83 protein-coding genes and 2 riboswitches are annotated in these 96,920 nt (G+C 71.0%); of the genes, 42 read left to right on the top strand and 41 right to left on the bottom strand.

Annotation, left to right across the window (positions count from 1 at the left end):
• A partial coding sequence (locus tag ACWEFB_RS28840) for a hypothetical protein (RefSeq protein ID WP_452290391.1) occupies window positions 1-415 on the bottom strand: 415 nt, incomplete at its 3' end.
• Between the two features lie 169 nt (window positions 416-584).
• Here ACWEFB_RS28840 and ACWEFB_RS28835 point away from each other — a divergent pair.
• Window positions 585-1,346, top strand: a complete 762-nt coding sequence (locus tag ACWEFB_RS28835) for a DUF4184 family protein (protein WP_452290389.1) — start codon at window positions 585-587, stop codon at window positions 1,344-1,346.
• 22 nt (window positions 1,347-1,368) lie between these two features.
• On the opposite strand, the gene ACWEFB_RS28830 is transcribed toward ACWEFB_RS28835, so the two are convergent.
• From ACWEFB_RS28830 to ACWEFB_RS28800, 7 genes are all read right to left on the bottom strand, one after another.
• Window positions 1,369-2,796: a GH1 family beta-glucosidase gene (locus tag ACWEFB_RS28830; protein WP_452290387.1), complete on the bottom strand. Its 1,428-nt coding sequence runs from the start codon at window positions 2,794-2,796 to the stop codon at window positions 1,369-1,371.
• Between the two features lie 108 nt (window positions 2,797-2,904).
• Window positions 2,905-3,924: an ABC transporter ATP-binding protein gene (locus ACWEFB_RS28825; RefSeq protein WP_452290385.1), complete on the bottom strand. Its 1,020-nt coding sequence runs from the start codon at window positions 3,922-3,924 to the stop codon at window positions 2,905-2,907.
• Entirely contained in the window at window positions 3,921-4,982 is a 1,062-nt protein-coding gene (locus ACWEFB_RS28820; RefSeq protein ID WP_452290383.1) for an ABC transporter permease, read from the bottom strand. Before ACWEFB_RS28820 ends, ACWEFB_RS28825 begins: the two co-directional genes overlap by 4 nt.
• A gap of 3 nt (window positions 4,983-4,985) precedes the next feature.
• Complete coding sequence (locus tag ACWEFB_RS28815) at window positions 4,986-5,966, bottom strand: ABC transporter permease (protein WP_452290381.1); 981 nt, start codon at window positions 5,964-5,966, stop codon at window positions 4,986-4,988.
• The gene (locus ACWEFB_RS28810) at window positions 5,963-7,069 is read right to left on the bottom strand and encodes an oligopeptide/dipeptide ABC transporter ATP-binding protein (protein WP_442792024.1); all 1,107 of its coding nucleotides are present in this window, start codon (window positions 7,067-7,069) and stop codon (window positions 5,963-5,965) included. Before ACWEFB_RS28810 ends, ACWEFB_RS28815 begins: the two co-directional genes overlap by 4 nt.
• 111 nt (window positions 7,070-7,180) lie before the next feature.
• Window positions 7,181-8,854 (bottom strand): ABC transporter substrate-binding protein, encoded by a 1,674-nt coding sequence (locus ACWEFB_RS28805; RefSeq protein ID WP_452290379.1) that lies wholly within the window; start codon window positions 8,852-8,854, stop codon window positions 7,181-7,183.
• A 220-nt stretch (window positions 8,855-9,074) separates the two neighbouring features.
• Window positions 9,075-10,079, bottom strand: coding sequence for a LacI family DNA-binding transcriptional regulator (locus tag ACWEFB_RS28800; protein ID WP_326558796.1), 1,005 nt, complete (start codon window positions 10,077-10,079; stop codon window positions 9,075-9,077).
• Window positions 10,080-10,442: 363 nt separating this feature from the next.
• On the opposite strand from ACWEFB_RS28800, the gene ACWEFB_RS28795 reads away from it, so the two are divergent.
• The 4 genes from ACWEFB_RS28795 to ACWEFB_RS28780 all read left to right on the top strand — a co-directional run bounded on the left by ACWEFB_RS28795 (window position 10,443) and on the right by ACWEFB_RS28780 (window position 15,672).
• Window positions 10,443-12,362, top strand: a complete 1,920-nt coding sequence (locus ACWEFB_RS28795) for a ricin-type beta-trefoil lectin domain protein (protein WP_452290376.1) — start codon at window positions 10,443-10,445, stop codon at window positions 12,360-12,362.
• 211 nt (window positions 12,363-12,573) lie between these two features.
• Window positions 12,574-12,921 (top strand): histone-like nucleoid-structuring protein Lsr2, encoded by a 348-nt coding sequence (locus ACWEFB_RS28790; protein ID WP_326558798.1) that lies wholly within the window; start codon window positions 12,574-12,576, stop codon window positions 12,919-12,921.
• A 468-nt stretch (window positions 12,922-13,389) separates the two neighbouring features.
• Window positions 13,390-14,802 carry an FAD-dependent oxidoreductase gene (locus ACWEFB_RS28785; protein WP_452290374.1) on the top strand — a complete coding sequence of 471 codons (1,413 nt, stop codon included), beginning with the start codon at window positions 13,390-13,392 and terminating at the stop codon, window positions 14,800-14,802.
• Between the two features lie 135 nt (window positions 14,803-14,937).
• Window positions 14,938-15,672 carry an HAD family hydrolase gene (locus tag ACWEFB_RS28780; RefSeq protein WP_452290372.1) on the top strand — a complete coding sequence of 245 codons (735 nt, stop codon included), beginning with the start codon at window positions 14,938-14,940 and terminating at the stop codon, window positions 15,670-15,672.
• A gap of 32 nt (window positions 15,673-15,704) precedes the next feature.
• Here ACWEFB_RS28780 and ACWEFB_RS28775 read toward each other — a convergent pair whose 3' ends face one another.
• Window positions 15,705-16,361 (bottom strand): 4'-phosphopantetheinyl transferase family protein, encoded by a 657-nt coding sequence (locus ACWEFB_RS28775; RefSeq protein WP_452290370.1) that lies wholly within the window; start codon window positions 16,359-16,361, stop codon window positions 15,705-15,707.
• Window positions 16,358-17,206 carry a metallophosphoesterase family protein gene (locus tag ACWEFB_RS28770; protein WP_452290368.1) on the bottom strand — a complete coding sequence of 283 codons (849 nt, stop codon included), beginning with the start codon at window positions 17,204-17,206 and terminating at the stop codon, window positions 16,358-16,360. The genes ACWEFB_RS28775 and ACWEFB_RS28770 overlap by 4 nt, the downstream gene beginning before the upstream one ends.
• 275 nt (window positions 17,207-17,481) lie before the next feature.
• Here ACWEFB_RS28770 and ACWEFB_RS28765 point away from each other — a divergent pair, with 275 nt between their 5' ends.
• Window positions 17,482-17,829 carry a hypothetical protein gene (locus ACWEFB_RS28765; RefSeq protein WP_452290397.1) on the top strand — a complete coding sequence of 116 codons (348 nt, stop codon included), beginning with the start codon at window positions 17,482-17,484 and terminating at the stop codon, window positions 17,827-17,829.
• Between the two features lie 15 nt (window positions 17,830-17,844).
• Here the strand turns inward: ACWEFB_RS28765 and ACWEFB_RS28760 are convergent, their stop codons facing one another.
• Window positions 17,845-18,441: a TetR/AcrR family transcriptional regulator gene (locus tag ACWEFB_RS28760; RefSeq protein WP_452290366.1), complete on the bottom strand. Its 597-nt coding sequence runs from the start codon at window positions 18,439-18,441 to the stop codon at window positions 17,845-17,847.
• Between the two features lie 113 nt (window positions 18,442-18,554).
• On the opposite strand from ACWEFB_RS28760, the gene ACWEFB_RS28755 reads away from it, so the two are divergent.
• Entirely contained in the window at window positions 18,555-19,253 is a 699-nt protein-coding gene (locus ACWEFB_RS28755; protein WP_452290364.1) for an SDR family oxidoreductase, read from the top strand.
• A gap of 19 nt (window positions 19,254-19,272) precedes the next feature.
• Here ACWEFB_RS28755 and ACWEFB_RS28750 read toward each other — a convergent pair whose 3' ends face one another.
• Window positions 19,273-20,142, bottom strand: coding sequence for a TauD/TfdA dioxygenase family protein (locus tag ACWEFB_RS28750; RefSeq protein WP_452290362.1), 870 nt, complete (start codon window positions 20,140-20,142; stop codon window positions 19,273-19,275).
• A 196-nt stretch (window positions 20,143-20,338) separates the two neighbouring features.
• Between ACWEFB_RS28750 and ACWEFB_RS28745 the strand changes: the two genes are divergently transcribed.
• From ACWEFB_RS28745 to ACWEFB_RS28705, 9 genes are all read left to right on the top strand, one after another.
• A complete protein-coding gene (locus ACWEFB_RS28745) occupies window positions 20,339-21,535 on the top strand; it encodes a glycosyltransferase (protein ID WP_452290360.1) in 1,197 nt (398 codons plus the stop codon).
• Window positions 21,536-22,025: 490 nt separating this feature from the next.
• A complete protein-coding gene (locus ACWEFB_RS28740) occupies window positions 22,026-23,057 on the top strand; it encodes a polyprenyl synthetase family protein (RefSeq protein ID WP_452290358.1) in 1,032 nt (343 codons plus the stop codon).
• 7 nt (window positions 23,058-23,064) lie between these two features.
• The gene (locus ACWEFB_RS28735; protein ID WP_452290356.1) at window positions 23,065-24,174 is read left to right on the top strand and encodes a UbiA family prenyltransferase; all 1,110 of its coding nucleotides are present in this window, start codon (window positions 23,065-23,067) and stop codon (window positions 24,172-24,174) included.
• 13 nt (window positions 24,175-24,187) lie between these two features.
• Window positions 24,188-25,867, top strand: coding sequence for a prenyltransferase (locus tag ACWEFB_RS28730; protein WP_452290354.1), 1,680 nt, complete (start codon window positions 24,188-24,190; stop codon window positions 25,865-25,867).
• Window positions 25,864-27,147 (top strand): FAD-dependent oxidoreductase, encoded by a 1,284-nt coding sequence (locus ACWEFB_RS28725; RefSeq protein ID WP_452290352.1) that lies wholly within the window; start codon window positions 25,864-25,866, stop codon window positions 27,145-27,147. Before ACWEFB_RS28730 ends, ACWEFB_RS28725 begins: the two co-directional genes overlap by 4 nt.
• A complete protein-coding gene (locus tag ACWEFB_RS28720; protein ID WP_452290350.1) occupies window positions 27,144-28,223 on the top strand; it encodes a histidinol-phosphate transaminase in 1,080 nt (359 codons plus the stop codon). The genes ACWEFB_RS28725 and ACWEFB_RS28720 overlap by 4 nt, the downstream gene beginning before the upstream one ends.
• Window positions 28,216-29,553: a glycosyltransferase gene (locus ACWEFB_RS28715; RefSeq protein WP_452290348.1), complete on the top strand. Its 1,338-nt coding sequence runs from the start codon at window positions 28,216-28,218 to the stop codon at window positions 29,551-29,553. Before ACWEFB_RS28720 ends, ACWEFB_RS28715 begins: the two co-directional genes overlap by 8 nt.
• 44 nt (window positions 29,554-29,597) lie before the next feature.
• On the top strand, window positions 29,598-30,809 hold the full coding sequence (locus ACWEFB_RS28710) for a nucleotide disphospho-sugar-binding domain-containing protein (protein ID WP_452290346.1): 1,212 nt from the start codon (window positions 29,598-29,600) through the stop codon (window positions 30,807-30,809).
• A gap of 64 nt (window positions 30,810-30,873) precedes the next feature.
• The gene (locus ACWEFB_RS28705; protein ID WP_452290344.1) at window positions 30,874-32,067 is read left to right on the top strand and encodes a cytochrome P450; all 1,194 of its coding nucleotides are present in this window, start codon (window positions 30,874-30,876) and stop codon (window positions 32,065-32,067) included.
• A gap of 41 nt (window positions 32,068-32,108) precedes the next feature.
• Here ACWEFB_RS28705 and cobN read toward each other — a convergent pair whose 3' ends face one another.
• Entirely contained in the window at window positions 32,109-35,729 is a 3,621-nt protein-coding gene (gene cobN / locus ACWEFB_RS28700; protein ID WP_452290342.1) for a cobaltochelatase subunit CobN, read from the bottom strand.
• A 122-nt stretch (window positions 35,730-35,851) separates the two neighbouring features.
• Window positions 35,852-35,972, bottom strand: a riboswitch (cobalamin riboswitch).
• A 105-nt stretch (window positions 35,973-36,077) separates the two neighbouring features.
• Between cobN and cobG the strand changes: the two genes are divergently transcribed.
• Genes cobG through ACWEFB_RS28685 form a run of 3 tightly spaced genes read left to right on the top strand, consistent with a single transcriptional unit; the run spans window position 36,078 to window position 39,603 of the window.
• The gene (gene cobG, locus ACWEFB_RS28695) at window positions 36,078-37,346 is read left to right on the top strand and encodes a precorrin-3B synthase (RefSeq protein ID WP_452290340.1); all 1,269 of its coding nucleotides are present in this window, start codon (window positions 36,078-36,080) and stop codon (window positions 37,344-37,346) included.
• Window positions 37,346-37,969, top strand: a complete 624-nt coding sequence (locus tag ACWEFB_RS28690) for a precorrin-8X methylmutase (protein ID WP_452290395.1) — start codon at window positions 37,346-37,348, stop codon at window positions 37,967-37,969. The genes cobG and ACWEFB_RS28690 overlap by 1 nt, the downstream gene beginning before the upstream one ends.
• A 17-nt stretch (window positions 37,970-37,986) precedes the next feature.
• Window positions 37,987-39,603 carry a precorrin-2 C(20)-methyltransferase gene (locus ACWEFB_RS28685; RefSeq protein WP_452290393.1) on the top strand — a complete coding sequence of 539 codons (1,617 nt, stop codon included), beginning with the start codon at window positions 37,987-37,989 and terminating at the stop codon, window positions 39,601-39,603.
• 76 nt (window positions 39,604-39,679) lie between these two features.
• Here the strand turns inward: ACWEFB_RS28685 and ACWEFB_RS28680 are convergent, their stop codons facing one another.
• On the bottom strand, window positions 39,680-40,072 hold the full coding sequence (locus ACWEFB_RS28680; RefSeq protein WP_452290338.1) for a hypothetical protein: 393 nt from the start codon (window positions 40,070-40,072) through the stop codon (window positions 39,680-39,682).
• An 83-nt stretch (window positions 40,073-40,155) separates the two neighbouring features.
• Here ACWEFB_RS28680 and ACWEFB_RS28675 point away from each other — a divergent pair, with 83 nt between their 5' ends.
• Entirely contained in the window at window positions 40,156-40,677 is a 522-nt protein-coding gene (locus ACWEFB_RS28675) for an NUDIX hydrolase (RefSeq protein ID WP_452290336.1), read from the top strand.
• Window positions 40,678-40,956: 279 nt separating this feature from the next.
• Here ACWEFB_RS28675 and ACWEFB_RS28670 read toward each other — a convergent pair whose 3' ends face one another.
• Both ACWEFB_RS28670 and ACWEFB_RS28665 read right to left on the bottom strand, forming a co-directional pair.
• Entirely contained in the window at window positions 40,957-42,813 is a 1,857-nt protein-coding gene (locus ACWEFB_RS28670; RefSeq protein ID WP_452290334.1) for a LamG domain-containing protein, read from the bottom strand.
• A gap of 138 nt (window positions 42,814-42,951) precedes the next feature.
• A complete protein-coding gene (locus ACWEFB_RS28665; RefSeq protein WP_452290332.1) occupies window positions 42,952-44,370 on the bottom strand; it encodes a GH1 family beta-glucosidase in 1,419 nt (472 codons plus the stop codon).
• 261 nt (window positions 44,371-44,631) lie between these two features.
• On the opposite strand from ACWEFB_RS28665, the gene ACWEFB_RS28660 reads away from it, so the two are divergent.
• The 3 genes from ACWEFB_RS28660 (at window position 44,632) to ACWEFB_RS28650 (ending at window position 49,977) form a co-directional block, all read left to right on the top strand.
• Window positions 44,632-48,114, top strand: coding sequence for a discoidin domain-containing protein (locus ACWEFB_RS28660; protein ID WP_452290330.1), 3,483 nt, complete (start codon window positions 44,632-44,634; stop codon window positions 48,112-48,114).
• 135 nt (window positions 48,115-48,249) lie between these two features.
• Window positions 48,250-49,299, top strand: coding sequence for a LacI family DNA-binding transcriptional regulator (locus tag ACWEFB_RS28655; protein WP_326558821.1), 1,050 nt, complete (start codon window positions 48,250-48,252; stop codon window positions 49,297-49,299).
• 234 nt (window positions 49,300-49,533) lie between these two features.
• Window positions 49,534-49,977, top strand: a complete 444-nt coding sequence (locus tag ACWEFB_RS28650; RefSeq protein ID WP_452290328.1) for a hypothetical protein — start codon at window positions 49,534-49,536, stop codon at window positions 49,975-49,977.
• A 5-nt stretch (window positions 49,978-49,982) separates the two neighbouring features.
• On the opposite strand, the gene ACWEFB_RS28645 is transcribed toward ACWEFB_RS28650, so the two are convergent.
• Complete coding sequence (locus tag ACWEFB_RS28645; protein WP_452290325.1) at window positions 49,983-50,774, bottom strand: cobalt-precorrin-6A reductase; 792 nt, start codon at window positions 50,772-50,774, stop codon at window positions 49,983-49,985.
• A gap of 77 nt (window positions 50,775-50,851) precedes the next feature.
• Between ACWEFB_RS28645 and ACWEFB_RS28640 the strand changes: the two genes are divergently transcribed.
• Complete coding sequence (locus ACWEFB_RS28640; protein WP_452290323.1) at window positions 50,852-51,940, top strand: cobalt-precorrin-5B (C(1))-methyltransferase; 1,089 nt, start codon at window positions 50,852-50,854, stop codon at window positions 51,938-51,940.
• A gap of 43 nt (window positions 51,941-51,983) precedes the next feature.
• On the opposite strand, the gene cobM is transcribed toward ACWEFB_RS28640, so the two are convergent.
• The 7 genes from cobM to ACWEFB_RS28605 are packed head-to-tail and all read right to left on the bottom strand — an operon-like array spanning window position 51,984 to window position 58,830.
• The gene (gene cobM / locus ACWEFB_RS28635) at window positions 51,984-52,727 is read right to left on the bottom strand and encodes a precorrin-4 C(11)-methyltransferase (RefSeq protein WP_326558824.1); all 744 of its coding nucleotides are present in this window, start codon (window positions 52,725-52,727) and stop codon (window positions 51,984-51,986) included.
• Complete coding sequence (cbiE, locus tag ACWEFB_RS28630; RefSeq protein WP_452290321.1) at window positions 52,724-53,980, bottom strand: precorrin-6y C5,15-methyltransferase (decarboxylating) subunit CbiE; 1,257 nt, start codon at window positions 53,978-53,980, stop codon at window positions 52,724-52,726. Before cbiE ends, cobM begins: the two co-directional genes overlap by 4 nt.
• Window positions 53,973-54,389 (bottom strand): pyridoxamine 5'-phosphate oxidase family protein, encoded by a 417-nt coding sequence (locus ACWEFB_RS28625; protein WP_326558826.1) that lies wholly within the window; start codon window positions 54,387-54,389, stop codon window positions 53,973-53,975. Before ACWEFB_RS28625 ends, cbiE begins: the two co-directional genes overlap by 8 nt.
• Window positions 54,386-54,877, bottom strand: coding sequence for a cobalamin biosynthesis protein (locus ACWEFB_RS28620; RefSeq protein WP_452290318.1), 492 nt, complete (start codon window positions 54,875-54,877; stop codon window positions 54,386-54,388). The genes ACWEFB_RS28625 and ACWEFB_RS28620 overlap by 4 nt, the downstream gene beginning before the upstream one ends.
• Window positions 54,868-56,217, bottom strand: coding sequence for a cobyrinate a,c-diamide synthase (locus ACWEFB_RS28615; RefSeq protein ID WP_452290316.1), 1,350 nt, complete (start codon window positions 56,215-56,217; stop codon window positions 54,868-54,870). Before ACWEFB_RS28615 ends, ACWEFB_RS28620 begins: the two co-directional genes overlap by 10 nt.
• Window positions 56,211-56,813, bottom strand: a complete 603-nt coding sequence (gene cobO / locus ACWEFB_RS28610; RefSeq protein WP_363590740.1) for a cob(I)yrinic acid a,c-diamide adenosyltransferase — start codon at window positions 56,811-56,813, stop codon at window positions 56,211-56,213. The genes ACWEFB_RS28615 and cobO overlap by 7 nt, the downstream gene beginning before the upstream one ends.
• 1 nt (window position 56,814) lies before the next feature.
• On the bottom strand, window positions 56,815-58,830 hold the full coding sequence (locus tag ACWEFB_RS28605) for a VWA domain-containing protein (RefSeq protein ID WP_452290314.1): 2,016 nt from the start codon (window positions 58,828-58,830) through the stop codon (window positions 56,815-56,817).
• Window positions 58,831-58,917: 87 nt separating this feature from the next.
• Window positions 58,918-59,040, bottom strand: a riboswitch (cobalamin riboswitch).
• Window positions 59,041-59,155: 115 nt separating this feature from the next.
• On the opposite strand from ACWEFB_RS28605, the gene ACWEFB_RS28600 reads away from it, so the two are divergent.
• Window positions 59,156-59,611: a DUF3592 domain-containing protein gene (locus ACWEFB_RS28600; RefSeq protein ID WP_452290312.1), complete on the top strand. Its 456-nt coding sequence runs from the start codon at window positions 59,156-59,158 to the stop codon at window positions 59,609-59,611.
• A gap of 147 nt (window positions 59,612-59,758) precedes the next feature.
• Window positions 59,759-60,670, top strand: coding sequence for a DMT family transporter (locus ACWEFB_RS28595; protein WP_452290310.1), 912 nt, complete (start codon window positions 59,759-59,761; stop codon window positions 60,668-60,670).
• A gap of 8 nt (window positions 60,671-60,678) precedes the next feature.
• On the opposite strand, the gene ACWEFB_RS28590 is transcribed toward ACWEFB_RS28595, so the two are convergent.
• The 7 genes from ACWEFB_RS28590 to ACWEFB_RS28560 form a co-directional block, all read right to left on the bottom strand.
• On the bottom strand, window positions 60,679-61,563 hold the full coding sequence (locus tag ACWEFB_RS28590; RefSeq protein ID WP_452290308.1) for an SMP-30/gluconolactonase/LRE family protein: 885 nt from the start codon (window positions 61,561-61,563) through the stop codon (window positions 60,679-60,681).
• Window positions 61,564-61,624: 61 nt separating this feature from the next.
• Entirely contained in the window at window positions 61,625-62,638 is a 1,014-nt protein-coding gene (locus ACWEFB_RS28585) for a sugar kinase (RefSeq protein WP_452290306.1), read from the bottom strand.
• Entirely contained in the window at window positions 62,635-63,276 is a 642-nt protein-coding gene (locus tag ACWEFB_RS28580; RefSeq protein ID WP_452290304.1) for a bifunctional 4-hydroxy-2-oxoglutarate aldolase/2-dehydro-3-deoxy-phosphogluconate aldolase, read from the bottom strand. The genes ACWEFB_RS28585 and ACWEFB_RS28580 overlap by 4 nt, the downstream gene beginning before the upstream one ends.
• Window positions 63,277-63,314: 38 nt before the next feature.
• On the bottom strand, window positions 63,315-64,274 hold the full coding sequence (locus ACWEFB_RS28575; protein WP_452290302.1) for a hypothetical protein: 960 nt from the start codon (window positions 64,272-64,274) through the stop codon (window positions 63,315-63,317).
• On the bottom strand, window positions 64,268-65,413 hold the full coding sequence (gene dgoD / locus ACWEFB_RS28570) for a galactonate dehydratase (RefSeq protein WP_326558837.1): 1,146 nt from the start codon (window positions 65,411-65,413) through the stop codon (window positions 64,268-64,270). The genes ACWEFB_RS28575 and dgoD overlap by 7 nt, the downstream gene beginning before the upstream one ends.
• The gene (locus tag ACWEFB_RS28565; RefSeq protein WP_452290300.1) at window positions 65,410-66,120 is read right to left on the bottom strand and encodes a FadR/GntR family transcriptional regulator; all 711 of its coding nucleotides are present in this window, start codon (window positions 66,118-66,120) and stop codon (window positions 65,410-65,412) included. Before ACWEFB_RS28565 ends, dgoD begins: the two co-directional genes overlap by 4 nt.
• A gap of 37 nt (window positions 66,121-66,157) precedes the next feature.
• Complete coding sequence (locus ACWEFB_RS28560) at window positions 66,158-66,904, bottom strand: SDR family NAD(P)-dependent oxidoreductase (RefSeq protein WP_452290298.1); 747 nt, start codon at window positions 66,902-66,904, stop codon at window positions 66,158-66,160.
• A gap of 162 nt (window positions 66,905-67,066) precedes the next feature.
• Here ACWEFB_RS28560 and ACWEFB_RS28555 point away from each other — a divergent pair, with 162 nt between their 5' ends.
• The 8 genes from ACWEFB_RS28555 (at window position 67,067) to ACWEFB_RS28520 (ending at window position 76,990) form a co-directional block, all read left to right on the top strand.
• Complete coding sequence (locus ACWEFB_RS28555) at window positions 67,067-68,362, top strand: ABC transporter substrate-binding protein (RefSeq protein WP_326558840.1); 1,296 nt, start codon at window positions 67,067-67,069, stop codon at window positions 68,360-68,362.
• The gene (locus ACWEFB_RS28550) at window positions 68,362-69,300 is read left to right on the top strand and encodes a carbohydrate ABC transporter permease (RefSeq protein WP_326558841.1); all 939 of its coding nucleotides are present in this window, start codon (window positions 68,362-68,364) and stop codon (window positions 69,298-69,300) included. Before ACWEFB_RS28555 ends, ACWEFB_RS28550 begins: the two co-directional genes overlap by 1 nt.
• Window positions 69,297-70,121 (top strand): carbohydrate ABC transporter permease, encoded by an 825-nt coding sequence (locus ACWEFB_RS28545; protein WP_452290295.1) that lies wholly within the window; start codon window positions 69,297-69,299, stop codon window positions 70,119-70,121. Before ACWEFB_RS28550 ends, ACWEFB_RS28545 begins: the two co-directional genes overlap by 4 nt.
• 49 nt (window positions 70,122-70,170) lie before the next feature.
• On the top strand, window positions 70,171-72,273 hold the full coding sequence (locus tag ACWEFB_RS28540) for an alpha-galactosidase (RefSeq protein WP_452290293.1): 2,103 nt from the start codon (window positions 70,171-70,173) through the stop codon (window positions 72,271-72,273).
• 798 nt (window positions 72,274-73,071) lie between these two features.
• A complete protein-coding gene (locus ACWEFB_RS28535; RefSeq protein WP_326558844.1) occupies window positions 73,072-73,416 on the top strand; it encodes a C40 family peptidase in 345 nt (114 codons plus the stop codon).
• A 255-nt stretch (window positions 73,417-73,671) separates the two neighbouring features.
• Window positions 73,672-74,754 carry a Bug family tripartite tricarboxylate transporter substrate binding protein gene (locus tag ACWEFB_RS28530; protein ID WP_326558845.1) on the top strand — a complete coding sequence of 361 codons (1,083 nt, stop codon included), beginning with the start codon at window positions 73,672-73,674 and terminating at the stop codon, window positions 74,752-74,754.
• Between the two features lie 32 nt (window positions 74,755-74,786).
• Complete coding sequence (locus ACWEFB_RS28525; RefSeq protein ID WP_452290290.1) at window positions 74,787-75,443, top strand: tripartite tricarboxylate transporter TctB family protein; 657 nt, start codon at window positions 74,787-74,789, stop codon at window positions 75,441-75,443.
• Window positions 75,440-76,990, top strand: a complete 1,551-nt coding sequence (locus tag ACWEFB_RS28520; RefSeq protein ID WP_452290288.1) for a tripartite tricarboxylate transporter permease — start codon at window positions 75,440-75,442, stop codon at window positions 76,988-76,990. The genes ACWEFB_RS28525 and ACWEFB_RS28520 overlap by 4 nt, the downstream gene beginning before the upstream one ends.
• A 12-nt stretch (window positions 76,991-77,002) precedes the next feature.
• On the opposite strand, the gene ACWEFB_RS28515 is transcribed toward ACWEFB_RS28520, so the two are convergent.
• On the bottom strand, window positions 77,003-77,680 hold the full coding sequence (locus tag ACWEFB_RS28515) for a response regulator (RefSeq protein WP_452290286.1): 678 nt from the start codon (window positions 77,678-77,680) through the stop codon (window positions 77,003-77,005).
• Window positions 77,677-79,236, bottom strand: coding sequence for an ATP-binding protein (locus ACWEFB_RS28510; RefSeq protein WP_452290284.1), 1,560 nt, complete (start codon window positions 79,234-79,236; stop codon window positions 77,677-77,679). The genes ACWEFB_RS28515 and ACWEFB_RS28510 overlap by 4 nt, the downstream gene beginning before the upstream one ends.
• Before the next feature lie 240 nt (window positions 79,237-79,476).
• Between ACWEFB_RS28510 and ACWEFB_RS28505 the strand changes: the two genes are divergently transcribed.
• Entirely contained in the window at window positions 79,477-80,466 is a 990-nt protein-coding gene (locus tag ACWEFB_RS28505) for a Bug family tripartite tricarboxylate transporter substrate binding protein (RefSeq protein ID WP_452290282.1), read from the top strand.
• An 11-nt stretch (window positions 80,467-80,477) separates the two neighbouring features.
• On the opposite strand, the gene ACWEFB_RS28500 is transcribed toward ACWEFB_RS28505, so the two are convergent.
• Window positions 80,478-81,713: a low temperature requirement protein A gene (locus ACWEFB_RS28500; protein ID WP_452290280.1), complete on the bottom strand. Its 1,236-nt coding sequence runs from the start codon at window positions 81,711-81,713 to the stop codon at window positions 80,478-80,480.
• A gap of 65 nt (window positions 81,714-81,778) precedes the next feature.
• On the opposite strand from ACWEFB_RS28500, the gene ACWEFB_RS28495 reads away from it, so the two are divergent.
• Window positions 81,779-82,984 (top strand): CaiB/BaiF CoA transferase family protein, encoded by a 1,206-nt coding sequence (locus ACWEFB_RS28495; RefSeq protein ID WP_452290278.1) that lies wholly within the window; start codon window positions 81,779-81,781, stop codon window positions 82,982-82,984.
• Here the strand turns inward: ACWEFB_RS28495 and ACWEFB_RS28490 are convergent.
• A complete protein-coding gene (locus ACWEFB_RS28490) occupies window positions 82,981-83,835 on the bottom strand; it encodes a PhzF family phenazine biosynthesis protein (RefSeq protein WP_452290276.1) in 855 nt (284 codons plus the stop codon). The genes ACWEFB_RS28495 and ACWEFB_RS28490 overlap by 4 nt on opposite strands.
• A 435-nt stretch (window positions 83,836-84,270) precedes the next feature.
• Here ACWEFB_RS28490 and ACWEFB_RS28485 point away from each other — a divergent pair, with 435 nt between their 5' ends.
• The 5 genes from ACWEFB_RS28485 (at window position 84,271) to trpA (ending at window position 88,410) form a co-directional block, all read left to right on the top strand.
• Window positions 84,271-84,987, top strand: coding sequence for a DUF981 family protein (locus tag ACWEFB_RS28485; protein ID WP_452290274.1), 717 nt, complete (start codon window positions 84,271-84,273; stop codon window positions 84,985-84,987).
• A gap of 147 nt (window positions 84,988-85,134) precedes the next feature.
• On the top strand, window positions 85,135-85,878 hold the full coding sequence (locus ACWEFB_RS28480) for a dienelactone hydrolase family protein (RefSeq protein WP_452290272.1): 744 nt from the start codon (window positions 85,135-85,137) through the stop codon (window positions 85,876-85,878).
• 10 nt (window positions 85,879-85,888) lie between these two features.
• On the top strand, window positions 85,889-86,170 hold the full coding sequence (locus tag ACWEFB_RS28475; protein WP_326558856.1) for a DUF6295 family protein: 282 nt from the start codon (window positions 85,889-85,891) through the stop codon (window positions 86,168-86,170).
• Between the two features lie 132 nt (window positions 86,171-86,302).
• On the top strand, window positions 86,303-87,619 hold the full coding sequence (gene trpB, locus ACWEFB_RS28470; protein WP_452290270.1) for a tryptophan synthase subunit beta: 1,317 nt from the start codon (window positions 86,303-86,305) through the stop codon (window positions 87,617-87,619).
• Entirely contained in the window at window positions 87,616-88,410 is a 795-nt protein-coding gene (gene trpA, locus ACWEFB_RS28465) for a tryptophan synthase subunit alpha (RefSeq protein ID WP_326558858.1), read from the top strand. The genes trpB and trpA overlap by 4 nt, the downstream gene beginning before the upstream one ends.
• A gap of 60 nt (window positions 88,411-88,470) precedes the next feature.
• Here trpA and ACWEFB_RS28460 read toward each other — a convergent pair whose 3' ends face one another.
• The 6 genes from ACWEFB_RS28460 to ACWEFB_RS28435 form a co-directional block, all read right to left on the bottom strand.
• Complete coding sequence (locus ACWEFB_RS28460) at window positions 88,471-89,241, bottom strand: MerR family transcriptional regulator (protein ID WP_452290267.1); 771 nt, start codon at window positions 89,239-89,241, stop codon at window positions 88,471-88,473.
• 31 nt (window positions 89,242-89,272) lie between these two features.
• Window positions 89,273-90,034, bottom strand: coding sequence for an ABC transporter permease (locus ACWEFB_RS28455; RefSeq protein WP_452290265.1), 762 nt, complete (start codon window positions 90,032-90,034; stop codon window positions 89,273-89,275).
• A 9-nt stretch (window positions 90,035-90,043) separates the two neighbouring features.
• Window positions 90,044-90,877 carry an ABC transporter ATP-binding protein gene (locus tag ACWEFB_RS28450; RefSeq protein ID WP_452290263.1) on the bottom strand — a complete coding sequence of 278 codons (834 nt, stop codon included), beginning with the start codon at window positions 90,875-90,877 and terminating at the stop codon, window positions 90,044-90,046.
• 64 nt (window positions 90,878-90,941) lie between these two features.
• Window positions 90,942-91,394 (bottom strand): DUF6069 family protein, encoded by a 453-nt coding sequence (locus ACWEFB_RS28445; protein ID WP_452290261.1) that lies wholly within the window; start codon window positions 91,392-91,394, stop codon window positions 90,942-90,944.
• Window positions 91,391-92,431 carry an RNA polymerase subunit sigma-70 gene (locus tag ACWEFB_RS28440; protein WP_452290259.1) on the bottom strand — a complete coding sequence of 347 codons (1,041 nt, stop codon included), beginning with the start codon at window positions 92,429-92,431 and terminating at the stop codon, window positions 91,391-91,393. Before ACWEFB_RS28440 ends, ACWEFB_RS28445 begins: the two co-directional genes overlap by 4 nt.
• Before the next feature lie 95 nt (window positions 92,432-92,526).
• The gene (locus ACWEFB_RS28435; protein WP_452290257.1) at window positions 92,527-94,926 is read right to left on the bottom strand and encodes a discoidin domain-containing protein; all 2,400 of its coding nucleotides are present in this window, start codon (window positions 94,924-94,926) and stop codon (window positions 92,527-92,529) included.
• A 468-nt stretch (window positions 94,927-95,394) separates the two neighbouring features.
• Here ACWEFB_RS28435 and ACWEFB_RS28430 point away from each other — a divergent pair, with 468 nt between their 5' ends.
• On the top strand, window positions 95,395-96,771 hold the full coding sequence (locus ACWEFB_RS28430) for an ABC transporter substrate-binding protein (RefSeq protein ID WP_452290255.1): 1,377 nt from the start codon (window positions 95,395-95,397) through the stop codon (window positions 96,769-96,771).
• Window positions 96,772-96,920 lie beyond the last annotated feature (149 nt).

Genomic DNA, 96,920 nt, shown 5'->3' with positions numbered 1-96,920 from the left:
CACCTGACGATGCCCGAACGTCACCACACCCGGCCTGGCCACCAGCACCTCCAGCACAACCAAGATCAGTTGCACTGAATCCTAGAAACCGCCGGGTGACCCCCCACGCGAAGTCGATGATCGCGCCGTTGCGGATGCGCAGTCCACTTCGCTGGGTCGCGGAGATACCGACACCGCTGGTACGCGGGCCGCTGATGACATGCTGGTTGAGGTCCACGGTGACGCCGTTCGCGCCGATCACCAGGGCGTCGCCGGTGCAGCGCAGATCGGCCCGCAGGGTCACGTCCCTGGTGATGGTGTCACCGCACTGTACGGGCGGGGCCGCCACCGCCGACGCCGGCGTGGCCGACACCGTCAGACCGGCGGCGAGGAACAGGATCGTTCCGGTATGGAGCAGCGTTCGAACGCTAGACATCTCTCTCACCTGCGCAAACTCGGAGGGGCCAGAAGGGAGAGATTAGTTACGCTCGGTGATCGAGTGGTGACTCAGTCGCCTAGCCGACCGCAACGGCCCGGACCACATCTTCACGGCGCCCGCACCCGACCTGCACCATCGACCGATCGGGCCTCCATACGATCTGATCATGCCGTTGACGCTGCCCACCCATCCCGTCGTTGTTGTCCTTCTGAAACGGTGGCGACCTCGCTGGTTCGACGGGGTGGCTCTGACAACCGGTGCGATCGCCCCCGATGTCGCCTTCGCCGCCGACGGTTACGGTGTGACGATCCACAGCCACGCGTGGCACGCCCCGCTGTGGTGGGCGCTGCCGCTGGCCCTGGTCGCCACCCGGCTGATCCGCTGGGCGGCACCGACCGTCGCCGCACACCTGCCGGCGGGCGACCTGCTGGCGCTGCGCGACTACGGCATACTCGGCCTGGTGCGTCATCAGTGGTGGGTCAGCGCGACCTCGGCGCTCGTCGGGGCGGCCAGCCACATCGGGTGGGACGCGTTCACCCATCCGAGCGTCGACAACGGCCGGGGCCGCGTCGCCTTCCCCTTCCTGGGCGATCAGGTATGGCCTGGCGTGCCGTGGTGGGAGTTCCTGTCCACCGCCTCGGACATGCTCGGCTTCGCGGCGGGCGCGGCGTTGATCGTCCACATCGGCCGGTCCCGGCTGCTGCGGAACTGGCACGGGTCGCCGCCGTCGATCGTGCCACGGCCCGTTCCGTTCTGGTCCGTCGTGGCCCTGGTGTTCATCCTCGGCCTGGCATTACTGCCGATGCAGCCGGTCCAGCTGTTCCACGACCAGGCCGTACGGGTGATGCTGATCGCCGTGATCGCGCTGCTGGCGGGTGCCGGGGCGACACAGGTGCGTACGGCCGAACGGGGTACGGCGACCGGGTGACCCGGTCGCCGTACCCGATGGTTCACCTGCCGGCGTTGCGGATGCGGCGGATGGTGTCGCGGTACCAGAGGGCGCTGGCCTTGGGCGTACGGACCTGGGTGTCGTAGTCGACCCGGATGATGCCGAACCGCTTGTCGTAACCGTAGGCCCACTCGAAGTTGTCCATCAGGGACCAGGCGAAGTAGCCACGGATGTCGGCGCCCTGCTGGCGGGCGAGGGCGACCGCGCCGAGGTGCGACACGAAGTAGTCGATCCGGTCGTCGTCCTGGACGAATCCCTTCTCGTCCGGCTCGTCGTCGAAGGCGGAACCGTTCTCGGTGATCACCATCGGCAGGTCGGGGTAGTCGCGGCTGAGGCGTACCAGCAGCTCGGTGAAGCCCTCGGGGACGATCTCCCAGTCCATCGCGGTCCTGGGCCGACCAAACGGCACCTCGCGGCTGACCGGCAGCCCGTCGGCGTCCTCGGTGCGTCCCTGCTCGTCCACCCCCGAGTGCTGGGTGCTGAAGTAGTAGTTGACGCCGAGCACGTCGATCGGGGTCGAGATGATCTCCAGGTCACCGTCCTGGACCGGCAGCTCGATCCCGCGCGCGGCGAGGTCGGCGACGATGTCCTGCGGGTAGCGGCCGTGCCGCAGCGGGTCGAGGTAGATCCGGACGCCGAGCCCGTCCGCCCGACGGGCGGCGTCCACGTCCGGCTCGCTCTCGGTTGCCGCGACCGAGGTGCTCATGTTCAGCGTGATGCCGAGGTCGATCGGGCCGGGCGCCGCCGCCCGCATCCGCTGGGTGGCCAGCCCGTGTCCGAGCAGAAGATGGTGTACGGCGTGCATCCCGGCCTCGAAGTCCCGCATGCCCGGGGCGTGCCGCCCGTACGCGTAGCCGAGCATCGCCGAGCACCACGGCTCGTTCAGCGTGGTCCACGTCCGTACCCGATCCTTGAGCTGGTCGAAGACGAGCATCGAGTAGTCGGCGAACCGGTAGGCGGTGTCCCGCGCCGGCCAGCCGCCCGCGTCCTCCAACTCCTGCGGGAGGTCCCAGTGGTAGAGGGTGACCCACGGGTCGATCCCCTGGGCCAGCAACTCGTCCACCAGCCGGTCGTAGAACGCCAACCCGGCCGGGTTGGCCGGCCCACGGCCACCCGGCTGCACCCGTGGCCAGGCCACGGAGAACCGGTAGGTGTCCACCTCCAGGTCGCGCATCAACCCCACGTCGGAGGGCATCCGGTGGTAGTGGTCGCAGGCGATGTCGCCGTGCTCGCCCTTGTGGACGGCGCCGGGGACCCGGCAGAAAGTGTCCCAGATCGAGGGGGTACGTCCGTCCTCGGCGACGGCACCCTCGATCTGGTACGACGAGGTCGCCACTCCCCAACGGAAGCTGGCGGGCAGGCTGTCGATCGGGTCGGGTTGACCGCTGGCGACGCGGGCGGGATCGAGTGTCGAGGCGGTCGTGTCCATGGCTCTCCTGATCGGGTGTGAGGTACTGCTGTCGGGGCTGGTGGGTGCGCGGCGACCGGTGACGGTGGGCCGCGCGCGGCGCGACGGGGAACAGTCGACACCGCCCGGTCACCCCCGGCGGACCACGACGGATTCACGGGTGGGATGCAGCCAGCAGGCCACGTTCCGGTCGGCGGCCGTACCCTCCTTCGGCACCCCCAGCACCGGGATCTCGGTGGCGCACGGGTCGAACGCCTTCGGGCAGCGCGGGTGGAACGAGCAACCGGTCGGCATGCCGCGCAGGTCCGGCGGCGAACCGGGGATGCCGCTCAGTTCACGGCGCGGTCCGCGCAGCGCCGGAAAGGAGTTCAACAAACCCTCGCTGTACGGGTGCAGCGAGTCGCGGTAGAGCGCCGCCGCGGGTGCCTCCTCGACGATCCGTCCCCCGTACATGATCGCGATCCGGTCGGAGAACTCGACCAGCAGGGACAGGTCGTGGGTGATGAACAGCACCGAGAAGCCGAGCCGTTCGCGCAGCTCGACGAGCTGCCCCAGGATCTGCCGCTGCATCACCACGTCGAGGGCGGTGGTCGGCTCGTCCATGATGACGATCTGCGGCTCCAGCGCGAGCGCCATTCCGATCATGACCCGTTGGCGCATGCCGCCGGAGAGCTGGTGCGGGTAGCTGTCCAGCCGGTCGGCCGCGATCCCGACGAGTTTGAGCAGTTCGCGGGCGCGAGCCAGCCGCGCGGCGGGACTCGTCGTCGGCTCGTGCGCCTTGATCACGTCCATGAGTTGGGTGGAGACCTTGTGCACCGGGTTGAGCGAGTTCATCGCCCCCTGGAACACGATCGAGGTCTCCGCCCAGCGGAACCTGCGCAGTTGCGCCGGGCTGAGGGTCATGATGTCGATCGGTTCGCCGCTCGGCGGGTGGTAGAGGACCGAGCCGCCGCTGATCACACCGGGCGGGGGCAGCAGCCGGGTCACCCCGTACGCCAGGGTGGACTTCCCGCTGCCGCTCTCGCCGGCCAGTCCCAGCACCTCGCCCCGGTGCAGGGTGAGGTTCACGTCCCGGACCGCACGTACGGCCTGGTCGCCGAGGCCGTAGTCGACGTTCAGGTTCTTGATCTCCAGCACGGGTTGGCTCATCGCCCGGCCGCCTTTCCCTCGGCGTTGCTCAGCACGGCGGCACCCCGGGGCGCCGGTGGCGGACTCGGCGGTGCGGCGAGTACCGGGGTGAACCCGACCCGCATCCGCACGACCCGACCGTCGGCCGTACGCACCTTCGCCTTGCCGCTGCTGCGCAGCCGGGGACTGACGAACTCGTCGATGCCGAAGTTGACCAGCGACAGCGCGGTGCCGAGGATCGCGATCGCCAGCCCGGCGGGTACGAACCACCACCAGGCGCCCTGGGCCAGGGCCTGCTGGCTCTGCGCCCAGAACAGGATGGTGCCCCAGTTCCACTCGGAGATGGTCGAGATCCCGATGAACGCCAGGGTGATCTCGGACATGACGGCGAAGATGACCGTGCCGACGAAGTTGGAGGCGATGATCGCGGTCAGGTTCGGCAGGATCTCGAACCCGACGATCCGCCAGGTGCTCTCCCCGCTGGCGCGGGCCGCCTCCACGTAGTCGCGTCTGCGCAACGAGAGTGTCTGGGCGCGCAGCACCCGTGCTCCCCAGGCCCACGAGGTCAACCCGATGACCAGGGCGACAACCAGGTCACCCGCGGACTCGATGGTCGAGGCGACGATGATGACCAGCGGCAGCGCCGGAATCACCAGGAACACGTTCGACAGGGCGGACAGGCTCTCGTCCGCGGCCCCGCCGAGATATCCGGCGGTGACCCCGATGACCACCGAAAGCACGGTGGCGACCACTCCGGCCAGGAAGCCCACGAAGATGACCCCGCGGGTCCCGACCAGCACCTGGCTGAAGATGTCCTGGCCGAGGTGGGTGGTGCCGAACCAGTGCGCCCCGGACGGCGGCGCGACCAGGTCGGGTCCGCGCCCCGACGGGTCGTACGGTGCGATCCACGGGCCGATCACCGCGATCAGCAGGAAGATGCCCAGGATGACCAGCCCGGTCGCGGCCTTGGGATTGGCCACGAACCGGAACTTGCGGCGACGGGCGGCGGGCGGCGGCGTGGCGTCGGTCACCGCGCCGGTGGGGATGACGGCGTCGATGCTGCTGGTGGGGATGGCCATCGCTCAGCCCTCCTTGCGGGTTCGGGGGTCCAGGGCCAGGTACGCCAGGTCCGCCAGCAGGTTCGCCAGCAGCACGGAGAGCGTGATGATCAGGAAGATGCCCTGCATCAGCGGGTAGTCCTTGGCGCCGACCGCCTGGAAGAGCTGGAAACCGAGGCCGGGGTAGGAGAAGACGATCTCGACCAGGAGGGTCCCGCCGACGATGAAACCCAGTGACAGCGCGAAGCCGGAGACGTTCGGCAGCAGCGCGTTGCGGGCGGCGTAGCTGACCGCGACCCGGCGCTCCGACAGGCCCTTGGCGTGGGCCACGGTGATGTAGTCCTCGGCGGCGACGGTGACCATCATGTTGCGCATGCTCAGGATCCACCCGGAGACCGACGAGATCAGGATGGTGAACGCGGGCAGCAGGCTGTGCTGGATCGCGCTGCCGATGAAGTACTGGTCGAACGCCGGCACCAGGCCGGGTTCGTAACCACCGGAGGACGGAAAGAAGCTGCCCGGTCCGGCGAGCAGGGCGATCGAGATGAGCCCGAGCCAGAAGTACGGCACCGACGACAGGAACGTGGTCGCGGGCAGCAGGCCGTCGATCCACGAGCCGCGCCGCCAGCCGGCCACCACACCGAGCATGGTGCCGGTGAGGAAGCTGATCACGGTGGTGATGCCGACCAGGGCCAGGGTCCAGGGCAGGCTGTCCGAGAGCACCTGGGAGACCGGCGCCGGGAAGAACGTGAACGACAGCCCCAGGTCGCCGCGGAAGAGCTGGCCCCAGTACTCGACGTACTCCTGCCACATGCTCTTGTCCTTGTCCAGACCGAACAGGACGTAGAGCGACTGCATCGCCTGGGTGCTGATCTGACCCTGGTAACGGGAGATCAGCGACTGGACCGGGTCACCGGGGATCATCCGGGGGATGAAGAAGTTGATGGTGATCGCGGCCCACGCGGTGAACAGGTAGAACGCGATCCGTTGCAGCAGGAATTTCACGAGACCACCGTCCGTACCTCGCGCGCGGCCGAACCGGGCGTCTCGGTGTTCTCCGGGTCGTAGAGCCAGCAGGAGGCCCAGTGGCCCGGCTCCCCCTGCACGGCCAATCGGGGCGGCAGCGTGGTGGAGCACCGGGGCATGGCGCTGGGGCAGCGGGGATGGAAACGGCATCCGGGCGGCGGGTCGATCAGGCTGGGCGGCTCCCCGCCGCCACGGTCCTCCGGGGTGGCGGCGGCGGCCTCCGTGGGCGAGCCCTGGATCCGGTCCGGGTCGGGCGCCGAGGCGATCAACAACCGGGTGTACGGGTGTGCCGGCCGCTGCGTCACCGTTTCGCTGTCGCCGCCCTCCACCATCCGGCCGGCATACATGACCAGGGTGTCGTCGGCGAAGTAGCGGGCGGAGGCGATGTCGTGAGTGATGTAGAGGATGGCCAGGTTCAGCCGTTCCTTCAGATCACGGAGCAGGTTCAGCACACCCAGCCGGATAGACACGTCGAGCATCGAGACCGGTTCGTCGGCGAGCAGCACCTCGGGGTCGGCGCCGAGGGCGCGGGCGATCGCCACCCGCTGGCGCTGGCCGCCGGAGAGTTCGTGCGGGAACTTGTCGATGTAGCGCTCGGGCGGGGTGAGGGCCACCCGGCCGAGCAGCTCGTGCAGCGCCTGTTCCAACTCGGCCCGGGTGTTGCCGCCGTGGCCGTGGATGCGCAGCGAACGGGTGAGGTGGTAACGGACGGTGTGTACGGGGTTCAGCGAGGCGAACGGGTCCTGGAAGGTGAGCTGCACCCGTCGGGCGTACGCCCGGAACCGCCGGCCGCCGTGCACGGTGGTCGACTCGCCGTGCAGCCGGATGTCGCCGGAGGTGCGGCGGTAGAGCTGGGCGAGCAGTCGGGCCACGGTGGACTTGCCGGATCCGGACTCGCCGACGAGCGCGGTGACCCGGCTCCGGCGAAGCACCAGGTGCACGTCGTCGACCGCGTGCACCACCCGCCGCTCGCGGGAGAGGAGGTCCCGGACCCGCCGTCGGACCGGGAAATGTTTGGTCAGGCTTTCCGCCTCCAACACCACCTCGGTCAGGGCAGGGGTGGAGGTCTCGCTCGTGGTCATGCCGGAGCTCCTGTCGAAGAGAGCTGATCCCCGCGCGGTGCTGCTCCCCCGCGCGGCTGCGCCGCCTCCCGGGTGCCCTGTGCGGCACACCCGGGAGGCAGCGCGGGCGGATCAGGAGTTGGGCTTGAGGTGCAGGACGACGTCGACCGCGTTCGGTTGCGTCGGCTGCGCCGGCGCGTACGGGTTCTGGTCGTCCGGCCAGCCCACCCAGTTCTTCGTGACGTAGGCGCCACCGGCGTTGTCCGCGCCGACCGGGATCATCGGCATCTGCTCGACGAAGATCTTCTGGAGCGTGTTCATCGCGGTGGTACGGGCGGCGTCGTCAGCGGCGCTGGCGTAGTCCTCCAGTGCCTTGGTCGCCTCGGGGCTGTTGAACCGACCGAAGTTGCCCTGCGGCGACGCGGTGCCGATCGGCTTGAGCAGCCGACCATCCATGATCGTCTGGTAGATGTCGTACGGGGTGGCGCCACCGTTAGTCCAGCGGAAGCTGGCCTCGAAGTTGCCCTCCTCGACCGAGGTGAACCAGGCATCCTGGTTGGCCTTCTCCACCGTCGCGGCGATGCCGATCTGGGAGAGGTTGTCCTTCACGATCTCCAGGCTGGTGATGTAGTCGGACCAGCCGGCGGGGTCGCTCAGCTTCAGGGTGACCGGCTTGCCGGTCGGGTCCTTCAGGACGTTGCCCTCGAGCTTGAAGCCGGCACCGGTGAGCAGCGCCTTGGCACCCTCGACGTCGACCTTGTGGGTCTGGCCCTTGTACTCCGGGGCGATGAACGACTCGCCGGCCGGCAGCGGGATGCCGGTCACCGAGGTCACCTCGGGGTGGAAGTACGCCGCCTCGGCCTGGACGAAGATGTCGTTGCGGTTGATCACCATGTTCATCGCCCGGCGCAGGACCGGGTTGTCGAACGGCTTGCGGGTGACGTTGATGTAGAGACCGTGGATGCCCAGTACGGACGCCGGCCACACCTTGTTGAACTCGGGGTTCTTGTCCACGTAGACGGTCTTGTAGTTCGGGATGAAGACGAAGCTCCACTCCGACTCGCCGTTGGCCAGCGCGGTGGTCTGCGCGTTGTTGTCGTTGTACGACGTGTAGCGCAGCTCCTTGACCTTGGGCAGCTCCTGCCAGTAGTTGTCCCGCACCGTCAGCGTGGTGGTCTGCGGCGTGAACGACTTCAGCGTGTACGGGCCGGTACCGACCGGGTTCTTGTTGATGTCGGTGGCCGGGTCCGCGATGGTCGACCAGATGTGCTTGGGCACCATCGGGATGGTGGTGAGGATCTTGTGCTGGTTGACGAACTGCGGCGCGCCGAAGTTCACCGTGACCGTGTTACCGCTGGTCGTGATGTCCTGAAGCGGCAGGGCGTTGATGTTCAGCGCCTCGGTCTTCTTGATCAGCTCCCAGGTGAACGCGACGTCCTCGGCGCTGAACGGCTTGCCGTCGGACCACTTGACGCCGTCGCGGATGGTGAGCGCGAGGGTCTTGTAACCGTTGGTCCACTCCGCCTTGGTGGCCAGCCACGGCTTGCCCGCGTCGGACGGGCGGATCAGGTTATCCATGATCAGCGGCTCGTAGATCATCCAGCGGTAGCCGAGGGACGCGGCCGACGCGGAGGTCAGGAACGGGTTGTGGTTCTCGGTCTGCGGACCGTTGGGCATACCGATATTCAGTACGGACGGGGCGTTGTTCCCGTCCCGATTCGCGTTCGGGCTGTCGCCGCAGGCGGCGAGCACACCGACCGCCATCACGCTGGCGAGGGCGACCGCGAGAGTGCGCCTGACGTGCATGTATTCCTCCCTGTGTCGTGGTGGTGAGGGTGGTCATGGGATGAGCGGAAAGGGCGTTGCGACAGGTGCCGGCCGATCGGTAGAGCGCTCTCACGATCGGGTAGGCGGGTCCGGAGGATCTTGGTTGCGGTGGGGGGTGAGGTGGGATGGAGCCGGTGGGGTGGTCCGGTGGAGCCGGGCGGACCGGTCGGGGGTGGGAACCGGTCGGGGTCGGGTGGGGTCAGGCGGGAACCATGGTGGAGGCTCGGACGATCAACGTGGTGGGTAGCACGTGCGGGGCGTCGGGCAGCGGGGTGCCGTCGAAGTACGCGAGCAGCATCCGCGCCGCCGCCTCGCCCATCTGACGCATCGGCTGGTGCACCGTGGTCAGCGGCGGATCGGTGTGCGAGGCGTACGGGATGTCGTCGAAGCCAACCAGGGCGACGTCCTCCGGCACCCGACGGCCCGCCTCCCGGATGGCCAACAGGGCACCGGCCGCCGACAGGTCGTTGTGGGCGAACACGGCATCGAACTCGACCCCGTCGGCCAACATCTGCTTGACCACCGCCCGACCCCGGTCGAAGGTGAAGTCACCCTCCACCACCAGCCTCGGGTCCAACGGCAGGCCCGCCTCGGCGTAGACGTCACCGAACCCGGCCATCCGCTCCTGGGTGCAGCCGAACGGTTCGATGCCGGTGATGACCAGTGGCCGGCGCCGGCCGAGTTCGAGCAGGTGACGGGCTGCTGCGGCGCCGCCGCTGCGGTTGGTGGTGGCCACCGAGGGGAAGAGCGGCTGGTGGCCCCGGTCGTCGATGAGCACCACCGGCAGGCCTCGGGCGTGCAGGTCGGTGATGTAGTCGAGGGTGCCCTCGGGCTCGATCACCAGCAGGCCGTCGAACGACTTCGCGGAGACCTGCGAGGCGAACTGCCGCATCGACTCCTCACCCCGGTTGCAGGTGAACAGCAGCAACCCGTAGCCCTCGGTCTCCACCACGTCCACCGCGCCCTGCAGCACCTCGCCCATCCAGGGCCAGGTCAGTGACGGGACCAGCATGCCGACCACCCGGGTACGACCCCGGGCCAACCCGACCGCCCGCGCGCTCGGTACGTAGCCCAGTTCCTCGATCACCCGGCGCACCCGCGCCGCCGTCTGCACGTCGAGCTCACCCTTGCCGTTGAGCACCCGGGAGACCGTGGTCTTGCTGACCCCGGCTCGGGCCGCGACGTCGGCGATGGTGATCGGCACTGGGTGCCCCTTCGTGTCGGGACGGTTAACGGCTGGTTCGGAACCGGTTGCGGAAGCGGTTCCGGGCCGAGTCAACCGGAGTGACGAGGGCCACGTCAATCACGGTCGCGTAACAAAACTGATTTCTAAACAAACCTTGTAGTTAGCTGGACGGGCGTGTTACCTCTTCATCACCGTCGATGCGCACAGCCGCATCACGGGCTCCATCCCGACGACCACGGGCATCGCACCCCGGCCGACCAGCGCTTGCGTCCCCACCGGCCGTGGCCCGTCCTCGTCGGCCGGGCGGTGACCGCCCGCGTCGAACGGGCGCGGTGCGCCCCACCGTCCGCCGAGAAAACTCCTCGCGGAAGGGGAAATTCTGTGCCATCGACAGCGACTCCACCGCTCGTCGCACCCACCCGCCCCACCGGACCGACCCGCCGACGCGCGATCCAGGCCACCCTGCTGGCCTGTTGCCTGGTCGCCACCGGGCTGGCCGTGCTCCGGGCACCCGCGGCCTTCGCCGCCGGCGAGCAGGTCAACATCTGGCTGACCACGACCTCGGACGCCCGTGGTCGTACGGTCACCCGAGGGCTGCAACCGCAGACCCCGATCGCCTTCGCCGCCAGCAGCGGCACCGGCAACCAGACCCTCACCGTCAACGAGAACACCACGTACCAGCAGTTCGAGGGGGCGGGTGCCTCGTTCACCGACACCGCCGCCTGGCTCATCAACGGCAGCGGGGCACTCAGCCAGAGCACCCGGGACACCGTGATGCGCCAACTCTTCGACCCGGTGAACGGAATCGGCCTCAGCTTCACCCGCAATCCGATGGGCGCGTCCGACCTGGCCCGGTTCAGCTACTCGTACGACGACACGTGTTGCGATCTCAACGACTTCTCGCTCAGCCGGGACAGCGACGTGATGGCGTTGACCAAGCAGGCCAAGAGTCTCAACCCGGCACTGAAGGTGATGGCGTCTCCCTGGAGCGCGCCGGGTTGGATGAAGGACAACAACAGCATGGGCCAGGGGTGGCTGCAGTGGCAGCACTACCCGACCTACGCCCAGTACTTCGCCCGGTACGTGCAGGGCTACGCCGCCCAGGGCGTGAAAATCGACTACGTGACCGCGCAGAACGAACCGACCTGCTGCGCGGGCTACCCCTCGATGCAGTGGAACGCCGCCGGGTTGCAGGAGTTCACCAAGAACCACCTCTACCCGGCGTTCCGCAACGCAGGGATCAACACCAAGGTGCTGGTGCACGACTGGAACTGGGACGGTTACCAGGAATGGGCCGCCCCACTGGTCAACGACCCGGCGATCCGCAACGACCCGCTTTTCGGCGGAATCGCCTGGCACGGGTACGGCGGGAACGTCAGCACCCAGACCACGGTGCACAACCAGTTCCCGAACGTGAACGCGTACATGACCGAGCACTCCGGCGGCGACTGGATCGCCAACCAACAGACCGAGGACATGCTGAACCTGGTCGACTACACCCGCAACTGGGACCGTAGCTGGATCAAATGGAGTCTGGCGCTGGACCAGAACCAGGGTCCGCACAACGGCGGTTGCGGTACCTGTACCGGCCTGGTAACCGTGCACAACGGGGACAGCCGGCACGGCCAGGTCGACTACACGATCGAGTACTACACGATGGGGCACCTGACCAAGTTCGTGAAGCCGGGCGCCTACCGGATCGACTCCACCGGCAACGCTTCGGTGCCGAACGTGGCCTGGAAGAACCCGGACGGTTCGAAGGCGCTGATCGCGTACAACAACACCGGCAGCACCCAGAACGTCAAGGTGAACTGGGGAAACCAGTCCTTCACCTACCCCCTGCCGACGAAGACCTCGGCCACCTTCACCTGGGGCGGGACGCCCGGCACCGGGCCGACCACTCCCCCGCCCTCGGGCCCGACCGGACAGATCACCGGGCTCGCCGGAAAATGCGTCGACATCGCCGGCGCCAGCTCCGCCGACGGCACGGCGGTGCAGTTGTACGGATGCAACGCAACGACCGCCCAGCGGTGGACCCGAGCCGCCGACGGAACCCTGCGCGCACTCGGCAAATGCCTCGACATCAGCGCCGGGTCGACGGCCAACGGTGCCCGCGTGCAGCTCTACACGTGTAACGGCTCCGGTGCCCAGCAGTGGACCTGGACCGCCGGGCGGGACCTGGTCAATCCGCAGGCGAACAAGTGCCTGGACGTGACGGGTAACACCAGCGCCGACGGCACGCCGCTGCAGATCTGGAGCTGCACGGGCGCCGGAAACCAGAAATGGACCCTCCCGGCTTAGTAAGCGCGGAGCACTTCGTACCGTACCGGCAGCCGCCGGCGCCCACCGAACCGGGAGGGCGTCGGCGGCTTCGCTTATGCCGGTCGGAGGAGTTTCCGGGCCGCTCCGGACGCCCGCGCCACTCGGGCAATGGGGGGAACGTTGCGAAATCAGTGATTGATGAGTCAAACTCATCACCTGGAACCCCATTGTTCACGTGGAGTGATCAACCATGGCTAAAAAGGTAATCACCGTCCTGACCGACGACCTCGATGGCGGCGAGGCCGACCGCACCGTCGAGTTCGGGCTCGACGGCGTCAGCTACACCATTGATCTGTCCGAAGAGAACGCGGGCAAGCTCCGCAAGGTGCTCGACCCGTACATCGCCGCAGGAACCCGCGTCGGTCGCGGCGGCGTGGAAAGCCGTCGGCCGGCTCGGCGCAGCGGCAACGCGGCACCGACCCGCAGCGACCGCGACCAGAACAAGGCGATCCGCGAATGGGCGTCGAAGAACGGCTACGACGTTTCCGAGCGCGGCCGGATTCCGGCTTCCGTGGTCGAGGCCTACAACAACCACTGAGCGGGCGGCTCAGGAGGCACGGATAACACGGGAGATGCCCGGCGGGGCATCCCCCGATATCGACCGCCTCCGGAGTCGGGCCCGGCCTACCCATCGTCGGTGAGCCGGGCTCGCAAGCCCATGCGCTGGAAATTGCACCACACCAAAGATCCCCGACGACGGTTCCGTACGCACAGCGACTCCACCCGTCGTCACCGCAACCGGGCATACGCGGCGTAACGAACAGAGACCGAAACCCGACGGTCGCATGCCCCGTACGCATCCCGCAACGGTTACCCAGCGGCAGATCAAGGCACGTTGACCAGGCATTCCTGCCGTTCTGAGGCAGCGCCATTTAGTCCGTTTGCAGTAGAACGCCAACCCGGTGACCGGGCACACAATGTCACCTTGCCGACCTGGTATTCGCTATCCCGGCAACGGAAGCGGCTCCTAGCTTGAGTGCACACCACTCATTGAACGGAGTCGACCTTGTCTGCCAAGGAACCGACCGGGCACGCGATCGTGCTCGGCGCGAGCATCGGGGGGCTACTCGCCGCCCGGGTGCTCAGCGAGTCGTACGCGAAGGTCACCATCTTCGACCGTGACGACCTGCCGACCGGTGCCACCGCCCGCAGGGGCGTACCACAGGGCGAACACGCCCACGGCCTGCTCGCCCGGGGTCGCCAGGTGCTCGAAGAACTCTTCCCCGGGTTTGTCGCCGACCTGACCGCCCGGGGAGCCGTCCCGATCGACCTGCAACGGGACTGCGTCTGGATCAACGACGGACGCCGGATTCCCCGCGTCACCTCCGGTCTCGACGGGCTCTGCGTCAGCCGACCCGCACTGGAGGCGTACGTCCGCGACCGGGTCCGCGCGCTGCCCCAGGTGGAGATCCATGCTGGACACGAGGCGGTGGGCCTGCTCATCAACGCCGACCGCACCGTGGTCAACGGCGCCCGGGTCCTGCCCCGATGCGGTGTCGAGCAGCAGTACGCCGCCGACCTTGTCGTCGACGCCACCGGGCGGGGCAACCGCGGCCCGACCTGGCTCACCGAGCTCGGTTATGAGCCGCCGCCCGAGGAGCGGGTCGACCCGTTCACCGTCTACATGTCCCGGGAGTACCGACGGACGACCGGGGACGCCGAGTTCAAGGGGATCGTGACGAGCCCGTCGCCGGCCACCCCGTACGGGGGTATCGCGATCGTGGCCGAGGATGACCGGTGGCTGGTCACCCTGCTCGGTGTCGGCGCCGGACAGGCCCCGCCGGCCGACCCGGAGGGCTTCCTCGCCTTCGCCGGGAAGCTGCCCGAGCCGGAACTGCACCGGCTGCTGAGCCGGGTCGAACCGCTCGGCCCGCCGCGGAGGTTGCGCCTGCCGACCAGTGTCCGGCGCCGCTACGAGCACCTGACCCGGCTGCCCGAGGGCTTCGTCGCGGTCGCCGACGCGGTCTGCAGTTTCAATCCCGCGTACGGACAGGGCATGACGGTCGCCGCCGCCGAGGCGATCGTGCTGCGGGACTGCCTGCGCGCGGGACGGACCGGTCTGCCGGCCCGGTTCTTCACCCTGGCAGCGAAGGTCATCGACACCCCGTGGGACATCGCGGTCGGCGCCGACCTGCGCTATCCGGAGGTGGTCGGTCCGCGCAGCCGCAAGACCGCGTTCCTCAACGCGTACGTCGCCAGACTGCACGTCGCCGCGGAGCGGCACCCGGTCGTCGGGCGCAGCTTCCTCAGCGTGGCCAACCTGATGGCGGCACCGCAGGCCCTCTTCGCCCCCGGCATCCTGGCCCGGGTGCTCTGGTCCGGCAGGCGCCCGGTCCGCCCGGCCGGTACGCCGAATCCGCCCGTGGCCGGCTCCGCCGCCGCCCCGACGCCCGAGCGGCAGTACGACGCGGTCGCATGAGCCCGGTCGCGAAGCTCCCGGTCCAACCGGACCGGGAGCCCGCCCGGCGGCGGCCGGACGCAACACGTCGTCCGGCACCGGCGCCCGCCGAGCCGCCGCTTGATCCGCGACCGGGGTCCCGACCAGTATGAACGGATGCGCGCGGTCGTCTTCGACTTCTTCGGCACCCTGACCGATCCGGCGGCCGAGTCCGAGCGTCGGGCGGCCTTCGGCGACACGGCGGCGGCGCTCGGCGTACCGGCCGAGGTGTTCTGGGCCCGGATGGGCAGCACGTTCACCGCACGCGCCACCGGCCGCTACGGGGGCACCGCCGCGACGCTGCGCGCGATCGCCCGCGAGTGCGGGGCCGACCCCGACGACAACCAACTGGACCTGGCCGTGCGCGTACAGCACGATGGCGCCCTCCGGGTCCGGCGCCCCCGTACCGGTGTTCTCGACCTCCTCGGCGAACTGCGCATCCGAGGTTTCCGGCTCGCCCTGCTCAGCGACTGCGCCAGTGAACTGTGCGAACGGTGGGACGACACCCCGTACGCGCCGTATCTCGACGCCACCGTCTTCTCCTGGCAGGAGGGCTGCCGCAAGCCGGATCCACGGCTGTACGCCACCGCCGCCGCCCGGTTGGGCGTACCGGCGGACGGGTGCTGGTTCGTGGGGGACGGTGGCAGCCGGGAGCACTCGGGCGCGCTCGCCGCCGGTATGCGGCCGGTGCTGGTGACCAATGCGCTGGTGCCTTCCTCGGCCGGTCACCGCGACGACCCCGATCCGGTCCGGCCGGAGCATGTCGTCGACGATCCGGCCGAACTGCCCGCGCTGCTCGGGTGGCCGACGTCCGGGGTCCGCGCCGGCCGGCAGCCGGACCCGGTGGGCTGAGCCAGCCCGCCACCGGGCCCGACGGTGGTACGTCAGCGGGTCGGCAACGAGATCACGGCGAGGAGCAGTCCGTGGTCGACCAGCCAACGCCCGGTGAACCCGGTGAGCGGCACACCGTCGACCAGCGGACCGGGCACCAGCAGTACGGCGGTGAAGGTGCCGGCCGGGTCGACCTCGATCTCGGCCTCGTGGAAGTCCAGCCACCGCCGGGCGAGCGGGAACCAGGCCTTGTAGACCGCCTCCTTGGCGCAGAAGAGCAACCGGTCCCAGCAGATCGACGGGTAGGCCCCGGCGAGTTGTGCCAGCCGGGCGACCTCGGCCGGCAGCGCGACCGCGGCGAGCACCCCGGACGGCAGCGGCTGGTGGGGTTCGGCGTCGATGCCGATCGTCACCAGGTCGGTGGTCCGGGCCACGGCCGCGGCCCGGTAGCCGTCGCAGTGGGTGATGCTGCCCACCACACCGGCGGGCCAGCGCGGTTCGCGTTGCGGGCCGGGCAGCAGTGGCGCCGGTGGAAAGCCCAGTTCGGCGAGGGCCTGGCGGGCGCAGCGGCGGGCAGTGACGAACTCGTTGCGTCGCTTGTCGACGGCGTTGGCCAGCAGTGCCTCCTCCTCGGGAAAGAGGAGTCCGGGCAGGCTGTCGTCGAAGGCCTCCACGGCGACCACCGGCGCGGAGAGCAGTCGTTCGATCACCGGGGCGACTGCCCGTCGCCGAGCAGCCGGACCGGTATCCGCGGCGGCTGCTCGCGGCGCTGCCATTCGCGCGGATAGCCGAGCGAGACCTCCTCGAACCGGACCCCGTCGTGCCAGGTGGTACGCGGAATGTGCAGGTGGCCGTAGACCGCCACCGCGGCCCGGAAGCGCAGGTGCCAGTCGGCGGTCCGGTCGGTCCCGCACCACTGCGCGAACTCGGGGTACCGCAGCACGTCGGTCGGCTCGCGGACCAGCGGATAGTGGTTGACCAGGACGGTCGGGATGTTCGGGTCGCAGGCGGCGAGCCGGCGTTCGGTCTGCTCGACCCGCGCCCAGCACCACTGTTCCCGGCTCGGGTACGGGTCGGGGTGCAGCACGAACTCGTCGGTGCAGACCACACCCACCTCGTACGCCCGCGCCAGCGACGCCTCCTTGGTGTGCAGGCCAGGCATCCGGAACGAGTAGTCGTAGAGCAGGAACAGTGGCGCCACGGTGACCGGACCGCCGGTGCCGCGCCAGACCGGGTACTCGTCCTCGGGGGTGACCACGCCGATCGACCGGCACATCCGTACCAGATGCTGGTAGCGCGCCTCGCCGCGAAGCTGGACCGGATCCTCGGCCGGGGTCCACAGTTCGTGGTTGCCGGGCGCCCAGATCACCTTGGCGAACCGCCCGGCCAGCCCGGTCAGGACCGACTCGATGTCGGCGGCCATCTCCCCCACGTCGCCGGCCACGATCAGCCAGTCGTCGTCGGACTCCGGCCGCAACTCGTCGGCTATCCGGCGATTTTCCTTGTAGGCGACATGAAGGTCACTCACCGCGAAAAGGTGACCGGTCACCGGCATGCTCCACTCTTCACCGCACCAGCCTCGCATCCCGGCGACACGAACGCGATATTGACGCGAGTCATGTCACGCGGGCGCGGCTCGGGGGTGCCCGGACGCCCCGTCGGCCGGATGTCACGATGGACGGGTGCGTCAGCTGCCCGCCGGGTCCCGGCAACCGCGAACGCTCCGACCGGAGCCGCAGCGCGCCGCCATCCCCGGCCCGAACCGGTGGGCGGGCCACCATGCCTGAGCGGGCGGGCGGGCGCCGTTGGTCGACGCCGAGCGGCTGCGCGTTGACCGTCTGTCGCGGCTGCTGTTGCGGCTCCGCGCGCAAGCATCCGGACGTCGACCACGCCCGCCAGGTCGTCCGGCTCCGGGCCGAGATCGGTGCCGAGCATCGGGTACGCGTCACCGACGACTGCCTCGACGCGTGCGAGCGGTCGAACGTGGTGGTCGTACATCCGTCACCGGCGGGGCGGGCGGCCGGTGCCCGTCCGGTCTGGTTCGGCTTCGTGCTCGACGACACGGCGGTGGACGACATCGCCGCCTGGGTACGCGCCGGTGGCCCCGGCGTCGTCCCGCTCCCCGCCGTCCTGGAGCTGTACGCGGTCCCCGCTCCCGGTCCCGCCGCCCGGCGCTGACCCGGGCGCACGGAACTAGCGGTCGGACTCCCGGCCGGCCGGGTGGATGCCTGCCGCCGCCAGCAGGGCCGAGGCGGTGAGCAGGCTGAGTCCGTCCAGCCCGGTCGCCCGTACGACACTGCGGGCTGCCGCCCCGTCGTAGACGATGGTCAACTGCTTGGCCAGCGTCTCCGGGTCGGCGGCGCCCGCGAGCCGCGCGTGAGCCTCGAAGTAGTCGGTCATCAGCTGCTTGAAGCGGCCGGCGACCAGGCTCGCCGGGTGGGTCGGGTCCCGCAGTTCGGCGGCGGCGCTGACGAACGGGCAGCCGAAGAAGTCCGGTCCCGCCGCCAGTTTCTCCAGGTGCTCGAAGACGTGCAGGATCCGCTCGCGCGGGGTGAGGTCGGCGGCGGGGTCGGCGAAGTAGCCCGCGACGCTGGCCGGTCCGCAGGCGGTCAGGCTCTCCGTCAGCAGCTCGTCCTTGGTGGCGAAGAACTGGTACATCGACTTCTTCGAGATCCCGGCGGCCTGGCAGAGCTTGTCCACCCCGGTCGCCGTGATGCCTTCGCGGTAGAACAGGTCGGCTGCGGCCCGGAGCAGCCGTTCACGCGGGGCGAGCTTGGCGGTCGAGGTCATATCCGCAGCCTACCCGCCATCTCGGCAACTGCAAACCGATCGGTTTGCAACCGGAAACAGATCGGTTTATAGTCGGGAAACAGATCGGTTTCCTCGCCCCAGGGAGTACCACCATGAAGATCCAGGACTCAGTAGTCTTCGTCACCGGCGGCAACCGTGGCCTCGGCAGGTCACTCGTCGAACAGGCCCTCGCCCGCGGCGCGAGCAAGGTCTACGCCGCCGCCCGCGACCCGAAGACGATCACCAACCCGGACGTCGTCCCGGTGGCCCTCGACATCACCGACCCCGAATCGGTCACCGCCGCCGCCCGCCTGGCCGGTGACGTCACCATCCTGGTGAACAACGCGGCCATCGCGATCAGCGCCGGGTTCCTCGGCTCCAGCGTCGACGACGTCCGCCGCGAGTTCGAGACGAACTTCTACGGCCCGCTCCACGTCACCCGGGCCTTCGCCCCGCTGCTCGTACGCAACGGAGGCCACCTGCTCAACATCCACTCCGCGCTCTCCTGGCTCGCGATCAGCGGCTCGTACAGCGCCTCCAAGGCGGCCCTCTGGTCGATGACCAACTCGCTGCGGCTGGAACTGCAACCGCAGGGCGTCGGCGTCAGCGGCCTGCACGTCGCGTACGTCGACACGGAGATGGCCGCCCACATCACCGGTCCGAAGACCTCCCCGGCCGAGGTGGCCCGGCAGGCGTACGACGGGATCGAGGCCGGGGCCGCCGAGATCCTCGCCGACGACGTGACCCGCAGCGTCAAGGCCGGCCTCGCCGCCGACCTGACCGCGCTCTACCCGCAGCTCGCCGGCGCCTGACCCGGTGGGGCCCGCCGGGTCAGTAGTTCTCCACCGCGTTGACCCGGCCGGGCCAGTACCGCTGACCCGGGGCCGCCCGGTAGTGCTCCCACCGGGGCGAGTCGCCCTGCGGGTGGTCACCGAGAATGGTGACCCGCTGGCCGCGCCGTGGCTCGGTGTAGTCGTTCACCGCGTAGTGCATGGTGACCCGGTTGTCCCACACCGCGACGTCACCGGCCCGCCAGCGGTAGCGGCAGGTGAACTGCGGTCCCTCGGAGAACTCGAACAGGTACTGCAGCAGCGCGTCACTCTCGTTGCGGCTGAGCTGCGGGATGTGCGAGGTGAAGAGGCGGTTGACGTACAGCGACCGGCGGCCGGTCTCCGGGTGTACGCGTACGACCGGGTGTTCGGCCCGGCTGGTGAACTCGTTCCCGATCCTGATCACGTGGATCGCGGTCAGCCCGTCGAGCAGTTGCCGGATCGGCGCGGAGAGCTGCTCGTAGGCGAGGTACTGGTTGGTCCACATCGTGTCGCCGCCCGCACCCGGAGACTTCACCAGGTGCAGGATCGAGGCCAGCGGCGGGCTCTGATGGAAGGTCATGTCGGTGTGCCAGACGTCGACCTTGCCGCCGTTCTCGGAGTCGATCACGACGATCTCGGGCTGGCCGTCGAGCCGGGGCAGGTACGGGTGCAGCTCCACCTCACCGAACCGGCGACCGAAGGCGACGTGTGCCTGCGGCGTCAGCCCCGTCTGGCCGACGACGAAGATGACCAGGTGTTGCAGCAGGAGCCGGTGCAGCTCCGCGAAGAGTTCGTCGTTCAGGTTCGTCAGGTCGATGCCGTGGATCTCCGCGCCCAGCGCGCCCGCGATCGGCCTGACATCGAGCGTGGTCCCGGCTGAAACCGACATGTCCGCCTCCGGCCTCGAAGAACGTCGCCGTTCGATCGACGAATCATTCCACGGCATCGGGCCACCCGCCAGAGGATCGTGATCCAGATTGGACGGTCGAGGTAGCGGGGTCGGGGACCTTGACGGCGGTCCGGGTCCGGTGCAGCATCGGATCTCCGCGCCGGGGACGTACCAGCGGAACGAGGACGGGGAAGCCGTGCGCATCCTGCTGACCAGCCAGCCGATCTACTCGCACCTGGTACCCGCACTCGTACCGCTGGCACGTACGGCACAGGCACTGGGGCACTGCGTCGCGGTGGCCACCGCCGGTTCGATGGCGGACGAACTCGCCCGGCACGGCGTGCCGCACCTGCCGCTCCCGAACGTGGCCGGCCAGGAGCGGCTGCGCAACGATCCCCGCCTGGCCGAGGAGTTCGGCCTGCCGCAGCGCCTGCTCACCGAACGCCGGACCGTCGATCCGGTGGCGGCGAAGCAGATCGCCAGGGCGTACGCCGGGCCGATCGCGCTGCGTTTCGCCCGCGACCTGCTGGACGTGGCGGGATCCTGGAAGCCGGACGTGATCGTGCACGAGCCCGCCGAGTACGGCGGATACCTGGTCGCCGAACTGCTCGGCATCCCGCACGTGACGCTCGACATCTCGCCGTACGCGATGCGCGAGCTGCCCCTGGTGAGCGCGACTCTCGACGCGCAGCGCGAGGCGCTCGGGCTGGCCCCGACCGGCGACCCGCTGCACCCGCACCGGTACCTGCGCGCCGGCCTGGTGCCCGAGGGTTGGTACCCGGACGAACTGCGGCTGCCCACGGCCCGCCACTACCGGGCCGCTGCGGGCGAGGACGCGCCGCTCGATCCGGTCATCGCCGCGCTGCCGGCGGACCGGCCGGTGATCCTGGCCAGCCTCGGTTCACTGGTGCTGACCCTGCCCGGCATGGCGGAACTGCTGCCGCCGCTGGTGGCGGCCCTCGGCTCGCTGCCCTGCCACACGGTGCTGACCCTCGGCGGCCGACCCGAACTCGCCGACCTGGTCGGCACGCCACCGGACAACGTCCACCTGACCCCGTTCGTGGCGCAGCGGACGCTGCTGCCGGCGGTGGACCTGTTCCTGACCCACGCCGGTTTCAACGCCGTCCACGAGGCGGTGGGCGCCGGGGTGCCGATGGTGGCGTTGCCGGTCTTCGCCGACCAGCCGGCCAACGCCGACCGGATCACCGAACTCGGCCTGGGTGAGCGGCTCGACGTGGCCGAACTGACCGTGCCCGATCTGGTCGAGGCCTGCACCAGGGTGCTCGACGACCCCGGCTACCGGTGGCGGGCCCGCGCGATGCAGCGGCGCCACCTCGGCAGCCCCGGCTTCGACCAACTGGTCGCGGACCTCACGGAGCTGGTCGGTCGGTAACGCCCGGTGCCCGCCGGCGACCCGTCGGCGAGCGGGCCCGGTGCGTACCCGAAATCGGCCGCCACCAGGTCGGGCAGCGACCGCCGGTGCGCCCCGGTGTGCAGTTCCGGATGACCCGGGTACGCCTGCGACAGGGCCCGATCATAACGCTCCGGATAGGGGACGACGCTTTCCGGACGCCGGATTCGACATTGTCTCGGACGCCGATCCGTTGACCTATCAGGGCTCCGAACTGGGGATGTTCCGATTCGATCAGAGAGTGTGGATCTTGCCTGATTTGGACAGAGAGGAGCCATTAACCAAGGTCATACGCAGTTGACCCGGACAGCCGCCAATTATTGCGAGATCTCGGTGTTGATACTGGTTTGTTACGGACTCAATACCATCGAGAAACTTCTTTACCCGATGCAGGGCCGGTGGTACGGTCGCCGTAATTCAATTGATCCACAACGGACACAGCCGCGATCCCGCTAGCAAGGAACATCAGCCCATGACCGCCATTGCCGGTACGGATCCGCGCGACTTCCTGAAGGACCTGGCCTCCGGTCGCGCCGGGCAGCTCCTACGTGACGCACTAGATCACAGATGGCCAGCGACGACAGACCCCATGGACCGGTTGTCGACTATACATCGTTACGCTCTGCTGCCGGCGGGAAAACTGATCCGGCCGATAATGATGCTGGAGTCGGCGGGTGCCGTGGGTGGTCGACCGGAGGATATTCTCCCCGCCGCACTCGGTCTGGAATACCTGCACGTCGCAACGCTGGTCCACGACGACATCATCGACGCCGACGAGGTCCGGCGCGGTCGTCCCGCCGTTCCCTCGGTATACGGAATGCCGGACTCGATCGTGGCCGGTGACGCACTCATCTTCACCGCCTTCGAGGCGATTACGGAATGTCGCGCCGCCGGGGTGTCGGACGCGGCGATCGGGAGCGCGGTCGCGATCCTCGCCCGGGCCGGCACCGACCTGTGCCGAGGTCAGGTGCTGGAGGCCCAACTGGTCGGTGATCCCGGTGTGGAGGTGGAGACCTACGTGGAGATGGTCCGCCTCAAGACCGGTGCGCTGTTCCGGGCGGTCTGCCAGATCGGCGCCACCCTCGCCGGTGCCGACCCCACCCGCTGCGCGGAACTGGCCAGCTACGGTGAACAGCTCGGCATCGCCTTCCAGATCCGCGACGACCTGCTGGCGTACACCACCCCGGCGGCACAGTCCGGCAAGTCGCCCGCGAACGACCTGGCGAACGGACGGCCGACGTTACCGGTGCTGCTGGCCTACCGGGCCGGTGACCCGGACCAGCGCCGGAGACTGGTCGAGGCGTTGAAACGGCGGTCGGCCGACCCGGCCGCACTGGCGGGCTTCCACGAACTGCTGCACGAGACCGGGGCGCTGGACAGCGCCCCGGAGCACATCGCCGTACACCTGGACCGGGCCCGAGGAGCACTGTCCGCCCTGAAGTCATCGCCCAGCGTCTCGGTGCTCGCGGGAATCACCCGGTGGGCCACCGCGCGGGAGTGGTGAGGACGCCATGGTCACCACAACCGGCCGCCGGCTACGCGGCGTCCTGCTCGCGCACGTACAGACCTGGCGGCCGTACACCCTGTGGTACGTCGGGCTGCTCGGACTCGCCGGCGCGGGGCTGACCGACGCCCGGCACGACTGGCGGTGGCTGCTCGCCGCCTGGGCCGCACCGACGATCGGCTGGCTCGGCGGGCACTACCTCGGCGACTGGTTCGACCGGCGACTCGACGCGATCGGCAAACCGCACCGGCCGATCCCGTCCGGCCGGCTGCACCCGACCGTCGCCCTGGTCTGCGGAATCGGCTGCCTGACCGTGGTGGGTGCGCTGGCCGTGGCGGGCGGGCCCCGTACCGAACTGGTCGCCCTGCTGGCCGCGGGTGGGATCGTCGCCTACAGCCGGGGCCTGAAGGCGCGGGGGCTGGCCGGAAACCTGGTACGGGGAGTGCTCGGCGCGCTGGCCCTGCTCTACGGGGGGCTGCTGGCGCCCGGACCGTACCTGTGGGTGCTGGTGCCGTTCATCGTCGCCATCTGGTCCCACGACACCGCGTCCAACCTGGTCGGCACCCTCCGCGACGTGGTCGGTGACCGGGCCGGTGGTTACCGGACCCTCCCGGTGCAGCACGGCAACCGGGTGGCGATCAAAACCGCCACCGGCTTCTACCTGCTGACCCTGGCCGCCGCACTCGTCGGTGGTCTGGTCGCGCCCGCCGGTGCGATCCATCCGGACGGCCGGGTGCTCTACCTCGGCCTGCTGGCGGTGATCGCCGTGGGCGGCCTGGCCATCTTCCGCACCCTGCACAAGCACCGGACCGACCTGCCGGTACGCACCGCGCTGCGCGCCCACGAGCTGCTCGTACTGGAACGGATCGGGCTGGCCGGGGCGCTGGTGGCGCTCGGCTTCGGGGTGATCCGGACCGCGGTGCTCCTGCTCCCGATCCTGGTTCTCACCTGGTGGACCCAGGCCAGGATGCGGGTCGGTTACGAACTCGGGCCCGGACCGGTGGGGGCAGCGACATCGGCCCCCGATCCGGCAACATCAATGCCGCCGGATGCCGCCGGTCCCGGCAGGGCCCAGATCGACCTCGTGGCCCTGCCCCACCTACCGGAACACAGCTGAAGGAAGCCCGCATATGCAATCGGTCCACATCGACCAGGTCACCCGTGCCATCTCCGCCGGAGCCGAGGAGATGTTCCGGCGCCAGCGCCCGGACGGTGCGTTCACCGACTCGCCACCCGGTTCCGTACTCGGCACCTCGGGGTCCATCGCCGCACTGCACGCCGCCGACCCGGCCGGCTCGGCCGCGCTGATCGAAACCGGTGCCGAGTGGTTACGCCGGCAACAGCGACCCGACGGCGGCTGGGGCGGGGTGGCCGGCGCCGACACCGAACTGGTGCCCACCATCATCGCCACCGCCACCCTGCACCACGTCGCACCACAGCGGAGCGAGGAGGCGGTCGCCGCCGGCCGGCGCCGACTGGCCGAACTCGGCGGGGTGGCGGTCATCGACGACCTGGCGGTGACCGCCATGTGCAAGCAGTTCCTGGCTCTCGCCGGGCTGCCCGAAGCGGGCCAGTTGCGCCGGCTGCCACTGGAACTGGTCCTGTTCGACAAGGTACGGCGGGAGCGGATGTCGTTCCGTACCGCGCCGTTCATCGGGATGGCGCTGCTGCAGACCCGTACCCTGCCGCCGCCCGGTCCGCTGCGCCGGGCGACCCGTCGACTCGCCCTGCCGACCGCGCTGCGCCTGCTGGAGACGATCCACCGGCACGAGGGGCAGACCGGTGTGCTCAGCGAGGACCCGTGGCCCGCCGCGCTGGTCAGCCTCGGCCTGACCCACGCCGGTGAGGCCCCGCACCTGGTCACCGCGATCACCGGCTTCCTCCGCGAGGCGGTCCGCCCGGACGGGTCGTGGGACGCGGTCGCCAACCTCGACCTGACCCGCTCCGGTTTCGCCGCCACCGGGCTGATCGCGGCCGGCTACGGCGACGACCCCCGGCTGGCCACCACCCGCGAACTGTTCCACCGCAACCAGCAGGCCGAACCGTTCACCGTGCTCGGGGTGCCGGCCGGCGGCTGGAGCTACTCCGGCCCACGGGGCTGGCCGGTCACCCTGGAGTCGGCCGAGATCCTCTCCGCACTGGCCCGGCTGCCCGGCCACGACGGCGACCCGGTGCTGCGTACGGGCCTCGACTGGCTGGTCGACCGGCAGGACCAGCGCGGGTCGTGGAGCCTCTGGGTACGCGACACCAAGCTGCCCAACGACGGGCCCTGCCCCGGCATCACCAGCCAGGGCATCATCGCCCTGCGCGACGCCGGTCACGCCCCGGACAGCCCCCCGGTGGTGTCCGCCGCCCAGTGGCTGCTGACCCAGCAACGCCCGGACGGCTCCTTCCACAACCTCTGGTACCGCGACTTCACCACCGGCACCGCGATCGTGCTCGACGCGCTGGTCCACGCCGGACTCGGCGCCGACCCGGTGGCCGTACGGGCGAAGGAGTGGCTGCTCCGGGCCCAACTGGCGAACGGGTCGTGGGGTTCCGGAGGGGCGACCGACGACGGTTCGGTGGAGGAGACCGCCTGGACCCTGCCGGCCCTGCTCGCCGCCGGTGTGCCCGCCGACGACGAGGCGATCCGGCGCGGGATCGGCTGGCTGCTGGCCGTCCAGGAGCCGGACGGCATCTGGCGGCCGAGCCGGATCTGCGCCTACATCCGGAACTACATGTACTACCCGAACGGTGCCATCGCCCAGTCGCTGGCGCTGCGGGCGCTGGGCACCTACCGTGCGGCGGTCGGGGCGGCTGCGCGTTGAGCTACGACGTGGTGGTCTGCGGCGCCGGGGTCGGCGGCCTGGCCAGCGCGCGTGCGCTCGGCGCCCTCGGGCTGTCGGTGCTGGTGCTGGACCGGCAGGCGGCACCGGCCGAGGTGGCCAAGGGTGAACTGCTGCAACCGGAGTCGGTCCGCATCCTGCACGACTGGGGTGCCCTGCCGGCACTGGTCGACGGCGGCGCGGTCCCGGTGAGCCGGCTCGCGATCCGGGACCCGAACGGCCGGATGCTGCTCGGCCTGGACTACGACGCGCTGCCCGGTGCGTACCGGCAGATCCTCTGCACCGGCTACGCCAACGTGCTGCGCGCGCTGGCCGGCACGCTGGACCCGAAGGTGGAGGTCCGCCGGGGGGTCCTGGTCGAGGAGGCGCTGCGCGACCCGACCGGCCGGGTGACCGGGGTACGGGTGCTCGACGACGGCCGGCCGGTGGAGATCCCCGCCCGGTTGGTGGTCGCCGCCGACGGGCTCTCCTCCCGGCTGCGCAAGTCGGTCGAACTGCCCGGTGAGCGGCACGACTACGACCACAAGCTGCTCGCCTTCGACCTGCCCGGCGTCGAGGTGGCCGACGAGGTGAGCGCCTATCGCGGCGAGCACGGCCTGCGGCTGGTCTACCCGCTGCCCGGCGGCCGGTGCCGGCTCTACGTGCAGATCCGCGCCGACGAGATGCGCGGGCTCGGCGCGGACGACCTGGCCGCCTGGTGCGACCGGGTGCTGGCCGGGTTGCCGGCGCTGGCGCCGCTCGCCGGGGCGCTGCGGGCGAACCTGCGGCACCGGCAGATCCTCGCCGTCTACCGGCTCCGCGCGCCCCGGCTGGCCACGGCCGGACTCGCCCTGGTCGGTGAGGCGGCGCACGCCGTCCATCCGATGGCCGCGCAGGGCATGAACAGCTCGCTCGGTGACGCCGAGACCCTGGCCGACCTGGTCGGCAAGGCGGGCGGGAAGGACGCCGGTGCGGTTGACCGGGCCCTGGAGCAGTACCACCGCACCCGGCTGCGCCGGCTCGACCACACCGCGACGGTCAGCCACAACGCGGCCCGGATGCTGACCAGCACCACCGGGGTGGCACGCCTGCTCGGTGGGCGGATGATGCGGCACACCGCCGGCAACCCGCGCCTGCTCCGGCTGACCACCGGCAATCTCGCCGGGGTCGACCTGCACCGGTTGACCCCGGTCGACCGGCTCTACCAACTCGGGCTGCTCAGCGACCGGCGCGCGTACGCCGGCACGGGGCAGCCCACGGCGAACGGCGGTACGACACCATGACCAGCACAGTGGACTCGAGCCGGGCCGGGCAGGCCACCGACGCGACGGGCGGGGCCGACCCGGCCGCACCGGCGCCGGAGGACCTCGCGATGAACGAGACGCCCTATCCGCCGCTGCCCAGCGTGCTGCGCGTCGTGCAGGAGGGGGCCCACCGGCTCAACCGGTACCCGGAGCACACCGCCGGCACCCTGGTCGCGGCACTGGCCCGGCGGTTGGACGTACCACCTGCGGAGGTGCTGGTGGGGCCGGGCTCGGCCGGGCTGAGCCAGCACATCGTCGCCTCGCTCCGGCGCGACCGTACCGAGGTGGTGTATCCGGCGCTCTCGTTCGAGGGCTACCCGCTGATCGTCGCCAACGCCGGGTGCCGGCCGGTGCCGATCCCGCTCGACGGTTACCGGCACGACCTGCCGGCGATGGCCGCCGCGGTGACCGACCGGACCCGGTGCGTGCTGATCTGCAACCCGAACAACCCGACCGGGGCGGTGCTGGGCCGCGCCGAGATCGAGGACTTCCTGGGCAGGATCCCGCCGGAGGTGGTGGTGATCATCGACGAGGCGTACCGGGAGTTCGTCACCGATCCCGACGTACCGGATGCCCTCGATCTGTACCGGGAGCACGACAACGTCTGCGTCCTGCGTACCTTCTCCAAGGCGTACGGCCTGGCCACGCTGCGGGTCGGCTACGCGGTGGCGGCCCCGGCGATCGCGGCGGCGGCCCGGATGGTCGGGTTGGTCTTCTACCCCGGCGGACTCGGGCAGGCCGCGGCGCTGGCGTCCCTGGACGACGCCGCGGGTGCGGAGCTGGCCAAGCGGCGCGACGACCTGATCGCGGCCCGCACGGCACTGCGCGACGAACTGCTGGCGGCCGGTCTGCCGGTCGCGCCGAGCGAGGCGAACTTCCTCTGGCTGCCGCTGGGGCCGGCGGCGGTCGAGTTCGCCGCCCGGTGCCGGCAGGCCGGGATCCTGGTCCGCCCCTACCCCGACCAGGGCGTACGGATCACCGTCGGCTCGGCGTCGGCGAACGAACGGCTGCTCGCGGTGGCCCGAGCCGCCGTCCCGGAGGTCTCCGGTGAGTGACCGACCTACCGGGGCCGCTCCGGCGGTGAGCGTGGTGGTGCCGGTGCTCAACCACGGGCACCTGCTCGACATCACCCTCGACGGATTCACCCGGCAGACCCTGCCCACCGACCGGTTCGAGGTGATCGTCGTCGACGACGGCTCGACCCCTTCGCTGGAACCGCTGGTCACGCCGTACGCGGACCGCCTGGACCTGACCTTCGTCCGGCACGACGAGAACCGGGGCCGGTCGGTCGCCCGTAACCGGGGCCTGCGGGAGGCCCGCGGTGACGTGGTGGTGTTCGTCGACGCCGACCACTGCCCGCACCCCGACCTGCTCCGCCGGCACCTGGACTTCCACACCGGACGTGACCACCGTCCGGGTGTCCTGCTCGGCCGCAGTGTGGCCGTCGACTGGGCCGCGATCGGGGCGCTGCGGGCGGGTCGCACCCCCGACGAGGCGATGGTCGGCGACTACCGGGAGGACGTCCGGGACTACCTGTTCGCGGCCGAGAACCACCGCCGCGACTTCCCCCGCGCCCCCTGGCTGTACGGGCACACCAACAACGCCTCGGTCGACCGGGCCACCCTGGAGGCGATCGGCGGCTTCGACGAGACGCTGGTGACCTGGGGCGGCGAGGACAACGACCTGTTCTACCGGATCTTCCACCAGTACGGCCGGTCCCGGGACATCTTCGAGTTCGGGGCGGACGCGCTCTGTTACGCGGTTCCGCACTTCCGGGCCTGGCCGGTGCTGATGGCGCAGCTCGCCGAGAACTACCGGTACCTCGCCGCCAAGCACCCCCGGTACGACATGGAACTGCTCGGCTACCCCGGCAACTGGGCCACCCTCGTCCGGCGGATCGCCTGGTTCGAGGACGCTCTGGAGGTCTGCCGCGAACACGGCCTCGGCCGGGTCGGCGACCTGCCCCCGGCGCTGCTGGACCGGCTCGAGGGCGGCAACAGTCTCCTGGTCGGGTTCGGCGCGACCAAGCCGCGACTCGGTCCGGGCGCGGTCACCTTCGACTACGACGCCCCACTGGGCGAGCGGAATCCGCACCTGATGGGCCTGCTGACCCCGTACGCCGAGCGGCAGTTCGACCGGGTGGTGAACGTCGACGTGTGGCGCTTTTTCAACCCCGAGGACCTCGGCGGTTACCTGCTGGAGTCGCTACGGGTGGCGGGGCGGGTGGAACTGGTCCGTACCGAGGAACGGCTCCGGTCCGCCGACCTGCTCCCGCTTCCCTTCGTCGACGAGCTGGACTTCCTCCGGACGACGGTCGAGCCGTACTTCCCGGTGGAGATCAGCACGGTCGACGGGGTGACCGTACTCGCCATCGGCGGGGCCTGATGGTCACCGTACGGCGCCGGTAGGCGGCACCGGTGCGGGTGCTGATGACAACCTGGGGCTGGCGGTCGCACTTCTTTCCGCTGGTCCCGCTCGGCTGGGCGTTGCAGGCCGCGGGTCACGAGGTCCGGGTCGCCAGCCGGCCCGGACTGGTCGACGCGATCACCACGGCCGGGCTGACCGCCGTACCGGTCGGGGTGGATCTCGACTTCGCGGCGGTGTTCAGCGGGCAGATCGGCCGGGTCGCCGCACGGTCCGCCGGCCCCGCCCCGACCGGCGTCGGGATGAAGCCGGAGATCACCCCGGACGGCGGGGTGGTCCGGTACGCCGACGCGATGCTGGACGACCTGGTGGCCTTCGGTCGGGTGTTCCAGCCGGATCTGGTGGTGTACGAGCCGTTCAACCTCGCCGGGGCGATCGCCGCGACGGCGCTCGGCGTACCGGGGGTGCGGCATCTGTGGGGGCCGGACTCCGGCAGCGAACTCGACCTCGACCCGGAGACGGTGATCGGGCCGTTGGCCGGCCGGCTCGGCGTGGAGGTCGACCGGGTCGACCTCGACGGCGCCCTGACGATCGACCCGTGTCCTGCCCCGATGCAGGTGCCGTTGGGGGTGTCGAGCCAGCCCTCCCGGTTCGTCCCCTACAACGGGGTCTCCACGGTCCCGGACTGGTTGTGGGCGACCGACGCGGTCGGCGGGCGCAGTCGGGACCGGGTCTGTGTCACCTGGGGAACGATGATGGCCGGCGCCGAGCTGACCGGGTTCTTCGGTGCGCCGCAGGTGGTGGAGGCGATCGCCGCGCTGGACGTGGAGGTGGTGGTCGCGCTCGACGCCGCCCAGCACGACCGGCTCGGCGAGCTGCCGCCGAACGTACGTCTGGCCGCCGCGCCGCTGGCCCTGCACCTGGTCCTGCCGACCTGCCGGGCGCTGGTGCACCAGGGCGGCGCCGGGACCACCATGACCGCGGCGGCGGCCGGCGTACCCCAACTGGTCCTGCCCCAGGTCAGCGACCAGCACTTCAACGCCGGGCGGCTCGCCGTCACCGGTGCCGGCAGCTACCTCGCGGACGGGTCGGTGAGCGGCCCGGAGATCCGTGACCGGGTGGCCGACCTGCTGCGGGCCGATCACTGGGCCGAGGCGGCGGGGCGGTTGCGGGGCCGGATCGAGTCCCGCCCCACACCGGCCGACCTGGTCCCAGTGCTGCAACGACTCGCCGCCGACCGGCAACCGAGCAAGCAGGTGGTGAGCGCGCCGCCGTGAGCCGCTGGTGGCAGACCTTCGTACCCGCACCGTATCCGCAGCTCAACCCCAGGGCAGGTTACCGATGACCGACCAGCAGACGCCTATCCCGTACCCGTTCGCGGCACCGCCGACGATCTTCCACCCGTCCCCGCAGCTCGCCGAGCTGCGCGAGCACCGGCCGGTGGTGCCGGTGACCATGCCCGACGGCAGCCCGGCCTGGCTGGTGAGCCGGTACGCCGACGTCCGGCGGGTCCTCACCGACGCCCGGTTCAGCCGCGCCGCCGCCGTCGGGCCGGGTGGGCCGCCGAAGGAACTCGGCGTCCTGGAGACCGAGTCGCTGATCGGGATGGATCCGCCGGACCACACCCGGATGCGCCGGCTCGTCGCCCGCGCCTTCACCCCCCGCCGGGTCGAGCAACTGCGCCCGTGGGTGGCGAAACTGGTCGACGAACTGCTCGACACGGTCGAGGCGCAACCCCGTCCGGTCGACCTGGCCAGGCACTTCTCCACCCCGTTCCCGATCGCGGTGATCAGCGAGCTGCTCGGCGTACCGGAGCACCTGCGGTATCTCTGCAAGACCTGGTCGGACACCATGATGGGCGACTGGAGCAAGGACCCGGAGGGCACCCAGGCCGCGTTCGACAGCTTCGCCGAGATGATCGACGCCAAGCGTGCCGAGCCGGGCGACGACCTGATCACCGCCCTGATCAGCGCCAGCGACGACGAGGACAAGCTCACCGAACGGGAACTCGTCTCGGTCTGCGTCGGTGTGCTCATCGGTGGCCACGAAACCACCACCAACCAGATCAACATGTTCCTGCTGACCCTGCTGCACCACCCGGAGGAGTTCGCCCGGCTCCGCGCCGACCTGGACGCGATCCCGCAGGCGGTGGAGGAACTGACCCGGTTCATCCAGCTCGGTGAGACCGGCGTGATGCTGCCCCGGGTCACCATCGAAGAGGTCGAACTGAGCGGGGTGGTGCTGCCGGCCGGGTCGGCGGTGCTGCCGGCGTTCGTCGCGGCGAACCGGGACCCGGCCGCGTTCGCCGACGCCGACCAGCTCCGGCTGTCCCGCACCGAGAATCCGCATCTGGGCTTCGGCGGCGGCATCCACCACTGTCTCGGCGCGCAGCTCGCCCGGATGGAGTTGCAGGAGGCACTGGGCGGGCTGCTGCGCCGCTTCCCGAACCTGCGGATCGCGGTGCCGACCGACGAGTTGCGGTTCCGTCAGGGCATGGCCGTACGCACCCTGGAGACCCTGCCGATCACCTGGTAGCGAGGCTGGGCCCCTTGTCATTCACAAGGGGCCCGGCCCTGCTACTCGGAGCCGTCGTCCTCGAGGTCGCCCTCGGTCTGGACGTAGAGCTCGCGGAGGGCGTCGAGGGTGGCCTGCTCGGGGTGCTCCCAGAGGTGCCGGTCGGCCGCTTCGAGCAGCCGCTCGGTGATGCCGTGCAGTGCCCACGGGTTCGACTCGGTGAGGAACTTCTGGTTCTCCGGGTCGAGCACGTACGTCTCGGCCAGTTTCTCGTACATCCAGTCGGCGACCACACCCGCCGTGGCGTCGTACCCGAAGAGGTAGTCGACGGTCGCGGCCAGCTCGAACGCGCCCTTGTAGCCGTGCCGGCGCATCGCGGCCAGCCAACGCGGGTTGACCACCCGGGCGCGGAAGATCCGGGCGGTCTCCTCGCTCAACGTACGGGTACGCACCGCGTCCGGCCGGGTGCTGTCCCCGATGTAGGCCGCCGGTGCCTTCCCGGTGAGCGCCCGCACGGTGGCGATCATGCCCCCGTGGTACTGGAAGTAGTCGTCGGAGTCGGCGATGTCGTGTTCCCTGGTGTCGGTGTTCTTCACCGCCACCGCGATCCGCTTGTACGCCGTCTCCATGTCCCCGCGCGCGGGAACCCCGTCCACGCCCCGGCCGTAGGCGTAACCGCCCCAGACCGCGTACACCTCGGCGAGGTCGGCGTCGTCGCGCCAGTTCCGGCTGTCGATCAGCGGGAGCAGCCCGGCACCGTACGCGCCCGGCTTGGAGCCGAAGATCCGCATGGTGGACCTTCGCTCGTCACCGTGCTCGGCCCGGTCGGCGAGGGCGTGTGCGCGTACGTAGTTCGACTCGGCCGGCTCGTCCAAGCCGGCGACGAGGCGTACCGCGTCGTCGAGCAGGGCCACCACGTGCGGAAACGCGTCCCGGAAGAAGCCGCTGATCCGCATGGTGACGTCGATCCGGGGCCGGCCCAGTTCGGCCGGGTCGATCGGTTCCAGGCCGGTGACCCGACGGGACGCCTCGTCCCAGCGCGGCCGTACGCCGAGCAGCGCCAGGACCTCGGCGATGTCGTCACCGGCGGTACGCATGGCGCTGGTGCCCCACATGGACAGTCCGACCGAGCGCGGCCACTCGCCGTTGTCGGCCCGGTAGCGGGCGAGCAGCGAGTCCGCCATCGCCTGCCCGGTCTCCCAGGCCAGCCGGCTCGGCACCGCCTTCGGGTCGACGGAGTAGAAGTTGCGGCCGGTGGGCAGCACGTTGACCAGGCCGCGCAGCGGTGACCCGCTCGGGCCGGCGGCGACGTAACCGCCGTCGAGGGCGTGCAGTACCGCGGTCAGCTCGTCCGTGGTCCGGTCCAGCCGGGGCACGATCTCGGTGGCCGCGAACTCCAGCACCCGGACCACCGGTTCGTGGTCGGTCACCGAGTCGCCGAGCACCCGCTCGCACACCTCGGTGCCGACGCCGGGGGTCCAGTCCCGTTCCTCCATCGCCAGCACCAACGCGCGGGCGGTCTCCTCGATCCGGTCCACCTCGACCCGGCCGGCGGTGCCGTCCTCGGTCAGGCCGAGCGCTTCGCGCAGGCCGGGCAGGGCGGCGACCTGACCGGCCCACATCTGCCGGGCGCGGAGCATCGCGAGCACCAGGTCGACCCGGTTCTGCCCACTCGGCGCCACCCCGAGCACGTGCAGCCCGTCGCGGATCTGTACGTCCTTGACCTCGCAGAGCCAGCCGTCGACGTGCAGGATGAACTCGTCGAACTCGGCGTCGTGCGGCCGGTCCGACAGGCCGAGGTCGTGGTCGAGCTTGGCGGCCTGGATCAGGGTCCAGATCTGGGCCCGGATCGCCGGCAGCTTCGCCGGGTCCAGGGCGGCGATGTTGGCGTGCTCGTCGAGGAGCTGCTCCAGCCGGGCGATGTCGCCGTAGCTGTCGGCGCGGGCCATCGGCGGGATCAGGTGGTCGACCAGGGTGGCGTGCGCCCGCCGCTTGGCCTGGGTCCCCTCACCGGGGTCGTTGACCAGGAACGGGTAGATCAGGGGCAGGTCGCCGAGGGCGGCGTCGGACCCGCAGGCGGCGGACATGCCGAGCGTCTTGCCGGGCAGCCACTCCAGGTTGCCGTGCTTGCCGACGTGCACCATCGCGTGCGCGCCGAACTCGTCGGCCAGCCACCGGTACGCGGCCAGGTAGTGGTGGCTCGGCGGCAGGTCCGGGTCGTGGTAGATGGCGACCGGGTTCTCCCCGAAACCGCGCGGCGGTTGGACCATCACCACGGTGTTGCCGGACCGCAGCGCGGCGAGCACGATCTCGCCGTCGGGGTCGCGGGAGGTGTCGACGAACAGTTCACCGGGCGCCGGTCCCCAGTGCCGTTCCATGCCCTCGCGCAGCTCGGCGGGGAGGGTGTCGTACCAGGCCCGGTAGCGGCTGGCCGGGATCCGGATCGGGTTGGCTTCGAGCTGTTCCTCGGTGAGCCAGTTGAGATCCTGGCCACCGGCGGCGATCAGCGCGTGCACCAGGGCGTCACCGTCACCGGCGGTCACTCCGGGGAACGCGTCGGGTCCGTCGGCGGGGCCGATGTCGTACCCCTGGTCGCGCATGGCGCTGAGCAGCCGGACGACGCTGGCCGGGGTGTCGAGGCCGACGGCGTTGCCGATCCGGGCGTGCTTGGTCGGGTACGCCGACAGCATCAGGACGATCCGGCGGTCGGCCGGCGGGATGTGTCGCAGCGACCCGTGCCGGACCGCGATGCCGGCGACCCGGGCGGACCGTTCCGGGTCGGCCACGTAGACGGTCAGCCCGTCAGCGTCGATCTCCTTGAACGAGAACGGGACGGTGATGATCCGGCCGTCGAACTCGGGGATGGCGACCTGGGTGGCGGTGTCCAGCGGGGAGAGACCGTCGTCGTTGTCCGCCCAGACGGCGCGGCTGCTGGTCAGGCAGAGCCCCTGGAGGATCGGCACGTCGAGGGCGGCGAGCGCGCCGACGTCCCACGCCTCGTCGTCGCCACCGGCACCGGCGTCGGCCGGGCGGGTGCCACCGGCGGCGAGCACGGTCACGACCAGTGCGTCCGCCTCGCCGAGGGTCTCCAGCAGGGCCGCCTGGGGGCTGCGCAGCGAGGCGCAGTAGACCGGCAGCGGGCGACCACCGGCGTCCTCGATCGCGGTGCAGAGCGTCTCGACGAACGCGGTGTTGCCGGCGACGTGGTGGGCCCGGTAGTAGAGGACGCCGATCACCGGCCCGTCGCTGTTGCGGGCCGCGCGCTCCAGCCGCCCCCATTCGGGGGTCGGCACCGGCGGGGCGAAGCCGTACCCGGTGAGCAGGATCGTGTCGGAGAGGAACCGGTGCAGCTCGGTGAGGTTCGCCGGGCCGCCGTGCGCGAGGTAGGCGTGGGCTTCCGCGGCTACCCCGGCGGGCACGGTCGAGCGGCGCATCAGCTCCGCGTCCGGTGCCTGTTCACCACCGAGGAGTACGACCGGCAGCGCCCCGGCCAGCAGCGCGTCCAGCCCTTCCTCCCAGGCGCGGTAGCCGCCGAGGATGCGTACGACCACGAGGTCGACGCCGTCGAGCAGGGCGGGCAGGTCCTCGACCGAGGTACGGGCCGGGTTGGCCAACCGGAAGTCGGCGCCACTGGCCCGTCCGCTGAGCAGGTCGGTGTCCGAGGTGGAGAGGAGCAGGATCATCGGGCACCGCGCAGGGCGTGGCGTGACATGGTGGTTCCTCCCTCGGGGTCCGCGCCCCGGGTTCGTCGGTTGCGGCGAGGCGCGGACCTGTCGGGTCCGTGCCGTGCCGCGCGGTGACCCGGAGTCTCCTGGCTCCCGGATCGTCGCTCGCCCCGGTCTTCCCGCCCGTGTGGGCCGTGACCGTGTCGGGGTCCGCTCCCCGGTAACAGTGGCGGGACCGCGCCGGGATCACACCGGCTTCCTCCACCTGTCGCCGCGTTCAGCGGTTCTCACTCTCACGAGTCGGACCCCCGTTCGTCAAGCGGTACCCGACAGGGGTGCAGCTGCGCAGGCCGTAGTATCCGCCGGGTGTGGTCACCACGAGGGCGGTCGGCACCGGACGCCTGTCCGGGGACGAGACGCGTACATGCCGCCGCCGACGGCAACCTGGCCCGGGTACGGGTGCCCGGTGGGCGGCTGCACGCCGACCAGCTCGACGCGCTGGCCGCCGCCACGACCGACCTCGCCGACGGCGCCCTGGAGCTGACCTCACGCGGCAACGTGCAGCTCCGTGGCCTGCGGGCGGGTGCGGAGCGGGAGCTGGCCGCCCGGTTGTACGAGGCGGGGCTGCTGCCGTCGGAGAGCCACGAACGCGTACGCAACGTCATCGCTTCCGTACTCAGTGGTCGGGTGGGTGGGGGTCTGGTCGACGTCCGGGCACTGGTCGACGCGCTGGACGAGGGGCTCTGCGCCGATCCGGCGCTGGCCGGGCTGCCCGGTCGGTTCCTGTTCACCGTCGACGACGGTCGGGGGGACGTGACCGGGTTCGGGGCGGATGTGGGACTGCTCGCCGTACCCGGGGGTGCGGTGGCGGTGCTCCTGGCCGGCACCGACACGGGAGTACGGGTGAGCCCACCGGAGGCCGCCTCGACCGCCCTGCTCGCCGCCCGGTTGTTCCTCGCCGAGTCCACCGCGCAGCACAGCACCGCCTGGCGACTGGCTGAACTCGACCACGGCGTACCGAGGGTCACCGCCCGCCTGCGTGCGGCTCTCGACCCGGCGCTGCTCATGCCGCCCGGCGATCTGACAATCCCCGAGTCGCCGACGCGGGCACCGGTCGGGCCGGTGACCCAGGTCGACGGGCGGGTGGCGCTGGCGCTGGTGGTGCCGCTCGGCCGGCTCACCGGAGCCCAACTCGCCGCGCTCACGGCAGCCGCCGGTACGGGCAGCGACGAGATCAACATCACTCCGTGGCGGACCGTCGTGGTACCCGATCTGAGCACCGGCGAGGCTGAGCGCCGGCTGGCGACACTTGCCGCCGAGGGTCTGGTGGCGGATGCCACCGCCGGTTGGGTCGGGGTGACCGGCTGCGCCGGGCAGCCCGGCTGCGCGAAGGCGCTCGCGAACGTACGGACCGACGCCACCCTGGTGCACGCCTCGGCGTCGCCGGGCACGGGCGACCTGCCGGTGCACTGGGTCGGTTGCGAGCGGCGCTGCGGACGGCCGGCGGACCGGCATGTCGAGGTGCTGGCCACCATCGACGGTTACCAGGTCAGCCTGGACGGCCGACCGCGCCCGCGGTCGGCGACGCTGGAGGAGACCGCTGCCGCGATCGCGGCGGCACGGAGGGGTAAGTGATCGACTACATCCGCGACGGTGCGGAGATCTACCGCCGGTCGTTCGCCACGATCCGCGCCGAGGCGGACCTGTCGGGCCTGCCCGACGACGTCGCCGCGGTGACCGTACGCATGATCCACGCTTGCGGCATGGTCGACCTGCCGGCGGACGTCGACCACTCCCCCGGCGTGGTGTCGGCGGCGCGGGCGGCGCTGCGCGCCGGCGCGCCGATCCTCTGTGACGCCGAGATGGTCGCCTCCGGGGTGACCCGGACCCGGCTGCCCGCCGACAACGAGGTGATCTGCACCCTCCGTGACCCTCGGGTGCCGGCCCTGGCTGCCGAACTCGGCACCACCCGCAGCGCCGCCGCCCTGGAGTTGTGGGGCGACCGGCTCGATGGCGCGGTGGTCGCGGTCGGCAACGCCCCGACCGCGCTGTTCCGCCTGCTCGAGATGGTCGACGCGGGAGCGGGTCGGCCGGCGGCGGTGCTCGGCATCCCGGTCGGTTTCATCGGCGCGGCCGAGTCCAAGCGGGCGCTCGCCGACCATGCCGGCCGACTGGAGTACCTGGTCGTGCACGGGCGGCGCGGTGGCAGCGCGATGACCGCGGCGGCGATCAACGCCATCGCCAGCGAGAAAGAGTGACCAGCGTGGACGGCGGCATGCCCGTGGACGAAACGGAACCGGGCCGCCTCACCGGACGGCTGTACGGAGTGGGGCTCGGACCGGGTGACCCGGAACTGGTGACGGTGAAGGCCGCCCGGCTGGTCGAGCGGGCGGACGTGATCGCGTACCACAGCGCCCGGCACGGGCGGAGTGTGGCGCGGACGATCGCCGAGCCGTATCTGCGGGACGGGCAGATCGAGGAGGCGCTGACCTACCCGGTCACCACGGAGAAGCCGGAGCACCCGGACGGGTACCGCGCCGAGATCGAGGAGTTCTACGCGGCGAGCGCGGCCCGGCTCGCCACGCACCTGGACGCCGGGCGGAACGTGGTGGTGCTCTGCGAGGGCGATCCGTTCTTCTACGGCTCGTACATGCACATGCACAAGCGGCTCGCCGGTCGGTACCCGACCGAGGTGGTGCCGGGCGTCACCTCGGTCAGCGCGGCTGCGGCCGTACTCGGGCGTCCGCTGGTGGAGCGGGACGAGATCCTGACCGTGCTGCCGGGCACGCTGCCGACCGAGGTTCTGGCGGAGCGGTTGGCGGCCACCGACTCGGCGGCGATCATGAAACTGGGTCGGACGTTCGGCAACGTCCGCGCGGCACTCGCGCAGGCGGGCCGGCTGGACGAGGCCTGGTACGTCGAACGCGCCACCACGGATCGTCAGCAGTCCGCCCGGCTCGCCGAGGTGGATCCGGAGACGGTGCCGTACTTCTCGCTGGCGTTGCTGCCCAGCCGGGTGCACGAACGTACCCGCGCGGAGTTGGCGGGTGCGGTGGCTTCCTCCGCTGCGGCCGGGCCGATGGGTATTGCCGGAACGGTGGGTGTCACCGAGCCGGTGGGTGCTTCCGAGCTGGTGACGGCCGGGATGGGTGAGGTCGTCGTGGTCGGGCTCGGTCCGGCCGGGCGGGAGTGGTTGACCCCGCAGGCGCAGGACGCGCTCGCCGTCGCCGACGACCTGGTCGGTTACGGGCCGTACCTGGACCGGGTGCCGGCCAACCCGCGCCAGCGCCGGCACGCCTCGGACAACCGGGTGGAGGCGGAACGGGCCGAGTTCGCCCTGGACCTGGCCCGGCGCGGCCGGCGGGTGGCGGTGGTCTCCTCCGGTGACCCGGGCGTGTTCGCGATGGCCGCCGCCGTCCTGGAGGTCGCCTCCGAACCGAAGTGGACCGACATTCCGGTACGGGTACTGCCGGGTCTGACCGCCGCCCAGGCGGTGGCGAGCCGGGTCGGCGCCCCGCTTGGGCACGACTACTGCGTGCTGTCGCTGTCGGACCGGCTCAAGCCGTGGGACATCATCGCGAAGCGGTTGGCCGCTGCGGCCGAGGCCGACCTGGTGATCGCGATCTACAACCCGGGGTCGAAGAGCCGTACCTGGCAGGTGGCGGCGGCGAAGGACCTGTTGCTGGCGCGCCGGTCACCGGAGACCCCGGTGGTGCTCGGGCGGGACGTCGGCGGCTCGGGTGAACGCGTACGCGTGGTCCGGCTCGCCGACCTCGACCCGGCCGACGTCGACATGCGTACGCTGCTGCTGGTCGGCTCGTCCACCACGCAGGTGGTGGAGCGGGGTTCCGGCGATCCGGTGGTCTTCACGCCCCGGCGGTATCCGGCCTGACGCGGTTCCGGGATCACCGATCGGTCGGGAGGTTCGCGCGCGAGGTGCGGCCGGCCGATCGGTAACCCGTCGGCACTCAGGACAGCAGATCGCCGTCGGCGGCCCGTACCTGCTTGTGGAACCGCCAGTGCACGTAGAGCTTCTCGTGGCCCACGCTTATCCTGGGCCAGATCCCCTTGACCGGTCCGAGCTGGCTGTGCCGGGGGTGCCGGGCCAGCACCTTTGTCGGTTTGGTGCCGTTCAGGTTCGTCTCCAAGACCACGATCGCGTGATCGGTCACCGCGACGATGCGACGTTTGGCCAGGGCGATCAGGCCGATGGCACCGAAGGAATTGGCTATCCAGGGATTCAGGCCACCCTGGGCCAGGAACGTGGGTCGCGGGATTTCGCCGGGTTCGAGAAACGGCGCCACCCGCGGACCGAGTTTGTCACTCAGTGCCATATTCATTGCCTTCTCTTCAAGATCCACTTGGGCGAGCATCGTATCTGATCAAGGCGTCGAGCTGGCATTCTCGCTACCGATGCGGGTGCCGGGCTCGGTAATCTGAGCCAATGACGGACCAGGTGACGTACCGGCGCCGATCGGCACGGGTTCTGCTGCTCGACGCCGCCGGTCGGGTCCTGCTCCTGAAATACCTGACCAACCCCGACAACCCCGGTCTCGGCCACTACTGGTGCACCCCCGGCGGCGGGGTCGATGAGGGTGAGTCGCTGGCGCAGGCGGCGGCCCGCGAACTCCACGAGGAGGTCGGGCTCGCGGTCGACCCGGACCGGCTCGGCGATCCGGTCGCCTACACCGGCGGGTACGCCGACCTCGGCTGGGCCGCCGGCAACTTCCGCGACGACTTCTTCCGGCTCCAGGTCGAGTCGCACGAGGTCGACATGAGCGGGATGGCCGCGTACGAACTCACGGCGCAGGTCGGGCACCGGTGGTGGCCTGTGGACGAACTGGCCGCCTCCGGCGACACCGTCCATCCGATCGGACTCGCCGGACTGCTGACCGACCTGCTCACCGAGCCGCATCCGCGCGAACCCCAACAACTCCCCTGGCACCACACCGACGACGTCCACTGAACGGGTCGGCAACCCGGTCACCACTCACCGTTGAGCCTTCGATCGAGGTGTCCACCAGGTCGTCCTCCCGGCGAGCACCGGCGGCACGGTGCCGCCGATGCTCACCACCCATCGGTCCATCCGGGAGAAGCCCCTGTCACCGCAGGTGATGGCAGAGTTCTGTGATTCCCAAGACCAGTCAACATCCGTAAGAGTCGATTTAGAACACGACCCGTTCTCGCCCCACTGGTTCCTGTGCCCTCGACCACCAGCCGACGATCGGGATTCACACCCCGTCGATCACCACGACTGCCGGTCGAAGATCGTGCTGACGGCGGTGTCGGAGAGCGCGCCCTGATACAGCTCCAGGTCATCGAGGCCGCCGTGCAGCCACTCCGTCGGACCGGACGGGGTGGTCGCCCGTCCCACCAGCAGCGAACCGGACGCCTGCCACGGCTTCCACGCCTGGTTGAGGTTCACCGTCTGGGTGAGCACGCCGTCCACGTACAGACGGACTTGGGACCGGGTGGCGTCGAGTACGCCGACCAGGTGGTGCCACACCGTCGGGTCCGGGGCGGGCGCGACCGCGTACGTGGTCTTCGTGTCCGTCGGACCGTCGGCGTTCGCCCGAACCTTGAACACCCACTCCCCGCCGTTGTCCGGCCGGTACGCCACCTGGAAGGCACTGAAGCCGTTCGAGTCCTGCGACACCAGTGTCTGCGCGCCCTGGCCCGGGTCGACCGTGCCCCACACCGACACCGAGTACGACTGGTCGGTACGCAGTACCGGACTGTCCTGCCAGACCGGGTTGCCGTCCTCGCCGATGTTGGTCTGCGACCAGCCGTACTCCTTCGTCGCCAACCCGTAGTAGGGGTCGGTGGGGTCATCGATCCAGTGCACCCCGTCGAGCCACAGCCCGTCGCGGTTGCCCGGCGAGGCGCCGGAGGTGCCCTGGGTCAACTGGAGGTGTCGACCGAACATGGAGTAGTCCAGCTCATCACAGCTGTAGGGCTCATCGAGCTGCTCGTAACAGTACGTACCCACGAAGTCCCACGTCCCCACCGTGAGCGGGTGCAGCAGACCTGACGCGTCCACGCCGCCGGAATAGGGGTCCGAGGCGCGCTGGCCGAAGAAGTCCACCTCGCTGAGAGCGCGGTCGTACACCAGCACGTCGGCAAGGTTGCCCTGCCACCACGTGGACTCCGAACGCCCGAGCCGGAACTCACCCTGCGGATCGTTGAAGCCGACGGCGTTGGTGGCTGTCCCCTCCAGGATCCCGTTCACATAGAGCTTGAGCGTCTGGTCGGCGGTGTTGTACACCGTCGCCAGGTGGGTCCACAGGCCCAGCTTCGGGATCGAGGTGGACCGCGCCTTCGCCCACTTGATCTGCGGGGCGGCGGCCTTGGACGGCATCTGCACGGACCATCGGTTGATGTCCTTGCGGTAGCCGAAGGACAGCGAGTCGAGACCACTGCTGTCCTTGCTGACGAGGGTCCGGTCCTGGGACTTGTCGCTCAGCCGGACCCAGGCCGCGATGGCGAAGGTCCCGGAGGTGTCCAGCGCGGCCGGCGACGCGCTCAGGTACGACGACTGCCCGTCGAAGTCGACCGCCTCCGCACCGATCATCCGGACGTCGTCCGCCCAACCGATGTTGACTCCGGTGAGCGGAGTGTCGAGCACCGCGCTCTGATCATGAAGCGCCTGTGCCCGAGTCGCCCCGGGATACGCCTGCAGACTCCACAGGGCCGTCGGCGAAGCGGGACTGGGCACGGTCAAGTCGATCGAGCTATAGCCCTCGTTATAGTTGTTGTCGACGGCCGACACGTAGAGGGTGTTGATGCCGTAGTGCGGCACGATGATCGTCACCGTGGCCGAGCGGACGGTGGTGCCGATCGCGGCGACCTCGTTGGTGCGAGCGGTCCAGCCGTAGCGGAACTTCGTAACCGTCGGTTCGGTGGAGGAGATGGTGAACGTTGCCGGCCGACCTGGGCCGGCCGGCAACGAGTCGATCGTCACCGTCACCGGCGGGACCAGGTTCGACGGCGGCGGATCCGCCAGTGCCAGGGTCGGCGCGCCCAGCACCACCGCCATTACGAACGCGACGATCGCGCCCCACCAGTACGTCGGACTTGCCGAACTGCGTGCACGACTGAACACCAAGACACTCCCCGTGAGGTCGACGATTGGGTCGATCGACGGTCGGCCGTCCCGCCAACCGTCATGATCGCGGGGACAAGTGTCACAGGCCTCGATGCCCGTACACCAGCGAATTCAGTGAACATATTGGACTGATCCCTAGCGGGTTTCGAGACCGCCGGCCGCGATCACTTCCCGGTACCAGTGGGCGCTGTCCTTGAGGGTGCGGGCCTGGGTGGCGTAGTCGACGTGGACGAGGCCGAACCGCTTGCTGTAGCCGTACCCCCACTCGAAGTTGTCCAGGAGGGACCAGACGAAGTAGCCGCGCAGGTCCACCCCGGCACTCATCGCCTCGTGCACGGCGGCGAGGTGGGCGTGCAGGTAGTCGATCCGTTCCGGGTCGGGGACCCGCCCGTCCGGCGTGACCCGGTCGACGTACGCGGCGCCGTTCTCGGTGACGTACATGGGGATGTCGCCGTAGTCGCGGCGGATCCCGAGCAGGACCTCCCGCAGCCCGGTGGGGTCGATCGACCAACCCATGTCGGTCACCGGTCCGGGGGTCGGGTGGAAGACGATGTCCTGCGCGGTCGGGTACGGCGTGCCCGGGTCGGACTGCCCGGCGGGTGCCGCGCCGACCAGGTCGGGTTGGTAGTAGTTGACGCCGAGGGCGTCGATCGGGGTGCTGATCACCGCCAGGTCGCCGTCCCGGACGAAGGACCAATCGGTGATCCCGGCGGTGTCCGCCTGGATGTCGGCCGGATAGGCGCCGCGCAGCAGTGGGTCGAAGAAGATCCGGTTGAGCAGCCCGTCGATGCGACGGGCGGCGTCCAGGTCGGCGGGGGCGGTCGACACCGGTCGTACCCGACCCGCGTTGAGGGCGATCCCGACCTGTCCGGTGGTCGCGGCGGCGCGCAGTGCCCGGGTGGCCAGACCGTGGGCGAGCAGCAGGTGGTGGGTTGCGGTCAGGGCGTCCCGGTGACTGGTCCGGCCCGGCGCGTGGCCGCCGGAGCCGTAACCGAGGAAGGCGGAGCACCACGGTTCGTTGAGGGTGTTCCACAGGCGTACCCGGTCGCCCAGCCGGCTGGCGACGGCGGACGCGTAGTCAGCGAAGTGGCCGGCGGTGTCCCGGTTGGTCCAGCCGCCCGCCTGTTCCAACTCCTGCGGGAGGTCCCAGTGGTAGAGGGTGGCGACCGGGGTGATCCCGGCGGCGAGCAGCGCGTCGACCAGGCGGTCGTAGAAGTCGAGCCCGGCGGCGTTGACACCGGCGCCGCCGGCGGAGCGGATCCGGGGCCAGGCGACCGAGAACCGGTACGCGGCGAGGCCGAGTTCGGCCATCAGCGCGACGTCCTCGCGGTAGCGGTGGAAGTGGTCGGTGGCGGTCTCGCCGGTGCCGCCGTCCTCGATCCGCCCCGGTGTGGCGGCGAAGACGTCCCAGATGGACGGCGTACGGCCGCCCTCGGTCACCGCGCCCTCGATCTGGTACGCGGCGGTCGCCGCCCCCCACCAGAAGTCGACCGGGAACCGTAGGTCGCCCCGGCGGTCGCCGGTCAGCGTCTCCGTTGCCCCGAGGATGGTCATCCGATCTCCAGCTTCTACGACGACGGACGTTCTACGACGACGGGCACGAGATTCCCGCACCGGAGAGCGCTCTCCGGCCACTCTCGCCAGAGTCCCCGGAGCGGCCCTCGATGTCAAGAAGGGCCGGGCAGACATCGACGGATCTCTTGACATGCCGGAAAACTCGGCGTAACACTTCGAGCAACGGAGAGCGCTCTCCAATGAAAGCACCGATCCCACCCCCGCCGCGACCCCGTTGTCGTCGAGAGGCAGGAGTCCACCGTGTACCCGGTCCCCCCAGCCCCACCAGCCGGGCCGACAGCCGTGCCCCGACGCTGGCAGGTCCTGCTCCCGGCCGCCCTGCTCGCGCTGGTCGCGGCCTACCTGTTCGTGGCACCACCACCGGCCAGCGCGGCCGACGTCCTGCTGTCGCAGGGCCGCCCCGTCGTGTCGTCGTCCGACCAGGCCACGGACACCCCGGCCACGGCGGCGGTCGACGGAAACCTCGCCACCCGCTGGTCGAGCCAGTGGTCCGACCCGCAGTGGATCCGGGTCGACCTCGGCGCCACCGCCACCATCAACCAGGTCGTCCTGCGGTGGGAGGGCGCGTACGGCAGCGCCTTCCAGCTCCAGACCTCACCGGACACCGTCACCTGGACCACTGTCTACTCCACCACCACCGGCACCGGCGGCACCCAGACCATCCCGGTCACCGGCACCGGCCGCCACCTGCGGCTGTACGGCACCGCCCGGTCCAGCGGCTACGGGTACTCGCTCTACGAACTCCAGGTGTACGGGACCACCGGCACCACCCCCACCCCGAACCCGACCGGCGGCTGCGGCACCGACAACGCCGCCCTCGGCCGTCCCGCCACCGCCTCGTCCGCCCAGGCCGCCGACACCCCGGCCGGTGCCGCCGTCGACGGCAACCCGGGCACCCGCTGGTCCTCGGCCTGGTCGGATCCGCAGTGGCTCCAGGTCGACCTCGGCACCGTACGGAGCATCTGCCAGGCGGTCCTGCAGTGGGAAGGCGCGTACGCCAGCGCGTACCAGATCCAGACCTCGACCGACGCGACCACCTGGACCACCGCGTACGCCACCACCACCGGCACCGGCGGCACCCAGACCATCCCGCTCACCGCCAGCGGTCGCTACCTGCGGATGTACGGCACCACCCGGGCCACCGGCTACGGGTACTCCCTCTACGAACTCCTGATCCGCACCGGCGGGACCAGCACACCGCCTCCCACCACGCCGCCACCGACCCCGACCCCGACGGACCCGGTCCCCGGCAACTGGACCACGCTCTGGACCGACGACTTCACCGGGCCGGCAAACACCAGCCCGTCGGCGGCGAACTGGCTGCTGCGGACCGGGACGCAGTATCCCGGCGGCGCCCCGAACTGGGGCACCGGCTCGGTCGAGACCGCGAGCGCGTCGACCGCGAACGTGCACCTCGACGGCGCCGGCCGGCTCAACCTGCGGGCGATCCGGGACGGTGCCGGCAACTGGACCTCGGGCCGGATCGAGACCCAACGGGCCGACTTCACCCCCCGCCCCGGTGAGCTGCTGAAGTTCAGCGCCGTGCTCAAGCAACCGGACGGGACGAACGCGCTCGGGTACTGGCCCGGCTTCCGGGCCACGGGTGCTGCGTACCGAGGCAACTACAACAACTGGCCGGGGGTCGGCGAGACCGACATCATGACCGACGTCAACGGACGCAGCCAGCTCTCCCAGACCCTGCACTGCGGCACCGCGCCGGAGGGGGTGTGCAACGAGTACAACGGCCGGACCAGCGGCCTGGCGAGCTGCACCGGATGCCAGACCGGCTACCACGAGTACGCGCAGGTCATCGACCGGACGAAGACCGACGAGGAGATCCGGTTCTACCTCGACGGCCGGCAGACCTGGGTGGTCCGGGAGAGCCAGGTCGGTGTCACCGCCTGGCAGGCCGCCGTGCAGCACGCCTTCTACCTCCGGTTCGACCTGGCCGTCGGCGGGTCGCTGCCCAACGCGGTCGCCGGGCAGACCACCCCGACCCCGGAGACCGTCTCCGGCGGCACGCTGAGCGTCGACTCGGTGACGGTCGCCCGCGCCACCGGGACCGTCCCGGCCGCGATGACCGACCCGGCCACCCCGGCCGGACCGAGCGTGGTCCGGGTGACCGGCACCCAGGGCAACTGGCAGCTACAGGTCAACGGCGCGCCGTACGAGGTGAAGGGGCTCACCTACGGTCCGCCGCAGGGGGCTGCCGACGGTTACATGCGCGACCTGAAGAACACCGGGGTCAACACGATCCGCACCTGGGGGGTGGACGACACCCAAACCCCGACACTGCTCAACCGGGCCGCGCAGCAGGGCATCAAGGTGGTCGTCGGGCACTGGCTCAACCAGGGCGCGGACTACGTCAACGACACCGCGTACAAGACCGCGGCCAGGAACGAGATCGTGGCCCGGGTCAACGCACTCAAGGGCTACCAGGGCGTCCTGATGTGGGACGTGGGCAACGAGGTCATCCTGACCATGCAGGACCACGGGTTGCCGGCCGCCGAGGTCGAGGCGCGCCGGATCGCGTACGCCCGGTTCGTCAACGAGATCGCGGTGGCGATCCACGCCGCCGACCCGAACCACCCGGTCACCTCCACCGACGCGTGGACCGGGGCATGGCCGTACTACAGGACGTACGCGCCGGCGCTGGATCTGCTGGCGGTCAACGCGTACGGAGCGATCGGCACGGTCAAGACGGACTGGATCGCCGGTGGTTACACCAAGCCGTACCTGGTGACCGAGGCCGGACCGGCCGGCGAGTGGGAGGTCGACCCGGACGCCAACGGGGTCGCCAAGGAGCCGTCCGACCTGGAGAAGCGGGCCGGCTACACGGCGAGCTGGAACGCGATCAAGGCGCATCCGGGAGTGGCGCTGGGCGCGACCGAGTTCCACTACGGACTGGAGAACGACTTCGGCGGGGTCTGGCTCAACGTCACCACCGGCGGTTGGCGCCGACTCGGTTACCACGCGCTGCGGCAGGCGTACACCGGTCAGGCGTCGGCGAACACCCCACCGGAGATCACCGCGATGACGGTCGGTTCGCCGACCTCGGTGCCGGCCGGCGGGCAGTTCACCGTCGAGGTGGCCGCGAGCGATCCGCAGCAGGACCTGATCCGGTACAACCTGATGGTCAACAGCAAGCACATCAACGCCAACCGCGGGTTCGACCACGTCAGCTTCACCGAGACCGGCAACGGGCGGTTCACCGTACGGGCGCCGGAGCAACTCGGGGTCTGGCTGGTCTACGTGTACGCGTTCGACGGTCACGGCAACGTCGGCATCGAGCAGCGCTCGTTCCGGGTGGTCCCGCCGACCGTACCCGGCACCAACGTGGCGCTCGGCAAGCCGGCCACCGCGTCGTCGTACCAACCGACCGGGCCGAGCGGGCCGCAACTGCCGTCGTACGCGGTGGACGGCAACTTCGGCACCCGCTGGGCGAGCGAGTGGGTCGGGGCCGCCTCGATCCAGGTCGACCTCGGTACGGTCACCACCTTCAACCACGTACAACTGGCCTGGGAGGCGGCGTACGCGAAGGCGTACCAGATCCAGACCTCGACCGACGGTGCCACCTGGACCACGGTCTACTCGACCACCAGTGGCAACGGTGGATTCGACAGTCTCGCCATCTCCGGCACCGGCAGATACGTACGCATGAACGGCACGGAACGGGCCACCGCCTACGGCTATTCGTTGTGGGAGTTCGGCGTCTACCGCTGACGTTTCCTAGGGGCACGGAAGGGATGGCGGGTGCCGGTGGGGCGCCCGCCATCCCCGCGTCGACCCGAATGGATGGGAAAGCGCTCTCCGTTCGCTGTGCTATAAATGCCGGCATGAGCATCGGTGCCGCACTCGATGAGCGGTGAGATCCGGGCCGGTGCCCGGCTGCCCACCCTGGAGGACGTTGCGCGGGTCGCCGGTGTCTCCCGAGCCACCGTCTCGCGGGTCGTCAACGGGATCCGCAACGTCGACCCGCAACTGCACGAGGTGGTCTGGCACGCCGTCGAGGTGACCGGGTACGTGCCGAACCGGGCAGCCAGATCCCTGGTCACCCGTCGCACCGGCACCGTCGCCCTGGTCGTCTCCGACAACGAGGACCACGACGACGACCCGTTCATGAGCCGGTTCTTCGCCGACCCGTTCTTCGGCCGGGTCGTCGGCGGCCTGCTGAGCGTGCTGCGCCCGCTCGGCATCCAGCTGGCGCTGCAACTCGTCGGCACCCAGCAGGCCAGGGTCCGGCTCGTCGGCGACCTGCGACAGGGCCAGGCCGACGGGGCGGTGGTCCTGTCACTGCACCCCGAGGACACCCTGCCCGCGCTGATGACCGAGGCCGGGCTGGCCGCCGTACTGGTCGGCCGGCCGGCGACCCCGCTGCCGGTGAGCTACGTCGATGTCGCCAACGACGCGGGCGCCGCCCTCGCCGCCGACCACCTGGTCGGCCGGGGCTGCCGACAGGTCGGCATGATCAGCGGCCCGGTCGACGTGCCGGCCAGCCAGGACCGGATCGCCGGCTTCCGCCGGGCGATGGCCCGGCACGGTCACCCGTACGTGCCGGCAGTCGCCGGGAACTTCACCCACGACAGCGGTGAGCAGGCGATGTACCAGCTCCGCCGGGAGCACCCGGGGCTGGACGGGGTGTTCGTCGCCAACGACCTGATGGCCCAGGGGGCGCTGATGGCGCTGCGTGAGGCCGGGTGCCGGGTGCCGGACGACGTCGCCGTCATCGGCTTCGACGACAGCTCCGCAGCCCTGGCCGCCCGACCGCCGTTGACCACCATCCGGCACCCGCTGGAGGACATGGCCGCGGAGAGCGCGCGGCTGCTGCTGGCCCGGATCGACGACCCCGAGCAGCGGGTCACCTCGGTCATCTTCGACCCGGTCCTGGTCCACCGCCAGTCGGCCTGACAACGGGTACGGGGCGTGCCGGGCTTGATCGGCCCGCTCCGCTGTGACGAGCCGATTCAAGGTTCACCCAATGTTCCCGCCAGGTCGGTGGCGCAGGGTCGATTCATCCGCTCCTCGCGTACGGAGTGGGCACCGGACGGGCAACCGTCTGGCGAAATGCGGGGGACTCGGCGCACAGGACGAGTCGCATCGGTTTCCTGGCCCGGAACTCTCCGCCTATGACGGAGGTGGCGAATGAGACGACTGCTCGCAATCATCGGTACGACGGCCATGCTGATGGTGGGCATCCTCGTCGTTCCCACGGCCGCGTCGGCCGCGGATTACGAGACGGACTACGTGGTGCCGACGACGACGCCCATCGTGGGACCATGCCTGGTCATCCAGGAAGCCGAAGGTTGCTTCAAGGAGTACGGCGACCAGTGGAGCATCCGGAGCTGGACATCCGGCACCGTACGGGTGGAGTGGCAGAACCAACTGTGGGACGGCTCCCAGTGGGTGCTCTACCGCATAGGTGGCTGTATCAGCAATCTCGGCTACGGCCAGTCAGGCGTCTGCAACAAGGACTACTACGAGTCCAGCAGCCGAAACTACTTCGGGTCTTACGGCAGCAGGATCAGGTGGAGCACCTGCGCTCCGACCTGCTCGGGCTGGGGGACATGGGTGAACAACAACTCCTGACCGGGTCAGGATGCCGGATCCCCTGACCAGCGTCTGTCCTGGATCGACGCGCTGCAATGCGCGGCCAGCCAGGGCAGGACGTCCTCGATCCGGGTGACCTGGTCGGTGGGCGGGGTGGGGGGACGGTCGACCATCACCACCGGAAGACCGAGCCGGCGGGCGGCGTGCAGCTTCGCCACGGTCATGGTGCCGCCGCTGTCCTTGGTGACCAGCACGTCGATGTCGTACCGGCGCAGCAGGGCCAGTTCGCCGTCCACGGTGAACGGGCCACGGTCCAGCACCACCGCGAGGCGGCGCGGCAACGGCGGCTCGGGATGGTCGACCGAGCGGACCAGGAACCAGTGCCGGTCGAGGTCGGCGAAGGCGGCCAGGCTCTGCCGGCCGGTGGTGAGGAAGACCCGCTCCCCCAGCTCGACGACGGTTTCGGCGGCGGCGGCCAGCGACGGGACCCGCCGCCAGGCGTCACCGGGCTGCGCGGTCCACCCCGGTCGGCGTACGACCAGCAGCGGCACCCCGACCTCGGCGCAGGCACTCACGGCGGAGGCGCTCATCGTGGCGGCGAACGGGTGGGTCACGTCCAGCACCGCGTCGACCCGTTCCCGGCGCAGCCAGTCGGCCAGCCCGGCCGGGCCACCGAAGCCACCGATCCGGACCTCGCCCTCGGGCAGCGCAGGGTCGGCCACCCGACCGGCGAGCGAGGTCACCACCCGCCACCCGGGCCGGTCCCGCACCAGCAGGGCGGCCAGGCGACGGGCCTCCCCGGTGCCGCCGAGCAACAGGACGGTCAGGTCCGCCACGGCCACCACCGCCTCTCCGACACGCGCAGTCGTACCCCCGGGTCGGTGACCGTCCGGGCGGCAGGCATGCTGAGCTGGTGACCAGCGGCAGGACCCCGACCCAGCTGCGGTACGGCTGGACGACCGGTGCCTGTGCCACCGCGGCGACCACCGCCGCGTACACGGCGTTGCTCACCGGCTCCTTCCCGGACCCGGTGGAGATCACCCTGCCGAAGGGACAGCGACCGGCGTTCGCCCTGGCCCGCGAGGAACTCGGCGACGGGCGGGCGTTCGCGGGGGTGGTGAAGGACGCCGGGGACGACCCCGACGTGACTCACGGGGCCCTGGTCTGCGCCACCGTACGCCCGGCACCGACCGGCTCCGGCGTGGTGTTCCAGGCCGGACCGGGAGTCGGCACGGTGACCAAACCCGGCCTGCCGCTGCCGGTCGGCGAGCCGGCGATCAACCCGGTGCCCCGGGACATGATGCGCCGGGCGGTGGCGGAGGTCGCCGACCGGCACGGCGGCACCGGGGACGTGCTGGTGGAGATCTCCGTCGAGGGCGGCGAGGAACTCGCCCGGCACACCTGGAACCCCCGGCTGGGCATCCTCGGCGGGCTGTCCATCCTCGGCACGACCGGCATCGTGGTGCCGTACTCCTGCTCGGCCTGGATCGACAGCATCCGGCGCGGTGTCGACGTGGCCCGCGCCGCCGGGCACCGGCACGTGGCCGCGTGCACCGGCAGCACCTCCGAGCGGGTCGCCACCGAGCTGTACGGGCTGCCCGACGACGCGCTGCTGGACATGGGCGACTTCGCCGGGGCGGTGCTGAAGTACCTGCGCCGGCACCCGATCCCCCGGCTCACCGTGGCCGGTGGGATCGGCAAGCTGACGAAACTGGCCAACGGTCACCTCGACCTGCACTCCGGCCGGTCGCAGGTGGACTTCCGGGCCCTGGCCGAACTGGTCGCCGGGGCCGGCGCCGGTCCCGACCTGGTCGAGGGCGTACGCGGGGCGAACACCGCGCTGGACGCGCTGCGCCAGTGCCAGGCGGCCGGGCTGCCGCTCGGTGACCTGGTCGCCCTCGGTGCCCGCAACACCGCCGCGGAGGTTCTGCGCGGCGCCCCGGTCGAGGTCGACGTGGTGGTCATCGACCGCGCCGGCACCATCGTCGGCCGCACCCCCTGACCCGACCCGGTCGCCGGTTCTCCCGACCCGTTCCACCGACGGATCAGACACGGCAGCGGGTGGTCGAGTAGAGGTGGCTGTCGGGGAACGTGGCGGCGGTGAGGACGTCACCGACGATCACCACGGCGGTACGGACGATGCCGGCGTCGCGTACCTGCTCGGCGATGTCGGCCAGGGTGCCGCGCAGGACCAGTTCGTCGGGGCGGCTGGCGCGGGCGACCACGGCCACCGGGCAGTCCGACCCGTAGTTGGGGACGAGTTCGTCGACCAGTTCCGTGATCCGTTGCACGGCCAGGTGCAGCACGAGGGTTGCCCGGCTGCGGCCCAGGGTGGCCAGGTCCTCCCCCGGCGGCATCGGGGTGGCGCGGGCGGCGGTGCGGGTGAGGATCACCGTCTGCCCCACCCCCGGCACGGTCAACTCCCGGCCGAGCGCCGCCGCGGCGGCGGCGAACGCGGGCACTCCCGGCACCACCTCGTACGGCACACCGAGGGTGTCCAGCCGGCGCATCTGCTCCGCCATCGCGCTGAACACCGACGGGTCACCCGAGTGCAGCCGGGCCACGTCCAGGCCGGCGGTGTGCGCGGCGAGCAGTTCGGCCACGATCTGGTCCAGGTCCAGGTTGGCCGTGTCCACCAGCCTGGCCCCGGGCGGGCAGTGGTCGAGCAGTTCGGCCGGCACCAGGCTGCCGGCGTAGAGGCAGACCGGCGCCGCCGCCAGTCGGTCCCGGCCCCGGACCGTGATCAGATCCGCGGCGCCCGGACCGGCACCAATGAAGAAGACCGTCATCGTTTCGCCACCGTCCACTGGGTCACCGGCAGCATCGGCCGCCAACCGGTGAAGTTGCCGACCGGCGCCGCCCGCTGGACCGCCAGCCGGATCAGGTCACCGCCGAGCCGGTCGTACGCGTCGGTCACCACCCGCTCCGACTCCAGGGTGACCGCGTTCACCACCAGCCGGCCGCCCGGCCGCAGCGCCTCCCAGCACCGGTCGAGCAGGCCCGGCACGGTCACCCCGCCACCGACGAAGATCGCGTCCGGCGCCTCCAGTCCGGCCAGCGCCTCGGGCGCTGCACCGCGTACGACATGCAGCTCCGGGACGCCGAGCGCGGCGGCATTGACGGCGATCCGGTCCGCCCGTGCAGGCTCCCGCTCGATCGCCACCGCCCGGCAGGACGGGTGCGTACGCAACCATTCGATCGCGATGCTGCCGGCGCCCCCGCCGACGTCCCAGAGCAGTTGGCCGGGGATCGGCGCCAACCGGGCCAGGGTCACCGCGCGAATCTCCCGCTTGGTCAACTGCCCGTCGTGCTCGTACGCGTCATCCGGCAGGCCGGGGACCAGCGGACGTACCGCCGCGTCCGGGTCGGCGTGGCAGTGCACCGCGACGATGTTCAGCGCACCGGTCGGCTCGTCCCATCCGGACGCGGTGCCGACCCGGATCCGCTCGTCCGGCCCACCGAGCGACTCCAGTACGGTCAGCGCGCTCCCGCCGTAACCACGGTCGGTCAGCAGGGCGGCCACCGCCGCCGGGGTGGCGCCGTCGGCGCTGAGTACGAGCAGCCGCCGGTTCGGGTGCACGGACCGGTGCAGCCGGTCCACCGCCCGCCCGACCAGGCTCACCACCTCCACCTCGTCGGCGGGCCAGCCGAGCCGGGCACAGGCGAGCGAGACCGACGACGGGTGTGGCAGGACCCGTACCCGCTCGGGTCCGAGCAGCCGGGTCAGCGTCGTACCGACGCCGTAGAACATCGGGTCACCACTGGCCAGTACGCAGACGGCCCGTTCCCCGTGCGCGTCGAGCAAGCCGGGCAGGGCGGGCAGCATCGGCGACGGCCAGGCGATCCGTTCCTGGTCGAACGGCGCGGCGGCGGAGGCGCCGACCGAACCGGTGAGGTCCACGGGGAGCAGGGCGAGTTGTCGGGCACTGCCGAGCAGCACCTCGGCCGAGCGGATCGCGGCTCGGGCCGCCCCGGTCAGCCCCGCCCAGCCGTCCGCGCCGATCCCGACCACCGTCACCACCTCGGCGGGCTGGTCAGACATTGCCGAGCACGCGGGTGACCCGGATCTCGATGACCACCCGCTCCGGGTTCGGACGCGGCTGCCGGTAACGCTCGGCGTAGCGGCGCTCGGCGTCGGCCACCGACGCGGGGTCGTCCCGGATCACCGCGTGGCCTTCGAGCGTCGACCAGCGGCGGCCGTCGACCTGGCAGACCGCGACCGGGCCACCGGCAGCCGCCAGGTGGACCACCTTGCGGGAGGTACGCGAGGAGATCACCCTGGCCAGGCCGGTCTCGATGTCGTACGTGACCCCGACCGGCACCACGTGCGGGGTGCCGTTGGGCCGGATGGTGGTGAGCGTGCACAGGTGGCGTTCCCGCCAGAACTCCCCGAGCGCGCCGCCGCCCGGTTCGACCCGGTGATCGACCTTCCCGCCGGTCCGCTCCGTCATCTCGTCTCCTCGCTGTGCCGATCCCCGCCGTGCCGATCCACGTCATACCGATCTTCGCCGCCCTGGTCCGCGGCGGCACGGTGGTGACGGTACGTGTCCGGGTCACCGGCCGGGGCGGCGACCGCCACCGTGGCCGTACCGTCGGTGTGCTTGGTGACCAGCAGGATCGGCTGCGCACCGGTGTCCCGTACGGCGCGCAGGGCGGCGGCCTCCGCCACGCTCGGCGTACCGACGGTGACCTGCGCCAGGGCGGACGGGTGCGGCACCCGCTCGCCGGCCAACGCCTCCGCCGGGTAGCCGAGCAGGGGCCAGCCCCGGCGGGCGGCGACCTCGACCAGGGCCGGCGATGCAGCCCGCCGATCCACGGTCGCCAGGGCGGTCACCCGGGCCGGGTCCAATCCGTTGCCGGCGAGCGTCGCACCGATCAGCGTGTCGAGGTCGTCGGCGTGCACCGCCGACCGGGCCCCGACACCGACGATCAGCGACACGCGGCGACCAGGTTCCGGGCCAGCGACGGCTGACCCGCCCAGTGCAGATGCAGGTACGAGGCGTGCACTCCCCCGACGACGAAGCCCTCCGGTGCCGCGTCCCGCCACGCCCAGGCGGGCGCCCGACCGGCTCGGGGGGTGATCGTGGTCCGGTGGAACTCGTGCCCGGTGACCCGGGTGCCGGTCGGCGCCAGCACACTGTCGGTCAGCGCGACCGCGTCCCGGTAACCCAACGTGAGCCGGCTGGTCATCACCGCCTCGGCGTCCAGGACCCCGCACATCGGTGCCCCGTCCAGGCTGCGGCAGAGCCAGAGCAGGCCGGCGCACTCGGCGGCGATCGGGGCGCCGGACGCGGCCAACCGGGCGACCTCGGCGCGCAGCGGGGAGTTGGCGGTGAGCTGTTCGGCGTACACCTCGGGGAAGCCGCCGCCGACGATCAGGGCCGCCGTGCCGGGGGGCAGCGTCTCGTCGTGCAGCGGGTCGACCACGGCCACCTCGGCACCAGCCGCGCGCAGCAGTTCGGTGGTCTCCGCGTACCCGAAGCTGAAAGCCGGACCACCGGCGACCGCGACCACCGGGCGCGGCCCGGTCACGGCGACCGTCGGCGGCTCCCACGGTTGCGCGGCCAGCGGCGGCGCGCTGCGGGCCACCCCGAGTACGGCGTCCAGGTCGACGCTCTCCGTGATCAGGCTGGCCAGTACGGCCACCGATTCGAGTGCCTCGGCCCGCCGCTCCACCGCCGGCACCAGCCCGAGGTGACGGGACGGGGCGGCGATCACCGCGTGCCGGCGCAGCACACCCAGCACCGGCGTGCCGACCTCGGCGCAGGCGTCCCGGAGCAGCTCCTCGTGCCGGTCCGAACCGACCCGGTTGAGCAGGACCCCGGCGATCCGGATCGCCCCGGTCGCGGCCGAGCCGAACGAGCGGAAACCGTGGACCAGGGCGGCCACCGAACGGGCCTGCGCGGAGGCGTCGACGACCAGCAGCACCGGCGCGTCGAGCAGGGCGGCGACGTGTGCGGTGGAGCCGAAGTCTCCGGCGCCGACCCGCCCGTCGTACAGGCCCATCACGCCCTCGACCACGGCGAGGTCGGCACCGGCCGCACCGTGCGCGAACAGCGGCCCGACCAGGTCCTCCCCGACCATCACCGGGTCCAGGTTGCGCCCCGGTCGGCCGGCGGCGAGGGTGTGGTATCCGGGGTCGATGTAGTCCGGGCCGACCTTGAACCCGGCCACCCGCACACCCCGTGCGGCGTACGCGGCCAGCAGCCCGGTCGCGACGGTGGTCTTGCCGTGCCCGGAGGCGGGTGCCGCGATGACCAGTCGGGGAACCGTCACCACTCGATGCCCTGCTGGCCCTTGCGGCCGGCGTCCATCGGGTGCTTCACCTTGGTCATCTCGGTGACCAGGTCGGCGAGGTCGACCAGATCCGGGTGTGCGTCCCGGCCGGTGATCACCACGTGCTGGTTGCCCGGCCGATCACGCAGCGTGGCGACGACGTCGTCAATGTCGATCCAGCCCCACTTGATCGGATACGTGAACTCGTCCAGCACGTAGAAGCGGTACGCCTCGGCGGCCAGGTCGCGTTTGATCTGGGCCCAGCCCTCGGCCGCCTCGACCGCGTGGTCACGCTCGGTGCCGGGGCGCTGGATCCAGGACCAGCCCTCGCCCATCTTGTGCCAGACCACACTGCCGCCCTTGCCGCTCTCACCGAGCGCACGCAGCGCGGTCTCCTCGCCGACCTTCCACTTGGGGCTCTTCACGAACTGGAAGACGGCGATCGGCCAACCCGCGCTCCAGGCCCGCAACGCCATCCCGAACGCGGCGGTCGACTTGCCCTTGCCCTGACCGGTGTGCACCGCCGTGACCGGCTGGCGGCGCCGCTCCCGGGTGGTGAGACCGTCGTCGGGTACCTGCTCCGGCTTGCCCTGGGGCATCTCAGGCCGCCTTTCCGAGAGTGTGCAGCGCGTCCAGCGGGACGCAGTCGGCGTCGAGCGCGGTGGCGAGCCGCCGGGCCAGCCCGAGCCGGATCGGCCCCGACTCGCAGTCGACCACCACGGAGGCGACGTCGGCCAGCGACGGCACCACGGTCAACGGGTCCGGACCGCTGGTCGCCCGACCGTCGGTCACCACCACCAGCAGCGGCCGGCGGCGCGGGTCGCGGCGGCGTTCGGACTCCAGGGTCCGGGCCGCCTGGCGCAGCCCGGCGGCGAGCGGGGTACGGCCACCGGTGCGCAGTTCGGCCAGGCGCAGCACACCGACCTCGTGGCTGGCGGTCGGTTCCAGCACCGTACTCGCCCCGGTACCCCGGAACGTGATCATGCCGATCTTGTCCCGCCGCTGGTAGGCGTCGCGCAGCAGGGACAGGACGGCGGTCTTCACCACCCGCATCCGGCGGCGCGCCGCCATCGACCCGGAGGCGTCCACCACGAAGAGCACCAGGTTCGCCTCCCGCCCGACGTGCACCGCCTCGCGCAGATCCGAGGCCGTCACCGTGCGGGCTCCGCGCCGGGCGGCGGCCAGCAGGGTGGCGGGCAGGTGCAGGCTGGTCAGCCGGCCGGCCGGCAGCCGGGCCCCGACCACCCGACCCCGCCGGGCGTACGCCGGGGAGCGTCGGCCGGTGTGCGCGCCGGTCCCCCGTCCGCGTACGGCCAGGGCGCGAGTCCGGTACGGGCTCGTCGCCGCGACCGTCGGCTGGTTCCCGGCGGTCGGCTGTTCCGTCGTCTGCTCCTCCGTCCGCTGCTCCGGTACGGGTTGTTCGGCCGGGTCGGTCTGCTCCGGTCCGGTGGTCGGCGGGGGCGGCCCGTCGGATGTGTCCGGCCCCCGGTCGGGTCCACCCGGTGGCGGGCCACCGCCGGGTCCCTCCGGCGGACCGTCGGGCGGCCCTCCGTCCGGGTCGTCGTCGGGTCCGGCCGGCGGGTCGGGCTCCGGATCGGCGTCCGCGCCGTGCTCCCGCAGCAACTCCTCGAGTTTCTCCTGGTCGGCGCCGGGCGGGTCGAGCGGGTCCCGGCGGCGGCGGTGCGGCAGGGCGAGCCTGGCCGCGGCGGCCACGTCGTCGGCGGTCACCACGTCCCGGTCGTGCCACGCGGCGAGCGCCACCGCCGTCCGGGCCACCACGATGTCGGCGCGCAGCCCGTCCACCCCGTACGCGAGGCAGATGGTGGCGATCCGGTCCAGTTCGTGGTCGGGCAGCCGCACTCCGGGCAGCCGTCGACGGGCGACCGCGATCCGCTCGGCGAGTACGGCATCCTCGTCGATCCAGCGCGCCGCGAAGCCCACCGGATCCGTCTCGTACGCGAGCCTCCGCCGGACCACCTCGGCCCGGGGGGCCGTCTCGCGGGGCGCGGTGACCGCGACCACCAGCCCGAACCGGTCCACGAGCTGGGGGCGGGGTTCGCCCTCCTCCGGGTTCATCGTGCCGACGAGCAGGAACCGGGCCGCGTGCTTGACCGACACCCCGTCGCGTTCGACGTGCGCCCGACCCATCGCGGCGGCGTCCAGCAGCAGGTCCACCAGATGGTCCGGCAGCAGGTTGACCTCGTCGACGTAGAGCACCCCGCGATGGGCGGCGGCGAGCAGCCCCGGCTCGTACGCCTTGATCCCGTCGGCCAGGGCACGTTGCAGGTCGAGGGTGCCGACCACCCGGTCCTCGGTGGCGCCGACCGGCAGCTCGACCAGGGTGGCGCGGCGCCGCTGGCCGACCGCCCCCGGTTCGTGCGGGCCGTCCGGGCAGTCCGCGTCCGGGTTGGCCGGGTCACAGGCGAACCGGCAGCCGGGGACGACGTCGACGTCGGGCAGCAGCGCGGCGAGCGCCCGGACGATCGTCGACTTGGCGGTGCCCTTCTCACCCCGGACCAGCACCCCGCCGATCGCCGGGGAGACCGCGTTGAGCAGCAGGGCCAGTCGCAGTTCGGCCAGGCCGACGACGGCAGAGAACGGGTACGGCGGGGTCATCGCCCGCTCAGGCGCGCAGAAGCCATGCTCAAGTCCCTTCCGCGGGTATCCACGCCCGCGTGTGGCTGGGTGTCACCGAGCGGTCGGAGTCTCCTGACTCCCGGATCGACGCTCCCCCTCGACCTTCCGGCCGCTCGGCCGTGGCCCGTACGTGAGGGGTCGCTCCCCGGTCACAGTGGCGGGACCGCCCCGGACTCGCACCGGGTTCCTCCGCGCACCGCTCGTGCAGGCCATGCTGTCCCACCGACCGGTCCGTCGTCAACGTGACCACCGCGACCGCGCCGTGCCCGGTTCGTCTTCCGTACCGACCGGGTAATCGATGGCCATGGCATTCTTCGGGGAACGTCGGCGGCCACCGGTGCCGCTCTTCGTCGGTCTCGGGATCGTGGTGATCGTCGGGTTCGCGATCGCCACGGTCCAGGTGTGGCGCAACGACAACGCGTTGCGGGATCACGGTGAACGAACCACCGCCCGGGTGGTGGAAGTCGATGCGGGCAGGGCCAATCGGACCGAGGTCGAGTTCCGTACGTCCGACGGCCGGCAGGTGCGGGCGTTGATCGGTCAGGGCGACGAGGCGCCCGGTCCCCCTCCGGCGCTCGGCGACGAGGTGCCGATCGTGTACGACCCGCAGGACCCGCAAGCCGACGTCAACGACGCCCGCGCCGGTGAGAACCACGACACGGCGTACCTGTTGCTGGGAGTGACCCTGTTCGGCGGGATCGGGGTGCCGCTGGCAACCTGGGCGCTGGTTCGGGCGAATCGGCGGGACCGGGTGGGGTGATGGTGGGGAGCGGGGCGCCGCCGGCCGAACTGCCGGGCCGGCCGTCCTCGGGTGAGCCGGCCTCCGACCCGTCATGGATCATGGGCCCGCAGCGGGCGCCGGGGCGTGCGACCTGCCGGAGGTCGAGCACCGGGACGGGGAGACGGATTGAGTCGCGGAAGTGTCCTGAGGCTGGCCCTGCTCGCGCTGATCTGGGGGTCCGGCTTCCTCTGGATCAAGCTGGCGCTGGACGGGTTCACCCCGGTCCAGCTCGTCCTGTTCCGGCTCCTGCTCGGAGTCGCGGTACTGGCACCCATCGCCCTGGTACGGAGGCTGCCCTTCCCGACCCGTCGGGTCATCTGGGCGCACCTGGCCGTCGCGGCGCTGTTCGCCAACGCGATCCCGTACACGCTCGTGGGGTTCGGCGAGCAGACCGTGGGCTCGAACGTCGCGGGTGTGCTCAACGCGACCACACCACTGTGGACGGTGCTGGTGGCCGTACTGGCGGGGACGGACCGGACGGTCAGCGTCGGACGCGGGGTGGGCATCGCACTCGGTTTCGCCGGGACCGTGCTGATCTTCACACCCTGGGAGTCGGCCGGTGACATCGCGAGTTGGGGCGGGCTGGCCTGCCTCGCCGCCGCCGCGAGCTATGGCGTCAGTTTTGTCTACATGGGTCGTCATCTCACCGGCCGGGGCATTCCCCCGATCATGCTCGCGACCTGCCAGCTCGCCGCCGGCGCGGCGCTGCTCACGCTCGCCCTGCCCTTCGGTGGCCTGACCGCGCCGACGTGGGGCGTGGTGCCGGTCGGCAGTCTCCTGCTGCTGGGCACCGCCGGGACCGGGCTCGCCTACGTACTCAACTACCGCCTCATCAACGACCTCGGATCAACCGCCGCCTCGACCACCACCTACCTCCTCCCCGTCGTGGCAGTCCTACTGGGCGCCCTCGTCCTCCACGAACCCGTAACCCTCCCCACAATCACCGGCACAGCCCTGGTCCTAACCGCCATCTCCCTGGTCCAACGACGCGTCGATCATGAAGTTAGCGACGCCGCGGAGGCCGAAAACCCGCGCTAACTTCATGATCAACGGGGTGGGGTGGCGGGGTGGGTGGGGAGGCCGGGGGTTTGGGTGTCTATCGCCAGGAGGGCGCCGTCTTGGGGGTGGCGGTGGTGGGGGGTTAGGGCGTGGTGGGCGGTGGTGATGAAGAGGCGGGTCAGGGTTGGGCCGCCCAGGCAGACGCTGGTGGGTTGGGCGGTTGGTAGGCGCAGCTCGCGATCGAGGGTGCCGTCGGGGCGGTAGCGGCGGACGGCGTACCCGCCCCAGAGGGCCACCCAGAGGTGTCCGGCCGCGTCGACCGTCATGCCGTCCGGGGCGCCCTCGGCGGGGGCGAACCGCAGGAACGGTTCCCGGCCGGAGAGGTCACCGGTGCGCGGGTCGACGGTGAACCGGTCCACCTCGCCACGGGGCGTGTCGGCCAGGTACATGGTGGTGCCCGTGGCGTCGAACGCGGGCCCGTTGGCGATGGTCAGGCCGGTGACGACGGGGACCGGCGCGCCCGACCCGGCGTACCGGTAGAGGGTGCCGGCGCCGGGAGTGGTGTCGTACGCCATGCTGCCGGCCCAGAAACGGCCGTGCGGATCCGCGACCGCGTCGTTCATCCGCGCGGGTGAGGGGTTGGCGCTCTCCAGGTCGGCGACCTGACGGTAGCCGTCGGTGCCGGTGAGCGCGGCGATGCCGGTGCCGGTCGCGGCGAGCCAGCCGTCGGGCTGCCCGGCGATCGGCGCCACCGCACCGAGCGGGGCGTCCAGCCGGCGGAGTTCACGCAGCGGTGCGGGTGCGTCGCCGGTGGTCTCCAGCAGTCGGCCGGCGAGCAGGTCGACCAGGACCAGCCGGCCGTCCACCCAGCGGGCTCCCTCGCCCAACTCGAACCGGTCGTCGCTCCACGGGGTCGGCTCGGTGAGCCGCATCGTTTCCTCCACAGGGGTGCTCAGCGGATGGCGGGGACAGGCTTTCTCGGCGAATGGCTGGTCAGCGTACGGCGCTGCCGGGCGCGTGGTCGAGCAACGACAGTTCGGTACGGGTGGGTAGTCCCTCCCAGTCGCCCCGGGTGGCGACCGCGAACGCGCCGGTGGTGACGGCCCGGTCGAGCCGGCCTGCCACGTCGAGCCCGTCGAGCAGCCCCGAGAGCAACCCGGCCACGAACGCGTCTCCGGCACCGACGGTGTCGACCACCGGCACCGCTCGGGCCGGAGCGTGCACGCTGCCGTGTGCACCGTGGCTGGTGGCGCCCTGCCCGCCGTGTTTCACGACCACCTCCGGCACACCGGCGGCCAGCAGTGCGGCGACCGGATCCGGGTCGTCGGTCAACACGCCCAGTTCGTCGTCGGAGGCGACCAGGAGGTCGATCGAGGACAACAGTGGACGCAGCGCGGCGGCGGCCGACTCGACCGACCAGACGCGCTGCCGGTGGTTGACGTCGAGGCACACCGTCGTCCCGGCGGCTCGGGCCGCGTCGACCGCCGCCGCCACCGCCGCGTACGGCTGGGTGCCGAGCCCGGCGGTGATGCCCGTGACGTGCAGGATCCGGGGTGTCGGGGCGGCGTCGGCGAAGGCCGGCGACACGTCCTGCGGGCTCAACCGGGAGCCGGCCGACCCGGTCCGGTAGTAGCTGACCCGGCTGATGTCGCCGACCCGCGCCTCGAACAGGATCAGTCCGGTCGGGGCGTCCGGGTCGATCCGGGCCAGTCCCAGGTCGACGCCTTCGGCGCGCAGCGTACGGCGGATCAGCTCGCCCGGTTCGTCGGCGCCGGTCACCCCGACCCACCGCACCCGGTGGCCGAGCCGGGCCAGGCCGATCGCCACGTTCGACTCGGCACCGGCAACCGACAGCGAGAGCGTGCCGCCCAGCCGCAGCGGTGCCGCCGCCCGGAACGCCGCCATCGTCTCCCCGAGCGTCAGCACGTCGAACCGGGGAGAGTCGTCGGACGACACGTCGAACCCGGAGGCGGGGGCGTCGGTGCCGGGTATCGGTGTGCCGGTCACGATGCCCCGCCGGCCGGGGCGACCGCCGTCACGGCGAGGAAGTCGGCCACCCGTTGCCGGAGGGCGGCAAGGTCGCCGCCCCGCACCGCGTCGCCGACCAGGGGCGAGCCGACACCGACCGCGATCGCGCCCCGGTCGAGGTAGTCGCGGGCGCCGGCCGCGTCGACCCCGCCCACCGGTACGAACGGGGTCTGCGGGAACGGGTCGCGCAGGGCGCGCAGGTAGTCGGGGCCGCCGACCGAGGCGGGGAAGAGCTTGACCGCGGCCGCCCCGCCGGTGGTCGCCTGGACCACCTCGGTCGGGGTGAGCGCACCGGCCAGCACCGGCAGCCCGAGCCGGGCGGCCTCGGCGAGGCTGGGCGCGAGTGCCGGGGTCACCAGGTAGGTCGCACCGGCCTCGGCGGCCTCCCTGGCGTCCTCGGCGGTGAGGACGGTGCCGGCGCCGAGACCGTACTCGGTGCCGAGGGCGGCGCGGGCCCGGCGCAGCACCCCGAGAGCGTCGGTGCTGGTCAGCGAGACCTCGATCAGGTTGATCCCGCTGTCGGCCAGGGTCAGTACGGTCGCCAGCGCGGCGTCCGGGTCGCTTCCCCGGACGATCGCCAGCAGCCGGTGGGTACGCAGGGAGTCGAGCAGGTTCATCGGTGGTCGCCTCCGGGCGATCGACGGACGGAAGTGGATCAGTGGGCAGAGCTGGATCGATGGGCGGAGATGGTGAGCCGCCAGTTGACCTCGCCCCCGGCCGGCACCACCGCGACATCCGCCCCGGCACCAGCCTCGGCGCCGTCGAAGACTCCCGCGCCGGCCTCGGAGCGGTCCGCGACTCCCGGACCTCCCTCGGAGCGGTCGAAGACGCTGCCGAGCATGGGTTCGACGCCGATGCTGCGGTACGGGCGGTCGGCGGGCCAGCCGCGCAGGTTGCGCCAGACGGCGGTGGACCGGGGTTGGTCGACGCAGTCGAGTCGCAGGGTGAGGGTGTCCGTACCGTCGACCACCCGTACCTCGGCGCAGCCGACGAGTACGGCGCCGACGGCGGTGCCGTCGTCCGGGCCGAGCCGGTCCAGCGGCAGTCCCGCCGGTTCGGGCCAGGCGGCGGTGTGCCACGGCCGGCCCGCCGGCCATCCGCCGTCGTCCGGCAGGGCGCCGGGACCATCCGACACCGTCGGGCGGACCAGCTCGGCGGCTTCCGGGTAGAGCCGGGTCGGGGTGCCGGCGGGTGCCACCAGCCGGGCTTCGGGGCCGAGGTCGAGCAGGGCGTGTGCGGCCCAGACGAACCGGTATCCGGCGGCGGCCCGCAGCCGGTAGTCGGCCACCACCACGCCGCCCTCGTCGGTCAGCGTGCGGGTGAGGGTGAAGTCGGGACAGTCGACGGTGGCGGTCGCGGGGTCCGTCAGGCGCCAGGGGCGGGACCAGGCGTCGCCGTGGTCCGGTGTGCCCCGCACGGTCGGTACGCACTCCTCCAGCCCGCCCGCGTCAACGAACGGGTCGCCGGGGAGGACCTGGTCACGTCCGCTGTCGGGGCCGGTCCAGAGCCACTGCCGGCCCCCGCCGGTGAGGCTGGTCCACCGCCCGCCGAGGCGGTGGTCGTACGCGACCCGCAACGGGACCGGTGCTGCCGGGAGCGATGGGCCGGTCACCATTCGGCAAAGGATCCGTCGTCGTGCCGCCAGACCGGATTACGCCAGGCGTGCCCCTCCCGGGCGGCGGACCGGACCGCCGCCTCGTCCACGGTGATGCCGAGCCCGTGCCCCTCCGGTCGGCGGATGTGCCCGTCGACGAACCGGAACGGCTCCGGGTCGATCACGTAGTCGAGCAACTCGGCGCCCCCGTGGTAGTGCATGCCGATGCTCTGTTCCTGGATCAGGAAGTTGGGGGTGGCGAAGGCGATCTGGAGGCTGGCGGCGAGCGCGATCGGGCCGAGCGGGCAGTGCGGGGCGAGCACCGCGCCGTACGGCTCGGCCATGGCACCGATCCGGCGTACCTCGGAGATGCCCCCGGCGTGGGACAGGTCCGGTTGCAGCACCGCGACCCCGGCCTGGAGCGGGGTGAGGAACTCGGCCCGACCGAAGAGCCGTTCCCCGGTGGCTACCGGGACCGGGGAGGCGGTGACGACGTCGTGCAGCAGATGCCCCTGTTCGGGCAGGAGGGGCTCCTCGACGAAGAGGGGGTGGAACGGGGCTAGTTCCGGCAGGATGCGGCGGGCACCGGCGGCGGTGGCCCGGCCGTGGAAGTCGATGGCGACGTCCCGGTGTTCGCCGAGCACCTCCCGGGCGGCGGCGACCCGGCGGACCACGCCGGCCACCTCGGCGGCGGTGGGGATGGCGGAGAGCTGGCCGGAGGCGTTCATCTTCACCGCGGTCATGCCGGCGGCGACCTGGGCGGCGATCGCGTCGGCGACCTCGCCCGGATCGTCCCCACCGACCCAGGAGTAGACCCGGACCCGGTCCCGGACCGGGCCGCCGAGCAGGGCGTGCACCGGGGCGCCGTACGCCTTGCCGGCGATGTCCCAGAGTGCCTGGTCGAGTCCGGCGACGGCGCTGGAGAGCACCGGCCCGCCCCGGTAGAAGCCGCCCTTGGTGAGCACCTGCCAGTGCTGTTCGATCCGCAGCGGGTCCTCACCGATCAGGTACTCGGAGAGCACCTCGACCGCGCTGCGTACCACCTCGGCGCGCCCCTCCACCACGGGCTCGCCCCACCCGATCAACCCTTCGTCGGTCTCCACCCGGCAGAACAGCCACCGGGGCGGGACGAGGAAGGTCTCGATTCGGCTGATCTTCACCGGGTGCCTTTCTGTTGACGTACCTTTTCGACGTCCCGGACGGCCTTGTCCAGCAGTCCCCGCATGGCCTGTTCGGCGCCGGCGCTGTCCCCGGCGCGGATGGCGTCGACGACCGCGCGGTGGCTGGGTACCGGGTCGTCGTACTGCTCGACGCCGTGTACGAGGCGGTCACGTTCGGCGAGGCCGGTCTCCATCACCACCTCCATCCGCACCAGCAGCTCGTTGTGGGTGGCGGCGAGCAGGGCGCGGTGGAAGGTGAGGTCGGCGCCGACCGCGGCCACCGGGTCACCGTCGGCGGCGGACATCTCGGCCAGGGCGCTGTCGAGGCTGTCGAGGTCGGCGTCGACGGCCCGGGTGGCGGCGAGCCGGGCGGCGGCCGGCTCGATGATGCTGCGCACCTCGTGCAGGGCGTCGAGCAGGCGCGGGTCGGCTCCGTCGGCGAACTGCCAGCGGATGACGTCGCCGTCGAGCAGGTTCCAGTCCGACCGGGGCCGGACGAAGGTGCCGCGCTTCTGCCGGGCGTCGACCATGCCCTTGGCGGTGAGCACCTTGAGCGCCTCGCGCAGCACGGTGAGACTGACGTCGAGCTCCTGTTGGAGGGCGGCGAGGTTGAGGGTCGCGCCCTCGGCGATCTCGCCGGCCAGGATGCGTCGGGCCAGGACCTCGACGGTCTGGCCATGGATGCCGCGGCGTGCGTACTGTGCCAATGCTCTGGGTGCCTTCTCGCTCGTCAGGGTCGATGGTTCAGGCCGAGGCTTTCACCGCGGTCCAGCCGCCGTCCACCACCAGGCTGGTGCCGGTGACGTAGGCGGCGTCGGGTGAGGCGAGGAAGGCCACGGTGGCGGCCACCTCGTCCGGGGTGCCGAACCTGCCGGCGACCGTCTGGGCGACGCTACGCGCTCTGTCCTCTTCGGACACACGATCCCACGCGGCGGTGAAGATCGGTCCGGGCAGCACGGTGTTCACCCGTACGTCCGGGCCGTACTCCACGGCGAGCTGGCGGCCGAGGGAGACCAGGCCGCCCTTGGCCGCCGCGTAGGCCGGATGTCCGGGCAACCCCACGAGCGCGTGTACGGAGGAGACGATCACGACCGCGCCCCGGTTCGCCCGCAGGTCGTCAAGGCAGGCGCGGACGCCGAGGAAGGCGCCGGTCAGGCAGACCGCGATCTGCCGGTCCCAGGATTCGCGGCTGGTCTCGTGCGCGGGTGCCACCTCGTTGAGGTGGGCGTTGCTGACCAGGATGTCCACCGGCCCGAGCCGGTCGCGTACGGCGGCGACGGCGGCAATCCAACTGTTCTCGTCGGCCACGTCGGAAATCACCGAATGTGCGCACCCACCGGCCGCTCTGATCTCCTCGGCGAGGGGCTCCGCGTCACGCAGGTCGGTGAGTCCGACCGCCGCTCCCTCGGCAGCAAGCCGCCGGGCGACAGCCGCCCCGATGCCGCCAATTGCACCTGTGACCAGGGCAACCTTGCCTTCAAGCCGTCGCATATGCTGGCTCACCGTCCGCCGAACCTCGATGATCAAATCATTAATTACGAAGAAATCTTGACAGTCGCCGGCCCCAGATGCAACCTTCTGATCACACCGTTTACAGGACCGACACACCGCGATCCGTGACGCACCGTGTCGTTGAGGAAGGGACACACCCCCGTGAGCGACTTCGACCCCAGTCGTCGCCGGTTCCTTGGGCACGTCGGCCTCGCCGGCCTGGGCGTGCTCGGAGCGGGCAGCCTGGTCGGCTGCGCCAGTTCCGCCAGCAGCCCCGGCGGAAGCGGTAGCGCCACCGGCCCGATCACCCTCCAGTCGAACCTCTCCTCCCCGCAGGCCAAGGCCGCGATGGAGAAGATCATCGAGAACTTCAACAAGCAGGGCAAGGGCACCGCGACGCTGAACACCATCGCGTCCGAGACCTACCGCACCCAGCTACCGACGTACCTGACCTCGGCCAACCCGCCGGACCTCTACACCTGGTACGCCGGCTCCGTCGCCAACGACTACGCCAGCAAGAACCTCCTGCTGGACGTCTCCGACGTGTGGCAGGGCATGTCGGACTACCCCGAGTCGCTGCGCACCCTCTCCACCGACGCCTCCGGCAAGAAGATCTTCGTCCCGATGAACAACTACTGGTGGGGCTTCTTCTACCGCAAGTCGAACTTCGCCAAGTGGGGCGTACAGGAGCCGAAGACCTGGGCCGAGTTCATCACGCTCTGCCAGACCCTCCAGAGCAAGGGCATCCCGCCGATCGGCATCGGCCTCGGCGACACCCCGTGGGTCGCGTCGGCCTGGTTCGACTACCTGAACATCCGGATCAACGGGGCGCCGTTCCACCGCGAACTGCTCGCCGGCAAGCAGCGCTTCGACGACCCGAAGGTCAAGGCGGTCCTGGAGAAGTGGCGCGAGGTGCTGCCGTTCTTCGACCCGAAGGGCAAGGCGTACCCGTTCCAGGAGGCGACCACCGCGCTGCTGGCGGGCAAGACCGGGATGTTCCTGATCGGCACCTTCTTCGCCGACGCCGCCCCGAAGGACGCCCTCGGCGACCTCGACTTCTTCCGGTTCCCGATCATCGACCCGGCGGTCCCGGTGGCCGAGGAGGCGCCGACCGACGGCTTCTTCGCCAGCGCCAAGGCGGGCAACCCGACCGGCACCAAGGCGCTGCTCACCTACCTCGCCTCCGCCGAGGCGCAGGAGGCGTACGTCGCCGCCAGCTCGGGGATCGTGCTGCCGGCGAACCCGAAGGCCAAGGCGTCCGACTCGCCGCTGGTGGTGAAGGGCAAGGCGATGCTGGACAGCGCCAAGGAGCTGACCCAGTTCTTCAACCGCGACTCCAGCGACGCCCTCCAGCCCACGGCCGACACCGCACTGACCAAGTTCATCGACAAGCCCGACCAGATCGACGCGATCCTGCGCGAATGGCAGGCCGGAGCCGAGAAGGTCTTCAAGGGCTGATGACTTCCGTCGACGAGCGGGTGCTGGCGCCGGACGCGCCGGCACCGGCCAGCACCCGCCGGCGGCGGCGACGGGGCAAGCCCCTGTCGCCGCTGCTGGTGGCCTTCGTACTCGTACCCTTCGCGGTCGAGAGCATCTGGGTGTTCTGGCCCGCCCTGCAGGGATTCTGGTTCTCGCTGACCCGGTGGGACGGACTCGAGCCGCCCACGTACATCGGCTTCGACAACTACGCCGAGTTGGCCGGCGACGCGACCTTCCGGGGTGCGCTGGTCAACACCGTGCTCTGGCTGGTCCTCTTCGGGGGCCTGTCGGTCCTCGGCGGGTTCGGGATGGCGCTGCTGTTGCAGCGGGAACGGCGCGGGGTCGGGTTCTACCGGGCCGCGCTGTTCACCCCGGTCGTCTTCTCGCTGGTGGTGACGGCGCTGGTCTGGCGGGTCTTCTACCAGCCGGACGGGGTCGCCGACGAGCTGTTGCGCGCGGTCGGGTTGGAGCACCTGATCCGCCCCTGGCTCGCCGACCCGGACACCGCCCTGTACGCGGTGATCCTGCCCGCCCTGTGGCGGCAGATCGGTTACGTCATGGTGCTGTTCCTGGCCGGGCTGAAGGCGATCGACCCCGCCCTGCACGAGGCGGCCAAGATGGACGGCGCCAACAACTGGCAGCGGCTGTGGAACGTGACGATCCCCCAGTTGCGCGGTGTCAACGCGGTGGTGCTGTCGGTCATCGTGATCGACTCGCTGCGGTCGTTCGACATCGTCTGGGCGTTGACCCGCGGTGGGCCGTACCACTCGTCGGAACTGCTGAGCACCTACATGTACTCGACCGCGTTCCAGAGCCTGCGGCTGGGTTACGCGTCCGCGATCGCCGTCGTCATCTTCGTGCTCGCGCTCGCCGTCATTCTCGGCTACCTGGTACGCGCGTTCCGGGAGGACGCATGATCCGCGCACTGCGCACCGGCTCGTTCCACCTCGGCATGAGCCTGCTGTCGCTGCTCTGGCTGGCCCCGATCCTCTGGGTGGTGGTGATGTCGACGCGTACGTTCGACGACATCGCCGCCAACGGGGTCGGCAGCCTGCCGCACTCGTTCACGCTGGACACGTACCGCCAGGCCTGGACCGACGGCGGTGAGCTGCGCGCCCTGATCAACAGCATGCTGGTCACCGTGCCGGCGGTCGCCCTGAGCCTGGTCCTCGCGGCGCTGGCGGCATTCGCGCTGGCCCGCTTCCGGATCCCCGGCCGGCGCACGATCCTGCTGCTCATGCTCGCCGGAAACCTGCTCCCACCGCAGATCCTGCTCATCCCGGTGGCCAAGTTCAGCGAGCTGACCGGGACCTTCGACACCCTGTACGCGCTGATCGCGGTGCAGGTCGGCTTCGGGCTCGGCTTCTACACGTTCGTGCTGCACGGCTTCATGCGCGACCTGCCGAACGAGATCCAGGAGGCGGCCACCATCGACGGCGCCGGGCCCGGTCAGATCTTCGCCCGGGTGATCCTGCCGCTGACCCGACCGGCCCTCGCCGCGCTCGGCGCGCTCTCCTTCACCTGGATCTTCAACGACCTGCTCTGGGCGATCACGGTGCTGCGTACGGACGACAACATGCCGGTCACCCCGGCCCTGCTCGCGTTGCAGGGGCAGTTCGTGTCGTCCTGGAACGTCATCGCCGCCGGTACGGTGATCGCCGCGGTGCCGACCCTGCTGGTCTTCCTGCGCTTCCAGCGCCACTTCGTGTCCGGCCTCGCGATCGGAGCGGTGAAATAATGAACCGGATTTGGTGGGCACGGCGATCGTGGGCTCGGCGGGAGACCCGATGAGCCGCGGTGATCAGACCCGGCGGGTGTGGACGCTACGGGGGGCGAGCACGGAGTACACCGTGGCGGTGCCGGAGGTGCCGGAGCACGGACGCTGGCTCGAACTCGTCGCCTGGGGTCCGCACGGCGTCAGCGACGGCCCCTCCCCCGTCGGCTACGACGGACCGACCCCGTTCCTCACCGCCGGGGACGCCGCCCCGATCGAGTACGCCACCGACGCCAACCGCCCGTTCACCGGCCCGGATCTCGTGGTCGAGACGGCCACCGGCGACCGGCGGGTCTCCTGGCGGTGGAGCCACACCGAGGCCGACGCCGACCAGCGGCAACTCGCCGTCGGCTTCGCCGACCCCGTCACCGGGCTGCGCGCGGTGATCCGCTACGAGATACCGGCCGGCACCGATGTCGTACGCCGGTGGGTCGAGCTGACCAACGACGGCCCCGCGCCGCTGCGACTGGTCCGGGCCGGCTCGGCCGGGTTCTGCGTGCCCACCCCGCACGGCGCCCGGCTGAGCTACCAGTGGGGGCAGTGGGCCCAGGAGTTCCAGCTCGACCACGTCGATCTCGGCCACGGGGGCTTCACCATCGGCAGCGCCCAGGGTGTGCCGGGACACCTCTACGTACCGTGGCTCGCTGTCCGGGACACCGCCGACCCGGACGGGTCGACCTGGGGCATGGCGCTGGCCTGGACCGGTTCGTGGGAGATCACCGCCGACCGGGACACCGGTGGCCTGACCCGGGTACGGGTCGGCCGGAACCTGCCCGACGGTCCGCTGGACCTGCCCGCCGGTGCCAGCCTCACCCTCCCGGTCGCCGCCGGTGCCTACAGCCCGGACGGGTTGGACGGGCTGGCCCGGGTCTGGCACACCTACCAGCGTCAACTCGCGGGCGAGCGGCTCTCACCCCGGCCGGTGCTCTACAACTCGTGGGAGGCGACCTACTTCGCGGTCGACGCGGACAACCAGCTCGCGCTGGCCCGGATCGCGGCCGACCTGGGCGTGGAGACGTTCGTGGTCGACGACGGGTGGTTCGTCGGGCGCCCGGACGACCACGGCGGGCTGGGCGACTGGACCCCGGATCCGGCCAAGTTCCCGGCCGGCTTCGACAACTTCGTGAAAGAGGTACGCGCGCTGGGCCTGAACTTCGGGCTCTGGGTCGAACCGGAGTGTGTCAGCCCCCGCTCGAAGCTCTACGCCGAACACCCCGACTGGGTGTACGCGATCGACGGTCGGCCGATCACCCCGGTCCGCAACCAGTACCTGCTCGACCTCGGCCGGCCCGAGGTCGCCGAGTTCGTCCACTCCACCGTGGACGGTCTGCTGCGCCGGCACGACATCAGCTACCTGAAGTGGGACTTCAACCGGCCGCGTACGGAACCGGGCCGGGGCGGCGCGGGTGGTCGGGTGGACCTGGACGGGGCCCACGTGGCGAACCTGCACCGGATCTACCGGGACCTGCGCCGGGACCACCCGCACGTGGTGATCGAGGCGTGCGCCGGTGGCGGTGCGCGTACCGACCTGGCGATGGCGGCACTGTCCGATGTGTTCTGGCCGAGCGACAACACCGGCCCACTGGACCGGCTGGCGATCCAGTACGGCTTCCTGCACGCCAACGCGCCGCACCTGCTCAGCTCGTGGGTGACCGACTCACCCGGACTGTTCGATCCGCGTCCCCGGTCGCTGGCGTTCCGGTTCGTGCTGGCGATGGCCGGGGTGCTCGGCATCGGGGCCGACATCCGGCACTGGAGTCCCGAGCAGCGTACGGAGGCCGCCGCCTGGATCGCCCGCTACAAGGAGATCCGCGAGATCGTCATGCACGGCACCGTGCACCTGGTCGGCGGGCCGGACCGGTCCCGCTGCGCGGTGCAGTACACCTCCCCCGACGGGGGCACGGTTGTGGTGCTGGCCTGGCACACCGGCCGGCTCGACGGCGCGGGCCTGCTGCCGTCCCGCGCGGTCCGGTTGCCCCTGAGCGGGCTCGACCCGGCAGCCCGCTACCGGCACGACGAGCGGCACTACTCCGGCAGTCATCTGCAGGCGGTGGGCCTTCCGGTGCACTGGACCGCGACCCACGACGCCGAACTGGCCGTCCTCCGGCGCGTCTGACCGGGTCGGCAAGGGCTCCCTCCCGTACGGGTGGGAGCCCTTGCCCACTCGTACCCTCGTGCCGGAACGAGAGAAACGCTCGCGATCGGCCGGGCGCCGAATGGCCGAGCCATTTTGATCGCGAATTTCCGGGCGTGTCCCTTGAGGATTGCCCGAATAGGAACCAATATAGGTGGTTTGAGACGGCAATCGGGCAGGAATCCGCGACGTTCTGTCGAACTAGTCGTTGGTACGGGTGAATCGGCTCACGCCAACAGGCGATCCACGGCGTGAGCGCCTAGCGTCCGGAACGGCCCCCATCGCGGCCGGAACACTTCCATACCGCTTTGCCCGGTACTTCGGGCCTGTGGCCGGCAGTTCAGGCCGCACCGCCCGAGATACGCATGTGAGCACCGGGCCGACATTGGAGCGATCCTGAACGTACGGCATCCGCTGCACCGATTCGCAGCTGGTACCACCGTCCTGACCGTCACCGCCCTCTGGCTCCCGCCGGCAGCCATCGGGGCCCGACCCGAACCGGAAGAACGCTCGACAGTCGAGACCAGCGCCGCTCTGGAGGCCTCAGCCGAGGCCCGACTGCTCGCCGCCGAACGCGCCGATCGCGCGGACCGGCTACCCAGGATTCCACCGGCACTCCCCGCCACACCGACGGCCACGGCGACGACGCCACCGAAGGCGAAGGCGACCAAGGAGAAGGCGAAGACCCCCAGCAGGGGCACCGCCAGCACGCCGAAGAGCACAACCTCCACCGCGCCGGCGCGGAAGAAGTCAACCGGCACCCCGAAGCCGGGCACCACGGTGAAACCCCCGTCCGGCGCCGCCGGAACGGTCGTCTCGTACGCGCTGGCCCAGGTGGGCAAGCGCTACGTCTACGGAGCGTCCGGCCCGAACAGTTTCGACTGCAGTGGCCTGGTCGCGGCAAGCTACGCCCGGGTCGGCATCAAGTTGCCGCACCAGAGCGGAGCGATCGCCAGCCGCGGCCGGCGTGTCCCAGCCGGGCAGTGGATGCCCGGAGACGTCATCTACACACCCGGTCACGTGGCCATCTACCTGGGCAACAACAGGATGGTCGCGGCGACGAAGCCCAGCACGGGGGTACGGATCGGCACGGTCCGGGGCGGAACCGCGTACCGGTTCCTGTAAAGCCCGGTAGGCCGATCGGCAAGACGGACCAACACGTGGTGCCCGGAGCAGTGCTGCTCCGGGCACCACCCCGTTCCCGGCCCGTGATACCAGGAGTGGCGGGCGCCGGTGCTCCGGTGAGCCCGCCACGACCACAAAGACCACAACGAACTCCGCGACCGCAATCGTGACCCGAGTCACTCGGACCGGAAGCATCTACGCAACCCAGTGGAAACGCTGCGGCAACAGATGCCGATCCCGGCCGAGGAGACAACGATGACAGACGTTCGAGGCACGGCGGGACTCCGATCCCGTGGCGGCCCGTACTCACCCGGCCGTGGATCGGCGGTCCGGCGCCGTGCCGCCGCGCTGGTGTGCGTACCGCTGCTGGCTCTCGGGACCGTCGGCTGCGCCAAGGACGGCGACGACGCCGGCTCGGACGCGGCGGTGAAGTACCCGACCAGCACCCTGGAGCTGATGGCACCGGCCGCACCGGGTGGCGGTTGGGACAGCACCGCGCGGTCGCTGCAGAAGGCGCTGACCGACAGCAAGCTGGTCACCGAGTCGGTCGAGGTCTACAACGTGCCCGGCGCCGGTGGCACCCTCGGCCTGTCCCAGCTCGTCACGAAGAACAAGGGTGACTCGCACCAGCTCATGGTCACCGGTCTGGTGATGATCGGCGGCGTGGTGACCAACAAGTCGCCGGTCAAGCTGAGCCAGGTCACGCCGATCGCCACGCTCACCGCCGAGCAGGAGGTGATCGTCGTCCCGACCGACTCGAAGTACACCACCCTGCAACAGCTCATGGCCGACGCGAAGTCGAACCCCTCGTCGATCAACTGGGGTGGCGGTTCGGCCGGGGGCACCGACCAGATCCTGGTGGGCCTGCTCGCCAAGGCGGCCGGCGCGGACCCCAAGGCGATGAAGTACATCGCCTACTCCGGCGGCGGCGAGTCCAAGGCGGCGCTGCTCTCCGGTGACCTGACCGCGGCCGTCTCCGGCGCGAGCGAGTACTCCGACCTGGTCGCGGCCGGCAAGCTGCGCGCTCTCGCGGTCTCCGGTCCGACCGGCATCGACGTCGGCGCCGGCAAGCCGACCCCGACGATCAAGGAATCCGGGTACGACGTGGAGCTGATGAACTGGCGCGGGCTGGTGGCGCCACCCGGGATCAAGGCCGGTGAGCGGGCCGCCATCATCAAGCTGATCGACGACCTGCACTCCTCGGCGCAGTGGAAGCAGACCCTCACCGACCAGAAGTGGGAGGACTTCTACCGCAGCGGGGACGAGGCCAAGGCGTACTTCGAGAGCGAGAACACCCGGATCACCACGGTCCTCAGCGAGATCGGCCTGGCCGGTTAATGGCTCTGCCGACAACTGACGCACAGGGGAGGGTGGACCCGCGGGTCGCCCTCCCCCGGGCGCCGTGGGGACCCCGGATCCTCGGCGCCGTCCTGCTGGCGGTGGGACTGTTCCTCGCCTGGACCGCGTACGACTCGGCCGAGGGCGACTTCTCGGCGGACGGACCATGGCTGGCGCCACTGGTGGTGACGGCCGGCTGGGTGGTCCTGTCCGCCTGGTACCTGGTCGGCCAGTTCGTCCGCCCGGCAGGCTCGGCCGACGCCACCCCGACCACAGTGGAATCGACCGACGCCGTGGATCCGGCGCTCCGATCGGAAACGGTCCGCGAGCCGGCACCGGCCGACGGAACCGCTCCGGCCGACAGGGAACCGGGCGCCGGTACGGAACCGGCCGACGGTACGAACCTGCCCGACGGTACGGAGCTGGTCGACGAGACCGAGGCGACCGGGCCGGTGCAGTGGCTCACCCCGGTCCTGCTCGGCGTGGCGCTGCTCGGTTACGTGTTCGTCCTCGACCCGGTCGGCTTCGTGATCGCCTCGGCGGTCTTCTTCGTCGCCGCCGCCCGGATCCTCGGCAGCCACCACTCGGTCCGGGACGTGCTGGTGGCGGTGCCCCTGGTCCTCGCCATCTATCTCGGCTTCACCCAACTGCTCGAGATCTCACTGCCGTCCGGAGTGTTGCCGCTGTGAACGTCTTCGGAGACCTGCTCAGCGGCTTCGGCACCGTGCTGGAGCCGCAGTACCTGCTCTACGCCGCGATCGGGGTCACCCTCGGCACCTTCGTCGGGGTGCTTCCCGGCATCGGTCCGGCGCTGACCATCGCCCTGCTGCTGCCGGTCACGTTCAGCCTGGACGACCCCATCGGGACGTTCATCATGTTCGCCGGGATCTACTACGGCGCCATGTACGGCGGCTCGACCACCAGCATCCTGCTGAACACCCCGGGTGAGTCCGCCTCGGTGGCCACCGCCATCGAGGGTTACCAGATGGCCAGACGGGGTCGGGCCCGCGCCGCCCTGGCCACCGCGGCGATCGGCTCGTTCGTCGCCGGGACCATCTCCACCCTGCTGCTCACCCTCTTCGCGCGGCCGGTGGCCGCGCTGGCGGTCGAGTTCCGGGCGGCGGACTACTTCGCCCTGGCCCTGCTGGCCATGGTCGCGGTCACCGCACTGGTCGGCCGTTCCCTGGTACGGGGGCTGCTCTCGCTCAGCCTGGGACTCTTCCTCGGCCTGGTCGGGCTCGACGGGCTCACCGGCCAGGCCCGGTTCAGCTTCGGCACCCTGGAACTGCTCGACGGCATCGACGTCGTGGTGATCATCGTCGGGCTGTTCGCCATCGGCGAGACGCTCTATGTGGCGAGCCGGCTGCGGCAGCTCCCCGAACACGTCACCCCGCTGGAGCCGGGTCGGGGCGGCTTCGGCTGGCTCAGCCGGTCGGACTGGTCCCGGTCCTGGCGCCCGTGGCTGCGCGGCACCGCGGTCGGCTTCCCGTTCGGCGCCCTGCCGGCCGGTGGCGCCGACATCCCCACCTTCCTCTCGTACACCTTCGAGAAGTACCGCTCGAAGAACAAGGCGGAGTTCGGCAAGGGTGCGATCGAGGGGGTGGCCGGTCCGGAGGCGGCGAACAACGCCGCGTTCTCCGGCGTACTCGTGCCGCTGTTGACCCTGGGTATTCCGACCTCGGCCACGGCGGCGGTGATGCTGGCCGCGTTCCAGATCTTCAACCTGCAACCCGGCCCGCAGTTGTTCGACAAGTCACCGGAGCTGGTCTGGGCGCTGATCGCGTCGCTCTACGTCGGCAACGTGCTGCTGTTGGCGCTGAACCTGCCGCTGATCCGGCTCTGGGTGAAGGTGCTCCAGATCCCCCGCCCGCTGCTGTACGCGGGCATCCTGGTCTTCGCCACCCTCGGTGTGTACGCCGCCTCGAACGACATCACCCAGGTGCTGATCGCGTACGGGATCGGGGTGATCGGGTTCTTCATGCGGCACTACGACTTCCCGATCGCACCGGTCATCCTCGGCGCCATCCTCGGCCCGATGATGGAACTGCAGTTCCGCCGCACCCTCGTGCTCAGCAACGGGGACCTGAGCGTCTTCGTCACCCGCCCGCTGACCGCCGTACTGCTGTCGCTGGTGGTCCTGGCGGTGGTGGTCCCGTACCTGCCGAGGATCATCGCTCGGCTGCGGGGCAGGTCGGCCAGATCGGTGCAGCGCCTGGCCTTCGGCGAGGACGACTGAGACGGCACCGCCTCAGGCTCCGCCGGTCCACCGGTAACGACGTTCCGGTCGGCCGGCGGAGCCGTACCGCAGGCTCACCCCGGCCTTGCCCGTACCGACGAAGTGCTCCAGGTAGCGGCGGGTGCTGACCCGGGACAGCCCGACCCGCTCGGCGCACTCGGTGGCCGACAGGTCGCCGTCGGCCTTCCGGAGCGCCTCGGCGACCAGGTCGGCGGTGGGTCGGGTCAGCCCCTTCGGCAACTCGACCGGTGGTGCCGGGCGGAGCGCCACGAAGAGCCGGTCGACGTCGTCCTGGGCGACCTCGCGGGACCCGGCGAGCCCGTGGTGGGCGACCGCGTACCGCTCCAGCCGGTCGCGCAGGGCGTCGAAGCTGAACGGCTTGATCAGGTAGTGGACCACGCCGCTGCGCAACGCGGTCCGGATGGTGTTGACGTCCCGAGCCGCGGTCACCGCGAGTACGTCCACCACCGCGTCCCCCTCGCGCAACCGGCGCAGCACCTCCAGGCCGGAGACGTCCGGCAGGTAGATGTCGAGCAGGACCAGGTCCGGCCGGAGCCGGTCCACCTCGGCGAGCGCCTCGGCACCGGTGTGCGCCACCCCGACGACGGCGAAGCCCGGCACCCGGGCAACGAACCCGCACTGCACCTTCGCCACCATGAAGTCGTCGTCGACCACCAGCACCCGGATCATGCCGACACCCCTACCACCAGCGGCAGCCGGGCCACGAACGACGACCCGCGTACCTGCACGCTGCCGCCCCGGTGCTGGCAGATCAGCCGGATCAGGGCCAGGCCGAGCCCGTGGTGGCCCAGGGCCTCGTCCTTGGTGCTGTAGCCCTGCCGGAACACCTCCTCGACCAGTTCCTCCGGTACGCCCGGCCCGGAGTCGCTGACCGTCACGTGGACCTCGCCGTCGTGCACCCGTACCCCCGCCTCCACCCGGCCGCCCGGCTCGATCGCGTCCAGCGCGTTGTCGATCAGGTTGCCGATCACCGTGACGAGGTCACCGGCGAGCCGTTCGTCGACCACCGGGAGGTCCGAGTCGGCGGCGATCACCAGTTGCACACCCTGCTCGGCGGCGAGGCTCGCCTTCGCGATCAGCAGGGCGGCCAGCGCCGGATCCCGGATCAGGCTGGTCACGTCCCGGTTGAGCGCCTCGTGCACCTGGCTGGCCCGGGTGATGTAGCGGACCACCTCGTCGTGCTCGCCCAGCTCCACCAGCCCGGCGATGGTGTGCAGCCGGTTGCTGAACTCGTGCGCCTGGGCCCGGAGGGTGTCGGTGGTGTGCCGGCTGACGTCGAGTTCGCGGCGCAGCGCGGTCAGCTCGGTCCGGTCCCGCAGGGTCGTCACCGAACCGACCCGGCGCCCCCGGACCAGCACCGGCCGGCGGTTGAGCACCAGCACCCGGTCGTCGCTGAGCACTATCTGGTCCACCCCGCTGACCCGCCCGGTGAGTACGTCCCGCAGCCGGGGCTCCATCGGCTGGGCGTGCAGCGACTGCCCGACCGGCGAGGCCGGCAGCCCGAGCAGGCGTACGGCCTCGTCGTTGACCAGGGTGACCCGGTCGGCGGCGTCAGTGCCGAGCACACCTTCCTTGATGCCGTGCAGCATCGCCTCCCGGTGCTCGACCAGGCCGGTGATCTCGTCGGGTTCCAGGCCCAGCGTCTGCCGTTTCACCCGACGGGCCAGCAGCAGCGACCCGGCCACCCCGAGCACCCCGCCGAGCAGCAGGTAGGTGAGCAGGTTGGTGACCCCGGCGGCGAGCTGTTCGGGCAGCGTGGGGTAGACGTGGCCGACCACGATCAGACCGAGGAAACCACCGTCCCGCTCGTCGAGTACAGGCACGTGCGCGACCAGCGCCTTGGACCCGTCGTCGACCACACCGACCCAGGACCGGCCGGCAAGCCCGTCGCTGGTGCCCAGCACCGCGGGTGTGCCCGCGTCCGGGCCGGTGACGAGTTTGCCGGTGGCGTCGGTGATCAGCACGTACGAGGCACCGGAAACCGCTCGGGCGCTCTCCGCGACCGAGGCCAGCGCCTCCTGTCCGGTCGGGTCGCCGAGCCCCAGCCGCACCGTACGGTTGATCGCCGCGTTCTCCCCCACCGACCGCAGCCGGGCGCCCTCCTCGCGCCGGAACGCGGCGTCGGACTCGGCGATCGACACCGCCGCGACCGCGCCGACCACCAGCAGCACGATGCCGAGCTGGAGCAGCAGGAACTGGCCGGCCAGGGACATCCGCTGACGCATCGCTCCTCCTCCGCCGGGGGTCGGGCACGCACACGATGCCGGGACGGGCTGGGCCGGACCCGGATGGGCGTGGTGGGAAGCGTCCGCCCGACCGGCGCCGGAGTCAACCGCAAACTACCCGAGGCCCGGCTGGTGACAACCGGCCGTCGGACGAGCAGGATCGTCAGGTACCTCCGCCGGAGGTCAGGTATCCGCACCGGACGGCTCACCGGCGGGACGAACCGGCAGAGGAGGACCGAAATGCGACGGCTGAAGCGCTCGGTCGTGTTCGGCCTCGCCATGCTGCTGGTCGGCGTACCGGGGTGCGGCACCGGGCGGCCCGCCGGTGAACTGTCCGAACTGCGGGTGCTGGTGCCCAACGCGCCGGGCAGCGGCTACGACGTCACCGCCCGGATCGCCGCGAAGGCCCTCGAGGACGCCGGGGTGATCCGCGGGGTGGAGGTGTTCAACCTGCCCGGCGGCGGGGGCGTGGTCGGGCTGCGACGGCTGGGTTACGAGCGCGGCAACGGCCGGCTGATGATGCTGATGGGGCTCGGGGTGGTCGGCAGCCAGTACACCGGAACCGCCCAGGTGACGCTCCAGGACACCACGCCGATCGCCCGGCTGATCGAGGAGCCGGCGATCGTGGTGGTCACCCGCGAGTCGCCGTACCGGGACCTGGCCGAGCTGATCGCGGCCTGGCGGGCGGACCCGGCGGCCGTACCGGTCGGTGGCGGGTCCTCGGCCGGCGGCCCGGACCACCTGGCCCCGATGCTGGTCGCGGACGCCGTCGGCATCCCACCCCGCAGGGTCTCCTACCGGCAGTACGACGGTGGCGGCGACCTGCTCGCGGCGATCCTGCACCACCAGGTCGCCTTCGGTGTCTCCGGGTTGAGCGAGTACGCCGACCAGGTCACCTCCGGGCAGCTACGGGTCCTCGCCGTCACCAGTGAACACCGGATCCCCGGCATCCTCGCCCCGACCCTGCGGGAGCAGGGGGTCGACGTGGTGTTCAGCAACTGGCGGGGCATCGTCGCCCCGCCCGGACTGGCCGAGCGCGACGTGCTGGCGATGCGGGACGCGGTCGCCCGGTTGCACGACTCGGCGCAGTGGCGGACCGCCCTGACCAGGTACGGCTGGACCGACGCCTATCTGGACGGCGACGCCTTCGGCGACTTCCTGCGTACGGAGAACGACCGGCTCGACCACCTGCTGGGCGGGCTCGGCCTCACGGGCACCCGCACCGGCTGAGAGCTGACCGGTCAGTCGCTCACCACCGGACCGTCGTCGGTGGTGTCATCCTCTCTGCCCGGCCCGATCCGCATGCCCTGGTCGTCCTCGGACTCGACGCTGTCCGGGCGGTAGGGACCGATGCCGGAGAACCGGCCGGCACCGTGCCGGCGCAGGATCGCCTGCTCCACCACGTTCACCACGATGATCACGGCGGCCAGGGTGACCAGCGCCGCCAGGGAGGGAATCACCGTGGCGACGGGGAAGAAGAACAGGCAGGCACCGGCGGCCAGCAGCCGACGCCAGGCCACGGTCCGGTGCAGTCGCCAGTGGGTGTAGGCGAAGGTGCCGAGGAACAGGGCGGATCCGCCGTAGAGCAGCGCGGCGTCCCCCATCCGCATCCCGGTCTCCGGTGTCCGGACCACCTCCGCCAGGCCGACGGAGATGACGATGATCCCGCAACTGAACCCCAGGTGCGCGTAGAGCAGGATGGCCCGCCGTACGTCGCTGCTCCCCTCGGACTGGACCACGGCCCGGCGGAACGCCCACAGACCGTGGATGAAGTAGGCCCACCAGAGCCCGCAGGCGAGCGCGTACGACCCGGCGACCGCGAGGATCCGGTACCAGGTCAACGGCAGGCTGGAGGCGACCGCGCCGACCTGCACCACCGATTCGCCGAGCACGAGGATGAGCAGCAGTCCGTACCGGTGGGTGTAGTGCACGGGCCGGACCCGGAACCTGGCCAGTTGCCGGCGCAGCACCAGCGGGCTGAAGATGTCGATCGCGGAGGCGGTCGCCCAGAGCAGGATCCGGGCGTTGCCGTCGACGATGCCGCCGATCAGCAGCAACGGCCCGGAGATCACCGCACCGACCCCGTACGGGCCGATGAAGAAGCCCCGCCACTCCCGGAAGTTGTTGAGCGCGAAGCCGGCGAGCAGCGCTCGGATGATCAGGTAGCTGACCCCGTAGAGCAGCCCGCGGTCGTCGAACGCGCCGGGGATGGCGAGGGCCAGGACGAGGTTGCCGAAGCCGAGCGTGAAGATGACCACCCGGTCGCGGACGTTGCCGATGTCGCGCTGGTTGGCGTAGATGGTGACGCCGACCCACGCCCAGTACATCGAGATGAACAGGATCAGCGCCTGGGCGACACCCAGCAGGTCGTGGTCGCGGAACAGTTCGGCGGTGATCTGGGTGACCGCGAAGACGAAGGCCAGATCGAAGAAGAGTTCCTCCCAGGTCACCCCCTTGTCCGACTGCCGCTGCCGCACCGAATCAACATACCGATCACGGTGCGTCGCCGGAGCCGGAGCGATCAGATCACTATCGTGGCGGGATGCCCGAACGAGACCCGTCCGTCGATCCGTCCGAGGGTCGACCCGACGGCACGGCCGGAGGTCCGCTGCGCGGCGTAAAGGTGGTGGAACTCGCCGGGATCGGGCCGGGCCCGTTCGCCGCGATGATGCTGGCCGACATGGGCGCCGACGTGATCCGGGTGGACCGGGCCGCCGACGTGCACCCGGAGCGGTTCGGCACCCCGCATCCGGACGTGCTCAACCGGGGGCGGCGCTCGATCGGCGTGGACCTGAAGGCCGACGGCGCCCGGGAACTCGTACTCGACCTGGTGCGTGGCAGCGACGTACTGCTGGAGGGGTTCCGTCCGGGGGTGACCGAGCGGCTCGGCCTCGGTCCGGCCGACTGTCACGGGGTGAACCCGCGGCTGGTCTACGGGCGGATGACCGGCTGGGGGCAGGACGGTCCGAACGCCGGGTACGCCGGACACGACCTCACCTATCTCGCGCCGACCGGGATCCTGCACGCCATCGGCCGGGCCGACGAACGGCCGGTGCCGCCGCTCAACCTGATCGGCGACTTCGGTGGCGGCGGGATGATGCTCGCCTTCGGGGTGGTCTGCGCCCTGCTCGACGTACGGGCCGGCGGTGCCGGGCAGGTGGTCGACGCCGCCATCGTCGACGGCGCCACCCTGCTCTCGACCGCCCTGCACGGGTTGCGCGGGCTCGGGATGTGGCGCAACGAGCGGGGCGCGAACCTGCTCGACGGCGGGGCACCCTTCTACGACACGTACGAGTGCGCCGATGGCCGGTTCGTTGCCGTCGGTGCGCTGGAGCCGCGGTTCTACGCCGAGCTTGTCGCCCGTACCGGCTTCCGGTCGGCGTCCGGGACCGGGCAGGACCGGTTCGATCCGGATTCCTGGGCGGTCGACCGGGCGGCCTGGGCGGAACTGTTCCGCAGCCGGACCCGGGACGAGTGGGCCGCGCTGCTGGAACACGGCGACGCCTGTGTCGCCCCGGTGCTCGACTGGGACGAGGCGCCGGAGCATCCGCACCTGGCCGCGCGCGGGGTGTTCGCCACCCACGCCGGTGCCGTCCAGCCCGCTCCGGCCCCCCGGTTCAGCCGTACGCCCGGCGCTATCCGCCGCCCGCCGCCGCACCCCGGCGAACACACCGACGAGATCCTCACCGACCTGGGCCTGCACCCCACCGCCATCGCCCACCTGCGCGAGGCCCGGACGGTCGCCTAGCTCGGCAAGGGGCTGGGCAGCGGTACGGCGGTGCCGGTGACGGCGATCCCGGAGGTGGGGTCCGCGGGGATGCCGACCGTGAGCACGCTGGGGCGGCCGAGGTCGGCGCCCTGGTAGACGGTGACCATCGCGGGCACGGTGACCAGCCCCAACTCGCGCAGGTAACCGCCGAACGCGGCCGCGGCGGCACCGGTGGCTGGATCCTCGAACACCCCGCCCGGCGGGAACGGGTTGCGCGCGTGGAACACCTCCGTCGACTCCCGCCAGACCAGGTCGATCGTGGTCCAGTCGTGGCGTGCCATCAGGGCGGCCAGCGTGGGCAGGTCGTAGTCCAGGTCGGCGAGCCGCTGCCGGGTCGCCGCCGCGATCACCGGGTGCCGGGCACCGGCGTACGCGACCCGTGGCGGCAGGGTCGGGTCGAGGTCGGCCGGATCCCAGCGCAGGGCCGCGAGCAGTTCGGCGAGGTCGGTGGCGTCGATCGGATCGGTACGCGGGGCGACGCTGATCAACGTCGCGGTGGTCGTACCGTCCGGGGCGACGGCGGTGGTCACGTCGACCCGACCGGCGCGGGTGTCGAGGTGCATCCGTCCGGTGCCGTGCCGTTGGGCGTACGCGGCGGCGGTGGCGATGGTGGCGTGGCCGCAGAACGGCACCTCCGCCAGCGGGCTGAAGTAGCGGATGTCGAAGTGGTCGTCTCCGCGTGGCAGCAGGAAGGCGGTCTCGGAGTAGCCCACCTCGGCGGCCACCCGGAGCATCTCGGCACCGTCCACGCCGGTCGCGTCGAGCACAACCCCGGCCGGGTTTCCGCCGCTCGGGCTGGTGCTGAAGGCGGCGTACCGCTGGATTTCCATGATCGCGACCCTACGCGCGGGGTACGGGAGCGACCACGGCCAATCGCCGTCCGCTGGCTCGACGGACCCGCCCGGCAACCGGCAAGGATCCCCTGCTCGCGCCGCCGATGCCGGTGAGTACGAGAATGGTTCATTTTCACTCATCGTCTACGCTGCGAACACACCCCGGATTGTTGACAAACTTGAATGTATCGGGGGCCGTCGGTGGTCACTCCCAACCGATGCCGGCGGTCGCCGGACGACGACCGCGGGCAGGCAGATCACCGATCACGAGTCAACCCCGAACCCCTCCGTAGGCACCCATCCGCAGCCCTGGTGACACCCGCCCCACGGCAGTCGGCTCCCATCCGCGTCAGCCTCCTTCCCTACCGCGACAAGTTCGGTTCGGACGGCACCACGATGGCAGTTCTCGCCGCACGCCTAAGGAGAGACACCATGCGGCTGATCCTCTTCAACACCCTGATGGGCGCTTGCGCCGGCATCGCTCTGCTCCTCGTACCGCGCTTCTGGGCGGTGGTCCGGGGTGAACGCCCCCCGCTGCTGCTGCTCGGCAACCAGCCGGTCAGCCCGAGCGGCTGGGCGGCGACGTTCGGCATCCTCGGATTTGTCCTCACCTCGCTCGGCTTCGTCACGACGGTCTGGCATCCCTCCGCCCCCGCCAAGGACTACATCGACACGATCTTCGGCGAGCCGACCCTGCTGCTGGGCGTCATCCTGCTGGCCGCCGCCTGGTATCTCGGCCGGCGGCCGGACGGCGAGGAACTGGACCCGGTGGCGCTGCGGGCGGTGCTCGCCCCGGTGAGCTGGGTGGTGTTCTGGCTCGGCGTCATCCTGGTCTGGTGCACCCTGGCCATCATCCGGTTCAACGTCGTCGGCGCCGCGCCGGCGGAGGAACCGATCACCGGGCTGCTGCACGACTGGCCGATGGTGGAGAACCTCTTCTTCGCCCTGCTGCTGTACGGCCCCGCCGCGATCGGCTGTCTGCTCTTTCCCATCGCCGTACGCGGCAACGGCCGGGTCGCCTGGCTCATCCTCTACTGGTGCTGGACCGTCGCCGGTTTCGGATTCGCCCTGTTCAGCGCGATGAACTTCTACACCCACACCGGAATGTTGATCAACCTCGGCACCGAGGGCGCCGACTACCGGTGGTGAGTGGCACCGACCCCGCGTAAACGCCCGGGGGCCGCCGGGTTCGCCCGGAGGCCCCCAGGATCGGTTGATCTAGCTGATCTAAGCTGGCCGAATCCGGGCCGGAATACCGGCCAAGGTACGGCGAATACGCGGAAATCGGGAGCCACCATGTACGACGCGATGCTCGCGGAGACGGTCACCCTCGCCGGGGCGGACGGGGACGAGATCGAGGCCTATCTGGCCCGCCCGCTGGGCCCCGGCCCGTACGGCGCGGTGGTGGTGATCCACCACATGCCCGGCTACGACGAGGCGACCAAGGAGATGACCCGTCGCCTCGCCCACCACGGTTACCTGGCCGTCTGCCCGAACCTGTACAGCCGGGAGGCGCCCGGCGCGAGCCCGGACGACGCGGCCGCCGCCGCCCGCGCCAATGGCGGGGTGCCGGACGTACGGCTGGTCGGTGACGTGGCCGGCGCGGCGGCGTACCTGCGGGGGCTGACGTCAAGCAACGGCAAGGTCGGCGTGATCGGGCACTGCTCCGGGGGCCGGCAGTCGTTCCTGGCCGCCTGCCAGTTGCCGCTCGACGCCGCGGTCGACTGCTACGGCGCGTTTGTCGTCGGTACGCCCCCGGAGGGCATGCCGGCGACGTTCCAGCCGCTGCTGGGCATGGCCGACCGGCTCTCCGCCCCGCTGCTCGGGCTGTTCGGCGCGGAGGACAAGTACCCGTCGCCGGAGCAGACCGAGGAGCTGGAGCGGGAGCTGACCCGGCTCGGCAAGACCTTCGAGTTCCACACGTACGAGAACGCCGGGCACGCGTTCTTCGCCGTCGACCGGCCCAGCTACCGCCCCCAGGCGGCGGTCGACGGCTGGCAGAAGATCTTCACCTGGTTCGACCGCTACCTGAGCGCCTGAGGAGCCGGACATGTGCACCTACGTCACCGAGAAGATCGAGATCGACGGCAGCGGCAAGGGCCCGACCGGCTGGTTCGGTCTCACCGGCGCCACCGTGTACGTCGACCACCCCGTGCACGCCCCGTACGAGCACACCGTGAACATCGATCTGGTGAATCCGGCCGCCGGTCCGGGCGCCCGGGTGGCGGTGGAGTTGACCGAGGAGTCGGCGCTGGCCCTGATCGCCGCGATCCAGGCGGCACTGGCCAGTGCCCCGCCCGGACTGGCCAGCGCGCCGCGTCCGGCGTCCTGATCCTCGGGAAGGGTCGGATCCGGTGCGGCGGAGCGACGCAACGCGGAAAGTAAGCTTTTCCGCAGGCCTCGCCGCCGCGACCGGACGATCCGCGCTGATCGCGACCTATTGATCCGAACTGATGAGGACCCGGTGACCCAGACTGTCGACAACACCGCACAGGATCCCGCGGCTACCGCCGCCCCGCTCTCCGCGCAGACCGGGCCGTACTTCGGTCGGTTCGGTGGGCGGTTCGTGCCCGAGGCGCTGATCGCGGCGCTGGAGGAGCTGGACGCCGCGTACACCACGGCACTGGTGGATCCGGAATTTGTCGCCCAGCTCGACGAGCTGCACCGCAGCTACTCCGGCCGGCCGAGCATCCTGACCGAGGCGCCGAGGTTCGGCCAGCACGCCGGTGGTGCCCGGATCATCCTCAAGCGCGAGGATCTGAACCACACCGGATCACACAAGATCAACAACGTCCTGGGTCAGGCGCTGCTGACCGTACGGATGGGCAAGACCCGGGTGATCGCCGAGACCGGCGCCGGTCAGCACGGGGTCGCCACCGCGACCGCCGCCGCCCTGCTCGGCCTTGAAGCCGTGATCTACATGGGCGAGGAGGACACCCGGCGACAGGCGCTGAACGTGGCCCGGATGCGGTTGCTGGGCGCCACCGTCATCCCGGTCACGGCGGGCTCGCGCACACTCAAGGACGCGATGAACGAGGCCATGCGCGACTGGGTCACCAACGTGCACAACACGCACTACCTGATCGGTTCGGTGGCCGGACCGCACCCGTTCCCGTCGATGGTCCGCGACTTCCAGAAGATCATCGGGATCGAGGCCCGGCAGCAGGTGCTCGACCTGGTCGGCCGGCTACCCGACGTCATCTGCGCCTGCGTCGGCGGCGGGTCGAACGCGATCGGGATCTTCCAGGCCTTCCTCGACGACGCCGAGGTCGAACTGGCCGGGTTCGAGGCGGGCGGCGACGGCGTCGACACCGGCCGGCACGCGGCGGCGATCAGCGGCGGCGCGCCCGGAGTGCTGCACGGCAGCCGCTCCTTCATCCTCCAGGACGAGTTCGGCCAGACCGTGGAGAGCCACTCGATCTCGGCCGGGCTCGACTATCCGGGCGTCGGTCCGGGGCACTCCTGGCTGCACGAGATCGGCCGGGGGCGCTACGAGGCGGTGACCGACGCGGACGCGATGGAGGCGTTCCTGCTGCTCTCCCGTACCGAGGGGATCATCCCGGCGATCGAGAGCGCGCACGCGCTGGCCGGTGCGCTCCGCGAGGGGCGCCGGCTCGGTCCGGACGGGGTCATCCTGGTCAACCTCTCCGGTCGCGGTGACAAGGACGTCGACACCGCCGCCCGCTACTTCGGTCTGCTGGACGGCGCGCCCGCGCCGGACGCCACCTCCGCACCGGCCGGGTCGGCCGACGCGGCGCACGGAGAGGACGCGGCCAAGTGACCGTCCGTACGACCATCGAGAAGGCTCGGGCCGAGGGCCGCGCCGCACTGATCGGTTACCTCCCGGTGGGTTTCCCCGACGTCGAGACCTCCGTTGCCGCGATGCGGGCGATGGTGGCCGGTGGGGTGGACATCGTCGAGGTGGGCCTGCCGTACTCGGATCCACTGATGGACGGTCCGGTGATCCAGCGGGCCACCGAGGCGGCACTCGCGGCCGGTACGCAGACCGGGGACGCGTTCACCGCCGTACGCGGGGTGGTCGACGCCGGTGCGCCGGCGCTGGTGATGACGTACTGGAACCTGGTCGACCGGTACGGCGTGGACCGGTTCGCCACGGACCTGGCCGCCGCGGGCGGCTCGGGGCTGATCACGCCGGACCTGATTCCGGACGAGGCCGCGCAGTGGCAGGAGGCCTCGGACGCGCACGACCTGGACCGGGTCTACCTGGTGGCGCTGACCTCCACCCCGCAGCGGCTGGCGATGACGGCGAACGCGTCGCGCGGTTTTGTCTACGCGGCGTCGTTGATGGGCGTGACCGGTGAGCGCAACTCCGTCGGTGCGGGCGCACGGGACCTGGTCGAACGGGTGAAGGCGGTCACCGACGTACCGGTCTGTGTCGGGCTCGGGGTCAGCAACGGGGTCCAGGCCGCGCAGGTCGCCGCCTTCGCCGACGGCGTCATCGTCGGCTCGGCCTTCGTCCGCGCCCTGATCGACGCGCCCGACCGCCAGTCCGGCATCGCCGCCGTGGAAGCCGTCGCCAGGGACCTGGCCGAGGGCGTCCGCTCGGCCTGACCCCTCGCACGTGGGGTCGAAGGTCGGTGATCCACCGCCCTTCGACCCCGTCATGCGGCCTCAGGGCTCCCGCTTCGCTACCCGGGTCCAGCCGGTCCAACCACGCTCGGCGATCAACTCCCGCAGCCGCGCGACGGCAGGATGGGAGGCCTCGGCGAACGAGTCCATCAGGCCGACGAACGCCGCGTCGGGCGTGACCTCGTCCTGCCGGTCCAGGTCCCCGTTGGCCGCGGCCTCCTCGAACAGCTCGCTCATCAGGTCGGCGGTCTCGCGCAGCAACTCTTCGTCCTTCCAGTTCTCGGCGATCCGCGCGATGAGCCGGTAGAGCCGGAGGACTTTCGGGTCGGCCAGTTGGGCCACCTTCTCGGCTATCACCACCGGGATCACTTCCGGTCGTCGTGCCGCCATCAGGATCCACGCGTCGCGTTCAGCCTCGATGAGGGCGGTCGGCGCTCCGTTGGCACGCAGGCGGTCCAGGTAGTCGACCACCTCCTCGGGGACCGCCAGGGTATCGCCGGAGCCCAGCCGCGCGATCCGCCGCCGGTGCTCCTGCAGCGCGCGGATCCGCGTACGCAACTGCCGGTCAACCTCGGCGGTCGCGGCGGCAAACGTCTCGGGGTCGGCGTCGAGCAGCTCCCGGACCCGGGCCAGTGGGACGCCGGCCTCGGCCAGGGTCCGGATCCGGATGAGCCGCACGACCTCGACCACGTCGTACGTCCGGTAGCCGGAGGCGTCGCGCTCCGGCTCCCGAAGCAGTCCGATCTGGTGGTAGTGCCGCACCGCACGGATGGTCACCCCGGCGTAGGACGCCAGCTGTCCGATCGTCAGCATGGCTTCATGCCTGCACCAGGAGGACGCATTCTCAACTGATCCTGCGCCGGTAGATGGCCATGGCGACGCCGTACGCGACGACGAGGAGGCCGGCACACCAGGCGAGGGCGATCCAGACGTCCCCGCCGACCTGCTGCCCGGCGAACAGGCCCCGAATCGTGTTGACGATGGACGTCACGGGCTGGTTCTCAGCGAACGCGCGTACGGGGCCGGGCATGCTCTCCGTCGGTACGAAAGCCGAGCTGACGAACGGCAGGAAGATGAGCGGATAGGAGAACGCACTCGCGCCGTCCACCGTCTTCGCGGTCAGGCCCGGGATGACGGCGAGCCACGTCAGGGCCAGCGTGAACAGCATCGTGATGCCGGTGACCGCCAGCCAGCTCAGCACGCCGGCTCCGGACCGGAAGCCCATGACGAGGGCGACCAGGACAACCACCACCAGCGAGATCAGGTTGGCGATCAGCGAGGTCAGCACGTGCGCCCACAGCACGGACGAGCGTGCGATCGGCATGGACTGGAACCGCTCGAAGATGCCGCCCTTCATGTCCAGGAAGAGGCGAAATGCGGTATAGGCGATTCCCGAGGCGACCGTGATGAGCAGGATGCCGGGCAGCAGGTAGTTCACGTACCTGCCCGACCCGGTCTGGATCGCACCGCCGAACACGTAGACGAACAGCAACATGAATGCGATCGGCATGATCGCGGTCGTGATGATGGTGTCCGGGCTGCGGCTGATGTGGCGCAGGGACCGCCCCAGCAGAACGGCGGTGTCGCCGAAGAAATGCTTGGTCATCGAGGGTCCTCAGTTGTTCGTGCCGTCGGGGCTGGCGGCGCCTACCCTGCTGTCAGTGCCGTGATCACCGACGATGGCGAGGAAGACGTCCTCGAGGGTCGGCTGCTTCTCGACGTACTCGACGGTGGCGGGCGGGAGCAGTTGCTTGAGCTCGGCGAGGGTGCCGTTGGCGATGATGCGCCCCCGGTGCAGGACCGCGATCCGGTCCGCGAGCTGTTCGGCCTCGTCGAGGTACTGCGTGGTGAGCAGCACCGTCGTGCCCTGCCCGGCGAGTTCCCGGACGGCCTGCCACACCTCGAGACGCGCCTGTGGGTCGAGCCCGGTCGTCGGTTCGTCGAGGAATATCACAGGCGGGTTCCCGATGAGGCTCATCGCGATGTCGAGCCGGCGGCGCATGCCCCCCGAGTACGTCGACGCCTTCCGGGTGGCCGCGTCGGTCAGCGAGAAGCGGGCAAGCAGGTCATCCGCGATCCGGCCCGGTTCCCTGAGATGCCGCAACCGAGCGACCAGCACCAGGTTCTCCCGCCCGCTGAGGATCTCGTCGACGGCCGCGAACTGTCCCGTCAGGCTGATGGACTCCCGCACGCTCGCCGCCTGCGTGGCGACATCGAACCCGTTCACGGCGGCCGTCCCCGCGTCCGGCTTGAGCAGCGTGGACAGGATTCTCACGACCGTGGTCTTGCCCGCCCCGTTCGAGCCGAGCAGGGCGAAAATGCTCCCCCGCGCCACGTCGAAGTCCACGCCGCGCAGCACGTGCAGATCCTTGTATGACTTCTCCAGGCCCTGGACCTGGATCACAGGCCCGCGAATTTGCTCGATCGTTGTCTGAACATCTCTGGACATGACGCCAGCATGCGGGGTTGACGCTGCGTCAGGGTCAACCCCGGAAGCAGGTCAGGTCGTCTGCTCAGGTCCGGCTGCGGAGGCTCCGTGTCAGCGTGGGGATCATCACCGCCGCAGGGACGAGGTGTAGCGCGAGCAGCGCGGTGGTGGTCGCGGCGTTTGCCCCGACGAGAAGGGGCGGGACCAACGAGATCGCGGTCAGCGACACCGCCGTCCACACGAATCGCTCGGCGGGGCGGGCGCTCCAACGAAGAAGGACGACGGCAATGACGACGCCCACGATCGAGAAGACTCCGGTCACCACGGCGAACCCGGACAACGGGATCGTCTCGCCACCATCGGGGATCTCGAAGTCGACGCCGACGGCCCGGGCAAGCGCGGCGGCGAGGGTGGTGGTCAGCATCGCCGCGAGCGTGGCGACGAAGCCCGTGCCGGCGAGCCCGCCGAGCCGGTGAGTGCGCCTGGTCCGGCCCGATGCCGGGCCCACGACGACCCCGGTGTCATCCATGCTGCTCATGCCGGTCCTCCCTCCGTGCCGAGCGCCGGCAGGCGTTCCGGCAGCCCGAGCCGCGGGAACTGGTCGTCGTGGAACGTGACGATCTCGGTGATCGCCCCGCCGGTGACGCGCAGAACGTCGATCGTCAGCGGCAGGTACGCGCCCTCCTGCTCCTGCCACAGGTAGAAGGCGACGGTGGGCTGCCGGTTCACGGCGGTGGGGACGGCGCGCAGGTGCCCCAGGTCCTCGAAGCCGTCCGCGATCCAGTCGTTCACCACCGCGTCACGGCCGACGCACAGGCCCGGCGTGGGCGGCATCGAGCAGCGGACGTCGTCCCGCAACAGTGCGGCGAGCCCGTTGACGTCCGTGGCCACGCTGGCGTCGGTGAAGCGGCGTACCAGCTCACGCGTCCCGGCGTCCTCCTCGCCGCCGGTCCAGTCCTGCCGCTCGGCGGGCAGGTGCTCCCGCATCCCGGCGCGGGCCCGCTGCAGGGCACTGTTCACGGAGTTGACGGAGTCTCCGAGGAGCTCCGCGACGTCCTTCGCCGGCCACCCGAGCACGTCCCGCAGGATCAGCACCGCCCGCGGGCGCGGCGCGAGATGCTGGACCGCCACCAGGTACGCCAGCTCGATCGTCTCCCGCGCGACGGCGACGCTCTCCGGCTCGTCCGCGTCGCCCGCGGGCAACTCGTCGAGCAGCCGGTCCGGGTAGGGCTGCAACCACAGCACCTCGCCGCCGGTCGCAGGCTCCGGGCGGCACCTGGCGAGCAGGTCCAGGCAGGCGTTGGTGGCGATCCGGTACAACCAGGCCCGGAACGTCGACCGCCCCTCGAAGGTCTCCCGCCGCCGCCAGGCACGCAGGAACGTCTCCTGCACGGTGTCCTCGGCGTCCTCGAACGACCCGAGCATCCGGTAGCAGTGCACGTGCAGCTCCCGCCGGTGCCGCTCCGCCAACCCCGAGAACGCCCGCTCGTCGACCTCGCCCAAACCGCGCCCGCCCAGGCCGCCCACTCCCAGACCGCTCACGCCCAGGTCCTCCAGCCGTGTGTCCGCACCCATCACGTCATCCTTCCGCCTCGTCATGTCCCGTCGTAGGTATGACGGGTGCGGGCGGAAAAACTCATCACCAGGGTCGGCCGGCACGCGGCGTGGGGTCAGACGGTGGCGTAGACCTCCAACTCGGAGAGCTGGGCGGCGGGCCAGCCGGTGTTGGCGGTGAAGACCACGCGGACGTACCGGGCGGTGGTCGCGGGGAGCGGGACGGTCGCGGTGTTGCCGCTGGCGGGGTTGAAGGTGACGCTGCTCGGGCCGGCGACGGACGTGAAGGTCGAGCCGTTGGTGCTGCCCTGCACGGTGACGGTCTGGTTGCGGGTCGCCCAGGCCGATGACGGCGGCAGCTTCAGCACGACCCGGCGGACCGGGGCCGCCGCACCGAGGTCGACCTGCACCCACTGCGGGAAGGCGTTGCTGGGGCTTTCCCAGTAGGTGTTCGGGTTGCCGTCGACCACGTTCGACGAGCCGTAGACCTGGACGTGCCCGCTTTCGGCGGTGGGCCGGTTCGCCGCCAGGTTCGTGGTGGGCGGCGGGGCCGCGTCGGTGGTGACGGACACCGTGTTCGACGGCGGCGAGACGTTGTTCGCCGCGTCCAGCGCGACCACCGAGAAACTGTACGCGGTGGCCGGGCTCAACCCACCCACCGTGTACGACGTACCGCTCGGCGAGCCGACCACGGTGCCGCCCTGGCGTACCTGGTAGCCGGTCACCCCGATGTCGTCGACGGAGGCGGTCCAGGCGAGCGAGACACTGGTGGCGGTCTTGGCGGTGACGTTCAGCCCGCCCGGTGCGCTCGGCGGGGTGCCCGGCTCGCTGATGACGCCGCCGTACACCTCCACCTGGGAGAACTGCGCTGCCGGCCAGCCGGTGTTGGCGGAGACGGTGAGCCGCAGGTACCGGAGGTTGGCGGTGGCGAAGTTGACGGTGACCGTGTTGCCGGTGCCGGGGTTGAACAGGTAACCGGTGGGGCCGACGACGGTGGAGAAGGTCGACCCGTTGGTGCTGCCCTGCACGGTGATGGTCTGGGTACGGCTCTCCCAACCGGTCGGCAGCCGCAGCACCACCCGGTTGACGCCTGCGGCGGCACCGAGGTCGACCTGGAACCACTGCGGCAGGCTCCCGCTGCTCTCCCAGTAGGTGGACGGGTTGCCGTCCACCGCGTTCCCCGGCGGGTACGGGCCGTTCTGGCTGCTGGCGGTGGTCGGCTTGCCGGCGGCGAGGTTGATCGGTCCGGGGCCGGGACCACCGCCGACTACCGGCTGGGTCGGGCGGACCGGGGTGAGGGCGAGCTGCCCCTTGAGCATCCGGCCACCGTCGGCGGTGATCCGCAGGTAGTAGTCGGAGGAGCAGGCCGTGCCGTCCTCGTCGAGGGCGCGGATGCCGGTCCCGGCCGGCACCCAGGCGGCGCTCTCGGCGGTTTTGGCGATCTGGTTGCCCTCGTTGTACTCGTCGAACATGGAGACGTAGAGGCCCTGTGCGCCGACCCGGATCATGTTGTAGAGGTGTCGCCAGTAGAAGTCGCCGTGGTAACGGTGCCCGGAGGACAGGTCGCCGGGCATGACGCAGGGTTGGTAGTCGATCCCGTGGGCGTTGCAGTCGGCCTGGTCGGGGACGTTGACGTTGTTGTAGAACCAGTCCAGCCCGTCCAGGGTGCCGGTCCGGCCGACCATCCACGGCGAAATCATGTTGAAGGCGTGGTAGACGTCGAGGAAGCCGGGCCGGGAGTCGTTCACCCCGGTACGCCAGTAGGTCGGCACCCCGCCGATCACGTAGCAGCCCTGGGCCTTGAACCAGTTGATGACCTCGAGGCAGGGTGCCGGCGGGAACGGCCGTCCGCTGTCGTTGAAGCCGAAGCCCCAGATGCAGACCACCGGCTTGCCGTTCTGCCGCGCGTACGCCGGTGACGCGGTGAGGGCGGACATCTTCGTGGTCCAGTCGGTTTTCAACTCTGACTGGAAGTTCGTCCAGCTCGTGACGTCGTACATGATGTAGAACTTGCGGCTGAAACGTTCCGCCGCGCCGCGGACCTTGACCGCCATGGCGTCGCGGGTCGGGCCCTCGTCGCCGAACGGGTTGAAGCGTTGCAGGGCGGCGGTGTCGCAGTTGTGTTCCTGCATCCACCGGAAGTGGGTGTCGACGGTCTGCTGGTCGTAGGAGGAGAACAGCGCCGCCGGCTGGCCGTTGCCGAGGTTGGGGTACGCGGTGTTGTAGGTCCGGATGTACTCGCGGTTGTCCGGCCAGGACACGATAGTGGTGTTGCTCGGCGACGGGGACTGGAACCGGTCGCGGCTCCAGTGCCACCAGCCGCCGATCGGCGCCCCGTCGCCGGGGGCGGAGAACCAGCCCTGGTAACCCACGGAGATCTTGCCGACGACGTCGCCGGGCGGGCTGGCCGCGTACGCCGGCCGGGCGGCGGCGGCGAGCAGCTCTGACGTGGATACCGCGGCCAGCGCCGAGCCGGCCACGACCGATGACATGAACCTGCGGCGGGAGACTGCCATGGGTGCACTCCCTTTCGTGAAGGAGCGGGATCGGTACCGCGTCGTACCGGGGCGAGGGTGAGACAGGCGCGCGCCGAGGGTGCCGGCCGCGGGGCTCCGCCCCACGGGCCGATCACGGTCATCCTGCCAGCTTTGTTCACATGACCGCAATACAAGGATCGATGTATGAAACATCTGGACGGGGTGGAGCAAAATCACGACCATCACCGTCCCTCGTAGGCGCCCACCGGCGGCCCGCGATGCCGGGGGCGCAACGTCGATGAATATTTACCCACGTCTTGTTTCTTCGGCATGATGCTCGTAACCTGCGATAAACATCGGATGCCTACCCGCCTTGGCCAGGGCTAATACACCGGATCGCCGCGATGCGGGCCGCCCTGGCCAGCGGGATAGCTCGGATGACTGGCGCGCGAGGAAGGTGACCCACCCGCCCGACCCACCCGTCTTCCTGGGGAGCAGACCGTGACCATGAGCAGATCATCGGCGGCCCGCCGCCGGATGTTCGCCGGTGTCGCCGCGGCGACGCTGGCACTCGGCATGACCGCCTGCGGCAACGACGACAACGCCGACTCGACCGACCAGTCGGTGACCATGTGGACCTTCAAGAACACCCACGTCGCGGCCCTGCAACAGGTCGCCACGGAGTTCAAGACCAAGACCGGGATCACCGTCAAGGTCGAGGCGTACACGCCGGACGACGTCTTCACCAGCAAGATCCAGAGCGCCGCGCAGACCGGCGACCTCCCGGACGTCTTCGAACTGCACGCCGGTGGCGAGGACCTGCGGATCGGCGGCGCCGGACTGCTCGGCGACCTCGCCCCCGACTTCCCGGAGTCGGCGCTGCAACGGTTCCTGCCCAACACCCGGGCGGCCGGCCTGGTCACCGAGAAGCGCCGGGCCGAGCAGGAAGAGGTCAAGGACGCCAAGGTCGGCAGCCTGTTCAGCGTGCCGTTCACCGCCGGCACCTTCGGCATCGTCTACGGCAACCGGGAGAAGATGAAGGCCGCCGGGCTCGACCCGGACAAGCCGCCGCGCACCTGGGAGGAGTTCATCGGCTACCTCGAGGCGACCGGTGCCGCCGACCCGAAGCAGGGCGGCCTGTCGCTGGGCCTGAAGGTGAGCCAGACCGGCTTCAACTGGATCTACGAGCAGCTCGCCTTCGCGTACCTCGGCCAGGCCGGGTTCGAGGCGCTGTTCGACAAGGACCCCGCGCAGGGCTTCGCCAGCCCGGACGGGATCCGTACGCTCCAGCTCTACCAGCAGCTCAAGCCACACTGGATCGCCGGGGTGAGCGCACTGGGCATCGACGAGGCGGACATCGCGTTCGCCCAGGGCAAGTCCGCGTTCAACGTCGGCGGCACCTTCACCCTCGCCTTCCTGGCCCAGAACGGGATGCCGGCGGAGAACCTGGTCACCTTCCCGATCCCACCCGCGACCGGCGGCAAGGTCACCGACCTGCGGCTCGCCCCGCTGGCCCTGACCGGTCTGTCGGTCAGCTCCCAGACCAAGAACCGGGCGGCGGCGGTCAAGTGGATCGACCACCTGACCTCCCCGGAAGGGTCGGGCGCGTTCGCCAAGGCGTCGCTGGACCTGCCGGCGACCGACCTCGGCGCCGAGGCCGCCGCCCTGCTCGGGCCGAAGCTCGCCGCGTTGCAGCAGTACTTCACCGGGCCACCGGAGGCAACCTATGACGCCGCCAACAAGGGCTTCCGGCCGCCGGACTACGACGAGGTCCAGGTCGGCGACCCGCTGGTCAAGTTCTCCCCGCTCGGCGAGACCGACCCGGCGGCGACCGCCGCACAGCTCGACAAGGTGATCACGGCCATGTGGCAGAAGTCCGGCTAGGACGCACCGTGGCCATCCTGAACACGATCGACCCGTTGGGACGGCCCGGCGCCGGGCCGTCCCAACGGCAACGCCGCCGCACCCGCCGGGCCGGGCGGGGGGGGCGGCGGGCGGGGCGGGTGGGGGTTGGCGGCGGGGGCACCGGGCGC

This window comes from Micromonospora sp. NPDC004704, from assembly GCF_053601675.1.
This window is presented reverse-complemented; position numbering and strand designations above follow the sequence as displayed.

Bases quoted from the DNA above. Each gene is read 5' to 3' on its own strand.
- ACWEFB_RS28835 (WP_452290389.1), top strand. From the start codon at position 585: ATGCCGTTGACGCTGCCCACCCATCCCGTCGTTGTTGTCCTTCTGAAA.
- ACWEFB_RS28830 (WP_452290387.1), bottom strand. From the start codon at position 2,796: ATGGACACGACCGCCTCGACACTCGATCCCGCCCGCGTCGCCAGCGGT.
- ACWEFB_RS28825 (WP_452290385.1), bottom strand. From the start codon at position 3,924: ATGAGCCAACCCGTGCTGGAGATCAAGAACCTGAACGTCGACTACGGC.
- ACWEFB_RS28820 (WP_452290383.1), bottom strand. From the start codon at position 4,982: ATGGCCATCCCCACCAGCAGCATCGACGCCGTCATCCCCACCGGCGCG.
- ACWEFB_RS28810 (WP_442792024.1), bottom strand. From the start codon at position 7,069: ATGACCACGAGCGAGACCTCCACCCCTGCCCTGACCGAGGTGGTGTTG.
- ACWEFB_RS28805 (WP_452290379.1), bottom strand. From the start codon at position 8,854: ATGCACGTCAGGCGCACTCTCGCGGTCGCCCTCGCCAGCGTGATGGCG.
- ACWEFB_RS28790 (WP_326558798.1), top strand. From the start codon at position 12,574: ATGGCTAAAAAGGTAATCACCGTCCTGACCGACGACCTCGATGGCGGC.
- ACWEFB_RS28780 (WP_452290372.1), top strand. From the start codon at position 14,938: ATGCGCGCGGTCGTCTTCGACTTCTTCGGCACCCTGACCGATCCGGCG.
- ACWEFB_RS28770 (WP_452290368.1), bottom strand. From the start codon at position 17,206: ATGCCGGTGACCGGTCACCTTTTCGCGGTGAGTGACCTTCATGTCGCC.
- ACWEFB_RS28760 (WP_452290366.1), bottom strand. From the start codon at position 18,441: ATGACCTCGACCGCCAAGCTCGCCCCGCGTGAACGGCTGCTCCGGGCC.
- ACWEFB_RS28755 (WP_452290364.1), top strand. From the start codon at position 18,555: ATGAAGATCCAGGACTCAGTAGTCTTCGTCACCGGCGGCAACCGTGGC.
- ACWEFB_RS28750 (WP_452290362.1), bottom strand. From the start codon at position 20,142: ATGTCGGTTTCAGCCGGGACCACGCTCGATGTCAGGCCGATCGCGGGC.
- ACWEFB_RS28740 (WP_452290358.1), top strand. From the start codon at position 22,026: ATGACCGCCATTGCCGGTACGGATCCGCGCGACTTCCTGAAGGACCTG.
- ACWEFB_RS28735 (WP_452290356.1), top strand. From the start codon at position 23,065: ATGGTCACCACAACCGGCCGCCGGCTACGCGGCGTCCTGCTCGCGCAC.
- ACWEFB_RS28730 (WP_452290354.1), top strand. From the start codon at position 24,188: ATGCAATCGGTCCACATCGACCAGGTCACCCGTGCCATCTCCGCCGGA.
- ACWEFB_RS28720 (WP_452290350.1), top strand. From the start codon at position 27,144: ATGACCAGCACAGTGGACTCGAGCCGGGCCGGGCAGGCCACCGACGCG.
- ACWEFB_RS28710 (WP_452290346.1), top strand. From the start codon at position 29,598: ATGACAACCTGGGGCTGGCGGTCGCACTTCTTTCCGCTGGTCCCGCTC.
- ACWEFB_RS28705 (WP_452290344.1), top strand. From the start codon at position 30,874: ATGACCGACCAGCAGACGCCTATCCCGTACCCGTTCGCGGCACCGCCG.
- cobN (WP_452290342.1), bottom strand. From the start codon at position 35,729: ATGATCCTGCTCCTCTCCACCTCGGACACCGACCTGCTCAGCGGACGG.
- ACWEFB_RS28685 (WP_452290393.1), top strand. From the start codon at position 37,987: ATGCCCGTGGACGAAACGGAACCGGGCCGCCTCACCGGACGGCTGTAC.
- ACWEFB_RS28675 (WP_452290336.1), top strand. From the start codon at position 40,156: ATGACGGACCAGGTGACGTACCGGCGCCGATCGGCACGGGTTCTGCTG.
- ACWEFB_RS28665 (WP_452290332.1), bottom strand. From the start codon at position 44,370: ATGACCATCCTCGGGGCAACGGAGACGCTGACCGGCGACCGCCGGGGC.
- ACWEFB_RS28655 (WP_326558821.1), top strand. From the start codon at position 48,250: ATGAGCGGTGAGATCCGGGCCGGTGCCCGGCTGCCCACCCTGGAGGAC.
- ACWEFB_RS28650 (WP_452290328.1), top strand. From the start codon at position 49,534: ATGAGACGACTGCTCGCAATCATCGGTACGACGGCCATGCTGATGGTG.
- cobM (WP_326558824.1), bottom strand. From the start codon at position 52,727: ATGACGGTCTTCTTCATTGGTGCCGGTCCGGGCGCCGCGGATCTGATC.
- cbiE (WP_452290321.1), bottom strand. From the start codon at position 53,980: ATGTCTGACCAGCCCGCCGAGGTGGTGACGGTGGTCGGGATCGGCGCG.
- ACWEFB_RS28625 (WP_326558826.1), bottom strand. From the start codon at position 54,389: ATGACGGAGCGGACCGGCGGGAAGGTCGATCACCGGGTCGAACCGGGC.
- cobO (WP_363590740.1), bottom strand. From the start codon at position 56,813: ATGCCCCAGGGCAAGCCGGAGCAGGTACCCGACGACGGTCTCACCACC.
- ACWEFB_RS28605 (WP_452290314.1), bottom strand. From the start codon at position 58,830: ATGACCCCGCCGTACCCGTTCTCTGCCGTCGTCGGCCTGGCCGAACTG.
- ACWEFB_RS28600 (WP_452290312.1), top strand. From the start codon at position 59,156: ATGGCATTCTTCGGGGAACGTCGGCGGCCACCGGTGCCGCTCTTCGTC.
- ACWEFB_RS28590 (WP_452290308.1), bottom strand. From the start codon at position 61,563: ATGCGGCTCACCGAGCCGACCCCGTGGAGCGACGACCGGTTCGAGTTG.
- ACWEFB_RS28580 (WP_452290304.1), bottom strand. From the start codon at position 63,276: ATGAACCTGCTCGACTCCCTGCGTACCCACCGGCTGCTGGCGATCGTC.
- ACWEFB_RS28575 (WP_452290302.1), bottom strand. From the start codon at position 64,274: ATGGTGACCGGCCCATCGCTCCCGGCAGCACCGGTCCCGTTGCGGGTC.
- ACWEFB_RS28560 (WP_452290298.1), bottom strand. From the start codon at position 66,904: ATGCGACGGCTTGAAGGCAAGGTTGCCCTGGTCACAGGTGCAATTGGC.
- ACWEFB_RS28550 (WP_326558841.1), top strand. From the start codon at position 68,362: ATGACTTCCGTCGACGAGCGGGTGCTGGCGCCGGACGCGCCGGCACCG.
- ACWEFB_RS28545 (WP_452290295.1), top strand. From the start codon at position 69,297: ATGATCCGCGCACTGCGCACCGGCTCGTTCCACCTCGGCATGAGCCTG.
- ACWEFB_RS28540 (WP_452290293.1), top strand. From the start codon at position 70,171: ATGAGCCGCGGTGATCAGACCCGGCGGGTGTGGACGCTACGGGGGGCG.
- ACWEFB_RS28530 (WP_326558845.1), top strand. From the start codon at position 73,672: ATGACAGACGTTCGAGGCACGGCGGGACTCCGATCCCGTGGCGGCCCG.
- ACWEFB_RS28515 (WP_452290286.1), bottom strand. From the start codon at position 77,680: ATGATCCGGGTGCTGGTGGTCGACGACGACTTCATGGTGGCGAAGGTG.
- ACWEFB_RS28510 (WP_452290284.1), bottom strand. From the start codon at position 79,236: ATGCGTCAGCGGATGTCCCTGGCCGGCCAGTTCCTGCTGCTCCAGCTC.
- ACWEFB_RS28505 (WP_452290282.1), top strand. From the start codon at position 79,477: ATGCGACGGCTGAAGCGCTCGGTCGTGTTCGGCCTCGCCATGCTGCTG.
- ACWEFB_RS28495 (WP_452290278.1), top strand. From the start codon at position 81,779: ATGCCCGAACGAGACCCGTCCGTCGATCCGTCCGAGGGTCGACCCGAC.
- ACWEFB_RS28490 (WP_452290276.1), bottom strand. From the start codon at position 83,835: ATGGAAATCCAGCGGTACGCCGCCTTCAGCACCAGCCCGAGCGGCGGA.
- ACWEFB_RS28485 (WP_452290274.1), top strand. From the start codon at position 84,271: ATGCGGCTGATCCTCTTCAACACCCTGATGGGCGCTTGCGCCGGCATC.
- ACWEFB_RS28480 (WP_452290272.1), top strand. From the start codon at position 85,135: ATGTACGACGCGATGCTCGCGGAGACGGTCACCCTCGCCGGGGCGGAC.
- ACWEFB_RS28475 (WP_326558856.1), top strand. From the start codon at position 85,889: ATGTGCACCTACGTCACCGAGAAGATCGAGATCGACGGCAGCGGCAAG.
- ACWEFB_RS28460 (WP_452290267.1), bottom strand. From the start codon at position 89,241: ATGCTGACGATCGGACAGCTGGCGTCCTACGCCGGGGTGACCATCCGT.
- ACWEFB_RS28455 (WP_452290265.1), bottom strand. From the start codon at position 90,034: ATGACCAAGCATTTCTTCGGCGACACCGCCGTTCTGCTGGGGCGGTCC.
- ACWEFB_RS28450 (WP_452290263.1), bottom strand. From the start codon at position 90,877: ATGTCCAGAGATGTTCAGACAACGATCGAGCAAATTCGCGGGCCTGTG.
- ACWEFB_RS28445 (WP_452290261.1), bottom strand. From the start codon at position 91,394: ATGAGCAGCATGGATGACACCGGGGTCGTCGTGGGCCCGGCATCGGGC.
- ACWEFB_RS28440 (WP_452290259.1), bottom strand. From the start codon at position 92,431: ATGGGTGCGGACACACGGCTGGAGGACCTGGGCGTGAGCGGTCTGGGA.
- ACWEFB_RS28435 (WP_452290257.1), bottom strand. From the start codon at position 94,926: ATGGCAGTCTCCCGCCGCAGGTTCATGTCATCGGTCGTGGCCGGCTCG.
- ACWEFB_RS28430 (WP_452290255.1), top strand. From the start codon at position 95,395: ATGAGCAGATCATCGGCGGCCCGCCGCCGGATGTTCGCCGGTGTCGCC.